Origin of the sequence: Streptomyces sp. NPDC059816 (genome assembly GCF_042732055.1) — a bacterium.
Taxonomy (GTDB): domain Bacteria; phylum Actinomycetota; class Actinomycetes; order Streptomycetales; family Streptomycetaceae; genus Streptomyces.
Genome location: NZ_JBHWIQ010000032.1, coordinates 1 through 87031, shown reverse-complemented (window position 1 = coordinate 87031; position 87031 = coordinate 1). Strand labels below are relative to the sequence as shown.

The 87031-nt window shown below is 71.3% G+C and carries 71 protein-coding genes, 3 pseudogenes and 3 riboswitches; of the genes and pseudogenes, 23 read left to right on the top strand and 51 right to left on the bottom strand.

The genetic code is table 11. From position 1 onward, the window contains the following. Window positions 1-162: 162 nt before the first annotated feature. From ACFV88_RS31480 to ACFV88_RS31450, 7 genes are all read right to left on the bottom strand, one after another. Window positions 163-1782 (bottom strand): ATP-binding protein, encoded by a 1620-nt coding sequence (locus ACFV88_RS31480; protein WP_385495489.1) that lies wholly within the window; start codon window positions 1780-1782, stop codon window positions 163-165. A 19-nt stretch (window positions 1783-1801) separates the two neighbouring features. After that, a complete protein-coding gene (locus ACFV88_RS31475; RefSeq protein WP_385495488.1) occupies window positions 1802-2209 on the bottom strand; it encodes a DUF6238 family protein in 408 nt (135 codons plus the stop codon). A gap of 19 nt (window positions 2210-2228) precedes the next feature. After that, on the bottom strand, window positions 2229-3698 hold the full coding sequence (locus ACFV88_RS31470; protein WP_385495487.1) for an SCO6880 family protein: 1470 nt from the start codon (window positions 3696-3698) through the stop codon (window positions 2229-2231). Window positions 3699-3779: 81 nt separating this feature from the next. Continuing rightward, complete coding sequence (locus ACFV88_RS31465) at window positions 3780-5306, bottom strand: ATP-binding protein (RefSeq protein WP_385495493.1); 1527 nt, start codon at window positions 5304-5306, stop codon at window positions 3780-3782. A gap of 45 nt (window positions 5307-5351) precedes the next feature. Continuing rightward, entirely contained in the window at window positions 5352-6077 is a 726-nt protein-coding gene (locus tag ACFV88_RS31460; protein WP_385495486.1) for a hypothetical protein, read from the bottom strand. Beyond that, on the bottom strand, window positions 6077-6385 hold the full coding sequence (locus tag ACFV88_RS31455) for a DUF6112 family protein (protein ID WP_385495485.1): 309 nt from the start codon (window positions 6383-6385) through the stop codon (window positions 6077-6079). The genes ACFV88_RS31460 and ACFV88_RS31455 overlap by 1 nt, the downstream gene beginning before the upstream one ends. Window positions 6386-6471: 86 nt before the next feature. Further along, window positions 6472-7587 carry a C40 family peptidase gene (locus tag ACFV88_RS31450; RefSeq protein WP_385495492.1) on the bottom strand — a complete coding sequence of 372 codons (1116 nt, stop codon included), beginning with the start codon at window positions 7585-7587 and terminating at the stop codon, window positions 6472-6474. Window positions 7588-8122: 535 nt separating this feature from the next. On the opposite strand from ACFV88_RS31450, the gene ACFV88_RS31445 reads away from it, so the two are divergent. Continuing rightward, window positions 8123-8872: a DNA-methyltransferase gene (locus ACFV88_RS31445; protein WP_385495484.1), complete on the top strand. Its 750-nt coding sequence runs from the start codon at window positions 8123-8125 to the stop codon at window positions 8870-8872. A 99-nt stretch (window positions 8873-8971) separates the two neighbouring features. Here the strand turns inward: ACFV88_RS31445 and ACFV88_RS31440 are convergent, their stop codons facing one another. Continuing rightward, window positions 8972-9910: a transporter gene (locus tag ACFV88_RS31440; RefSeq protein ID WP_385495483.1), complete on the bottom strand. Its 939-nt coding sequence runs from the start codon at window positions 9908-9910 to the stop codon at window positions 8972-8974. A gap of 343 nt (window positions 9911-10253) precedes the next feature. Here ACFV88_RS31440 and ACFV88_RS31435 point away from each other — a divergent pair, with 343 nt between their 5' ends. From ACFV88_RS31435 to ACFV88_RS31420, 4 genes are all read left to right on the top strand, one after another. Next, a complete protein-coding gene (locus tag ACFV88_RS31435) occupies window positions 10254-10787 on the top strand; it encodes an RICIN domain-containing protein (RefSeq protein ID WP_385495482.1) in 534 nt (177 codons plus the stop codon). Between the two features lie 461 nt (window positions 10788-11248). Next, entirely contained in the window at window positions 11249-13996 is a 2748-nt protein-coding gene (locus tag ACFV88_RS31430) for a hypothetical protein (protein WP_385495481.1), read from the top strand. 101 nt (window positions 13997-14097) lie between these two features. Next, entirely contained in the window at window positions 14098-14304 is a 207-nt protein-coding gene (locus ACFV88_RS31425; RefSeq protein ID WP_385495480.1) for a pRL2-19, read from the top strand. A gap of 599 nt (window positions 14305-14903) precedes the next feature. After that, window positions 14904-15089, top strand: coding sequence for a helix-turn-helix domain-containing protein (locus tag ACFV88_RS31420; protein ID WP_385495479.1), 186 nt, complete (start codon window positions 14904-14906; stop codon window positions 15087-15089). Between the two features lie 77 nt (window positions 15090-15166). Here the strand turns inward: ACFV88_RS31420 and ACFV88_RS31415 are convergent, their stop codons facing one another. Next, window positions 15167-16321, bottom strand: a complete 1155-nt coding sequence (locus ACFV88_RS31415; protein WP_385495478.1) for a tyrosine-type recombinase/integrase — start codon at window positions 16319-16321, stop codon at window positions 15167-15169. A gap of 93 nt (window positions 16322-16414) precedes the next feature. Here ACFV88_RS31415 and ACFV88_RS31410 point away from each other — a divergent pair. Next, window positions 16415-16579: pseudogene (locus ACFV88_RS31410) on the top strand (pirin family protein); the annotation flags it as partial. Between the two features lie 139 nt (window positions 16580-16718). Here ACFV88_RS31410 and ACFV88_RS31405 read toward each other — a convergent pair. The 5 genes from ACFV88_RS31405 to ACFV88_RS31385 form a co-directional block, all read right to left on the bottom strand. Continuing rightward, window positions 16719-17195, bottom strand: a complete 477-nt coding sequence (locus ACFV88_RS31405; RefSeq protein ID WP_385495477.1) for a hypothetical protein — start codon at window positions 17193-17195, stop codon at window positions 16719-16721. Window positions 17196-17342: 147 nt separating this feature from the next. Continuing rightward, complete coding sequence (locus ACFV88_RS31400; protein ID WP_385495476.1) at window positions 17343-18218, bottom strand: terpene synthase family protein; 876 nt, start codon at window positions 18216-18218, stop codon at window positions 17343-17345. Further along, window positions 18146-18415, bottom strand: a complete 270-nt coding sequence (locus ACFV88_RS31395) for a hypothetical protein (protein ID WP_385495475.1) — start codon at window positions 18413-18415, stop codon at window positions 18146-18148. The genes ACFV88_RS31400 and ACFV88_RS31395 overlap by 73 nt, the downstream gene beginning before the upstream one ends. A 341-nt stretch (window positions 18416-18756) precedes the next feature. Next, window positions 18757-19095, bottom strand: a complete 339-nt coding sequence (locus ACFV88_RS31390; protein WP_385495474.1) for a thioredoxin family protein — start codon at window positions 19093-19095, stop codon at window positions 18757-18759. An 82-nt stretch (window positions 19096-19177) separates the two neighbouring features. Further along, entirely contained in the window at window positions 19178-20596 is a 1419-nt protein-coding gene (locus tag ACFV88_RS31385; protein ID WP_385495472.1) for a DEAD/DEAH box helicase, read from the bottom strand. 981 nt (window positions 20597-21577) lie between these two features. Here ACFV88_RS31385 and ACFV88_RS31380 point away from each other — a divergent pair. Further along, window positions 21578-22966 (top strand): isopeptide-forming domain-containing fimbrial protein, encoded by a 1389-nt coding sequence (locus ACFV88_RS31380; protein ID WP_385495471.1) that lies wholly within the window; start codon window positions 21578-21580, stop codon window positions 22964-22966. Between the two features lie 90 nt (window positions 22967-23056). Here ACFV88_RS31380 and ACFV88_RS31375 read toward each other — a convergent pair whose 3' ends face one another. The 3 genes from ACFV88_RS31375 to ACFV88_RS31365 all read right to left on the bottom strand — a co-directional run bounded on the left by ACFV88_RS31375 (window position 23057) and on the right by ACFV88_RS31365 (window position 25712). Continuing rightward, window positions 23057-24391, bottom strand: a complete 1335-nt coding sequence (locus tag ACFV88_RS31375) for a hypothetical protein (protein WP_385495470.1) — start codon at window positions 24389-24391, stop codon at window positions 23057-23059. 301 nt (window positions 24392-24692) lie between these two features. After that, complete coding sequence (locus ACFV88_RS31370; RefSeq protein ID WP_385495469.1) at window positions 24693-25019, bottom strand: hypothetical protein; 327 nt, start codon at window positions 25017-25019, stop codon at window positions 24693-24695. Window positions 25020-25184: 165 nt separating this feature from the next. After that, window positions 25185-25712: an EF-hand domain-containing protein gene (locus ACFV88_RS31365; RefSeq protein WP_385495468.1), complete on the bottom strand. Its 528-nt coding sequence runs from the start codon at window positions 25710-25712 to the stop codon at window positions 25185-25187. A gap of 353 nt (window positions 25713-26065) precedes the next feature. Here ACFV88_RS31365 and ACFV88_RS31360 point away from each other — a divergent pair, with 353 nt between their 5' ends. Further along, a complete protein-coding gene (locus tag ACFV88_RS31360) occupies window positions 26066-27163 on the top strand; it encodes a TolB family protein (protein ID WP_385495467.1) in 1098 nt (365 codons plus the stop codon). A gap of 22 nt (window positions 27164-27185) precedes the next feature. Here ACFV88_RS31360 and ACFV88_RS31355 read toward each other — a convergent pair whose 3' ends face one another. Beyond that, window positions 27186-27842, bottom strand: coding sequence for an O-methyltransferase (locus tag ACFV88_RS31355; RefSeq protein WP_385495466.1), 657 nt, complete (start codon window positions 27840-27842; stop codon window positions 27186-27188). 221 nt (window positions 27843-28063) lie between these two features. Between ACFV88_RS31355 and ACFV88_RS31350 the strand changes: the two genes are divergently transcribed. Both ACFV88_RS31350 and ACFV88_RS31345 read left to right on the top strand, forming a co-directional pair. Further along, the gene (locus ACFV88_RS31350) at window positions 28064-28780 is read left to right on the top strand and encodes a methyltransferase domain-containing protein (RefSeq protein ID WP_385495465.1); all 717 of its coding nucleotides are present in this window, start codon (window positions 28064-28066) and stop codon (window positions 28778-28780) included. A gap of 29 nt (window positions 28781-28809) precedes the next feature. Then, entirely contained in the window at window positions 28810-29466 is a 657-nt protein-coding gene (locus ACFV88_RS31345) for a phosphatase PAP2 family protein (protein ID WP_385495464.1), read from the top strand. A gap of 7 nt (window positions 29467-29473) precedes the next feature. Here the strand turns inward: ACFV88_RS31345 and ACFV88_RS31340 are convergent, their stop codons facing one another. The 21 genes and pseudogenes from ACFV88_RS31340 to ACFV88_RS31240 form a co-directional block, all read right to left on the bottom strand. Then, a complete protein-coding gene (locus ACFV88_RS31340) occupies window positions 29474-30799 on the bottom strand; it encodes a glutamate-1-semialdehyde 2,1-aminomutase (RefSeq protein WP_385495463.1) in 1326 nt (441 codons plus the stop codon). 7 nt (window positions 30800-30806) lie between these two features. Next, window positions 30807-31358, bottom strand: a complete 552-nt coding sequence (gene rfbC / locus ACFV88_RS31335) for a dTDP-4-dehydrorhamnose 3,5-epimerase (protein ID WP_385495462.1) — start codon at window positions 31356-31358, stop codon at window positions 30807-30809. Then, on the bottom strand, window positions 31355-32599 hold the full coding sequence (locus ACFV88_RS31330) for a polysaccharide pyruvyl transferase family protein (RefSeq protein ID WP_385495461.1): 1245 nt from the start codon (window positions 32597-32599) through the stop codon (window positions 31355-31357). Before ACFV88_RS31330 ends, rfbC begins: the two co-directional genes overlap by 4 nt. After that, window positions 32596-33552, bottom strand: a complete 957-nt coding sequence (locus ACFV88_RS31325) for a glycosyltransferase family 2 protein (protein ID WP_385495460.1) — start codon at window positions 33550-33552, stop codon at window positions 32596-32598. The genes ACFV88_RS31330 and ACFV88_RS31325 overlap by 4 nt, the downstream gene beginning before the upstream one ends. Continuing rightward, window positions 33549-34867, bottom strand: a pseudogene (locus ACFV88_RS31320) (hypothetical protein). The gene ACFV88_RS31325 and the pseudogene ACFV88_RS31320 overlap by 4 nt, the downstream one beginning before the upstream one ends. Continuing rightward, complete coding sequence (locus ACFV88_RS31315; RefSeq protein ID WP_385495459.1) at window positions 34864-36144, bottom strand: DUF4910 domain-containing protein; 1281 nt, start codon at window positions 36142-36144, stop codon at window positions 34864-34866. The pseudogene ACFV88_RS31320 and the gene ACFV88_RS31315 overlap by 4 nt, the downstream one beginning before the upstream one ends. Next, a complete protein-coding gene (locus tag ACFV88_RS31310) occupies window positions 36141-37166 on the bottom strand; it encodes an NAD-dependent epimerase/dehydratase family protein (protein WP_385495458.1) in 1026 nt (341 codons plus the stop codon). The genes ACFV88_RS31315 and ACFV88_RS31310 overlap by 4 nt, the downstream gene beginning before the upstream one ends. A gap of 3 nt (window positions 37167-37169) precedes the next feature. Further along, window positions 37170-37817 carry a PIG-L deacetylase family protein gene (locus tag ACFV88_RS31305; RefSeq protein ID WP_385495457.1) on the bottom strand — a complete coding sequence of 216 codons (648 nt, stop codon included), beginning with the start codon at window positions 37815-37817 and terminating at the stop codon, window positions 37170-37172. Further along, window positions 37814-38638, bottom strand: a complete 825-nt coding sequence (locus ACFV88_RS31300) for a glucose-1-phosphate cytidylyltransferase (protein WP_385495456.1) — start codon at window positions 38636-38638, stop codon at window positions 37814-37816. Before ACFV88_RS31300 ends, ACFV88_RS31305 begins: the two co-directional genes overlap by 4 nt. A 13-nt stretch (window positions 38639-38651) precedes the next feature. Beyond that, window positions 38652-39887, bottom strand: a complete 1236-nt coding sequence (locus ACFV88_RS31295; RefSeq protein ID WP_385495454.1) for a class I SAM-dependent methyltransferase — start codon at window positions 39885-39887, stop codon at window positions 38652-38654. Then, window positions 39884-41158, bottom strand: coding sequence for a glycosyltransferase (locus ACFV88_RS31290; RefSeq protein ID WP_385495453.1), 1275 nt, complete (start codon window positions 41156-41158; stop codon window positions 39884-39886). The genes ACFV88_RS31295 and ACFV88_RS31290 overlap by 4 nt, the downstream gene beginning before the upstream one ends. 2 nt (window positions 41159-41160) lie before the next feature. Beyond that, on the bottom strand, window positions 41161-42453 hold the full coding sequence (locus ACFV88_RS31285; protein ID WP_385495452.1) for an O-antigen ligase domain-containing protein: 1293 nt from the start codon (window positions 42451-42453) through the stop codon (window positions 41161-41163). Between the two features lies 1 nt (window position 42454). Then, a complete protein-coding gene (locus ACFV88_RS31280; RefSeq protein WP_385495491.1) occupies window positions 42455-43933 on the bottom strand; it encodes a right-handed parallel beta-helix repeat-containing protein in 1479 nt (492 codons plus the stop codon). Between the two features lie 42 nt (window positions 43934-43975). After that, window positions 43976-45925: an alginate lyase family protein gene (locus tag ACFV88_RS31275; protein WP_385495451.1), complete on the bottom strand. Its 1950-nt coding sequence runs from the start codon at window positions 45923-45925 to the stop codon at window positions 43976-43978. Next, window positions 45922-48114: a bi-domain-containing oxidoreductase gene (locus tag ACFV88_RS31270; protein ID WP_385495450.1), complete on the bottom strand. Its 2193-nt coding sequence runs from the start codon at window positions 48112-48114 to the stop codon at window positions 45922-45924. The genes ACFV88_RS31275 and ACFV88_RS31270 overlap by 4 nt, the downstream gene beginning before the upstream one ends. A 73-nt stretch (window positions 48115-48187) precedes the next feature. Further along, window positions 48188-50107, bottom strand: a complete 1920-nt coding sequence (gene asnB, locus ACFV88_RS31265) for an asparagine synthase (glutamine-hydrolyzing) (protein ID WP_385495449.1) — start codon at window positions 50105-50107, stop codon at window positions 48188-48190. A 3-nt stretch (window positions 50108-50110) separates the two neighbouring features. Next, window positions 50111-51640 (bottom strand): Wzz/FepE/Etk N-terminal domain-containing protein, encoded by a 1530-nt coding sequence (locus tag ACFV88_RS31260; RefSeq protein WP_385495448.1) that lies wholly within the window; start codon window positions 51638-51640, stop codon window positions 50111-50113. After that, window positions 51637-53037, bottom strand: coding sequence for a Wzz/FepE/Etk N-terminal domain-containing protein (locus ACFV88_RS31255; RefSeq protein WP_385495447.1), 1401 nt, complete (start codon window positions 53035-53037; stop codon window positions 51637-51639). Before ACFV88_RS31255 ends, ACFV88_RS31260 begins: the two co-directional genes overlap by 4 nt. Beyond that, on the bottom strand, window positions 53034-54314 hold the full coding sequence (locus ACFV88_RS31250) for a glycosyltransferase family 4 protein (protein WP_385495446.1): 1281 nt from the start codon (window positions 54312-54314) through the stop codon (window positions 53034-53036). The genes ACFV88_RS31255 and ACFV88_RS31250 overlap by 4 nt, the downstream gene beginning before the upstream one ends. After that, window positions 54304-55623: a nucleotide sugar dehydrogenase gene (locus ACFV88_RS31245; protein WP_385495444.1), complete on the bottom strand. Its 1320-nt coding sequence runs from the start codon at window positions 55621-55623 to the stop codon at window positions 54304-54306. Before ACFV88_RS31245 ends, ACFV88_RS31250 begins: the two co-directional genes overlap by 11 nt. Before the next feature lie 82 nt (window positions 55624-55705). Then, entirely contained in the window at window positions 55706-57184 is a 1479-nt protein-coding gene (locus ACFV88_RS31240; RefSeq protein ID WP_385495443.1) for a sugar transferase, read from the bottom strand. Window positions 57185-58497: 1313 nt separating this feature from the next. Between ACFV88_RS31240 and ACFV88_RS31235 the strand changes: the two genes are divergently transcribed. Next, window positions 58498-59469: a D-2-hydroxyacid dehydrogenase family protein gene (locus ACFV88_RS31235; protein WP_385495442.1), complete on the top strand. Its 972-nt coding sequence runs from the start codon at window positions 58498-58500 to the stop codon at window positions 59467-59469. On the opposite strand, the gene ACFV88_RS31230 is transcribed toward ACFV88_RS31235, so the two are convergent. Beyond that, window positions 59466-60098, bottom strand: coding sequence for a flavin reductase family protein (locus ACFV88_RS31230; RefSeq protein ID WP_385495441.1), 633 nt, complete (start codon window positions 60096-60098; stop codon window positions 59466-59468). The two genes, ACFV88_RS31235 and ACFV88_RS31230, sit on opposite strands and share 4 nt — an antisense overlap. Continuing rightward, entirely contained in the window at window positions 60095-60721 is a 627-nt protein-coding gene (locus ACFV88_RS31225) for a DUF1989 domain-containing protein (RefSeq protein WP_385495440.1), read from the bottom strand. Before ACFV88_RS31225 ends, ACFV88_RS31230 begins: the two co-directional genes overlap by 4 nt. A 197-nt stretch (window positions 60722-60918) precedes the next feature. Here ACFV88_RS31225 and ACFV88_RS31220 point away from each other — a divergent pair, with 197 nt between their 5' ends. Next, a complete protein-coding gene (locus ACFV88_RS31220) occupies window positions 60919-61899 on the top strand; it encodes a LacI family DNA-binding transcriptional regulator (RefSeq protein ID WP_385495439.1) in 981 nt (326 codons plus the stop codon). Window positions 61900-61909: 10 nt separating this feature from the next. Here the strand turns inward: ACFV88_RS31220 and ACFV88_RS31215 are convergent, their stop codons facing one another. The 3 genes from ACFV88_RS31215 to ACFV88_RS31205 form a co-directional block, all read right to left on the bottom strand. Further along, the gene (locus tag ACFV88_RS31215; RefSeq protein WP_385495438.1) at window positions 61910-63265 is read right to left on the bottom strand and encodes an MFS transporter; all 1356 of its coding nucleotides are present in this window, start codon (window positions 63263-63265) and stop codon (window positions 61910-61912) included. Between the two features lie 109 nt (window positions 63266-63374). Beyond that, window positions 63375-63725 (bottom strand): ArsR/SmtB family transcription factor, encoded by a 351-nt coding sequence (locus tag ACFV88_RS31210; RefSeq protein WP_385495437.1) that lies wholly within the window; start codon window positions 63723-63725, stop codon window positions 63375-63377. Between the two features lie 131 nt (window positions 63726-63856). Next, complete coding sequence (locus ACFV88_RS31205; protein WP_385495436.1) at window positions 63857-65269, bottom strand: hypothetical protein; 1413 nt, start codon at window positions 65267-65269, stop codon at window positions 63857-63859. A gap of 108 nt (window positions 65270-65377) precedes the next feature. After that, window positions 65378-65517, bottom strand: a riboswitch (cobalamin riboswitch). 67 nt (window positions 65518-65584) lie between these two features. After that, window positions 65585-65713: riboswitch (cobalamin riboswitch) on the top strand. A 114-nt stretch (window positions 65714-65827) separates the two neighbouring features. Here ACFV88_RS31205 and ACFV88_RS31200 point away from each other — a divergent pair. The 5 genes from ACFV88_RS31200 to ACFV88_RS31180 are packed head-to-tail and all read left to right on the top strand — an operon-like array spanning window position 65828 to window position 73302. Next, on the top strand, window positions 65828-68629 hold the full coding sequence (locus ACFV88_RS31200; protein ID WP_385495435.1) for a prenyltransferase/squalene oxidase repeat-containing protein: 2802 nt from the start codon (window positions 65828-65830) through the stop codon (window positions 68627-68629). Further along, on the top strand, window positions 68626-69597 hold the full coding sequence (locus ACFV88_RS31195) for a hypothetical protein (protein ID WP_385495433.1): 972 nt from the start codon (window positions 68626-68628) through the stop codon (window positions 69595-69597). The genes ACFV88_RS31200 and ACFV88_RS31195 overlap by 4 nt, the downstream gene beginning before the upstream one ends. Window positions 69598-69605: 8 nt before the next feature. Beyond that, window positions 69606-70790, top strand: coding sequence for an energy-coupling factor transporter transmembrane component T (locus ACFV88_RS31190; protein WP_385495432.1), 1185 nt, complete (start codon window positions 69606-69608; stop codon window positions 70788-70790). Then, window positions 70787-72433, top strand: coding sequence for an ABC transporter ATP-binding protein (locus tag ACFV88_RS31185; protein WP_385495430.1), 1647 nt, complete (start codon window positions 70787-70789; stop codon window positions 72431-72433). The genes ACFV88_RS31190 and ACFV88_RS31185 overlap by 4 nt, the downstream gene beginning before the upstream one ends. Next, the gene (locus tag ACFV88_RS31180) at window positions 72430-73302 is read left to right on the top strand and encodes an ECF transporter S component (protein ID WP_385495429.1); all 873 of its coding nucleotides are present in this window, start codon (window positions 72430-72432) and stop codon (window positions 73300-73302) included. Before ACFV88_RS31185 ends, ACFV88_RS31180 begins: the two co-directional genes overlap by 4 nt. A gap of 64 nt (window positions 73303-73366) precedes the next feature. Here the strand turns inward: ACFV88_RS31180 and metE are convergent, their stop codons facing one another. Then, entirely contained in the window at window positions 73367-75691 is a 2325-nt protein-coding gene (gene metE / locus ACFV88_RS31175; RefSeq protein WP_385495428.1) for a 5-methyltetrahydropteroyltriglutamate--homocysteine S-methyltransferase, read from the bottom strand. Window positions 75692-75878: 187 nt separating this feature from the next. Beyond that, window positions 75879-76098, bottom strand: a riboswitch (cobalamin riboswitch). Between the two features lie 135 nt (window positions 76099-76233). Here metE and ACFV88_RS31170 point away from each other — a divergent pair. Further along, entirely contained in the window at window positions 76234-76611 is a 378-nt protein-coding gene (locus ACFV88_RS31170) for a tetratricopeptide repeat protein (RefSeq protein WP_385495427.1), read from the top strand. A 46-nt stretch (window positions 76612-76657) separates the two neighbouring features. Here ACFV88_RS31170 and ACFV88_RS31165 read toward each other — a convergent pair whose 3' ends face one another. Further along, on the bottom strand, window positions 76658-77986 hold the full coding sequence (locus tag ACFV88_RS31165) for an MFS transporter (protein ID WP_385495426.1): 1329 nt from the start codon (window positions 77984-77986) through the stop codon (window positions 76658-76660). Further along, a complete protein-coding gene (locus ACFV88_RS31160) occupies window positions 77983-78693 on the bottom strand; it encodes a winged helix-turn-helix domain-containing protein (RefSeq protein WP_385495425.1) in 711 nt (236 codons plus the stop codon). The genes ACFV88_RS31165 and ACFV88_RS31160 overlap by 4 nt, the downstream gene beginning before the upstream one ends. 108 nt (window positions 78694-78801) lie before the next feature. Between ACFV88_RS31160 and ACFV88_RS31155 the strand changes: the two genes are divergently transcribed. After that, entirely contained in the window at window positions 78802-79380 is a 579-nt protein-coding gene (locus ACFV88_RS31155) for a TetR/AcrR family transcriptional regulator (RefSeq protein ID WP_385495423.1), read from the top strand. Window positions 79381-79504: 124 nt separating this feature from the next. Further along, window positions 79505-80653, top strand: coding sequence for an SDR family oxidoreductase (locus ACFV88_RS31150; protein WP_385495422.1), 1149 nt, complete (start codon window positions 79505-79507; stop codon window positions 80651-80653). 27 nt (window positions 80654-80680) lie between these two features. Here the strand turns inward: ACFV88_RS31150 and ACFV88_RS31145 are convergent, their stop codons facing one another. Then, window positions 80681-81205, bottom strand: coding sequence for a MarR family winged helix-turn-helix transcriptional regulator (locus ACFV88_RS31145; protein WP_385495421.1), 525 nt, complete (start codon window positions 81203-81205; stop codon window positions 80681-80683). 151 nt (window positions 81206-81356) lie between these two features. Here ACFV88_RS31145 and ACFV88_RS31140 point away from each other — a divergent pair, with 151 nt between their 5' ends. Beyond that, entirely contained in the window at window positions 81357-83036 is a 1680-nt protein-coding gene (locus tag ACFV88_RS31140) for a DHA2 family efflux MFS transporter permease subunit (protein ID WP_385495420.1), read from the top strand. A gap of 89 nt (window positions 83037-83125) precedes the next feature. On the opposite strand, the gene ACFV88_RS31135 is transcribed toward ACFV88_RS31140, so the two are convergent. Further along, window positions 83126-83557 carry a DUF4440 domain-containing protein gene (locus tag ACFV88_RS31135; protein WP_385495419.1) on the bottom strand — a complete coding sequence of 144 codons (432 nt, stop codon included), beginning with the start codon at window positions 83555-83557 and terminating at the stop codon, window positions 83126-83128. Window positions 83558-83732: 175 nt separating this feature from the next. Here ACFV88_RS31135 and ACFV88_RS31130 point away from each other — a divergent pair, with 175 nt between their 5' ends. Then, the gene (locus tag ACFV88_RS31130) at window positions 83733-84464 is read left to right on the top strand and encodes a TetR/AcrR family transcriptional regulator (protein WP_385495418.1); all 732 of its coding nucleotides are present in this window, start codon (window positions 83733-83735) and stop codon (window positions 84462-84464) included. 42 nt (window positions 84465-84506) lie between these two features. Here ACFV88_RS31130 and ACFV88_RS31125 read toward each other — a convergent pair whose 3' ends face one another. Together ACFV88_RS31125 and ACFV88_RS31120 are read right to left on the bottom strand one after the other, a co-directional pair. Continuing rightward, window positions 84507-85400, bottom strand: a complete 894-nt coding sequence (locus ACFV88_RS31125) for a hypothetical protein (protein WP_385495417.1) — start codon at window positions 85398-85400, stop codon at window positions 84507-84509. A gap of 233 nt (window positions 85401-85633) precedes the next feature. Further along, window positions 85634-86176: a DapH/DapD/GlmU-related protein gene (locus tag ACFV88_RS31120; protein ID WP_385495490.1), complete on the bottom strand. Its 543-nt coding sequence runs from the start codon at window positions 86174-86176 to the stop codon at window positions 85634-85636. A gap of 60 nt (window positions 86177-86236) precedes the next feature. Between ACFV88_RS31120 and ACFV88_RS31115 the strand changes: the two are divergent. Next, a pseudogene (locus ACFV88_RS31115) lies at window positions 86237-86918 on the top strand (transposase). The last annotated feature ends 113 nt before the right edge of the window (window positions 86919-87031 follow it).

The window sequence follows — 87031 nt, the reverse complement described above, 5'->3', positions numbered from 1 at the left end:
AGATCGAACCACGCGGCCCCATCGAGACCGAAGCAGCCCGCCGCCTCGCCGACGATCTCAAGAACGAGTGATCACCCGGTTACCCAACACTTTCTCAGTCGGCTAGCACCTTCTCTCCGGCCTCGACCGACTCGGCGAGACGGATGAACAGCTCGTCCACGCTCACCGCTCACCGTCCTCGACCGGACGGTGCCGGGTGCGGCGGGCCCGGCTGAGGATTGAATGCGTCTGCACCGAGGCGAACGCGGCCGTGTTCGACCTGGGCCGTCCCGGCGTTGAGGTAGCGCCGGACGAGTTTGCCGAGTCGAACAACGTCCGCTCTGCCGGGTGGAGCAGATGCTGCGTAATGAAGCTCCGGCCTGCGACTTTCCACAGCCCGCGCCCCTTGGTGAGCGCGGCCACTGCCTGGGTTTCGACACCGGTGAGACCGAGGAGGGTGGCGGCGGAGGCGAGCTGGTCAGCCTCCTGCCGGTAGATGATCCGCGTCGAACAGTCCGTGAGCAGTCCCTCGGCCAGGGCGCGCCCCCGGGAGCCGGCCTCGCCCGCGGTCAGCAGATCGGACAGCCGGTGGATCACCATGACGTTGGCGATACCCAGGCCCCGGGACAGCTTCCACTGGGACTGCATCCGCTCCAGCAGCGCGACGTGCCGCATCACCCGCCACGCTTCGTCGTAGATCACCCATCGCCGCCCGGCTGTCGGGTCGGAGATCGCCGCCTCCATCCACGCCGACGCGCAGGTCATGGCCAGGACGAGGCCGGTGTCGTCGCCGGTGCCGCCGAGCCGGGACAGGTCGATGGAGAGCATCGGCGCCGCCGGGTCGAATCGCACGGTGGAGGGCGCGTCGAACATCCCGCCGAGATCACCGTGGATCATCCGGCGCAGGGCGTGGGCGAGGTCCTCGGCTGCCCGCCCGAGCCGCCCCGACGATTCACCGGTTGCGGCGTCGAGGTGCTGGGGCGAGCCGAGTACGAAGGCGACATCGCCGAGCAGCGGTGTCGTTCCCGTCGCTTCCGTGTAGACGACGACTTGGTCGAGCGCGATGTCCAGGGCGGTGTGCTCCATCGGGTGCAGCTCCCGGCGCAGTACCGTCTTCGCCAGCGAACCGAGGAGGAGCAGGCGGCGCTTGCGGACCTCGGTCGTCCAGTCCTCGTCGGTGATCCCGTACGGCTTCTCCGGCGCGTCCAAAGGGTTCAACCGGCCGGGGAGGCCGGGCCCCAGTGCGATAGTCTGCCCGCCCAGCTCCCGGGCGACGACCGTCCACTCGCCCTTCGGGTCGCACGGAACATAGACCTTGTACCCGAAGGCCGTGGCCCGCAACGCCAGGCTCTTGGCGAGAGCGGACTTGCCCATGCCGATGATCCCTGCGAGCAGGATGTTCGGGTTGGTGAACCCCTCCAACCTCCCGTACAGGGCGAACGGGTCGTAACAGAAGCTGGCTTCCGCATGGACGTCCTGCCCGACGTAGATCCCATGGGCGCCGAGCCCGCCCTCGGCCAGGAACGGGTACGCGCCGGAGGCGACGGCGCTCGTCATCCGGTGTGCGGGCAGCCGGAGCTGTCCGCACCGGGCCGAGGCCGGACCGGGTCGGCCGGAGGCCGGATACGTGGGAAGCAGCTCGGGGTCCGGTCCGCTGGTGGCTCGGACTGTGTCGGGGCGGGCGGCGTGGCGGGCCTTGGCCTGCGCCGCGGTGAACTCGGCCTTCGCCCGACGGTTGGTCCGTCGGTCGGTGCGGTGGGGGGTGAACAGAGGGCTCGCAGAAGCCCGGGGACGTACTGACACAGGTGGGTACTCCGGTTGGTCAGAGGTGATCAGGGCCGGTGAAGGGACTCCGCAGCTCAGCAGGAGTGTGGGTGTGGCGGACGTGGACGGACATTCGCAGGTGACGCCCGCAAACCGGCACCCGGGGACGGCAACCGCCAGCGGTCAGCAGCCGGTCGGCGTCGGTGGCGGGGGTGCGGTGCCAGGCGGCATGGAGGTGTTCGGCCGCCTGCCACAGCCGCACCCGGGCCGCCTTCAGGACCTCGCCCCCGGCGCGGTCGATTGGGTTGGTGCGGGTGGTGTGGGCGTCGAGGAGGGCGTAGAGGGCGAGGCAGTGCTGGTGGAGAGCGTCTAGCTCCGGGCGGGTGGCGGCGAGCGGGCCGTCGGGGACGGTGATCGCCCGGTGGAAGTCCAGGGCCTCGGTGGCGAACGCCAGGTCGGTCGGCATCGGCTTCTCGGTCCCCGGGTCACGGGCGGGCGAGGGGCAGGGCGGCGTTGGTGAACGCCTCGGCCTGCTGCCAGGTCAGTGGACGCAGATCGACCAGCGCCGCCACGGCCGCCGTCTCGATCGCCGTGCAGGCGGAGTTGAGCTGGTCGGGGGTGTCCGCGGACACCGTGACGAGCCCGGTGAGGGCGACGTCGGCGTGGCCGGCGATCAGCTCGCGTTCGCGGTTCTTGATGTCCGCGTACTCGACGTTGTCTTCCTCGGAGTCGACCTGGCCCTTGCGCTGCCGCTCGGCCGCGTCCGCGATGACCGTCGCCTTCTTCCGCTGCACGTCCTTCAGCGCCGCGTCGAGTCCCTTCGGCGCGTAGGTCAGCGAGAGGGTGCGGCGGACACCGGAGGTGAACAGGAGCTGGTGCAGGAACCCCGCACCCGTCTCGATCCGGGGCCAGTTCTCGATCCAGAACGTGGCGTGGTGGGCCGAGTCGGTTTCGATCCGGTCCGCGTTCTCCACCAGTACGACGGGACCGGCGGCAGCGGGGTCGGCCTCCGGCCGGTCGCCCGGGGACCACTGGTCGAGGGCGGCGCCCGCCTTCGGGTCGTAGGCAGTACGGATCACGGCGGCGATCTCGCCCGCGTTCAGCCAGCCGCCCGGGGTGAGACCGGCGTTGCGGACGGACTGGTCGAACGTCGCGGTCAACTGGGTCAGCACGGAGAACGCTCCGGTCAGTCCGCCGCCGGCCTGGTTGATCAGACGCCGCGCCGCCTTCAAGTCGAGGGCGATGGCGACGTAGCTCTCGTGCGGGGCTGCAGCCGGACCGGCGGCGGTCAGCAGGTCGGTGTAGACCGGTCCGGCCAGATGGGTGCCCGGGTCGCCGTACTCGGACCAGTACCGCTGGAGCGCGTCACCGGAGTCCGGCACCGTCCGCTCCAGCACCTGCACCCGCGCGATGTGCCCGGTGCGGGACAGCGCGGCCAGGGTACGGCCCCACCCGGCGACGTTGTGGTTCTGCGCCGCCGGGTCGAGCAGCGCGAACGCCCGCGATGCGACCCGGATCACCGCGGTCAAGGTGCCCAGGTGAGGGTCGTGGACCGCGCCGATACGGTGGTCGGGGGAGGTGATCACTCGCAGGGAGGCGGCCGTGCCCGGGAGATGGAGTAGTCCCTCACGCCGGGGCCGGGCGGACGGCCGGGTCAGCCACACGAGCTGGCCCTTCGCCCGCCGGGTCGCGTAGCGGAGGGCGATCGGGGCCCAGTCGGCGAGAGAGCGCCCGCGGTACCGGACGAACACGACCGCGAGGATCACCGTCCACAGAGGGATGAGCTTCAGCGCGCCGGGGACGCCGGTCGACATGAGCACGGCGAGGAGGAGCAGGCCGGTCAGTGTGACGGCGACGAGCTGCGGCGCGGTCAGCCCGAGGAGCACGCCCCGACGGGAGCGATGGGGGAACTTCATCGTGGCCGGAGCGACGGAAGTCGTGGAATCAGGGTGCATGGAGGTGTCGTCCTTGAAGAAGAAGGGGTGCCCTGGGGGCGGACTGGAAGGTCCGCCCCCAGGGGTATGCCGGTCAGCCGGTCAGGACCGGGGGCTCGAGCCGCCCAGACCAGTGGGCGGATTCGGGTAGACCCACCGGGCCGAGGTCGTCCCGCCCTGCGGACTCAGCCCTTGTGCAGCCGGCGATCGGGACTGCGCGGGCTTGGCCGGAACCGTCTGGATTCCCGGGGGTGGACCCGTCGGCGCCCCTGCGGGCGCCGGGCCCGGTGTGGTCACCGAACCACCCGAGCTGTTTGGACCGGTCGTTCCCGGGCTGCCCGGAGCCGGTCCCGAGGCGGTCGGCGCGGCAACGGTACCGGATGGGCCGGGGGCGCTGCTCGCTTCGGTCTCCGACCCGGTGACCCCGGTGGAGCCTTCCGCCGACTGGCCGTCGGGCCGCTGGATGAGCGATCGGCCCTTGTCGCCGTCGGTACGGGGGCGGCGAATGAGAGGCTGGCCCTTGTCGCCGGTGGCGTTGGGGTCCTCGCCGAACCGGAAAGTGGTCTGTGGCGGCTCGTCCCCGGAGATCCCCTCCGTCGAAGTGTTACTGCCTCCGGCCGGGTTGATCCCGACGGCGACGCCCCCGGCGCCCTGGCCGGGGACCTTGGCCGGACCCTGCGGCGCGGGCGTCCCGGTCCCGGCCTGCATGGCGAGCTGCCCGGCGGTCTTCGCTGCCCTGGCCGCGACCGTGACCCCGGCGACGCCGGTGCGGTGCAGATCGTCCTGCCCGCCGCCCTCGGCCGCCCAGTGCACGAACTTGTACGTCGTGTACGGGCACAGCAGGACGAGGACCATGATCACGATTCCGGCCATGGCATCGGACAGGGCTCCGAGACCGTCGGCCGGGTCGGTCTTGCCCATGGCGGACACGCCGAGGAGGAACACGATCGTCATCAGCAGTTTGGAGACGATCAGGGAGCTGGTGGCCTCGATCCAGCCGCGCCGCCAGCGCCGGGCGACCTCCCAGCCACCGCCGGCCCCGGCGAACACCGCCAGGGTAACCAGGATCAGGATGCCGACCTTGCGGGCGACCATGACGGCCCAGTAGAGGAAGGCACCCATGGTGGCGCCGAGGGCGACGATCGCGGGGATGCCCCAGCCGAGCCCGTACATCGCCCCGTAGGAATTGACCTTGATGACACGGCGGATCGCATCATCGACCGAGGAGTTCGCCGCCTTGAACAACCCCGCGGACAGAGCGTCCACGATGGTCAGGGCGATGGTGGTGCAGGCGATGGCGGCGAATGCGAAGAAGACGCCTGCGACGGTGCCGGTGACGGCCTGGAACAGGGCCCGCTCGTCCCGCCGCCACGCGGCCCGTATGAGCTGCAGGCAGAACGTGCCGACAATCAGCACCAGTCCGATCGGCAGGAGGAGTTCGTAGTTCTCGCGGAACCAGTTCGCGTTGAGGTCGACGGCGGTGGTCTTGTCCACGGCCTGCGCGGCGAGATCGGCGGCGGCTTGGGCCATCTCGCCCATGGACTTGGCGATCCAGGCGCCGATGCCGTCCGTGATGGCCTGGCCGGTCGAACTCGCCACGCCGCCGACGGCGTCGCAGACGGTGTTCATCAGGGGCAGATCACATGCTGAAGGCATGGTTCACCTCCTTTCGGTTCATGGGGCGGTGGTGGGCAGGACGGCCGCGAGGCGGCAGTCGCGGTCGGGGCGGCACTGGACGGCGAGCGTCGAGGACCGGGGCTCGGCGCCGGTGCCCTTGTCGGAGCCGGTCCAGGTGATCGACTGACGGCCGGTGACCGTGACGGCGTAGATGTACGCGTCGGTGATCGCCCCCGGATCGGCGGCGAGTGCGGTCTTGAACGCCTGCGGGAAGTGGCCCTCGCCGACCGTCGCGGTGGCGTACTGGGCCTGGTCGCCCATCCGCGACCACAGCACCGGATCCGGCACCAGGTCGGCGACCGAGGCCCGGTCGGCGTACTTCTTCTCCGTCGTCATCCACTTCTTGAGCCCGGCGATGTGGTCGGGTTGGGAGAGGCGGCGGGTGTCGTACGACCACAGGACCTTGGCGGGTGCCTTGGCGAACTCCACTGGATCGGTGGTCTTCACAGGCGCCGCCACCTGGCCCCCTTTCGGGGCCTTGGCCGGTGCGGGAGCCGGTGGAGCCGACTGCCGGGTCTCCGGCACCGAGCCCTGCTCGGCGGTGGTGTGGGTGTCCTCGCGGGTGAGGAAGGCGACCAGACCGGCGACCCCGGTCAGCAGCACCAGCACCAGCACCACGATCAGGGACCGGTGCAGAACCGACGACCCCGGGCCCGGCACCAGGAAACCCCTCGGCGGCCGGGGGCTGCGATGGGAGGAACGCATCTTCTCGTGTGTGGGCATCAGTTGACCTGGGTGCCCATCGCGGAGAAGAAGCTGACAATACCGTTCGCCGCGCCCAGGAGCAGGGCGCATCCGGCGGCGACGACGGTGCCCTTCTTGCCGCTCGCCTCCGCCTGGTGGCCGCCGGAGTGGTGGCCCCAGGCCCACACCAGCGCGGACACCGCGAGCGCTCCGACCACCGCGATGATTCCGAACAAGTTGATGGAGCTGATGACGTCCTTCAGGACGTCCAGGCCCGGCAGACCGCCGTCCGCGGGCTCGATACCAGGGTTGAAGGCCAGGAACTGACCCGACTGGCTGATGTTCACCACAATGCTCCGGTTTTCAGGGCATAGGAATGCCCGGGAGGAAAGGAAAGGAGAGGAAGAAGGAGGAGGAGATGGACGCGAGGGCGTCAGACGATGCGGCGGACGGCGAGGATGTCAGGCCGCCACTCCGCGAGGGTGGCGATCTTGACGACGTCGCCAGTGCGCGGGGAATGCAGGATCAGGCCCGAGCCGATAGCGAGGCCGACGTGTTCCGGCACCTGGGCCGTGCCTCGGGTGAACAGCAGATCACCCGGCTCGATCGACCCAACGCCGACCGGCTTGCCCTCCTTGACCTGGGTGTACGTGGTCCGGGTCAGGGAGACACCACCGGCCTCGTAGGCCACCTGCATCAGGGACGAGCAGTCGCAACGCCCCATCGGGTCCTGCCCCCGGGGGTCCGAGCACGTCCCGCCCCACTGGTACGGGGTGCCCAGGGCGCCGAGGCCCCAGCGGATCGCCGTCTGCACCGACTTCGGCGCATCGGGCGGGATCTCGTACCCCTCCGGCAGCACCCCGGCCGGGATCGGCCCGAACTCCGACCCGTCACCACCAGGACCACAGCCACCGGGAGAGTCCGCGCCCGGCTCGCCGGTTCCGGCCTCACCCTTCGCATCGCCGGTGAGGGTGGGGGCGATGGCCTTCTGCAGCGCGGTGGCCAGCGGTTCCCACTTCGCGTACGCGTCCGGGAAGCCGCTCAACTGGACCGCCTGCGCGGCCTGGGTGACGGTCATCGACTCCCAGCCCGAGACCTTGAGCAGGCTCTCGTAGAAGCGGGTCGACGCGTACACCGGGGCCCGGACCTGCTCCGGGGTGCCCCAGCCCATGCTCGGACGCTGCTGGAACAGCCCCAGCGAATCCCGGTCGCCGTAGTCGAGATTCCGGAGGCCGGACTCCTGGAGCGCGGTGGCGAGCGCGACGATCTGCCCGCGGACGGGGACCTTCATTGCCACCCCGGTGGCTTGGATCGTCCGCGCGTGCGGAATCTGTTCCTCCGGGTCCGGGAGACCGGCGACGGAAACGCTGCCGCCGTCCCCACCGTTCAGGATCGACTCCACCTGCGCGGTGACCGCCCCGCTGTCTACACCCTGTGTGTCACAGGTGGCCTGCGCGTTGGTGGCGCCAACCAAGGCGACCGCGACCGGGGTGATCAGCAGCAGTGGGGCCAGTGCGACCCCGCCCGCGACGACCGCGACCTTCTTCACGAACGGCCCGCCGAACCGGGCGACGGGCGTATCTGGGCATGCCGCATGGACGGCTCCTTGCATGTAGGCCGCCCGGCCCCGGCGTTCTCGTCGAAAGGCCACCGGGAACGGGCAGGTCAAGAAGAAAGAGAAGAAGAGGGTGGGAAAGGGGTCCGGGAACGGCTAACTCCCGGACACCGGGCGCGTCGTTGAGAAGCGGCAGCACGCCGCCCTCGTAATCTCACCCGCCACACGGAACAAGCCCCCTCGGAACAGAGCCGCACCCCGGCCTTCTGGACGGGGCAGCACACAACAACACAGCTCAACCGGCCCCAGGCCAGAGCCTGGAGCGGCGAACACGAGGGGGACTGTAGGAGGGAAATCCGGCCGCACCAAACGACCCCAGAGCCCCGGATCACGTCGGTGGGTGCGGCCGGAAAAGGTGGCTACCGTTCGCGGGACCGCTCACCCATTGCCGGGTTTCCGAGCGGTCCCACGCCTGTTGCCCGCCCTTCGCGGCCGGACGTGCAGCCGTCTTTCCGAAAGGGAGAAGCCCGTGCCGTACACCCTGTACCGAGGCGACGCACTCACCGTCCTCAAGACCCTGCCCGACGAGTCCGTCGACGCCGTCATCACCGACCCGCCCTACAACTCCGGCGGTCGGACATCCTCTGAACGCACCGCGCGTACGGCCCGTGCGAAGTACACCAGCGGGGACGCCGGCCACGACCTGGCGAACTTCCCCGGCGAGAACCGCGACCAGCGCTCGTACCGGGCGTGGCTGACCGACCTGCTGACCGAGTCCTACCGGGCGGCCCGCGAGCACGCCGTCGTGATGGTGTTCACTGACTGGCGCCAAGAGCCCACGACCTCGGACGCGCTCCAGATGGCGGGCTGGACCTGGTCCGGCACCATCCCCTGGATCAAGCCCGCCTCCCGCCCGCGCAAGGGCGGGTCTAAGCAGGACTCGGAGTTCATCCTCTGGGGCGTCAAGGGCACCCTCGACAGGGCCCGCGACCTCTACCTCCCCGGCCACTACGTCGCCTCCCAGCCCCGCAAGGGTCGGGTCCACATCACCCAGAAGCCGGTCGAGGTGATGCGCCAGCTGGTCCAGGTCGCCCGCCCCGGCGGCACCGTCCTCGACCCCTTCGCCGGCTCCGGCTCCACGGGGGTCGCCGCACTGAAGGAAGGCCGGAGCTTCATCGGGATCGAGCTGTCCGACCACTACGCCGAAGTCGCCGAGCAGCGTCTGCGCGAGGCCATCCTCACTCGGGACGACGTCGACCTCGCCGGGCCGGAGCAGTGAGAAGACCCGCGCCCCAAAGCATGGGTGGAAACGAGAACAGGGCGGTTTCGGCACCCAGGATCACCAGGTGCCGAACCCGCCTTCGAACGCTCTCCGGGCTCAGCCCGCCTCGACGCTCCGCCGGATCAGGTCACCGGCCCGCTCCAGATCGGCGTGCGATCTGATCCGCACCTCAAGGGCCCCCGTGCCGTGAAACCCCAAGCCGCGGACGTCCCGGGTGAAGCCCTCGACCAGCTCCACCGAGTCCGGGTCCACCTTCAGCACCACCACCAGCGTCCGCTTCCGGGGCTGCACCTTCACCGAGGCCACGTTCTTGATCCGCCGGTACGCGATGTACTGCTGCAGCGTCTCCCGCTGCACCGAGCCCGACTCCATCAGCACCGCGTCCAGATCGGCGAACAGGCCCTTCAGCTCCTGCGGCGAGGCGTCCAGGTACTGCTGCACCGTCTTGCTCCCACCGGAGGTCGGTGCCTCATCCGCAGGCCCGGCCGCACCGGGGGCGGTACGGGGGCGGGGAACCGCGGGAGCGATCGGCGTACCGGTGAACGAGGCCACCAGCCTCAGCGTGACCACGTCCTCGAACATCCGGTACGCCACCAGGTCGATCCTGTGCCGGATCATCTCCAGCGCCACCACCGTGTGGGGCGTGAAGTCCCCCGCCACGCACACGATCCGCGGACGGCTCCAGTCCACCGACCCCGCCGCCTCCGCACCCAGCCGCTCCCGCGCCAAGCCCTCGAACTCGGCATGACTGTCGTTCAGCCACGCCAGATACGACAGCGCCTGCGTCACCACCTCTTTGTCCCGGGTCCGCTTGTACTCCACGATCACCGGTGCCCCGGTCTCGTCCAGCCCCAGCGAATCGATCCGCCCCCGGTGCCGCCCCGTCTCGTACTCCGACGCCAGGAACCGAATCCCCAGCATCGCCTCCATGTTCCCCTCGACCAGCGACTGCAGCTCCCGCTCCAATGCCACCGACGACCCCGCCATCTCCACCGCACGCCCGCCACCCACACGGAACGCCTTCAGATCACCCACACGAACCCCCCAGCCCATCGGCAGATCGACTGGGCAGAGAATCACCCCGGACCAGCGAATATTCCGCCGATGCGCAATCGTGATCAGGGTGCGGGTGTGGCGTCCGGGCCCGGTGACGCTGGGTCGATGCCGACTTCGCCTGTCGTCCAAGGCTCCCAGGTGGACCGTCCACCGCCCAGTGCGAGGAGGACCCCTCCGTCCACGATGCGTCAACCCGGTCGAGCGTTCCTCACCCGCAGGAGGGATCGCCGACGAGGAGAATCCGACATACGGTCCCGCTCACCCGTCAACTCAGGTGGAGTACCTGCCGCGGTGCCCGCTGCCGGTTCTCAGGAGGTTCCCCGTGCACAAGCGTGCTCTCGCCGCCCTGGCCACCGCCGCCGGTCTGCTGCTGGCCATGGCCGCACCCGCCCAGGCCGCCCCTTCACCCGGCACGTACACCGTGACGGCGACGCATTCGGGCAAGTGCCTGGATCTGTGGAACTCGTCCGCGGAGAACGGGACGGCCCTGGTGCAGAACACCTGCGACGGCCGGCCCTCCCAGCGGTTCACCCTTCGCGAGTACAGCAACGCCCCTGGTACGTATGCCATCCGCACGTTCGCCGGGAAGTGCCTGGCACGTGGGATGTACGCCTCGACGACGGAGCCCGTCCAGCAGCGGGGCTGCGTCTACGACCTGAGCCAGGCGTTCAAGATCGGCGCGCACCATCCGTGGTCGGGTGAGGTGATCTTCTCGCTCAACTGGTCCGGGGAGCGCAACTTCTGCTTCCACGTCGACCAGGCCGCCACCGACAACGGCACCGCGGTGATCACCCACGCTTGCAACCCCCAGGGAACCGGCGTGCGGAACGACACCTTCACCTTCCAGCCCTCCTGAGAAGGCACCTCGCTACGGGCGAGACGAACCGGATACGACACCATGCCACGACGGGCACGGTAACGCCGACCGCCGCTTCCCCGCGCCTGTCGTGGCTAAGGAGCGTGAACTCCACGGATGGAGGTCCGCCCCCGGGCGGTGATGGTCTCAGTGTGACGCACAGGAGTGGCAGGTGTTCTCCATGACGTGTTCTCATCATCCACTTGTTCGACACACGGGACGGAGTGCGGGATTCCGGCAGGGAGGGGTCCTGGGCAGATACGGAAGAACTGGCCGGATGGTCACACCGGACACCGCCGACGGATGAACGCGACCGTATGCGCGTTCGGGGCCGTACCGGCACGGTGCCGGTGATCCGGACATTCTCGTCTTGCGGTCTGTGAGCTGGCGGTTTACCGCTGTCAGACTCGCCCATGGGCCGCGGGCACGAGGTTCCGCGGCGCTTGGGGAGGGGATGGCTCATGGCGTTCATGCGGTACAAGACGACGGGCTTCGCGTGGGCGATGGCGTACCCGGGAGAAGAGTGGAAGGCGCTGTTCCGCCGGGGGGAGGAGGCCGCTCTGGTCAACGGGCAGTCGCTGGTCTCCTCGGGGCCGCTGACCACGGTGGTGACCCACTTCCAGGGGGTGCCGGAGGCGTACCGGAAGTCGAGCGAGGCGGTGGTGATGACACCGCTGGATCGCGGGTCGTGGGCGACCCTGTTCGTCCGGGGCAGCAGCATCCTGTTCTACAACTGGGACCGGGGGCAGCTCAGTGAGGGCCGGTGGGACGCCTTCTACAACTGGGGCACCGCGCTGCCCGAGTTCTTCCGTTCCCAGGTCGACGCACTGCTGCAGGCGCCGAACGCGGCGGACGGGAACTGGCAGACGTACTTCTTCAAAGGTTCGCGGGTGCTGACCCTGCACTGGACCGGCGGAGTGGTGCGCAACGCGCTGATCACCGAGGGGCCGGACGCGTCGGGCTGCGCCGGCTGGGCCCGGCTGCCGGAGGGCTTCCGCGCCGATCTCGACCAGGTGATCGCCTACAAGCCGGCCACCGACGGGACCCGGCAGAGCCTGCTGGTCAAGGACGGCCAGGGGCTCTTACTGAACTGGCGGACCGGACCGGTCGGCTCCGCCGCGAAGTTGCACGAACTCGGGATACCTGGCCTGGCCGCGCTGCCCGAGCCGTACCGGACCCCCTACCGGACGGTGACGGGCACCTGGAAGAAGGACACGGGCACCGGCCAGCGCGCGGAGTTGCGCGTGGACCTGGAGGGCAGCAGGGCCCTGTGCATGGTCAGCGGCGACGTCTTCAACCCGGACGGCTCCTTGGCCAGCTCCTTCCGCAGCACCGACGCCCTGACCGTCGAACAGCACGGCGACCAGTACACCCTGACCCAGACCGGTCTGGCCTGGGCCGGCAGCGTCGCCCAGACCACCCTCACCCTCACCGTCCCCCGGGTCCCCGCCACCGCCACGCCCACCGCCGCCGCCCTCGCCCTCACCAAGCCCGACGGCACCGTCCCGATCCGGTTCGCCTGCGCGCAGACCAGCACGGCGCTGCGGACGGTGGAGCTGGAGACCGACGTGATCGAGGGGGTGGAGGTCTTCCAGAGCTACGACACCACCCTGGCGCCGGTGCCGCCCGGCTACCGCAACCGGGTGCTGAGCGTCGCCTCCGCCTACGCTGAGGCGGGCATCGAGATCCGGGCCGCCGGCACCGCCAACACCATCGCCGACAGCTCCGGCACGGACCTCCTGTGGTCACCGTCCGAGCTGTACGCGGCGATGGAGGCGAACTACAGCCTCCGCGGCACCGGCCCCCAGTGGAAACTCTGGGCCTTCATCGCCTCCTACACCTACATGAACGCCTTCGGGATCATGTTCGACACCCGCAGCTCTGGCCGTCAGGGCCTGGCCATCCTCTACAAGTCCCTGCGCGACTACCAGGCGCTGGGCACCGCCGACGAACTCTTCACCTACGTCCACGAGATCGGCCACGCCTTCAACCTCTCCCACTCCTGGCGCAAGCACATGAACAATCCCCCCTCCGCCTTGGGCCCCAACCAGGGCTACGGCGAACTGTCCTGGATGAACTACTCCTGGGGATACGACGACGGAGCGGGCCGACAGGGCGCCGGGCACTTCTGGCAGGACTTCCCCTTCCACTTCTCCACGGACGAACTGCGCCACTTGCGGCACGGCCACTACTGGCACGTCGTGCCGGGAGGTTCCGGCTTCCAGACCAACGGCGCGCTCCTGCCCGACGAGGCTCTCGCCACGGCACAGACACCTCTGCGGGACGACGGCTCCGGGCTGGTGCTGACCCTCGGCGGAAAGCAGGTGTTCGGCTACGGCGAGCCGGTCACCGCCGAGCTGAAGCTCGCCCTCACCGGCGCACGCGACGCGGTGACCGCCGCCCGGCACATCGGGCCGGGCGGTGAGCGGACCGTCGTCCTGGTCACGGACCCCCGAGGCCGCACCACCCCGTTCCGCCCCATGGTCCGAACCTGCCACGGCCACGGCGCCGCCGAGCAGACCCTCACCCTCACCCCCGCCCAGCCCGCGGTGTACGAGACGGTCTACCTCGGCTACGGCGCCGACGGCCTCACCTTCGGCGACCCCGGCCTCTCCCGGGTCACCGCCGTCCACACCGCCCTCGACGGCACCCGTCTCGTCTCCCCGACCCGCACCCTCCGGGTCCGCCTCCCCCTCGACCGCACCGACCAGGAAGCCGGCGAACTCCTCCTCGGCGACGAACAGGGCGCCCTCCTCACCCTCCTCGGCTCCGACACCCCCACCCTCACCGCCGGCAACGACGCCCTCCGGGAACTCATCGAACGCCACGGCGACCACCCGCTCGCCGCCCACGCCCGCCTCGCCCACGGCGCCAACGCCGGACGCCACTTCCAGACCATCACCGACGGCCGCCTCACCGTCCGCCAGCCCGACATCGCCACCGCCGTCGCCGAACTCACCGACGCCATCGACACCTCCCGCACCAACGAGGCGACCGGCCTGGACAACCTCACCCTCAACGCGGCCATGCGCCGCCTCGCGGGCGTCCACGCCAAAGCCGGCGACCTCGACCGAGCCGAAGCCGTCCTGACCGACCTCACCGCCCACTTCCACCACCGGGGCGTCCCCGCCCACGTCCAGCAGCACATCCAGCAACAGGCCGACGAAACGCGTGCCGCCATCACCGAACCGACCGACGACCAGCCCTGACACCGCCCACCCGTACGGGACCGGGGAACCGCACGGGACCCTGGCCCCGCACCCCTCACACCCACACCGAACCAGCACCAACGCCAGCGGGAGAACCCACGATGTACGTGCAGCCCGAAGACGTCTCCCACGCCCTACTCATCGCCGTTCTCAACCACCACGGCGGCTCCCTGACCATCCCCGCCGAAGCATTGGAGAACAACGACGGCACCGCCACCATCAACGGCATACCCCACGTCGTGCCCATGGAGCCCCTGCCCGACGGCACCATGAGCCTCGTCACCGTCCTCAAACCCACCCGCCCATAGGCACCAAGCAGCCGTCCGGGCCCCACGAATGCCGGGGACAAGGGCCAGTCATCCGCACAGCCCATGCGCCGCAGGTATGCTCCACCGCGCGTGGGCTGTGCTCTTCGGTCTCATACCAACGGCGGGCGGTCTGCCGCTCCACTCCAGTCGGCGGGAACGGTTCTACGCCACGTGCAGCCGCCGAAAGCCGCGGCTCGGGGCTTGCCAGGAAACGAGTCCGGAAACTCCGGGTGTCCGGTCCGCGAGCCTCCTGCCGGGGCAATCGGAACCGGTTGCGGGCGATCATTTCCGGTCTTCCCCGCCGAACCGCCGGGTCGGACTGGTGGAACGAAAGCAATACCCCGGCAGCATTGACATGTTCTGGTGGCGCCCCTTGAACGGCCCAGTCCGCTTCCTTCGGGGGGGGGATCTGCCGCAGAGCAGCGAGTGAAACCGTCTGAGCCGCAGCTAGGGCATGGGGCTACTGGTGCTGCGCTATCCCTCCTCTATCCGCAATGAACAGTCGAACCAAATCGCGGTGAGACCCCATCCTTGGAGCATCGGCCGAACGGGCGTTGCCGATTGGCTGGGGTGACAAAGAACGGGATCTTGGTAGGCAGATGGCTGCGCAGTTCATGGATGTGAAGCAGACGGCCGAGTACCTCAACATGTCGGTTACGTGGGTGTACAAGGAGGCTCCTAGGGTGGGCCTGACTCCTTACAAGTTCGGCCGGGGGCGAAATGCAAAGATCCAGTTCCGGAGTTCGGAGGTCCAGGCGTGGATCAAGCAGCAGAAGATCGGCTAAGGGGAACGTGACCAAGGTCGAGGGGCATCGGTGACTTGAGGCGCCTCCGTTCGCTGAACGGAGGCGCCCCGGCTCTCTCAGACCGCGAGGCCGAGGTTGAGAATCTCGGCGGCCTTGCTGATGGACCCGGGCAGGAGGTGGCGGTACACCTTGAAGGTGATGTCCACGCTCTTGTGGCCCATCCACTCGGCGACATCGGTGATCGGGATGCCGTGGGCGAGGCAGTTCGAGGCGAAGAAGTGGCGGAGGCCGTAGAGGGTCATGCCGTCGGGAACATCGTTCTCCGCGGAGTCCCTGATGCGCCGCCACTGGTTGTCGAGGCAGTAGTAGGGGAACGGCTGGTCGGGCTTGCTCGGGTGGCGCAGCAGATATCCGTTGACGCTTCCGTACTTGTCGGCGTACCACTCGATGGTTTCCCGTACCAGGGAGGGGAGCGGAACGTCGCGGTACTCGCCGGCCTTGCGGTGCTTGAGTCGGGCGTACTGTCGTGTCGTCTGGTTGACTTGCTCGGTGATGCGATAGACGTCGTTCGCCACCAGATTGTTGAGGTTGACGGCAGCGGCTTCGCCGTTGCGCAGACCGCAGCCGCTCATGAGATCCGCGATGAGTCGGAACGCGTCGTCCCCGGAAGTGCGTATCCCGTGCAGCTGAGCAGGGGAAGGGATGACAGCCCGCTTTGGATCGTATTGGGGTGGCTTGACGCCGTCGAGGGGATTCTCGTCGTAGAGGCCGAGCCTGTGGGCGTCGAGCAGGATGGACTTCAGCTTGTCGTAGGCGTTGGCCTGGGTAGCCAGGCCGGTTCCGTTGCGCTCCATGGTGCGGATGAACCCGTCCACCACCTTGTGGTCGAAGGTGCCCATGCGCCGACTACTCAGGGCGGGGAGGAGGTGGTGCTCCAAGAGCGAGTCGAGGTGCCGGAGGGAGGACTGCGCGAGGTCCCGTTGGCTCTCCCGCCACTCGGTCGCGTACTCGCCGAACGCCATGGAACCGTACTTGTGGATGCGCTCCGCCTTGGTCTGTCCCCGGGCGGCTTCCTTCTTCGCCTTGTAGACCTTCGTCAAACGGTCGATCGCCCCGTCCTGGGTGGTGAACCCGGACTCCTCGACCTGTCGGCCCGTCGCACTGCGATACCTGATGGTGTACGTGTGGGCGCATCGGGACCAGCCGCCCTTGGGGTGCTCGCACTCCTTGAAGAAACTGCCCATGCCGTGGGCCAGTGCCTTGGTGGCCATGGCCTGGTACCTCCCGCGTACGGTGCTGACCTCTTGCTGACCGCACATTGTCCGGGAAGGGTTTGACCTGCGCGAAGACGGATTCTTCGTGGTATGTGGTGGAACTTCGTCGGACGAAGCAACGAGGAGATCGTCCAGGCGCGTTCGGACTGGATGGACGGCGCCCGCTTCGGCGAGGTGCAGGGGTACGACGGTGCGCCACTGCCTGCCCCCCAACTACCGCCGGGGCAGCTGAAGAAGCGGGGACGGACGGGCTGACCTGGCGTTTCGGGGGGCGATGCATCCGGCTTCCTCGTGCGGCTGCACCGCCCTGACGGAGGGAGCCGCACGGGGCGGACGCCCCCTTCGACGGGGCTCGCTCAGGCTGTCATCAGTCCTAGCTCTGACCCAAGGCTGGCTACCCCATCGCTGCGCGGGCCGTGTCGAGAAACGCCGACCGGTTGCCCTCCAGGTAGTCCCGTACGCTCTCGCCGTCGGGCAAGCCTTCCCACACGGCTCGGTTGAGGTCGAGGAAGTGCGCATGTGCGGCGTCACACACGGGTGTGAGGAACTGGATACGGATGAGCCGGTCCGCGACCCAGAAGCGGTACATCACGTCGCGGGCCGTGAGGTACCAGGCGTCGGTGTCCTCCCACTCGGAAGGTCTGGTGTATGCGGTGCGTTCCGCTTCTGCCGACACCTCGACGAACCGCTCCAGCAGCGCCAGCCGTTCCGCGCGCCGAGCCTCCGACAGGGCGCTCTGCTGCCGTTGCAGTTCAGCGCGCTCCGCAGAGAGTTGAGTCCTGTGCTGGACGAGGTAGGACAGCATGCCTCCGAGGGCAACACCGCCCAACGATATGAGTGACACCCAGACTTGACCTGACATGGCGGTCATCGTGCCATGCTGTCGATCTTCGAGAACATCTTGATTCGTGGCTGGTGTGATCACGACCACCTCGGGGCAGATGCTCGCGCTCCGGCCCCGCAAGCGGTTCGCCGAGGCCGCCGTGGCAACACCATCACGATCGCCGACGGCGGCTACCTACTCTCGCACCCCCGCTGACGGCGGTCGGCGTCGCGGGGGCGTCTCGAACCCGGGGCCCGAAAACCGGGCGGAGGACAGCTGGGCATCCGCCATGCCGCGCATGTGGACCAGGAGCGAGTCGGCGAAGCGCATCGCGTCACGGCGGACACGCTCGTCGTCCGTCACGCACTCCAGCTCACGGGGAAGTTTGCCGTGAGCGGTCACGGCGTGCCGCATGGCGACGGTCACGGCCTCGTCGTTGAAGGCGTCAGCGGCCTCCTGCAACGAGCAGCCGCGTTCCTTCCACAGGATCAGGACCCCGTTGTAGGGGTCTGAGGTCGACAGTTCACGGGGGAAGCCGATCAGATCGTTGGAGAACCCCGTATGGTCGACGACGGCCAGCCGCAGCTGGTTCCAGGCCGGCAGTCTGCGTACCGTCTCGGGTACGTCGATGTCGAGTCCGTACTCACCGAGATCGACGCTGACGGCAGTAGCGGACGAATGGCGCCGGTGATCGGGGTACTGCGCGAGCGTGAGTTCCGACCCGGTGTGCTTCACCACGCATTCCCTGTAGTTGGCGACGAAGTTGTCCTCCCACGACTGCCAGTACCTCTTCACCCATCCCGGTGAGCGCCCCGCCTCCATTCGGGTCAGGACATCGGCCAATGCCTCGGCCTGTCGGCTCTTCGGCTGCCCTCCGTTGATCACCTCGACATGCGGGTCGACCACCTGTCCGCACCGTCGGAAGTCCCCCGACGCGGCGCCCTCGCTCAGCTCCAGGTCGATCCAGTACGCGTACGCGAACAGACAGGCGGCGGTGATCAGCCGCTCAGGACTGGCCCAGGGATGGGCGAGCGCTTTCGTGTACGCCAGCCGCCCTCCCCCACTTCCCACGCCTTGGCGTCGGTGAACAGCTCGTAGGAGTCGACCCACTCCCGCATCGCGTCATAAGCCTGTCGGTAGGACGGATTGGGCTCGTGCGGCGGCATCGGCAGATAGAGCTCGGGCATGACCAGCCCGCGCAACTCGTCGGAGTCGTTCACGGTCTTCCTTCCGGCGGCGTCTTCGGTGAGCGCGGCCGCGGCGTCCACGGCGGGACGGTGCCGGTGCTCCCGCTCCTGCTGATTCCGCTGCCGGCCATGCACATGCCCCCTGGATCAGGCACTGGGCAGGGGAAAGCCCTGCTTCCGCCGAGGTCGGAATCACCGCCAACCAGCTCACACCCGGATACGCCGATGGTCCGTTTCGGGTCGAACTGCGTCCGGATGCAGTTCAGTTCACCACTGTCAGCCCGGGTTCGAAAGAGACTGACCGCCGCCGATGTGGTGCGCACGCTGCCACCTTGTGCGCTTGTGAGCGCCCAGGGCTTCCCGGGCCCCGCCACGTGCCGGTGCCGAGGCCGCCGCCCTCGTTCAGCTCCAGCGCGCCCCGCTCACAGGTGGGCGTCCAGGAACTCACCGAGTGCGGCCCCCGTCATCGGACCGCTCCCGGCCGCAGTCGGCTCGCCCCGGTCGATCAGCACGAAGAAGGGCGCGCCGGTGACGCCGTACCGCCGTACCGGGCCGGGGCACCTCGCGATGTCGGCCCGGACGACGATCAGCCGCCCCTGGTAGGCGTCGGCCACCTCCCGCACCAGGGGCTCCATTTCCTTGCACGCCGCCACGGCCTTGGGCCACACACCGTGGAAGTAAGCGAGCACCGGGACGTCCGCCCTCGCCAGGATGAACGCGAACTCGGCGTCCTCCTGGGGTTGATGGACCCTGGCTGCCATCGGCCCTCCTTGACGTGCACTCGACGGGAGGCAGCGGGTCAGCCTCCCGGTGTCTGCTGACCGCGGCGACGCGCACCGCCCGTCAGCGGGCCTTGCGCACACGACCGGCCCTGCGGGCCTCTGCCAACATGCGCGCCTCCGCGGCCTTCCGGGATTCCTTCGGCGGGCGGCCGGCGTGGACGCCCAGGCCCCGGAACGCCGCGTTGCCGGCCTTTGCCTTGTCCTGCACCGGCGGGCGCTTCGCGCCGGTGATGGTGGTCAGCCTCTCCTCGCCGGAGCGGACCTGGGTGACCGTGGGCCGGATGCCGGCATCCGACATCATCCGGTTCACGTCCCGGCGCTGGCCGGGCGTGACCAGGGTGACCACCCTGCCGGACTCGCCGGCACGCGCGGTGCGCCCGCCGCGGTGGAGGTAGTCCTTGGGTTCGGAGGGCGGATCGACGTTGACGACGAGGTCCAGGTGCTCGATGTGGATGCCACGGGCGGCGACGTTGGTGGCCACCAGCACGGTGATCGCGCCCTCCTTGAACTGGGCCAGCGTGTGCGTTCGCTGCGGCTGCGACTTCCCGCTGTGCAGGGCACCCGCTTTGATGCCGCTGCTCCGCAGATGGCGGGTGAACTGGTCCACGGCGTGCTTGGTGTCCAGGAACATCAGCACCCGTCCGTCCCGGGCCGCGATCTCGGTGGCTGTCGCGTACTTGTCAGTGGGATGGACGTTCAGCACGTGGTGCTCCATCGTCGCGACCGAACCCTCCGCCCGGTCGACCGTGGCGAGCACCGGTTCGCTCAGATAGTGCCTGACCAGTTGGTCGACGTTGCGGTCGAGCGTCGCGGAGAACAGCATCCGCTGCCCGCCGGGGGGAACCTGGTCCAGGGTCTGCGAGACCTGCGGTAGGAAGCCCAGGTCGCACATCTGGTCCGCCTCGTCCAGCACCGCGATCCGTACCCGGTCCAGGTGGCAGTCCCGCCGGGCGACGAGATCGGCCAGCCGTCCCGGCGTTGCCACCACGACCTCGGCACCCGCCCGGAGCGCCGCCGCCTGTCGGTTGATCGCCAGCCCGCCGACCACGGTCACCGACCGTAGTCCGAGCGCTTCCGCATAGGGCGCCAGCGCCTCGCTCACCTGCTGCGCGAGTTCCCGCGTCGGCACCAGGACCAGGGCGAGAGGGCGCTTCGGTTCGGCTCGACGGCCCGCCGTACGGGCGAGGAGCGCCAGCCCGAAGGCGAGGGTCTTCCCCGATCCGGTCCGCGCGCGGCCCAGGACGTCCCGGCCGGCCAGCGCGCTGGGCAGGATGGCCGCCTGGATCGGGAACGGATCCCGTACCCCGAGCTCCGCCAGCACCCTCATCAGCTCGACCGGCAGTTCCAGCTCCGCGAAGGACACGGCCGGCGGAAGGCCGGGGGCCGACGTCCCCGGCACTGAGAGCTCGCCCCGCGGGGCCCTCTCCTGGTCAGACCGGCCTGGTCCGGAGCGGCCGGAGGACGGCTGCTTCGCCTTCATGGGGTCCTTCCTCATTTCGGTGCCCTGAACGGGCCGGGGCCCGTGCCTTGTCCGGCACGGGCCCCTGCTGTCTGCGAGCGTGGCTCCGACTTTACCAGCGCCGGACTCACGGCCCGTGTCCCGGAACGCGGGTGGGGTTCCGAGGCTCTGGACAGGGCCGGCCGCCCTTCCCGCCGGAAGGAGCCGCAGCACGGGCTTGGTGTCGTGCGGCGCCGACGGCTCCGGCAACGGACGACCGTGAAGCCCTGGTCTTGGGCCGGACGGGTGACCAGGGTGGTCTTGCCGACACCGTCGCCGCCCTCGACGACGAGGGTACGGCGACCGGACACCACGCAACGGCCCGCGCCGATCTCCTCGAGACCGGCGTTGACGGCGTGCAGATGCACGGACGGGACCTTGTCGCCCGCGATGACGACCACGACCTCAGCACCTCGCATGAGGCTCAGTGCCGCGTCCCGGTTCGTGGTCTCTGAGCAGGTGAAGGGGTCGGAGAACGGAGCCGGGACCCCGGTTTTCCCTCCGGGCCGGCGCCAGTGCACCTCGTCGATGGTCACGTACCGCACGTCCGCATCGGGCCGTGCGGTCCGCAGTGCCGACCAGGCCGTACGCACGTACGTCGAGGTCGCGGGCTCCTCGGCGGAGTGTGCTCCGGAACCGGCCGGGCGTTCGGCAAACCACTCTTTCGGGGGGCGCTCAGGGAGCAGCGCGGGAACGTTTTCGGGCGTTTGGGAGAGGGGCGGCAGTCAGAAGTGCGCTCCGTGTGACGGGGGTGCCGCACGAAGGGGGAAGGCTGTGCGACGGGCTTGGTGGAGCCGTCCGGCAAACCCGGTGCGGGCGGTTTGGCGAGGAGCCGTCAGCGTCGCTTTTCGTACGTCTCCCACTGTGCTCTGATCCTCCATCGGTGCCGGCTCCACCGGGGCCGTGCCCGTGGTCCGGACGTCCGGACGCACCCCCAGCAGCGCCGAAACAAGGGGAAGAACTATGACCACGCCTCCGTCCACTCCGCTCCGGGTCGCCCTGGTCAACGGCGGCTTCGAAGAGCCGGTCCTCAACGCCACCTTCGAGATCCTGCCGGACTCGACCCAGTCGCAGGCCAGGAAGGTCCCCGGCTGGATCACCACTTCGACCGACCATCTGATCGAGCTCTGGCGCTCCGGCCACGACGGCGTCCCGTCGGCCGTGGGCTCCCAGTTCGCCGAGCTGAACGCCCATCAGGTCTCCACGCTCTACCAGGACCTGCCGACCACCCCCGGCACCAGGCTCTACTGGAAGCTGTACCACCGGGGGCGGGCGGGCACGGATGTCATGGCGCTCGATATCGGCGCGCCGGGGGCCGTGGTCCAGCAGCGGACCTTCAGCGACGGGAACACCGCGTGGGGCTTCTACACGGGGACCTACACCGTTCCGGCGGGCCAGACGCTGACCCGGTTCGCCTTCCGCTCCGTCTCCTCCGTCGGGGGTGCGACGGCCGGGAACTTCCTGGACGGGGTCTTCTTCGGGACCGCCCCGGTCGTGGTCCTCGAAAAGACCGTCTCCCCGGCGGGGCCGGTGGAGGTCGGCAGCGTCCTCACCTATCGCGTCAAGGCGACGAACACCGGCGGCGACGCGGCCGAGGCCCTCGTCCTGACCGACGCCGTCCCCGCCGGCGCCACCTTCGTGCCCGGATCGTTGCGCATCGTCGAAGGCACCAACAGCGGGGCGAAGACCGACCAGAGCGGCGACGACCAGGCGAACTTCGACGCCACAAACAACAAGGTGGTCTTCCGTCTCGGCACCGGCGCCTCCGCGACGCAGGGCGGCGCGCTGGCCAACACCGCTGTCCTGCCCGCGGGGACCACGGTGGAGTACAAGGTCACCGTGAACACCGCGAGCGGCGGCGGGCGGATCACCAACACGGCCTCGGCCACCTATGAGAACCGTCTCGCGGCGACCCCCGAACAACTGACCGCCACCTCCAACCAGACGTCCGTCGGAGTCCGCCCGGCCGCCGACCTGACCGTGACCAAGGCCGCCGACGTGACCACCGTCACCGTCGGGCAGACCGTGACCTACCGGATCACCGTCCGCAACACCGGCCCCAACCCGGCGACCGGCGTCACCGTCACCGACCAGCTCCCCGCCTCCCTCGTCTTCCTCTCGGCCGAATCCTCGACCGGGGCCCACGACCCGGCGACCGGTCAATGGGCCGTCGGCGCCCTCGCCCACGGCGCCACCGCCACCCTGACCCTGCGGGCCAAGGCCACCACCCCCGGCCGGGTCACCAACACCGCCACCGTGACCGGCAGCGAGAGCGACCCCGACCAGGCGGACAACGCCGACAGCGTCATCGTGTGCGTCACCGCCGCGCCCGTCTGTGCCGCGCAGGCATAGGCAGCCAGGGCCTCACCTCCTGACGGGGCGGCCCCCGGTGCCGGGCCGCCCACCACGTCCCGAGGCCCGCCCGCTCACCCCCGCGGCCCGTCAGAGACGGTGCGACCGTACTCCGCCCGTCGCCCAGTGCCAGTTGACGACCGGACCCCACGCCTTGGCCCACTCCTTCTTCAGCGCGGTGCGCTGTTTCGTGTGGATCCGGAGGGCCTGTGCCACCACCGGACCGAGTTCGGTCAGGTCGTCGGGGATCGGTATGCGCAGCATCAGGTGCTGGGTCCGGTGGGCCAGGACGAGTGTGCCGTCCGGTGAGACCTCCATCGGCGTGAACCGGGTCAGCGCCTTGAACTGCTGCTCCTCGGTGGCGAGTCTGGCCCGCAGCGAGCCGTCCGCCGTCCACGCGTACAGGCCGTACCGGTTGAGGTGGAACGCGTGGCCCCGGTGCGGGTCCGCGACCAGGTTGAAGCAGTGCCCGGTGAAGGGGCTGTCCTTCCACGGCTCCATTCCGCCGAGGCCGCCGGTCACCCGGCCGTCGGTGTCGACGAGTAGGAACGCGTGCGGCTGGCCGCGGCTGCCGCCCCGGTAGGTGCGGGCGAAGACCGGCACGACGAACAGCTCGGCGCCGATCGGCGCGGGCCTGCCCAGCCGCGACTGGCCCCAGACGTACGGGTCCCCCGCGTCCCGCCGCAGATGGTCGACGAGCGAGTGCGGCCGGTTGCCGAGCCCGACCGGTGCGCCGGCGTAGGTCACATGGGGGCGCAGGTCGTTCTCCGCGGTCTGGTGCGCCGGACTGCCGTCGAGGGAGACCAGGGCGCGCACCTCGGGCTTGTGGCCCGCGACCGGGACGCTTTCGGCGAGACCGACGATGTTGGGGAGGCTGTTGCCGTACCGGTGGGTCCCGTACTCCGTGGCCACACAGAGCAGCCGGCCCGAGGGCATGACGCTCATGGAGGTGACGAACGGGTCGCCCGGCAGCGGTTCCTCGTCGTACGGCCGGTTCGGCATGGACCAGGCGGCCAGGACCGTGTCCAGCTCGGGTGTCAGCACATGGGTGCGGTCCGGTTCGCCGCACAGCGCCACCTTGCCGTCGGGCAGGACGCACAGGCTCATGTCCAGGGACCACTTCACGGCCGACGGTGTCCCGTCGGGGTGGTCGTGGCAACAGAGCGCCGTGTTCAGCGCGGTGCCGTCGGGCGCGAACCGGGTGAGGATCCCGTACCTGAGCTGCTCCTCGGCGGGGCTCGCGGCGACTTCCCGGAAGCCCGGCCCGGCCCGCCACAGTGTGTACAGGGCGTAGAACTCGCCCGTGGGAGCGGTCCGGACGTCCTGCGCCTCGACGCACCATCCGCTGGTGTACGGGGCGGCGAGGTCGATCCGGTGTTCGTCGACGAGCGCGGCGGGCAGGGGCAGCGGCAGTGTCTGGACCATGCCCCGCATTGTTCACCGCCGCACTGACACCGGCCGGTCGGTGTCACGAGCGCGGGCGCGCGGACCACGTAGGTGGCGATCAGCTCCCGCAGCGCGACCGCCCGGTGCCGGCCCTCCCGTTGGGCGCGCAGAGCTCGGTCGGCGGCGCGGAGACGGGCCAGGGCGGACGGGTCACCGTCCACCAGGGCGTCGACCACCGGCTCGGTGAGCAGGTCCAGGCATGCGGTGAGCAGTCGACGGGTGGCCGGCGACGGCGGGGCCGGGGCCGCGTAGGCGGTGGTCAGGTGGCGCGCGGGGTCGGTCAGGCTCCAGCCGACGACCGCCCCGCGCTGGACGAGGAGCGACACATCGCGGGCGATGCCGATACGGGCGTCCAACGGCCCGTCCAGGACATCCGGATCACGCAGGCAGATGAGCACGCCGTCCCTGGGCGCGCGGCACAGCACCGTGGTGTGTCCCACAGCCGGTGCCCGCTGCCGAACGTGTCGGCAGCGAACCGTTCCCGCTCCTGCACGTCCGCGTACTCCACGAGGCGCAGGGAGTCGCCCGCGAAGCGGGGAGCGACGGAGAGCGGCTCGCCCGTCACCGTGGCGCGCCAGCCGTCGTCGAACGACAGGTGCGTGTTCATCGACGCCTCATCTCGATGCGCGCTCCGGGGGTCAAGTGCTCGCCTGCCGGGGATCCTGTCACCCACGGGGTCCTCGTGGGTGACAGGATCCCCGGAATCCGACGGTCCGCCATCAGGGTCTCCGGGACGCGTTCGGGAGACCTTGACCGCCGACGCCGATGGGGTTCAGCCCGTGACGAGACGGTCCCCGGCGATGCCCGCCTTGTCGGGACGGTAGAAGTCCCGGATGCCGTCCGCCCACACGACGACCGGGACCCGGTCGCCCTCCACGGGGCCGAAGGCGTCGAACAACGCCTCGATGTGGTCCGGTTGGAACCCGATGGCGATCATCAGCACGAGGAAGTCGGGCCGTTCGACCAGCCCGTCGCCGTCCGGGTCGCCCAGCGCCGACAAGGCGACCGCGAACGCGTCGACGACCGCGTCGAACCGTTCCGGATCGAGGACGACCGCGGTGAACTCCTGAGGGCTGATCCGCCCGTCGCCGTCCGCGTCCAGCTCCGAGGTCAGCGTGGCACCGTACCCGCGGAAGGCCTCGGACAGCGCCTGCCCCGCCTCCGCGCTGCCGGCCGGCAGCGCCTCGACCGTCCGGCTGGCCATCAGATCGAAGTCGGTCGGCTCCAGGTAGCCGTTGCCATCGGCGTCGAAGAGCGAGAACACGAGCTGCACGCGAGCGACGGCCTCGGTGGTGGGCATGGTGGGAACACCTCTGCTTCCGGGTGCGGGGTGAGGGAGACCGGGGACGTGTCCCGGCGGTCGGCTCCACTATCCGGCGGTGCTCCGGCCCCGTCGGTGGAAAGTCCGTCCGGTGTACACGAACGGGGGCAATGCCCCGGTGCCACGCATGGCGCGGCCAACGACGGGAAACGCGAGACGGCTCAACGCGCCCCGGTCGAGGGCGACATCGACGTAGCGGAGCGTTCCCACCCGGCCGAAACCGCACCTCTCGATACGCCGGGTGATGCATTGACCCCGTAGCGCCAGCGTGGTTGCATGCTTGCGGTCCTCTGGTGGACCGAGCAACGACCGCGCCCTGCCCGGGGGATCGAATGAGGCGAAACGCGAAGTCGAGCACCACCAGACGGGTGCGGGTCGCCCTGAGTACGGCGGTCGCCGTCTGCGCGGCCACGGCGGTGCTGCCCACAGCCGCCTCGGCCCGGCCGGTGGGCCACCGCACGACCGGTGTCGAGCGCATCAGCGTCGCGCCCGACGGCACCCAGGGCGATGCCCATTCCGCCGGCGCCTCGATCATGCCGGACGGTCACCGCATCGTCTTCTCGTCATCGGCGACGAACCTGACGCCCGAGGGCACGACCGGAGACGACCGGGCGTACGTCCGCGACCAACGGACGGGGCAGACCCGGCGGATCGGGCCCTACAGCCCGCTCGATCCCCCGGTGATCAGCGGCAACGGGGAGTACGTCGCCTACCCCGTGCAGTGGGTGAACAACGTGCGGATCCGCCAGTACCAGGTGAGCACGGGGTACACGGCTTCCGCCAACTGCTCGTCCCACAGCTGCGACCAGCCGTCGTCGAGCGCCGACGGCAGTTCCCTCGCCTTCGTCGTCCTGTTCCGGCAACCGTCGTCCGGCCAACGCATCGAGGTCCACGACGGGGACGGCACCAAGAAGACCGTCGCCGACTTCGCCCACACGCACGAGTCCCGACCGTCCCTCAGCGGCGACGGCCGGTACGTCGCCTACCAGGACGGCGGGGCGGGGGACGTCTTCGTGTGGGACCGGGTCGGCGGCACCACCACCGGCCCGGTCGAGGGCCCGTCCACGGCGGCGGCACTCGTCCAGCTCAGCGACGACGGCAGCAAGGTCGTCTACGTCTCGGGCTCCGACACCTACGTCCACGACGTGCCCTCGGGCACCGTCCACCTGGTCCCGAACGCACGGGGCGTGGCCATCGATCCCACCGGCCACCATCTGCTGTACGCCCCGCTCGGCACGAGCGGGGCGGGGCTCAAGCTGCGCGACCTGCGGACGGGCACCGACCAGATCGTCTCGAACCAGCCCGCCACGGCCGGTACCGACGCGGTCAGCGCCGGTGGACGCGACGTGGTCTTCCAGTCCACGGCCGACGACCTCGTGCCCGGCGACACCAACGGGAAGTCGGACGTCTTCGTCCGTCGCTTCCCCTGACCGCCGGGAACAGGGGAAACGGCTACTTCTTGCGGGCGAGGGTGAGCCCGTCGGCGATGTGGATCATGGTGGCTTCGACGCGGTCGTCGGTGCGGACGCGTTCGTTGAGCTGCCGGACGGCCCGGGTGGTCCCGGCGGTGTCATCGAGGTCGATGACGCGCCCGTGGTAGAGGACGTTGTCGACCAGGATCACGCCGCCGGGCCGGACGCGGGGCACCGCCTCTTCCCAGTAGGCGGTGTAGTTCTCGTAGTCGGCGTCGATGAAGACCAGGTCGTAGGTCGGCTGTTCGGGCAGGGACTTGAGGGTGTCCAGGGCCGGGCCGAGACGGAGTTCGATGCGGTCCTGGACACCGGCGGCCCGCCAGTGGCGGCGGGCGATGCCAGTCCATTCCTCGCTGATGTCCAGACAGGTCAGACGGCCGTCCGCACCGAGTCCGCGGGCGATGGCCAGGGCGGAGTAGCCGGTGAACGTGCCGATCTCCAGTGCGGTGCGGGCTCCGATCAGCTGGGTCAGGAGGGTCAGGAAGGTGCCTTCGTCGGGGGAGATCTGTAGGCGGGCCTCGTGTCCGAGGGTGGCGGTCTCGGCGATCAGCCGGGATTGCACGGGGTCGGGCGGGGTCCCATGGGCGCACAGGTAGTCGAACAGCTCGTCGGACAGCGGGGTGGGCGTTCGAGTCATGGTCAACGATTCTACGGGCGGCCCGAGTTGGGGCGGCTGCGGGTTCCGATGCTGTCGATCGGACGGCTCAGGAGAGCCGTAGCGAATTCGCCGTCCCGCTGCGGTGTCCGCGTCCGCGCTCCTATCCTGGCTCGCAGGGGTGGAGACGAGCTGGGGGGGCATGCCTCATGAGGGCAGCAGGCAGGAGTGCGTCGGTGCTGAAGTCAGGAGTCAGGCGGCTCTTGGGACGCACGGGATTCGACATCGTGCGCAGCACCAACAAGTTGGGGGGCGTCGACGACTTCCTTCCGTTCGAGGCCACGATGCGGGCGGCGCGGGCGGCCGGTCTGTCGGTCGGTGACCACATCGACGAGGTCATGAACGGGACGCCGGGCGCCACCCAGTCCACCATCGACGAGTTACGCGACCTCGGTGTCTTCGCTGCCGCCCCGAACACGGTGCTGGAGATCGGCCCCGGGTCCGGACGGTACCTGGAGAAGACCCTGAAGGAGTGTTCACCGGACCGCTACGAGATCTACGAGACGGCAGCGCCCTGGGCCGACTACCTGGTGGAGACGTTCAAGGTGGTGGCCCGGCCGACCGCGGGAAGCAGTCTCGCCCCGACCCCCGACGGCAGCATCGACCTCGTCCAGGCCCACAAGGTCTTCAACACCGTGACCTTCCTCTGCGCCTCCCGCTACTTCTTCGAGATGGCACGGGTCACGCGCCCCGGTGGTCGGATCGTCTTCGACGTCATGACGGAGACCTGCTTGGACCCGGCCGCGGTACGCACCTGGGCGACGGAGGGCGGCGCGGGTCACGGGTCGTACCCGGCCGCAATACCGCGTCGGGTGTGCGTGGACCTCTTCGCGACCCTGGGGTGCACGTTGGAGGCCAGCTTCCTAGCGCCGCTGGGCGTCGCATCCACGGAGGTGCTCGTCTTCGGAAAGGGCACCTGATCCTCATCCTCAGGTCCTCCGGTGGGCGGGTGAGGGGCCGGCCGACGCCCGGGGTGCTGCCCCCGGCGCTGCGCGGGTGGCTCGGGCTGATCGCGACACTCGCCACGCTGGTGGTCGTCGTGCTCGGGGTCCGGTACTCCGGCCGCAGCCGACCCGGCGCCGTGGACGCATGGATCCAGTCGGCGGTGGACGGTGTGCGCCCGCCGTGGCGGCGGGTCGCCCTCGCCGTCGACTTCCTTGCGGAGCCCGCCGGAGCGGCGGTGCTGGTCGTGGCCGCCGTGACGGGCTGTCTGCTGTGGCGACGCCTTCGGGCAGCGGTGCTCGTGGTGGTCGGCACCGGCCTCACCGTGGGGACGACGACGCTGCTCAAGCCCCTGGTGGGACGCACCATCCACGACGGGCACCTGTCCTACCCGAGCGGGCACACGGCCTTCCTCACCGCGTTCGCCCTCGTGGTGGCGCTGCTCACGGCCGGCCGCCTCGGCCTCGGCAGGGCGGCCGGCACGTTGCTGGTGGTCACTTCGGCGCTGCTCGCCGGTGCCGCCATGGGTTGGGCGCAGGTCGCCCTGGGCGCGCACTACCCGACCGACACCCTCGGCGGCTGGTGCACGGCGCTGGCGGTGGTCCCGATGACCGCATGGCTGGTTGACCGGTCGACCGACGCCGTTCGGCGGGAGCAGCGTTGACGGTGTGTCACGCCAGGGGGCGGAACACGGGTTTCACCGGGCGCCCGGCCAGCCAGGGGGTGGGGTCAGCGGCGTCCAGTGCCTTCCGGTACACCGCACACGCCTGGGCCACCGCGTCGACGGTGTGGTCGATGTCGGCCTCGTCGAGCGCGCTGCTCACCACGAACGACGGGGCGAGCACCCCGCCCACGAGGAGTTGACGCAGGAACAGGGTGCGGTACTCCTGCGAGGGCTGCCGGTTCTCGTCGAGGGTGGCGAAGACCAGGTTGCTGGCCCGGCCGCGGACGAGGACGTGGTCGCCGACGCCCATGCTGGCCGCGGCGTCGCGAACCCCGGCGGCCAACCGCTCGCCGAGGGCGTGCAGCCGGTCGGTGACGCCCTCCTCGACGTAGGTGGTGAGCACGGCCGTCGCGGCGGCCAGTGAGTGCGTTTCCGCGCCGTGCGTGGTGGACAGCAGGAACACCCGTTCGCGGGTGTCGCGCAACCCTCCGCGTTCCATGAGGTCGCGGCGCCCGGCCAGCGCGGAGACGGCGAACCCGTTGCCGAGCGCCTTGCCGAAGGTGGAGAGGTCGGGGACGACCCCGTACAGGCCCTGCGCGCCCGCTTCGGACCAGCGCAGGCCGGTGATCATCTCGTCGAAGACCAGGACGCAGCCGTGCCGGTCGGCGAGTTCGCGCAGTCCGGCGAGGTACCCGGGCGGCGGCTCGGTGTGGGTGGCGGGTTCGAGGATCAGGCAGGCGACCTCGCCCGGATACCGGGTGAGCAGTTCCTCCGTGGCGGCCAGGTCCCCGTAGGGGAACGTCACGGTGAGCTCGGTGGTCGCCGCCGGAATGCCGGCGGACATCGGTGTGGTGCCGATGAACCAGTCGTCGACGGAGAGGAACGGGTGGTCGCCGCAGATGGCGACCCGGGAGCGCCCGGTGACGGCGCGGGCGAGGCGCACCGCGGCGGTGGTGACGTCGGAGCCGTTCTTGGCGAACTTCACCATCTCGGCGGTCGGCACCGTGGCCAGGAAGCGTTCCGCGGCGTCGACCTCCACGATGGAGGGCCGGACGAAGTTGCTGCCGCGGTCGAGTTGCCGTCGCACCGCCTCGATGACGCGCGGGTGGGCGTGGCCGAGGCTGACCGACCGCAGTCCGGAGCCGTACTCGACGTAACGGTTGCCGTCGACGTCCCACACATGGGCACCGCGGCCGTGGCTGATGACCGGGGCCAGGTCCTCGGGGTACTGGTCGTCGCCCTTGGCGTAGGTGTGCGCACCCCCGGGGATCAGAGCGTGCAGTCGCTCGTTCGCCCGTCGCGACCGGGGCAGGAGGAACTTCTCGCTGTCCACGCCCGCTTCACCTCCCCTCATGCTTCAGGACCTCGGCGAGGCTCGGTGCCTTCCGGTCCCGCTCGGACATCGACGTGGCCGGCAGCGGCCAGGGAATGGCGAGCTCGGGGTCGTCGAAGGCGATCGTCACGTCCTCGGCCGGATCGTGCGGGCGGTCGATGCGGTAGGAGACGTCGGCGGTTTCGGTCAGTGCCTGGAAGCCGTGTGCGCACCCCGCCGGGACGTACAGGGTCTGCTGGGTCTCGCCGGACAGGGCGAAGAAGGCGCGGTTGCGGTAGGTCGGGGAGTCGGCCCGCAGGTCCACGACGACGTCGAAGACCTCCCCGTACGAGCAGCGCACCAGTTTGGCCTCACCGGCTCCGGAGCGCAGGTGCAGTCCGCGCAGCACCCCCCGGACCGAGCGGGACACGCTGTCCTGGACGAAGGAGTCCGGGTCGAGGCCGACCGAGCGGGCCACGTCGGCGTCGAAGGTGCGGCAGAAGAAGCCGCGTTCGTCGGCGTACGACGTGGACTCGAACAGGTATGCGCCGGCGATCGCCGGGATTCCGGTCGCCTTCATGGAGTCTCCCGCAGGGCGTGGGTGTGGGTGTGGTCGGGCGCCGGGAACAGGGTCGCGGTCAGGGCGGTGAACTGGCGTTCGAGGAGTCGGGCGGCGACGAGGTTCCGCTCGGTGAGGGTCCGGCGTAGCTCCGCCGCGTGCTGTTCCAGCGCCCGGAACTGGGCGAGCAGCCGGTCGGCGTCGACCTCACGGGCCGGGTGGCAGTACGCGTCCAGGCCCATCCGGGCCATCAGTGCCTCGCTCTTGGCCGCGTAGCTGAGGGCGAGCGTCGGCGTGCCGACCTTCAGGGCGCAGACCAGGTTGTGGTAGCGGGTGGCCACCACGGCGTCGGCGGCTGCCGTCTCCTTCATCAGGTCGGCGAGCGAGGACGCCCCCGCGGCGGTGACCAGGGGTGAGTCCACCGCGTCGCGGATCGCGGCCACCACGGGTTCATCGATCCCGTCGCCGGTGAGCAGGCGGACCGGCCGGCCGTCCTCGACCAGTGCGCGGACGAAGCGGATCGTCCCGTCGAGGTAACGCCGGTGGATCTCCTCGGCGCGGGCGCGGTCGTCGTTGCCGCCGTGGAAGGCCATGACGCCGACGCAGACGGGCCGGGGCAGGTCCGTGTCTGCGGGGTGGTCGTCCGGTGGCGTCGGCAGGGCGAACGCGAGGTCCGGGTAGACCTCGTCGCGCGCGGTGTCCACGCCCATCGCCCGCATCGCGTCGCGGGACAGGGTGTCCCGGTACGAGCGGTAGGCGGCCAGTCGCGCCGACCAGCGCACCAGGGCCCGGGTGGGGCGCCCGCTGATCGGGCCGGCGCCGACGCTGACCAGGGCGACCCGGGTGCCGAACAGCCGGCCGGTCGCGCAGAGCAGGAACAGCGCGTACGGGAAGCCCCACGGCCGTAGCGGCAGCGTGGCCTCCAGGACGCCCATGCCCGGCACGATCACCACGTCGTGGCGGCGCACCCAGGCGGCGGTGCGGAAGACGTCGACGAGTTTGCCGAGGCCCTTGCCGGCGATCGCGCCGCCGCGCGACGCGGTCCGGTACTCCCCGCGGTACCAGTGCAGTCGGGTCGCGGGGATGCCGTACCGGGTCGTGACGGCCTCGGGGCCGCCGCACAGTGCGTCCACGGCGGCCTCCGGGTGCTCGGCCCGGAGGTACCCGAGCACCGCCTCCAACGACCCGTCGTTGCCGAGGTTGCCGGAGCCGAGCAGGCCGAACACCCCGACGCGCACCGGGGTTCCGTTCGAGGACTTCATGCCCGCCCGCCGTCACGGCCGGCGACGAGGGCGTCCACGGAGACGGTGAGCCGGCCCGGGTCGACCGGGGCGCGGTCCTCGACCCGCTCGCCGGCGCCCGGCCGGACCCGGCTGGTCATCCAGGCGACCAGGTGGCGGTAGCAGGCGCGCCGGTCGGCCGGGGACAACGGGGCCCGTCGGACGGCCGCGACGAAGCCCCAGACGTACTCGGCGAGCAGTCGGGGCGTCGGGTGCAGCGGGCCCGCCCGGCGCGGGTCCAGGTTGACGCACCGGGAGCGCTTGCTCGGGTTGGCCCGTTCGGCGCGGGTGGGGTGGTCGCGGCGGAAGTACAGCAGCTCCGGCACCTGGTGGAAGGGCCCGTGCAGGGTGATCTCGGCGACGAAGGTGCGGTCGGCGTGGTGGTAGCTGTCGTGCGGCTTCACCCGGCGCAGCACGTCGGCCCGCATCACCCCGTAGAAGTCGTCGCCCCCGGGCTCGAACAGCAGGCTGCGGAAGCGCTCCGGCGGGTGCGGCGAGTCGGTGGCGAGCCCGTACGCGTAGGGGACCTTCAGTTGGCCGTCGCCGTCGATGACCGCTTGGCCGCTGTGCGCGAGGATCACGTCCGGCCGTTCGTCCAGCGCCTGGACGCAGCGCCGCAGCAGGTCCCGGGCGTACAGGTCGTCGTGCGAGGCCCATTTGAAGAGTTCGCCGCGGCACTCGGTGAACACGCGGTTGTGGTTGGGTGCGGCGCCGATGTTCCGGGGCAGTCGGAGGTAGCGGATGCGGGAGTCCCGCGCGGCGTACCGGCGGCAGATGTCCTGGGTCCCGTCGGTCGAGGCGTTGTCGGAGATGACCAGTTCGAAGTCCTCGTAGGTCTGGCCGAGGAGGGCGTCGAGCGATTCGGCGAGGTACTCCTCGCCGTTGTACACGGGCAGGCCGATGCTCAGGCGCGGCACTCGGCGTGGTGCAGTCATGTGGTCCTCACTTCGCGGATGGGTTCTGGTGGCGCTCGCGCAGGGCGGACCGCAGGTGCAGCCACCACACGGCCGAGCCGCTGACGGTCGCGGCGGCCACGCCCCAGGCGGAGCCGACCGTGCCGGCCACGGCCGCCCCGCCGAGCCCGCCGCTGACGTAGCAGGCGGAGGCGATGAGTTGGCTGCGCAGGCTGCGCCGGGCCGCGGCGAGCGCGCGCAGTCCGGCCGCCGCGCCGACGCCGAGGCCGGCGCCGGCGACGCCGAGCGTGGCCGGGACGATGAGCTCCGAGGCGGGGTGCCAGACGCCGCCGAGCACGAGCTCGCCGAACCGGTCCGGCACCAGCAGCAGCGCGGCGCCCCAGAGCAGGGCGGCGGCGGCCTGCCCGCCGCCGAGGAGGAAGCAGAACCGGCCCAGCCGGTGCGGGGCGCGCCGCAGCACCCGGGCCGCCTCCGCGACGGTGACCAGGGACAGTCCCATCAGCACGGCGAGGAACGGGCCGAGGAGCAGCTCGGCGCCCCGGACCACGCCGACCGCGCTGACCCCGACGAGCGCGCCGAGCCCGTACGCCCGCAGTTGGGCCGCACCGCTGACGCTGACGTTCTCGACGAGGTAGCGGTAGCCGAGGTCGCGGTGTTCACGCACCCAGGCGCGCGCCCCGGTCAACCGGGGCCGGATGCCGGACTGGAGGCAGCCGTACGAGGCGGCCACGGAGGCGGACGCGCCCCAGGCGAGCACGAAGGCGGCGACGCTGCCCACCTGGGCCGCCACCACCATGGCGGGCACGAGTGCGACGCCCCCGAGGAGGTCGTTCACGAACGCCTTGTGCCCGGTGCCGGCGGCGAAGAAGGAGTACCGCCAGGCGTCCTGGAGCAACAGCCCCGGCAGGACGAGGCCGAGGGCGGCGAACGCGGGGCCCACCCGGCCGCCGAGGGCCAGCCCGACCACCAGGGACACCGCGCCGACTCCGGCGCCGACGGCGAGCGCGGCGCCTGAGGACCGGGCGGCCGCCGCGCGCCAGGACGTGTCCGGCACGCCGCTGAAGCGCACCACGAGCGGGTCGGTGGCCAGCCCGCGGGAGACGCTGAGCAGTACGCCGTAGGTCACCCAGGCCAGGCTGAACACGCCGAACGCGGCCAGCCCCAGCGAGCGTGCGACGTAGATCCCCACCGCGAAGTTGGTGAGGCTACAGACCGCCTGGTCGGCGAGTCCCCAGGACAGTCGGCCGGCCAGGGCCCGGCCGGTCCTCGGCCGGGCGGGTGCGGCCCGGGCCGCCGGGTTCGTCGCCTCCTCCTTTCCCTTGCTCATCGGCGTCATGCCTTGATCAGCCCGGCGCCGTGCAGGGCGTCGGCCGCGCCGGCGACGGTGTCGAAGGGCAGCCCTGAGCGTTCGGCGACGTCCAGCAGGGTGTGCGCGCCGTCGGAGAGGTTGAGCACCCAGAGCATGGCCATCTGGGCCTGCTTCGCGTCGCTGCGCCCGCCGAGCGAGTCGTAGAGTCCGCGCCGGCCCAGCTGGGGTTCGCCGTAGGGGCTGAGGTTGAGGTAGCGCCGGTTGCGGTCCAGCACGGCGAACGCCTCGCGGCAGACGGCGAGCGTGTCCGCCATCGCCTCCGGGGAGACGAAGTCGGGGTTGTCCGCCGAGGTGTGGTACTCGGGGTAGCCGGCGTACGGGGTGCGGGTGAGCGAGCCCACACCGAGGTCGAACCCGGGCGAGCAGAACTGCCGCTCGTCGTAGCCGTACGGAGTGAACTCGGTGACGCGGTGCGGGCGTTCGGAGGTGCGGAGCACATGCCGCAGCACCCGGTCGATCTCCGCGTCGCCGCGTCTGCTCTGTTTGTACGTCAGCTGGCCCCGGTCGCCGGCGCAGGCCAGCACCAGTCCGTGTTCGACCCTTCCCCCGGGTTTCGGCTCCGCGTTGCGGGCCAGCCAGGTGATCGCCCCGATGGTGCCGGGTGCGAACAGGAACCGGTACGTGTACCAGGGCGTCCGCTCCGCCAGGGCCCGTGCCAGGAACGTCGCCACCGCGATGCCGGCCAGATTGTCGTTGGCGAGCGACGGGTGGCAGACGTGGCAGGAGACGATCACCTCGTCGGGCACCTGTCCCGGGACCACGTGTTCGGCGTAGGTGAGGTGGCCGTCGGCGAGGGTGGAGTCGATGTGCACCTCGTAGTCGCCGTCCGGCAGCGCGTCCAGGGTCTCCTGGGCGAGGCAGAACCCCCAGTCCGGCCGGTAGTAGCTGGTGCGGTACGGCACCCACGTCGGACGGTCGGGCAGGGTGTGCAGGTGGGCACGGAGTTCGGTGAGCGGCAGGGTCGTCGACACCGGCAGGCTGTAGCCGAGCACGTGCAGGCTGGACGCGGCGAAGTCGACGACCCGGTTGCCGGCCGGGTCGGCGATGTACGCGTCCCGGATGTTCCACTCCTGCGGCACCGTCCAGTCGAGCACCTGCGTCCCGGTCGGCACCTCGTGCACCGTGAGCGGAACGTACTCGCCGACGATGTCCAGGGTGGCGCGCACCCCGTCGCCGGTGATGCTCCGGCACAGCGGGTACAGCCGCTCCACCAGTGCGTGCATCTGCTCGCCGGTCGTGGTCATCGGCGCCGCCGCAGGGTGTCGTCGACGGTGCCGGCGTCGGAGGCCGCGCGCAGCACGGCCAGCCGGGTGAAGCGTCGTTCGAAGCCCTCCCGGGTCAGCCCGTGCTTGCGGTAGGCGTCGGCGAGTTCGAGGGCGCCCTGCTTCACCGTCCACTCGCAGTCGAAGCCGGGGATCGCGGCGCGGAACCGGGCGAAGTCGACGCGGTAGGACCGCGGGTCGGCACCGGTCTCCCCGGTGATCACCACCCGGGCGTCGGACACCGCCTCGGCGACCTGCTCGGCGATCTCGGCGACCGTGACGTTGTTGGTCTCGCTGCCGATGTTGAACGCCCGGTCGTGCACCGCCTCGCGCGGCGCGACCAGTGCCGCGGCGAAGGCCCGTGCGATGTCGACGGCGTGCACCAGGGGACGCCAGGGGGTGCCGTCGGAGAGCACCAGCACCTCGCCGGACAGGAGCGCGTGGCCGACCAGGTTGTTCAGCACGATGTCGGCGCGCAGCCGCGGTGAGTACCCGAAGGCGGTGGCGTTGCGCAGGTACACGGGGCTGAAGTCGTCGTCGGACAGGGCGTGCAGGTCGTCCTCGACGCGCACCTTGGACTCGGCGTACGGGGTCACCGGGCGCAGCGGGGCGTCCTCGGTCACCAGCTCGCCCCCGCCGGCGGCACCGTAGACGGAGCAGGTCGACGCGTACAGGAAGCGCCGCACTCCGGCGTCGCGGGCCAGTCGGGCCAGCCGTACGGACGCGTGGTGGTTGATGTCGTAGGTGAGGTCCGGGGCCAGGGCTCCCAGCGGGTCGTTGGACAGTGCGGCCAGGTGGATCACTGCGTCCACCCCGGCCACGTGGTCGGCCGTGACGTCGCGCAGGTCCACCCGGTGCCCCGGCGGGTCCGCGGGCGGCGGGCCCAGCACGCAGTCGGCGAACAGGCCGGCGTCCAGCCCGACGACCTCGTGTCCGGCGGCGGTGAGGATCGGGGCCATCACGGTCCCCAGGTAGCCCTGGTGTCCGGTCAACAGCACGCGCAAGGTTCATTCCCCCAGGTCGAGAGTGAGTTTGGTGACGGCGAACGCCTCGGCGTAGCGCGCGTGGCATTCGATGCCGCGGATCCGTGCCAGCCCGAGGAACGCCTCCCGGTCGTACCAGGGCCGGTGTCGTTGCGAGGGGTAGTGCTCTTGGAGCAGCCGCACCTTCCGTTCGGCGATCTCCGGTGACAGTGGTTGGTACCCCACCGGGCGGCCGAGGTCGCCGTCCCACTTGACGATCTCGTAGCCGAGGACGAGGTGGTCGCGGAACGCGGTGGACGCCAGCTTCGCCAGGCCGCGGTGGTCCTGGTGCGCGTCCTCCGTGCGCGGGGCCAGCACCAGGTCCGGGTCGGTCTGGGTGCGCAGGTGCTCGACCGCGGCCTTGGCCTCGTCCCACTGTGCCGGCAGCCGGCCGTCGGGCAACTTGAGCACGGTCAGGTGGAGTTCGGCGCCCGGGCAGAAAGCGGTGAGCGCGGCCTGCTCCTCCTGCTCGCGTTCGCTGCCCCCGCCGGAGAGCACCAGCGCGTCGACGCGGATGCCCGGCCGGGCGAGGCACGTCGTCAGCAGGGTGCCGCCGGCGCCGATGGCGATGTCGTCGCAATGCGCGCCCAGGGCGACGATCCGGTCCAGCGGCCCGGCCCCGAGCCGGATCACGCGGTCCTCACCCGGGCGCCGCCGCCACCGGGTGGGTGCACCCCGCCCTCCCGTTCCCACACGGCCCACGGGCGCTCGCCCCGGGCGTAGGAGGCGTCGAGCGCGGCGCGTTCCTTGACGGTGTCGGTCGGCTTCCAGAAGCCGCGGTGCTGGTAGGCCAGCAGCCGCCCGCGTTTGGCGAGTTGGGCGCATCCGTCGGCGACCAGGTCCCCGTTCTCCGGGATGTGGTCGAAGACCTCCTGACGGAGCACGAAGTAGCCGCCGTTCTCCCACAGCGGCAGTTCGCTGACCGCGGTGATGCCTCCCACCAGGCCGTCCTCGCCCAGTTCCACGCAGTGGAACGAGGACTGCGGCGGCACCACCGTCATCGACGCGCCGGCGTCGCGCCGGGCGAACTGCTCGATCATCTCGGGCAAGGGGGCGTCGGTGAGCACGTCGGCGTAGTTGGCGAGGAACATCTCGTCGCCGTCCAGGTGGGGCCGTACCCGGCGCAGCCGCTCCCCGATCGGTGACTCGATGCCGGTCTGCACGAACGTGATCGTCCAGCTGGCGATGTCGGTGGACAGCAGTTCGGTCTGCCCGCCGCGCAGCACGAAGTCGTTGGACGTCGTCTCCTCGTAGTGGAGGAAGAAGTCCTTGATGTGGTGGGCCCCGTAGCCGAGGCACAGGATGAACTCCGTGTGGCCGAAGTGCGCGTAGTAGCGCATGACATGCCAGATCAGCGGTCGGGGACCGACCATCGCCATCGGCTTGGGTATGTCGTCGGACGCTCCGCTGCGCATGCGCAGCCCGTAGCCGCCGCAGAACAGTACGACCTTCATGCTGCGATCTCCTTCACGACGCGACCTCGACGATGCTCAGTTCCGGGATGGGGAAGACCAGCCGGCCGCCCCAGGCGTGCACGAAGGACAGTTGCTCGACCAGTTCGGCCCGCAGGTTCCAGGGGAGGACGAGCACGTAGTCCGGGCGGTCGACGGCGATCTGCTCGGGCGGCAGGATCGGGATGCGGGTGCCCGGGGTGAACCTGCCGTGTTTGTAGGGGTTGCGGTCGACGGTGTACGGGAGCAGGTCGGGCCGGATGCCGCAGTGGTTGAGCAGGGTGTTGCCCTTGCCGGGGGCGCCGTAGCCGACGACCGTCTCGCCGCGTTCGGCCGCGTCGACGAGGAAGCGCAGGAGGTCGCGGCGCACCTTGGCCACCCGGGCGGAGAACTCGGTGTACCCGGACAGTTCCTGGAGCCCGGCGGCCTTCTCCCGGTCCAGTGCGTCGGCCACCCGGCGGCTCGGTTCGCCGGCCGCCTCGGCCGGTCGGGCCCACAGTCGGATGGAGCCGCCGTGCGTGGGCAGCAACTCGACGTCCACGAGGGCGAGTCCGCCGCTCGCCAGCGCCCGGATCGCGGAGGCGACCGTGTAGTACTGGAAGTGCTCGTGGTAGATCGTGTCGTACTGGTTCTCCTCGATCAGGGTCAGCAGGTGCTGCACTTCGATGGAGACCCAGCCGTCGTCGGCGACCAGGGCGCGCAGCCCCCGGGTGAAGCCGACCACGTCGGGGATGTGCGCGTACACGTTGTTGGCCACCACCAGGTCCGCCGGGCCGTGCTCGGCGCGGACGGTGGCGCCGGTGGTCGGGCTGAGGAACTCCGTGAGCGTGGGCACCCCCGCTTCCCGCGCCGCGGCGCCGACGTTCACCGACGGTTCGATGCCCAGGCAGCGGATGTCGCGGTCCACCAGGTGCTTCAGCAGGTACCCGTCGTTGCTGGCGACCTCGACCACGAAGGCGTCGGGGCCGAGGTCGAGCCGCTGGACGGCGTCGGTGACGAAGGTGCGGGCGTGCTCCACCCAGGAGGTCGAGTAGGAGGAGAAGTACGCGTACTGGGTGAACGTGTCCTCCGGGGTGATCAGCGGAGGGATCTGTGCGAGCCAGCAGTCGGTGCAGACCCGCAGGTGCAGCGGGTACGTCGGTTCCGGTTGGTCCAGTTGGTCCGCGGCGAGGAAGCTCTCGCACGGCGGGGTCGCGCCGAGATCGACGACGCTGACCGTCGCCGCCGAACCGCAGAGTCGGCATCCTGTCATCTACTGCCCCCATCCCTGCTCGCGCGGGTGTCCCGCCGCGAGCCGGTGCTGTCGTCCCCAACCGGCGGCGGGCCGTCCCCGCCGCCGGACCGTCCCGCGATCGCGGTGCGGTACCCGTCCACCAGGCGCTCCAGCCCGACGGTCGGGCTGAAACCCTGTTCGTAGCGGCGCCGGGCCGCCCGGCCCAGCTCCCGGTTACGGGCCGGCTCGGTCGCGATCCGGCGCAGGCAGGACGCGAGCGAAGCGGGCTCGCCCGGCTGGTGCAGCAGCCCGGTCACCCCGTCCTCTACGAGTTCGACGAAGGCGCCGTGGCCGGCGGCGACCGCCGGGACGCCCGCCGCCATCGCCTCCACGACCACCAGGCCGAACGCCTCCAGCCAGGTCGACGGAGCCACCACGGCGACCGACCGGGCGATGGCCCGCCGGCACTGGGCCGGGTCGTACAGGCCGACGTAGCGCACGTCGTCGCGGCCCGCCGCCCAGGCGGTCACCTCCTGCTCCAGGGGCCCGGCGCCGGCGATCACGAGCGGGACGCCCACCCCGCCGTCCGCGGCGATCCGGTCCCATGCGGCCATGAGGGGCCGCACGCCCTTGGTCTCGGCGAGTCGGCCGAGGTAGAGCAGGTGTTCGCCGTCGCCCGACCTGCGGGCGTCCGGTTCGGGCACGAAGTTGTGCTTCACCGCCAACCGCTCGGGCGGCATGCCGGCCCGCACCAGGACGTCGCGCTGCGCCGCGGAGATGCAGAAGAACCGCTCCACGCCGGACCACCACCGCCGCCGGTTGACCGACAGGCTGATCGCGAGCGGCACCGTCGCCAGCCGGGAGTTGCGGTAGCAGCCGTGGCGCACGGCGGGCAGCGGTGCCTGGCCGATGCACTCGGTGCACGGTCGGCCGTTCCGTCGCAGCGTGCCGGGCGGGCAGACCTGGGTGTAGTTGTGCAGGGTGGCGACGGCGGGTACGTCGGCGTCGGCGCAGGCGGCCAGCACGGCGGGCGACAGGAGCGGGAAGACGTTGTGGACGTGCACCACGTCCGGCCGCTCGGTGCGCAGTCGGGCGGCCAGCTCCGAGCGGACCGACGGGTTCCACGGCACCAGCAGCGGCAGCGCGGCCTTGCCCGGCAGGGACCGGGCGGCGATGTCGTCGCTGCGCCGCTCGAACAGCTCGACCCGGTGGCCGGCGGCGCGCAGCAACGCCACCTCCTGGTCGACGACGTTGTTCTCCCCGCTCGGCTGCGCCGAGGAGTAGCGGTTGTGCACCACGAGGACGTGCATGCTCAGTTCACCTCCGGTTCCCGGGCCCCTCGCAGGCGCGGCCGCCTCGGGGGTTCGGGGGTCGTGAGCGGGGTGGTCGCGGCGGGTGCCGCCAGCAGGGAGGCGGCCACGGCCAGGTGCAGCAGGTAGGGCGAGGCGTCGCCCAGCCCGGCTTCGGTGTACGAGGCGATCGCGCAGTAGCTGATCAGGAAGATCGCGCACGCCCTCGGCAACGACGGTGGCCGCAGCAGCGCCACGCCGCCCAGCCCGAGGATGATCGCCGCCACGACGGCGGTGCCGGTCAGTCCCTGCTCGTGGTAGACGGCCAGCCAGCTGTTGTCGATCGGCAGCCCGCCGAAGGACTTGTCGCCCAGGCCCACGCCGAACAGCTGCTCGGAGGCCGTCCGGGGGGCTGCCAGCAGGGCGTCCCAGACCTTGGCGCGACCGGTCAGGTTGGAGAAGTTCTCCTGGCTCTGGCCGCGCAGGAACCATGCCTGGAGCGCGGAGCTGAGCGCCACCGCGGCCACCGCGGCGCAGAGCACCGCCCAGGCGAAGAACCGGCGGGCGGCAGCGCTGGTCAGGACGAGCGAGCCCACCGCCAAGGCCAGCCCGACGAGCAGGCCGAGGGTGGCCGTCCGGGTGTGGGTCAGGGCGAGCAGGACGAGGGAGGGCACGATGACCACCACCGCGCTGCTCCGGTCGGTCCGGCGGCCCAGGAGGAGCAGCGCGGTGAGTCCGATGATCACCGCGGCGTACTGTCCGATCTGCGGCGGGGTGAGCGGCCACAGCGCGCCGACCAGTCGCCCGCCGTAGAGTTCGGGCACGGCCGCGCCCGGGGAGATGGCCGCGCCGGCGGCCACCGATCCGAGCACGGCGAAGTACATCCGGATGTGGTGCCGAACGAAGGTGGTGCCGCCGTCCCACCAGCGGCTCAGGAGCCACAGGGTGCCGACGAAGAGCGCCAGCCGGGCGCAGCGGAACAGCGCACCGAACCCGGATTCCAGGTGCACGCTGGAGATCACGCTCGGCACCAGCAGCAGGGTGAGCAGGAACACGTAGGCGCTGGGCCGGACGCGTAGCCGGAGGTTGAGTGCGAGGGCCAGGGCGAAGGCGGCGACCAGTGCGCCCATGGTGACGAGTTGGATGAGGGAGCGGGGCAGCGGGACGATGGTCTTCGCCCCGGCGGAACCGAGCGTGTTGAGGACCAGCAGCCCCCAGACCAGCCCGACGGCCTTGGGTGTGCCGGCGGGGCGCGGTTCGGCGTCGGGCCGGGTGCCCGTGGTGTCCCGCCCGCCGTCGTGCGACTTTCGGCCCATCTCAACCACCGGCCCGTGGGTCGAGGGTGCTGCCGGCGTCCTGGTGGTAGGGGGTGCCCTGCCACTGCCCGAAGTCCAGCACCCGGCTCGGGTCGTGGGCGACGAACTTCCACGGTCCGACGTAGACGTTGTCGTGCCAGCGGTTGCGCTGCTTGTGGGTGATCGCTTCGGCCACGCGTTCGCCCTGGTACGGCGACCAGTCGGGATAGGTGCCGTAGTTGGCGAGCACCGCCATGCGGTCGCACTTGACCGTGCACCCGACGACGGAGGTGTCCAGCACGAAGCGGTTGTGGTGGATGTCCACCCGCTGGGTCTTCCACCGGCAGTCGGTGTAGAGGGGTGCGGTGGCGATCCCGGGCCGGGCGCAGCGGTCGGGCTGCCTCACCAGCAGCGTGCAGGTGCCGGACGAGGTGTTGGCCGGGCTGTTGCAGAACCGGTCGGCGTTCTCCCACAGGGTGATTCCGGACCAGTTGTCCTCCAGCACGTTCCGGTAGATCTCGATCTTGTCGGTGCGGGCCCGGACCCGTGGTTCGCCGCCGGACTCGGACAGGTAGACGGTGGCGAACGGGAAGCTGTCGCCGCGGTCGGCGTACCTGCGGCCGTCGACCCAGTTGTTGCGTCGGATCGTGTTCTCCCGGATGACCGCGTTGTAGCTGATCTCGTAGATCAGCGCGGCGCCGTCGTTGGCTTCGAGCACGTTGCCCTCGATGCGGAAGTCGTTGTTGTTGGTGTCCGCCCACAGCCCGGCTCCGCGGTTGTCGTGCACCCAGTTGCCGCGTACGTCGGCGCCGTCGACGGCCCAGAACTTGATGCCCGCGGTGCAGCCGCAGCCGGGCCGTCGCCGCTCCCAGTCGTCGGTGTTGTTGGCCACGATCTCGTTGCCCTCGACCAGCAGGTCGCTGAGCCGTCCGGTGGCCTGGTAGGCGTTCATGCCGTACTGGCCGTTGCCGCGCAGACAGCTGGCGCGCACCCGCTGGCGGTCACCGGCCATCAGTCCGGCGCCGGAGTTGTACTGGATCTTCGCGTGCTCGATCACCCATCCGTCGGCCGAGTCGTGGTTGACCACGCCCTCGTTGTGCGGTGCGACGAAACCCTGCACGGTCAGATGGCGGAGGGTGACGTCGCTCGCGGAGCCGCCGAACGCATACTGGTTGGTCTTGCGGCCGTCGAGCACCGCGCCGGGCGCGCCGAGGTAGCGGTTGCCCTTCTTGGGGATGACCTGGGAGTAGCGCTCCGGGGGGAGTCGATGCGTGCCCGGTCGCAGCCAGAAGGTGGTGCCTCGGGGGTGGCTGCGGGTCTTCGCGGCCAGGTCACCGACGACCGCGGGGTCGACGGTCACCGCGCCCGGCGGCGCCGTCGCCGGGCCGGCCGTGGGCTTGGCGCACACCCGGGCCGTGGACGCGGCGGGTGCAACGGTCGGCTCCGCCCGGGCTTCCTGCGTGCCCGCGCAGCCGGTCGCCAATAGCGCCAGCGTCGCCATCGGCGACGCCCACGTCCGCCACGTGATCCCCACGCGTCCTCCCTAGCCGCGGAATCTGAGTACGGTGGTGAACCCCTGCACGCCGTCGGCGAATCCGTCGCCGAGCAGCACGGTGGTGGGTTCCTTGCGTCCGAAGCCGGCGGAGTACCAGCCCAGCGGCGGGTCGCTCGCGCCGCGGTGCGCCCGCCAGTTCAGCTGTTGCGGTAGGTCGAGCACCGCGGAGCGGTCCTCGCCGTCCCGGGTCCAGCTGAGGTGGGCCCGGTTCCCCACCAGGTCCGCGGTGATCGCCGGCCCGAGGTGGAACGCCAGCTGCGCGGCCCGGCGCGGGCCGCGCACCTCGTCGATGACGCGCAGTTCCCGGGTCTGCGCGGTCAGCTCCACCCGGCGGCGGTGCACGGAGCGCGGGTAGCCGTCGTGTTCGGCGCACCAGCGGCTCACCCGCTCGTCGCTCGTGTCCGCGGCCAGGACGCTGCTGCGGGCGTGCCGGGTCCACAGGAAGGGGCCGCCGGAGAGGGACTGGTCACCGCCGTCCAGTCGCAGGGTGTTGTGGCCCAGGGTCGAGCGGAAGTACTGCCGCCACTCGGGTTGCCCGTGGTAGCAGAACGTCCCGGGGTCGGCGAGCACGTCGACCCCGTCGTGGCGGACCTCCACGGCGAGGGCGTCCGCGTGGGCGTGCGCGGCGATGGACAGGAAGCCGTGCGGACCGCCGTCGCAGCGGCACCAGATCTCCCCCGGGCCGCGCAGGATGGTCATGCCCGCGTCGGCGAAGTGGGCAGGTCGGCTCGCCGGGCGGGTGACGGCCGGCGCCGCGGGCCGGACGAGGGCGGCCAGCAGCGGGGTGCGCACACTGGTGGCGGTCACGTCCGGCCACCAGTCGAGGCGCCCGAACACGGCGTCCCCGGTGGCCAGCAGCGAGGCCCAGCGGTCGGTGCCCTCGCCGTCCACGACGAGGCCGTGCCCGTCGTCGGCGTCCCCCTGGCGGGGTGGCCGTAGCCGGTTGTCGACGACGGCGGCGAGCGCGTCGGTCATGCGCAGCAGCACCAGCCGGACGGACGCGGGGAGCGGCACTCCGGCGGCGTCCGCCTCGGCCACGGCGGCCAGGCCGAGTTCCAGGACGAGTCCGTGGTACTCGGTGGCCAGCTCGCGGTTGAGGCCGGAGCCGAAGGTGTTGCTGCGCAGGTGCCGTTCCAGGGACCGCAGTGCGTCGGCCCGCCACCGTGCGGAGGAGGGGAACCAGCCGAACGCGCAGGCCGCGGCGAACTGTCCGGCGGCCTCGGCGATGACGTGGTTGTTCGCCGAGGAGCCCCGGCTGGGGAAGGCGGCCAGCCAGCGCTGGTGGTGCCAGATCTGGTGCAGCGCCGCCGGGTTGCCCTCGAACAGCCCGGGCGCGCCCGGCCAGCCGTCGAGCAGCCGGCGGATCCACACCCAGGACAGCAGCCTGATGCCCAGCTCGATGCCGCTGATCCAGTGCACTCCGTGCAGTGGCGGGTTCGCCGCCCACCAGGACCGCAGGTGCTCGGCCACGCGCTCGGCGTACCGCTCGTCCCCGGTGAGCGCGTAGGCGGCGGCGAGCACGGTGAGGTACTGGTGCCGGGACGGCTCCCAGATCTGCTTGACGTCCCCGATCGCGTCCTCGTCGCGGTACGGCACGTCGAAGGCGTGGACCCCGGGGGCCCGGCGTCCGGTCTTCGGGTCGTACCACCAGTCCGGGTCGACCAGGTCGTCGCGTTCCACTCCGAAGTACTCGACGTGCCCGGCCATCAGCCGGTCCGCCTCGGCGATCAGACGTTTCGCGGCGTCCGGGGGCACCGCGGTGGTCGCCCGGTCGGGCAGCAGCGCGGTGAACCGGGCGCCGGTCACGCTCGGGGCGTCCGGCAGCGGTGACCGCCACCGCCGTCTGCGCACCGCGTCGCTGACCCGACCGGCCACCTCCTGCGGTCCCATCCGGGACAACCGTCGCAGGTACCAGCCCACGGACGTGCTCCCGGTCATCGCGTCCTCGTCAAGGTCACCGGGGCGCCGCTGACCAGGCCGGTCTGCACGGCGAGGGTGGCTGCCGTGGTGGCGACCAGCGACTCCAGCGGCACCGGCATCGGCCCGCCGGTGCGCACGGCCTCGAGGAACGCGTCCAGTTCGGCGCGTTGGCCCTTGTCCCGGGCGTTGGACAGCCGCGGGCTGCTCCATCGCTTGCGGCCGTGCACCGAGGCACGGACGAAGTCGTCGAGCCGCAGCACCTTGCCGTCCGCGATCAGGTCCAGCGTCTCCTTGGGGAAGCCGGGTGAGCCGGTGGTGACATAGCTGAGGGTGGCGGTGGACCCGCCCGGGTAGCGCAGCACGATCTGGAGGTCCTCGTTGCCGGGCGTGGCGACCGCGTACACCGAGGTCGGGTCGGCCCCGAGCAGCCAGCTGACGGTGTCGATGAAGTGACCGCCCTCGCCGGCGAACCGGGAGCCCTGGCTGCCCTGTTGGAGGTACCAGCTGCCGTGCTGCAACCGGCCTGCGTTGACCAGGTAGCGGACGTTCGCCGGGCCGCTGCGGGTACCGAACCGCTTGCGGGCCTGCCGCAGCAGTGGCGCGAACCGCCGGTTGAAGCCCACTTGCAGCCGGTCGTTGCCGGACTCCTCCACCGCCGCGAGCACGCCGGCCAGTTCGTCCTCGGTGAGCGCCAGCGGCTTCTCCACGAAGACCGCCTTGCCGGCCAGCAGCGCCCTGCGGGTGAGCTCGGCGTGCGAGTTGTGCCGGGTGACCACGAACACCGCGTCGACGGACGGATCCTCGAGTACGGCGTCGAGTTCGGTGGTCGCTTCGGCGAAGCCGAACTTCCGCTTGGCGTTGACCGCGGACAGCGCCGTCGTGGTGACGACCGTGGACAGCTCGACGCCGTCGCGCTGGGCCAGGTGCGGCAGCAGCATCGACGTCGCGTAGTTGCCCGCGCCGACGAACGCCAGCCGCACCGGCGAGGTGACGGACCGGGTCGTCGGGGTGGACGCGCCGCCGCTGCGTCGCACCGTGGGCACGGCCACGGCCGGTGCTTCCGCTTCGATCGGGTGTTCCGCGGCGTCGGGGTAGCGGAACAGCACGGCCACGGCCTTCAGTTCGCCGTCCTTCAGGCGCTGGTAGGTCTTGACGGCGTCGTCGAAGTCGGCGATGTGGGAGATCAGGGGGTCGGTGTCGACGCGTCCGCGGGCCAGGAGGTCCAGGAAGCACGCCAGGTTGCGGCGCTCGGTCCAGCGCACGTAGCCGATCGGGTAGTCCCGCCCTTCGAGTTCGTACTCCGGGTCGTAGCGCCCGGGGCCGTACGAGCGGGAGAACCGGACGTCGAGTTCCTTCTCGTAGTACGCGTTCCACGGCAGGTCCAGGCGGCACTTGCCGATGTCGACGACCCGGCCGCGGTCCCGGCTCAGTCGGGCGGCCAGCTCGACGGGCTGGTTGCTGCCGCCGCCCGCGGCCAGGTACACCTGGTCCACGCCGTGACCGTCGGTGAGTTCGGCGACGGAGCTCTCCACGGCCGCGGACCCGGGGTCGCCGCAGGCCGCAGCGCCGAGGCGGGCGGCGAGTTCGCAGCGCACCGGGTCGGGGTCGACGCCGATGACGCGGACCCCCGAGGCGGCCAGCAGTTGCACCACCAACTGCCCGATCAGTCCGAGGCCGATGACCAGGGCCACGTCGCCGAGCTGCGGCTCGCCGCGGCGGACGCCCTGCAAGGCGATCGACCCGACGGTGCCGAAGGCCGCGTGCCGCGGTGCGAGGCCGTCCGGCACCGGGGTGTACAGGTTCTTCGGCACCCAGTTCAGTTCGGCGTGCAGCGCGTGTTCGTTGCCGGCGCAGGCCACGAGGTCGCCGACCGCCACGTCGTCGATCCCGGCACCGACCTGCTCGACCACCCCGCACAGCGAGTAGCCGAGCGGCGTGTAGGAGTCCAGTTGGTTGATCACCTTGCGGTAAGTGGCGGACATCCCGTTGGTGGCCACGCTCTGCATGACCTTCGCCACCTGGTCCGGCCGGGAGCGGGCCTTGCCCAGCATCGACATGCCGGCCTCGGACACCTTCATGAGCTCGGTCCCGGTGGAGATCAGCGAGTAGGCGCTGCGGACCAGCACGCCGTTCGGCTTGCACCCCGGCACCGGCACGTCGAGCAGCGCCAGCTCGCCGCTCTTGTAGTTCTGCACAACCTGCTTCACCCGAACTCCTCTTGTTTCTACGCCGTCATGCCGTCTTGCCTCTTGCCGATTTGTCGTCGTGCCGTCTTGCCGTTCAGCTTTGGCCGGAGCCGGAGGTAGCGCCGCGGTACCAGTACTCAAGGGTCAGCACGTGCCACAGGTGTTTGGAGAAGTCCCGGTGCCCGGCGGCGTCCTCGGCGACGAGCCGGGCCAGCGCCTCGCGGCGCAGGAATCCGGAGCGGACGAGCACCCCGTCGTTCACCACCTCGCGCACCAGCGGTGCCAGGTCGCGGCTCATCCAGGCCCGCAGCGGGGCGCTGAACAGGCCCTTGGGCCGGTACACGATCTCCCGGGGCAGGATCGAGGAGGCCGCCTCCTTGAGGACGGCCTTGCCCTGTCGTCCGACGATCTTGCGGTCACCGGGCACGGCGAACGCCGCCTTGACCACCTCGACGTCCACGTACGGGACCCGCACCTCGGTCGACGCGGCCATGCTCGACCGGTCCGTGTAGGCGAGGTTCAGGCCCGGCAGGAACATCCGGGCGTCGCCCAGGCACATGCGGTTGACGAAGTCGTCGAGGTCGTTGTCCCGGTAGACGTCCGCGTGTTCGGTCAGCACGTCGTCGACCGTCCCGGCGAGGTCCGGATCGATCAGGTCGAGCAACTCGGCCCGGTCGTACATGGTGTAGCTGCGCCGGAACGCGGTCTCCTCCGGCAGATCGGCGAAGGAGAGGAACCGCTTCGCGAAGCGCACCGAACGGTACCCCCGGCGGGACGTGGCGACCGGCAGCCGGTCCACGGCCGCGGACAGACCGCGCCGCAGGGGCCGCGGGACGCGCTGGTAGCGCACCGCGAGCAGGTTGGCCAGGTGCTTGCGGTACCCGGCGAACAGCTCGTCGGCGCCCATGCCCGAGAGCATCACCTTGACCCCGGCCTCACGGGCGGCCGAACAGATCAGGAAGGTGTTGATCGCGGCCGGGTCCCCGATCGGCTCGTCCAGGTGGTACGTCATCTGGGGCAGCAGGTCGAGCACCTTCGGAGCGATCTCGATCTCGTGCAGGTCGACGCCGAACCGCTCGGCCACCTGCCGGGCGTAGCGCAGGTCGTCGGGCATCGCCTCGAACTTGGCGTCCGCGGCGCGGAACCCGATCGTGTAGGCGGAGATCCCGGGTCGGTGCCGGGCCGCCAGCGCGGTCAGATAGCTGGAGTCCAGTCCGCCGGAGAGGAAGGTCGCCACCGGTACGTCGGAGAGCAGGTGCCGCCGGTTGGACTCCTCGACGACGGCGGCCAGATCCGGCTGATCGCCGCCGCGGGCCTGCTCCCGGGCCTCGGCGGCGACGTCCCGCAGGTTCCAGTACCGGCCGCGCTCCACCCGGCCGTCGGGCCGGATCCGCAGCCAGCTCCCCGGCGGCAGCTTCTCGGCTTCGCGGTACGCGCAGCGCGAGTCCGGCACCCAGTAGTAGAGCAGTGAGGCCACCAGTGCCGCGTGGTCCACTTCCAGTGAGCCGCCGGTCACGGCGGCGAGCGCCTTGAGTTCGGAGGCGAACACCAGGCCCGGGCCGCGCCGGAGCAGGAACAGCGGTTTGATGCCGAGCTGGTCGCGGGCGAGCACCAGCTCACCGGTGCGCTCGTCGAAGACCGCGAAGGCGAACATGCCGCGCAGCCGCGGCAGGCAGTCCGTGCCCCAGCGCCGCCAGGCCTCCAGCAGCACCTCGGTGTCGGAGGTGCCGCGGAAGCGCGCCCCGGCTGCGGTCAACTCGGCCCGGAGTTCCGGCGCGTTGTACAGCTCGCCGTTGTAGGTGAGGGCGAGGCCGTCGGAGACCATCGGCTGGGCGCCGGTCTCGGACAGGTCGATGACGGCCAGCCGGCGGTGTCCGAGGTGGACGTCGCCGTCGCCGGCGGGGTGGCTGTACCGGCCCGCCCCGTCCGGTCCGCGGTGGGCGAGGACATCGGTGAGCCGGTCGGTCACGGCCTTGCCGTCCGGCCACCTGTAGGTGCCTGCGATGCCACACACGTTCTACCGCGCCTCCTGGTCGTTGTCCGGGACCAGTGCGGCCGGTTTCGACGGCCGCTCCGTCCGTGGCTGGCCGGTCCCGTTCTGCCGGGCCAGCCGCTCGTCGTGGCCGCGCAGTGCGGTGTGCAGCCCGTCCCACAGCGTGCCGTCGGTGCGGTCGCGCGGATCGGGGTCGATCAGCACCACACCGATCACCGGGACGTGTTGGTCGGCGAGTTGCCGCGCCACGGTGTGCAGCCAGGCGGCGCTGCCGTGCCCGGCACGCACGACGAGCACGGTCCGGCCGCCGAGGTACCGCAGGTCGGTCCACGCCGTGCCGGGCGCGACCGAACCGACGCCGAGCCGGCGCGCCAAGGGCGGCACGGCCTCGGCGCCGTCGCCGCTGACGACGGTCGGGCCTCCTGGTGTCCGGCCGCCGTGGGCGAGCTGCGCGCCGGGCAGCCCGTCGACGACGACCACCTGTCCCTCCGCCGCGAGTGCCGTGGCGACGTCCAGGGCGATCGCGCCGGTGCTGCGCGCACAGCCCAGTTCCAGCAGCGACACGGGTTCCGCGGAGCCCCGCACGGTGCGGGCCAGGGTCGTGGTGAGCCGTTCGCGGGCCCCCCGGGTCCGACGGCGCTGCCACCGCCCGGCCGGCCGACGAGGCACGCGGCGCAGCTCCGCGATGACCGAGGCGCCCAGGTGCGCCGCGATGTCCCGGCGGAGCACGGGGCGGTCCGCCACCACCGTGCCGACCGCGGCCAGGGCGAGTCCGACGAAGAGCCCGAGGACGAGTCCGATCACGGCGTTGGTGGCCGCGGTCCTGGGCAGGGAGTGGGGCACTGCGCGCGGTGCGTCCACGATCTGCGTGCCGGCGACGAGCCGGGGCGTGCCGGTGCGCGCATCGGCGGCCCGCTGGTCGAAGTCGGCGATACGCGAGTTGAGTTCGGCCCGGCGGGCGTAGAGCGATTCGATGCTCGCCGACGCCTTCGGGTCGCTGCCCTGCGTGCGCTCTCCGATGGCCTTGTTGACCTGGGCGAGTTCGTCGCGCATGCGGTCACGCTGGTCGAGCAGGCCCTTGGCCTCGGCCTTCGCGGTGTCCCACATCCGTCTCACGTGGTCCGCGACGAACGCTTCGGCCAGTGCCTCGGCCCGGGCCACGGCTTGCGCGTCGCTGTCACCCGTCACCTCGATCTGGAGCAGGTTGTTGGTCAAGCCGGTCCCCCGGTAGGCCTGCATGAAGTCGGCCGGTTTTTCCGGGGACTTGAGGGTGCGCAACGCCTGGCCGGCGATCCGGGTGGTCTGGAGGAGCGCGACGTCGGTACGGATCAGCGTGCCGGTGTCGTTCGGCTGGTCGTCCTGATGGGCGACCAGCACCTTGGTCGTGGCGGTCGGCGGCGGCTGCATGAGGACCGCCAGTGCCGCGCCGGCCAGCAGTCCCAGGAGGGCCACGGAGCACCAGAGGCGGCGGCGTCTGCGCACGGCCACCACCAGCGACTGGAGGTCCAGCAACGGCGCCGTCACCGACGGCTCCGAGGTCGTGTGCGGTTTCACGCCGAACCCCCCGCCGCCCGGCCGTGGGCCGCGAGGGCCCCGGCGGCGTCATCCGGGGTGCGGTCGGCGGGCTGCGTCGGACGGGCCCGTACCGCGTCGGCGAGGACGATGCCGATGAGCTCGTGGCCGCCGTCCGCACACGCCTCGGCGATGCCGGTGAGCTCCCCCGCGGTCCAGTGGCCCGTGCTGAGCACGACCAGGGCTCCGGACTCGGTGTCGCGGTCCGGCACCACCGGCCGGGCCACCGACACGTCCACCACCCGCAGTGCGGGGTGTCCGGTCCTCGACGAGTTCGGGGAAGGGTCGTTCTCGGCCTCGGTGACGAGTTGCCCGGCGGCCCGGCGGGCGATCTCGTCGCCCTCCGGTATGACCACCAGCACGCTCCGGGTGCCCGGTAGCAGTCGGTCCCTGAGGCGAGCACGCACCCGCCCGTAGCGAATCAGGCGGCCGGCCTCGTCGCCGGAGGTCTGCGGAGTCGGCGCGTCCCACGGCGTGTCGAGGCGCAGGAGCCGACGGATCCGGGCCCGCGGGCCTCGGCCCTCCGGTCGCCGCGCAGGCCGTTCGGCGGGTACGTCGACGGTGCCCAGCAGCGGGGAACCGAGCGCTGCGCTGATCTCGCGTTCGGTGCGCAGTCGGCGGTCCACCCGTGCGGCGGCGAGGTGGCCGATGACCCCGAGCAGGAGGAACAGCAGTGCGCCGGCAGCGATGAGCTGGGGCCGCGTCGGCGGCACCTCGCCGGTCGGCCGGGCCGCCGGCCCCATCACGACCATGCCGGCCTGGTTGCTCGCCGGGTCGGCCTGGTCCAGCTTCTTCATGGCCTCCTCCAGCGCGAGACGCAGCTTTTCGAGCGCGGTGCGGGCCTGCACGCTCTCCACGGTCCGCCCCGGATCGGTCGCATCGGCCAGGTCGCTGATGCGGCGGTTGGTCTCCACCACCTTCTGTCGCAGGGCCTCGGGCCCCGTGGCCGCTTCGGACTCGGGACCGTCGCCCGCGATCCGGGCGACGAACGTGACGAACTGCTGGGCCATCCGGTCGGAGAGCTGCTGCGCCCGCTCGGGGGCGTCGGCCGTGCCCGAGATGGTGATGATGTTCCCGTCGGCCGCCTCGGCACTCACCCGGTCCCGTAGCTCGCTGCCGCTGACGTCCGTCCAGCCGAGGGTGGCGGCCGCCCGGTCGACCACCGCGGAACTGGTTGCGATCTCCACCTGGGTCAGCAGTTCGCGCTCCTCCCACTGCCCGGGCAGCAGCACCGAGGCCGATGCCGTGTAGCGCGGCGGGAACAGCACCGAGGTGCCGTAGCCGACGAGTGCGCCCAGCACGGCGAGGAGGGTGAGGAGCCGCCAGCGCCGACGGAGAATCCGCCCGATGGTGACCAGGCGTATCGCTTCATCGCTCAACGACGCGGCCTCTTCCCTGTGCGTATCGTGGTGCCCGACGGCACCGAGGTGCGGTCACGGCCGGTGGCGGCGTAGGCGGCGAGCAGCGACGCCTGGGAGTTCCGCCAGGCGAGTTCCCCGCTGATGCGTTCCTGGCCGGTCTTGCCCATCCGGGCCCGTTTCTCCGGATCGTCCAACAGCTGCGCGATGAGCTCGGCGAAGGCGGCCTCGTCGTTGGCGGGCGCGTAGACGGCGGCCTCACCGGCGGAGACCCGCGCCTCCCGGAGGTCGAACGAGACGATGGGGCGGCCCATCGCCATGTACTCCAGGACCTTGTTCATGGTCGAGACGTCGTTGAGCGGATTGCGCGGGTCGGGTGAGAGGCACACGTCCGCGGTGGACAGGTAGCGCACCAGGTCTGCGTCGGGAATGCGCCCGGTGAACTGCACCTGTTCATGGAGCCCGAGCCGCCGGGACAGCTCCACCATCGCGTCGAAGGCGTCGCCGGAGCCGACGAACACCGCGTGCCAGTCGGTCCGCCCGAGTTCGTCACGCAGCTTCGCCAGGGCCCGCAGGGCGTAGTCGACGCCGTCCTGGGGACCCATGACGCCGAGGTAGCACAGCAGATGGGGCTTGCCGTGCTTCAGCTCCGGCTCGGGCGGCACCGGCCGGAACCGGTCGGTCTCGGGTGCGCTGCGCACCACGAACACGTCCTGTGGCCGCTGACCGCCGCGACGGATCGCGACCTCCCGGTAGCTCTCGTTGGTGGCGAGCACGACGTCCGCGGCCCGGTAGGTGAACCGTTCGAGCGCGCACACCGCGCGGTAGAGCAGGTCCTCACCACGGTCGAACCGGGAGAGGTACAGCTCGGGCACCAGGTCGTGCTGGTCGAAGACGAACCGCGCGCCGCGCCGCTTGAGCCACAGGGCCGGCAGGAACAACAGGTCGGGCGGGTTGCAGGCGTGGACCACGTCGACCGGGCCGACCTTGCGGGCCAGCCGGGCCGTGTGCCACAGCGCCGATCCGTACTCCCGCAGGTAGCCGGCCGGTCCGCCGGTGGCCGCGCGCAACGGGTAGCGGTGGATGCGCACCCCGTCGATCTCCACCTCCGGCTCGGTGTCCCGCTTGCTCCCCCGCGGGCAGATGACGTGCACCGTCCAGCCGGCGTCGCGCAGCGTCTTGCACTCCTGCCACACCCGCCGGTCGAACGGCACCGACAGGTTCTCCACCAGGATCAGCGCACGCCGGTCGGACCGGTCGCCACTGGTAGTGCCGTCGAACGATGTGTCACCAAGCAAGGCCCACGTACCCCGGTTCGGCCCGGCGCGCATCGGCGTCGGGAAGATGGATGAGATCGATCAGCACCGGACCCTCGCCGCCGTGCGGCAGCGCCGACAGCACCGCCGGCTCCCTGGTCCCGACCAGGCACACCTCGGCGTGTTCGAGCACCTCCTCGACGGAGTCCGCGAGCAACTGCGCGAGGTGCGGCAGCCGGGTCTCGATGTACTCGCGGTTCGCGCCCAGCAGCCGGGAGAGGCTGACGTTGGCGTCGTGGATGCGCAGGTCGTAGCCCTTGCCGAAGAGCCGTTCCGCCAGCTCGACGAGCGGGCTCTCACGCAGGTCGTCGGTGCCGGGTTTGAAGGACAGCCCGAACAGGCCGACCCGGCGTTTCCCGGTGCGCTCGACCAGCTCCACCGCCCGTTGCAGGTGGGCCGAGTTGGAGGGCAGTACGTTGGCGAGGATGGGCACCGCGACATCGGCCCGCTGCGCCGCGTGGACCAGGCTGCGGAGGTCCTTCGGCAGGCAGGAACCTCCGAAGGCGAAGCCGGGCCGCAGGTAGGCGGGGCTGATGTTCAGTTTGTGGTCGGCCAGGAACACGTCCATCACCTGGTGCGAGTCCACCCCGAGTGCCTGGCACACCGCGCCCAGTTCGTTCGCGAAGCCGATCTTGAGGCCGTGGAACGCGTTGTCCGCGTACTTGATCGCCTCGGCCGTCGGGACCGGGACCCGGAACACCTCGCCGGGCAGGCCCTCGTACAGTGCCGCCACCGTCTCGCCGCTCGCTGGGTCGAGCTCGCCGATGACGGTCTTGGGTGGGTCGAAGAAGTCCCGCACGCTCGTGCCCTCGCGCAGGAACTCCGGGTTGACCGCGACCCCGAAGTCCACCCCGGCCGTGCCGCCGACGTACTTCTCCAGGATCGGTACCAGCAGGTCGAGGCAGGTGCCCGGGAGCATGGTGCTGCGGAACACGACGGTGTGCCGCCCGCCGCGCTCGGCCAGCACGGCGCCGATCTGCTCGGTGACCCGCTCCAAGTACGTGGTGCACAGGCTGCCGTTGGGCTCCGACGGCGTCCCCACGCAGACCAGCGACACCTCGGTGTCGTTGATCGCCTCGCGGACGTCGTCGGTGGCGCGTAACGCTCCGCTGCGCACGACCTCGGCGATGAGTTCGCCGATCCGCTCCTCGACCACCGGGGCCTTGCCGTCGTTGACCAGGTCGACCTTGACCTGGTTCACGTCCACCCCGATGACCTCGTGGCCCATGCTGGCCAGGCACGCGGCCGACACGCAGCCCACGTAGCCGAGCCCGAAAACACTGACCCTCATGACTCGTCCCTCCCCTCGGGCAGGCCCTTCGGGCCTGCGGTCCGCACGTCTTTGGGCCCCTTGAGCCGCAGTCCCCCGCGCATCAGTAGGCCCCCCGCCCGTAGACCACCGCACGGAGCGTCTTCCACAAGATCACCGTGTCCAGGGCGAGCGACCAGTCCTCGACGTACCGCAGGTCCAGCCGGACGGCCTCCTCCCACGGCAGGTCGCTGCGCCCGCTGATCTGCCACAGGCCGGTGAGGCCGGGCTTGACCAGGAGCCGCCGCCGGATGTCCGGGCCGTATGCAGCGGACTCCTCCGGCAGCGGAGGCCGCGGGCCGACGAGCGACATGGATCCGGTGAGCACGTTGAAGAGTTGCGGGAGCTCGTCGACCGAGTACCGGCGCAGCACTGCTCCCAACCGGGTCACCCGCGGGTCCCGGCGGAGCTTGAACAGCACGCCGGCACCCTCGTTGCGGTCGGCCAGTTCGGCACGCGCGCCGTCGGCTCCGGCGACCATGGTGCGGAACTTGAGGATCGTGAACTCGCGGCCGTCCTTGCCCACCCTGCGCTGCCGGTAGAACGCCCCGCCGCGACTGTCCATCAGTACGAGCAGCCCGACCAGCACCATCAGCGGCGCGAACAGGATCAGCAGGACCGCCGCGCCCAGCCGGTCGACGACCGCCTTGACCGCTCGGCTGCCCCCGGTGAAGGTCGGCATGCTGACCCGCAGCAGCGGAATCCCGAGCACCGCGTCGACATGCAGCCGCGGGCCGGCCACCTCCATCAGTACGGGGGCCACGACCATCTCGGCATCGCTGCCTTCGAGGTTCCACGCCAGCCGCTGCAACCGGTCCGGTGACCAGTGCGCGTCCGGTGTGACCGCGACGACTCGGTAGCCGTCGCGGCGGACGTGGGTGGCGACGTCCGCCAGTCGGCCGACGACGGGCACTCCGTCCAGTTGGTCGCCTTCGAGCCCGCGGCCGTCCGTCGTGCACACCCCGTCCACCCGCCAGCCGAGGTGCGGAAACCTGCGGGCCCGGGAGATCAGGTCGCGCACGGTGGCCGGGCTCCCGGCGGCGAGCACCGGTCGCAGACACCGTCCTTCCTTGCGCTGTTTGTGCAACCAGAGGCGCAGCAGGTACCGCGCGGTCATGGTGACGAGCGCGATCGCGGGGATCGCGACGAAGATCCAGAGTTTGATGTTGCGCGAGGTGAGGGCGATGCCGCCGAGCGCCAGCACGACGGCCGCCGTGAACAGGGAGCGTCCCAGGCGGCGGAACTCCTCGGCGCCCTGGCCGAGTACCACCGGCGTCCATGCACGGCTCACCGCGAGCGCGCCCAGCACCAGCAACTCGGTGCCGAATGCGAGGATTCCCCACTTCTCGTGCCAGTTGGCCGCGTCCCGGGCACCGAAGAAATTACCGATCGCCGCCACCACGAAGGCGGTGGCCACGGTGTCGCTGGTGATCACGGTACGGCGGTACCGCTCCTCCCAGTCGATCGCGGGTTGACTGATTGCCCCGTTCGCCAGGCGCCCGCGCGCCGACGGAAACGGGTCGACTAACTCCCCCTGCTGCACAGAACCCCCCAGGTCGCCAGCGGTTCGCCGTCTTCGCCTAAGACTGTTCCTCGCCACGGAGGGGCCCGCCCCCCGCGCCGCGCTGTTCCTCCCCCCGGGAGGCTCCGCCCCCCGCGCATGACATCTCGGCTCTTTCAGCGTTACTTGAACGACTCACCCTGGCCACAGCGGACTCACGTGTCCCGCCAGGCCCTTTCAAGGTGCGCGGATTCCCGTCGGGAAACCTCGACCGCTCCCCGCAGTCGAGGACCCCTCTCGGGTTCCAAGAATTGATCACCCCCGTGACCAGCACGGGAGACGCAACTGCTAGCTGTCCGTGGCGCCCGACCTATAGATCATTTAACGGAGTCCTTGCGTCCGATCAGCTGAAGCACGGTCAATCTAGACCATCGAGGCGACTATGGAGAGGGGATGTGTGGAATTCGTGCTCAAGCTTTGAGCCCCGAGACACCGGCCGGCCATCTTCCACGGGTGCGCCGACGGCGAAGAAATGCCGTGTGACCTGTACTGATGGGCGTTCTCAGGGGTGCCGCAACGGGCATTTCCAGGCTTCACAACACTGACATCCTGGCCGTCCACAGGCCCCCTCACGCCGTCCGACGGCGGCTTTCCGGCGGGCCGCGCGGCACCGGCCGGGCGGGGGCCGGGAGCCTCCACAGGATTGGGAGGTGAGCCGCAACAGGCTCTCCAGGGGGCCCAGTTCACTGGACATCGAGATGGTGATCTTGCGAGTTCCTCCGGCGAACAGGGGGCCAGGACGGTCCGGCGTCACCATCTGCTTGATCCATCTCCGGTGTCCGACCGAGCCGAACCGGACGGAGCGTCCACGCTTGAACGGTCAAACGACCGACACGCCATCGTTCAGATAGGGCAAGGGAGCAGCGGATTTCCACATAACTGGGTCGCCGCACAATTCCCGGGCGTGAAACCGGCGGCTGAAAGGCCACGGCGGCACGAGACGAATGCGGACACCGATGATGCCCGGGCGATCAAGGCTTCGCCCGTACCGACACAACAGGTCACTTCCAGACAACAGGAGTCCGACCAAAAGGGCTGGAGCACGCCTTTGAGACAGATTCGCCCGCCGGGGTTTCACCGAACCACGTCAACGGCGGGGCGTACGGAAATCCGATACCGAGGGGGATTCGACCGGCGGGCCGTCCGCGGCGGGTGGGAGCCGACCACGGGTCCGTCGACGGGAACGCCTCGGCGCACGGCCCTTCGGGCACGGCTTCAGCAGGGCGGACGCGCCAGGTACTGTCGGCGCACACCGGCCCCGGTCGAGGGGTCGGGCTTCCTGGAGAGGGCTGGCCGTGACGAAGCTGCGCTGCGTGGTGCTGGACGACTATCAGGGCGTCGCGCGCTCCCTCGCGGACTGGACGAGGATCGCCCCCCAGGTGGAGACGGAGTTCCTGGACACGCACATCACCTCGACCGACGCCCTGGTCGAAGCGCTCGCGCACAGCGAGATCGTCGTGGCCATGCGCGAGCGGACCCCGTTCCCCACCGCCCTCTTCGCCCGGTTGCCCCGGCTCCGGCTGCTGGTGACCTCGGGGATGCGCAATGCGGCCATCGACATGGAAGCGGCTGCCCGGCACGGGGTGACCGTATGTGGCACGGCCAGCAATTCGGAGCCGCCGACCGAGCTGACCTGGGCGTTGATCCTCGGCCTGGCGCGGCAGATGGTGCCCGAGAACGCTGCGCTCCGTTCGGGTGGGCCGTGGCAGCACACGGTGGGGGCCGACCTGCACGGCAGTCGCCTCGGACTGTTGGGGTTGGGCAAGATCGGCCGCAAGGTGGCACGCATCGGCGCCGCGTTCGGGATGGAGGTGGTGGCGTGGAGCCAGAACCTCACCCCGGAGCGCGCGGCCGAGGGCGGGGCCGTCGCCGCGGCCTCCAAGGAGGAGTTGCTGGAGACCAGCAACTTCGTCTCGGTACACCTGGTGCTCAGCGACCGCACCCGGGGGCTGATCGGCGAAGCGGAGCTGCGCCGGATGCGTGACAGCGCCTACCTGGTCAACACCTCACGGGCGGCGATCGTCGACCAGCCGGCACTGCTGCGGGCGCTCGGGGAGGGGTGGATCGCCGGAGCGGGCACCGATGTCTTCGAGACGGAGCCCCTGCCGCTGGACGATCCGTTGCGCACGGCACCCCGTCTCCTCGCACTGCCGCATCTGGGTTATGTGACCCGACGCAATTACGAGGGGTACTTCACCCAGGCCGTCGAGGACATCGAGGCGTTCCTCGCGGAGAAGCCGGTGCGGGTACTGGCAGGGGGGCGTTAGCACTCCGACCGGCGGTGGTCCGCGACGATCCCCGAGGGGTGGGCCGGGTCGACGAAGCGGGAGGCGACCCGGCCGAGGGGCCGTAGCCGCGCGACGTCGATGCGGCCGGTGGCCGTCAGCAGCTCATCGGCGATGTGGAAGGCGACGACCTCGCCGATGACCAGGGTGTCGCTGCCGGGGGTGAGGAGCGAATGGAGCACGCATTCCACGCTGATCCCGGCTTCAGCGACCCGCGGGGGCCTGACCCGGGTCGAGGCGAGGGGGGTGACACCGGCGAGTGCGAACTCGTCGACCTCCTGCGCGTGGTCCACGCCGGTGAGGTCCAGCTGCCGGGCCTGGTCGACGGAGACGGTGTTGACGACGAACTCCCCGGTCGTCCTGAGGTTGCGCAGGGTGTCCTTCACTCCCCCGCCCGGGGCGGCTTCGATGGTGAGCGCCAGCATCGGCGGTTCGGTCGAGACGACCGTGAAGAAGCTGAAGGGTGCGAGGTTCCGCGTTCCGCCGTCGCTCACCGTCGACGTCCAGGCGATGGGACGCGGCACCACGATGGCCGTGAGCAACCGGAAGACGCCCTGCCGGTCCAGTTCGGCGGGGTCGACCGTGCGGGTGGACGTTCCCCCGGGCGTCACCTCGGGTCCGCGGCCACTGCGCGGGGATGCTCCACGCGGACCTCGACGTCCCGGGGTTCCAGCAGCTCGCCGTTGACCGGCACCAGGTCCTGGGGGCAGGCCGAGAGCACGACAATGACGTCGGTGAGCGCCTCTAGGGCGACCGAGTCGCCCGGCTCGCTGACCGGGGCGCAAAAGGCGATGCCGCCGTCGTCGTCGACGGGGACGTTCATGAACAGATTGAGCGGGCCCGGCACCTGCTCGGGTCCGGCGACATCGATCGCCGCGAGTGCCTGACGGAAGTTGTCGGTGCAGTTGGCGTGGTAGCCACCGTGGCCCAACTGCTCGTAACGCGCGCGGTCGCAGGCGGGGATGAGGGTGTCGTGGACTCCCGGGGTCGTGTCCTCGACGACGGCCAGGACCGGGCGGCGTGAGCTGTCGACCATGCGGTCACCCACCCGTACCGTGAGGCGTCCCGCGAGGGCACGGGTGTGTGCCGTCGAGAGGGCGCGCCGGGGGTCCTGCTTGACCAGGGCCCAGGTGTCCACCACCTGACTTCCGTGAGTGTTCACCACACGCAGCGTTCCGCCGCGCGGGAGCTCGAACGCCACTCCCGTACGGGCCGCCAGCGTCATCGTCGTCATGGCATCTCCTGGGACGGGCCTCGCGCGTCGCGCGGCACGGGTACGCGACGGTCCGATCGGGAAACCCTCACGCAATCGATTGCGGACTCCCAGGTTATGCAATCGTTTGCGTACGTCAAGGGCAGAGATGAGGACCAACGATGGCGGCATCCCGCACTCCCGGACCCGACCGCGGGCGGAGGGTCACCATGAAGGTGGTGGCTCACCGTGCCGGCGTGCACGTCTCCACCGTCAGTAGAGCGCTGAGCAGTCCCGAGGGCCCGGTGCCCGGCGTCGGTGCCGAGGTGGTGCACCGGGTACGGGCCATCGCCGTCGAGTTGGGGTACCGGCCCGATCCCAACGCGGCCAGCCTGCGCACCCGGCGGACCAAGGTGATCGCCGTGCTGGTCCCGCGCCTCTCGGACGTCGTGCTGGCTACGATCTTCGAGGGCGTCGAGGACCACCTCACCGCGCGCGGGTACCAGGCCGTCGTGGCCAGCACCGGAGACGATCCGGCGGAACGAAGGCGCCGGCTCGACCTCCTGCTGAGCCGACGGATCGACGGCGTCATCATCGGCGACGCACACCTGTCGGACCCCTCGCTCTCCGAGACGGCCGTCCCGTTCGTGCTGGTGAACCGCAGCGTGCCGGGCCAGGTGTCGGCGACCTGCGCTGACGAGGAAGGCGGTCGACTCGTCGGCGCGCACTTCGCAGCGCGGGGACATCGCCGGGTGGGCATCGCCGGCGGCTTCCCCTGGGCGAGCACGGCGACGCGTCGTGCGCACGGGTGCCGAACCGTGCTGGCGGAGCACGGCACGCCCGTCCCTGACGACTACGTGGTCCGGTCCGGGTTCGATGTGGACAGCGGTAGGCGAGCGGCCGATGTGCTCCTGGACCTCAGCCCCCGCCCCACAGCCGTCTTCGCGGTCAACGACCACACCGCGCTCGGGGTGATGGGGGCCATGCGCGACCGCGGGCTGGTCCCGGGACGGGACATCGCCGTCGTCGGCTTCAACGACATCGACGCGGCGCGCGAGTTGACGATCCCGCTCAGTAGCGTGGACAGCAGTCCCCGCCGCATGGGCGGGACGGCGGCGGAGTTGTTGCTGGCCCGGCTGAACGGCCGGGAGGTGCGATCCGTCGAACTGGAACCCGCCTTGCGGATCCGCGCCTCGTCCCTCACCTCACCGGGGGGCTGACCCCGACGCGTCAGATCCCGACCCGGGTCCCGCGGGGCCAGCTGTGGTGGTGCCCGTCGATGACGTAGTGGTGGTCGTGCTGCCAACCGTCGGCACAGGGGGCGGCGTCGACGAGGTGCGGATGGCCGGCGGGGAGGTCCGGGTGGACGTGCCTCAGTCGTGAGGGGTCCCGGGCGGGCCAGATCACGAGGGCGCAACCGGCGGCGCCCAAAGCGAGGACGGCGAGCACCGTGGTGGTGACCGGGAGGCCCGCGGCGGCTCCGAGCCAGCCGGCGAGGGGGTACGTCAGCAGCCAGCACGCGTGGGAGAGGGAGAACTGGGCGGCGAAGGCCGCGGGCAGGTCCGCGTCGGAGGTGGACCGGCGCATCAACCGGCCGGCGGGGGTCAGGACGAGGGAGCAGGCCGCGCCGATCGCGGTCCAGGCCGCCAGGAGCAGGGGCCAGGACCAGACGTCCGGCCGCGCGGCGCCGACGGCCACGACGGCGGCCAGAGCGACCGGGAGGGCGAAGGCGGCCGGCAGCATCACCGTGCGGTCGGTGCGGTGACGCAGCAGCCGGGGCAGGAGCAGCGCGGCGAGGACGGAGCCCGTGCCGTAGGCGCCCAGGGCGAGGGGGACGGCGGTGGCGGGGCGCTGGAGGTGGTCCCGGACCAGGACGACGGTGTGGACGAGGACGACGGATCCGGCGGCGGCGACCGCGAGGTCGAGCGCGATCAGGGCCCGCAGTCGGGGCGTGGCCCAAAAGAGTCGGGTGCCGGAGGTCGCCTTGGCGGCGGAGCCCCCGCGTTCGACGGGTTTCGGTGTGGGGAGGGCGGCCGAGACGACGAGGACCGCGGAGGCCACGAAGCCCGCAGCGGTCGTGGCGAACAGCCAGTCGTAGGGGATGAGGGTGAGCAGCGCCGCCGCGAGCACCGGACTGAACAGGCTCTCCCCGTCGTAGGCGAGGCGGGACATCGACAGGGCCCGGGTGTAGTCGCGCTCGTCGGGCAGTACCTCGGGGATGGTGGCCTGGAAGGTCGGGGTGAAGGCGGCCGACGCCGCTTGGAGGAGGAAGACCAGGACGTACACCTGCCAGAGGGCCGAGACGAACGGCAGGCTCAGGGCGACCCCGGCCCGGGTGAGGTCCGTGGAGACCAGCAGGGCGCGGCGGGGTACCCGGTGGGCGAGTGCGCCGACGACGGGGGCGATCGTGACGTAGGCGATCATCTTGATCGCGAGCGCCGTCCCGAGCACGGTCGACGCCCGGTCCCCGGCGAAGTCGTACGCGAGCAGGGCCAGTGCGACGGTGGCGAGCCCCGTGCCGACCAGGGCGACGACCTGTGCGGTGAACAGACGGCGGTAGGTGCGGTTGCGCAGCACGGACAGCATGAGGTCCCGTCCCGTTCGGCGGGTGGGTGCGACCAGCTCATCGTAGCCAATGGGTGCGCACCTATGCACCTATTGGTGAAAGGCGCTCCGTAGGCGACGCGGGTGGTGGTCAGTCGTGGGGCGGCAGCGCACCGATCTGGTGGTCGGCGACGTTCAGGGCCTCGTCCACCAGCCGGCGCAGATGCCCGTGGCGCAGGGCGTACACGACGCGACGGCCGTCCTTGCGGGCGGTGACCAGACCGGCCAGTCGGAGTTTGGCCAGGTGCTGGCTGACGGAAGGCCGGGCGGCCCCGCACGCCTGGGTCAGCGTGGTGACATCGGCTTCGCCGCGGCCGAGCCGCTCCAACAGTGCCAGCCGGGTCCGGTCCGCGAGCAGGGCGAGGACGGACGCGGCGACGTCGAGTCGCTCGGCCGACTGCTGCGCATGGTGTGCACCTGCTGGGTGCGTGCCCTTGCTCATGCGCCCATCGTAGGGCGGGGCGCGCCCGATCAGTGCATCCGTGCGTACGGATCGCTGTTCCCAGGGGTGGCGCCGTGAGGCGGTCCGGTGGTGCGGGCCCGTGGAGGTGACGGGCCCGCACCGGTTCGGGGTCAGGCTCCCCAGCGCAGGGCGATGGTGTCCCCGACACCGATCGTCCTGCCGCGGGAGGCGGCGGCGAAGGCGGAGCCGTCCACACTGACCTTCCAGGTCTGGGAACCGCTGTTGGCCTTGCCGTTGAGGGTGGTGATCGTGCCGGTGCCCGACGACGGGGTCACCCCGGTCACACAGCCCGACGGGGTCGCCGAGGTGGCGGCGGCGTCCAGTACGTCCCCGAGGGTGGTCGTGGCGGCCGTGGCGGTGAAGGCGACGGCGCACACCTTCAGGTTGCCCGTTCCGTCATCGACGGTGAGGGCGAGTTCGGTGGCCGTACCGGGGGTGAAGGCGCTCGCGGCCACCCACTTCGGGGCCCCCGCGGTGACCGGGGTGGGCGGGGCGGCGGTGAAGCCGCCGCCCGCGACGGCACGGAGGGCGTCGATGGAGGCGTAGGCGGAAGGGGCGGTGTCGGTGGACTTGTACTTGAAACCGCCACCGGGGTTGTACTGCTGGGCTATCAGGAAGTCCACCGGGGTCTTGCCCAGGGTGGTGAGGAAGTCGCCGGTCTGTGGGTTGATGCCGCAGGCGTTGAGCCCGGCGACGGCCCATCCGTTGGAGTTGGTGTTGACTCCGTACAGGGCGTTGAACGCGCCGTTGGCCGCGACCAGTTTGCTCTTCAGGAACGCCTTCGCCTGGACGACGTCCGCGTCCGTGTTCGGAACTCCCGCGGCGCAGAGCGCGGCCATCGAAGCGCCGGTCATGTCGACGTCGCCGGGGGCGCTGAGGCGGGTCGGGTTGCCCTCGGCCTTCTGGAAGTCCCACCCTCCGTCGTGGTGCTGGTTGGCGCGGATACGGGTGACGACCTTGTCGAGGAGCGCCTGGGGGACGCGCCGCACCCCGGTCTGCGTCTTGGCCCCGGCCAGGGCCAGCCCGGCGAAGACGGTGCCGTTGTAGGTGGCCGAGGGGCCGAAGTAGCCGGCCTCGGCGTTCTGCCAGTAGCCGTAGACGTCGGCGATCAGGTTCCGGGAGGCGGACACCCGGGCCGGGTCGATGCCCGCCGCGTAGGCGTTGAGGGTGGCGCGCTCGTAGTCGGTGACGACCGGGGTGGCGGACGGCCAGCCGGCCGTGGAGAGCAGATTGCGGTAGACGGTGCGGGCGTTCTTCGTCGTGTCACCGCCGGGTGCCACGTCGACGACCGCGGTCCCGGCCGCGGCGAAGGCGCTGAAGGCCCATTCGTTGGACAGCCCGGTGCCCGCGTAGGAACCGTCCGCGGCCTGGAGCGACTTGAGGTAGGCGACGCCGTTGGTCTTGGAGGTGGCGATCTGGGCGGGCGTCGAGGTCGCCGCCGCGGGGAGGACGGTCAGGGCGAAGGCCCCGAGGGCGGCGGGAACGGCCAGCGCGAGGCGCCGGGTGGTCGGGGGACGGGACATGGCCTGCTCCTGTGGTGGACAGGGGACACCGGCCGGGCGCACCGCGCCGCGGGGACACCGTGGCGGCGCTGGCGGGTTAGGGCCGTCGTCCCCTCGCGTGGTACGGCTTCGAATGTGACGTCACCGCATGGGCATTCGGGCTCGGGTACGGCACCGTGCCGCCCCACACCGCTGCGCGTCAGCCCCGGTTTCGCACCGGATTCCCCCATGTGGCAGCCCTGGACGCTACCCGAGGGATCACCAGCGCACCAGATGGGGCGCTTGAGCAACCGTGCGCTGTCAGCGGGTAGTTCATGCCTCCTTGACGGTGTCTCGGGCCGCATGTTCCAATCCGGCTGATACGCACTGCACTTCAGGGGAAGCCGGTCGAAATCCGGCGCTGACCCGCAACCGTGGGCCCGGTGACACCGGGCGAGCCGGACTGCCTGGAGCGCCAGATCTCAGCGAGAAGCGCCGTCGCGGACTACGGCGTGGTCGACCGGCACGTCGGTGACGCCCTGGTGTCACTGCGGGCCCTTCAGCCACGTCTGGCCGCCCGGATGACACGGGGGAGCTCGGGTGGACAGGGACAAGGGGAGACGGTTCGCAGGGCTGGCCGCCCTGCTGTCGGCCGTGCTCCTGTTCGGCGGAACCAGTGCCGTGCTCGTCACCGCCGCCCCGGTGCTCGCCGACCCGATCGACCGGTGCACCGCCAGCAGGGGAGCCGTCGTCGCGGTGGACTTCGGCCCCTTCGGCGGCACGGTCGAGCGGGGCTGCGACACCACGCCCACCACCGGTTACGAGCTGCTGCACGAGGCGGGCTTCAGCACGGCCGGCACCGGCCACGACGGCGATGCGTTCATCTGCCGCATCGGCCACGGCTCGTTCCACTCCGGCACCCCGTACCCGACTCCCGCCACCGAGGACTGCGTCCTCACCCCGCAGGCCACCGCGTACTGGTCGTACTGGGTCGCCTCCCCCGACGAAGAGGACTGGAAGTACAGCCAGTACGGGGCGATGGACCGCAAGCCGAAGGCCGGTGACGTGGACGCCTGGGTCTTCGGCGGCACCGACGTCGGCGGCACCACCGGCCGCCCGACGTTCACCCCCGACGAGGTGCGGGCGGGCGGCGGCACACCGGGTCCAGGGCCCGAGGAGCCGAACGTACCGCCCGCCGAAGTGGACCTCGCGAAGGCCACCGCCTGGGTCCGGGCCGAACTGACCGACGGTGAAAGGGTGGTGGACGAGGGCGCCGACACCCCCAACTACTTCCTGACCACGGAGGCCGCGTACGCACTGGCCACCCGGGGCAAGAGCCGGGCGCTGAACAAGGTGACCGCCTTCCTCCGCGCCCACACCGACGCCTACGCGTACGCCGCGGGAAGGGACGGGGCACCGGACGCCACGGCCGCCGCCCGGCTCGCCCTGCTCGCCGCCGTCACCGAGAACAACCCGCGCGACTTCGGCGGACACGACCTCGTCGGCGATCTGGTGCACCACGTCTGTCCTGCCGGCGGGCAAGCCGGCTGCACCGCCGAGGGCGACTTCCGCAACGCCTCCTACACCGACGGGCAGGCCCTGGGGGTGCTCGCCCTCCTGAGGGGCGGCGTGCGGCCCCCGGCCGCGACGGTGACCCGGCTCACCCGACTCCAGTGCCGGGACGGCAGTTTCACCAGTGTCCTGATCGGCCCCGGTGAGAACTGCGAGGCCGACCCCCTCGCCACCGGCCTCGCCGTGCTGGCCCTGCACCAGGCGGGCGGTCACCGGGCGGTGGTGGCGAAGGCCCGCGACCACCTGCGGAAGGCCCAGCTGAGCAACGGCGCGTTCCCCGGCTACACCGGTGGCACCACGGGCAGCGTGATCGGCACCGGCTACGCCGCCCAGGCCCTACGGGTCCTCGGCGAGAAGGTGCGCGCCGACGCCGCCGTGTCCTGGCTGTCCGGGCAGCAACTCACCGACGGGGGCTTCGGTTTCGAGGAGGGCGCGGCGGACTCGGTGTTCTACGCGACCGGGGTGGCCGTCCTGGCGGGGGCGGACACCAGCCTGGCCTCGCTGACCACGAAGAAGCCCGATCGTCCGCAGCCCCCCGGCACCACTCCCCCGGCTTCACCGCCCGCCTCACCGCCCGCCTCGGGGAACGGCCGGGGCCCGGACCTGAAGAAGGGCGTCGCGTACCTCACCGACGCGGCCCGACTGCGGCGGGGCCGCTACTACGACATCGGCGCCGGGTCGACGCGGGCGGACTTCGGACTCACCATCGACGGCGCCTACGCACTCGCCGCGACCGGCCACGACGACGACGCGTTGCGCGGCATCGTCGACTTCCTCGACCAGGGGGGCGAGGACGGCGAGGGGCGCACCGTCCACGACTGGACCAAGGTGGGTACCCGGTACGCCGGAGGCGGTTCCCTCGGCAAGACCGCCGTCCTCGCCCAGGCCGTCGGCCGCGACCCGCGCGACTTCGGTGGACAGGACCTGATCGCGGCGCTGGCGACGGCCGTCTGCCGGGGCCCCAGTACCGCGCCGGACCGCAGCTGCGCGGCGAAGGGCGCGTACCGCTACGCCCCGTCCGTCTTCGCCCACGCGCTCGCGGTGATGGCGCAGATCCGGGCCGGGGAGGAGGGCGCGGCGTCCGACCCCGTCGCCTATCTGAAGAACCTTCAGCACGCCTCCGGCGCCTTCCCCAGCCTGGTGCCGGCGACCGGGGACTCCGATGTGGACTCCACCGCCATCGCCGCGATGGCCCTGGACCTCGTCGGGGACGACGAGGCCGATGCGGCCGTCGAGCGGGCGCTCCGCTGGATCTCGACGAAACAACTCGACGACGGCGGCTTCCCCGGCGCCGCCGGGAATTCGGTCAACTCCGCCGCCCTCGCGGTGCAGGGCCTGTCCCTGGACACCCCGGAGTACGAGCGGCAGATCGCCGGGGCCCGGAAGTTCCTGGCCGCGCAGCAGAACCCCGACGGCGGGTTCAACGTTGCCGAGGACGGCCAGCGGGGCTCTGACCTGCGGGCCTCGACCCAGGCCGTCGGCGGCTCCACCGGCATCTCCTTCGGCGTGCTGACCCGCGATCTGACCGGTACCCGACCGCAGCCCGACCCCGACCCCACGCCCACGCCCTCCGCGTCGGCGTCCACACCGGCGATCGTCACTCCGGGCGACGCGGGCCCAAGCCCTGCGGGTACCGGGGGCGAGGGCGCCGCGGGCGCCGGCGACCGTGGTGCCGGCGCTTCGGGGGGCGGCGCCCAAGGCGGGTTGGCCTCCACCGGAGGCGGGGTCGCGGTGCTCGCCGCCGGCGCCGCAACGCTCGTCCTGGCGGGCTGCGCGGTGACCGCCGCGGTCCGCCACCGCAGCAGGGCCCTACGAGGGGGACAGTCGTGACCAGGATCGCCGCACGCGTGGCGCGGACCGCCGCAGCCCTGGGCACGGCATGCGCCCTCCTGTGGGGCACCACGGGTCCCGCGTCCGCGGCTTCCCAGCCGATGGGACGGTGCACCACCTCCTCCGGCGTGGTGCTGGCCGTCGACTTCAGCAGGTGGGGCGGCCCGTTGTACCGCTCCTGCGGCACCACCCCGACGACCGGGTACGAACTGCTCAACCAGGGCGGCTGGCGCACCACCGGAACGGGCCACGACGGTCCGGCGTTCATCTGCCGGATCGGATACAGCGGCCATCGCGGCGGGAAGCAGTTCCCGCCGCCGGACCAGGACGACTGCGTACTGACCCCGCCCGCCTCCGCCTACTGGTCGTACTGGCACGCGGACCCCGGGGAGAACACCTGGGAGTACAGCCAGCTCGGGGCCATGCTCTACCGGCCGAAGCCGGGCAGCGTCGACCTCTGGATCTTCGGCGGCACCAACATCGAGGGCACCAGGGGCCGTCCGACCGTCACCCCCGATCAGTTGCGGGCCCGCAACACCGAGCCGACCGGGGGCGGCAAGCCCGCCAGGACGCCGCCCACGCGCACGGCGGACCCACTGCCGCCCGGCACCGACACCGGCCCCACTCCGACCCGGACCCGTCCCGCCGCGCCGCCGTCCCGCACCACTCCCCCGCCGACCAGGGCGGCCCCCTCCCCGACCCGCTCGGCCAAGCCCTCAGCGTCCGCGCCCCCGCGCACCTCCCCGAACGCTCCCCCGACGTCGCCGTCACCCTCGCCGTCCGCTTCCTCGGCGCCGGCCCGGGCGGGCGCCGGGCCGAGCCCCGCGCAGGTGGTCGAGGCGGCCCCGGCTGCGGACGCCGCCCATGACTCCGGCTCGTTCGCCCCCGCCGCAGCCGCCGGCGGACTGGTCCTCCTCCTCGTCGGTGCGGCCGTGTTCGCGGCCAAACGCCGCAACCGCACGGAGTAGGCGCCCCGGTGGCTCCCTCCCCTTCCCCCCTGGCGCGTCCGTCCGCGCCCGCGCCCCGGGCGGACCCGGGTGGACGTCGGCTGCCGCGTGCCCTGCACCCGGTGGGCTGGTGGATCTGGGCGCTCGCCCTCGCCACCGCCGTCAGCCGCACCAACAACCCCCTGTTGTTGTTCCTCGTCCTGGCGGTGCTCGGATACGTGGTCACCGCGCGCCGTACCGAGGCGCCCTGGGCCCGCGGTTTCGTCTACTACCTGTACCTCGCGCTGGTCGTCGTGGCGATCAGGGTGGTCTTCCGCGCGGTGTTCGCCACCGGGATCACCCCGCACGACCACTTCCTGTTCGCCCTGCCCCGCGTCCCGACCCCCGACTGGTACGCCGGAATCGAGATCGGCGGTCCCGTCTCCTTGGAAGCCCTGCTCTCCGCGGCCACCGACGGACTACGACTCGCCTGCATGCTGTGCTGCATCGGGGCGGCCAACACCCTCGCCAACCCCAAGCGCGCCCTGCGCGTGCTGCCCGGCGCACTGTACGAACTCGGGGTCGCCGTCACCGTCTCGCTCAGCGTCGCCCCGCAACTCGTGCAGAGCGTGCAGCGGGTCCACCGGGCCCGGCGGCTCCGCGCCGGGCGCACCAAGGGCCTCGGCTCCCTGCGCGGCATCGTGGTCCCCGTGCTCGAAGACGCGCTGGAACGCTCCCTGCGGCTCGCCGCCGCCATGGACTCGCGCGGCTACGGCAGGGCCGGTACGGCCACCCGTGCCACCCGGCGGATCACCGGGGCGCTGATGCTCACCGGCATGTGCGGTCTGTGCGCCGGGGCGTACGGTCTCCTCGACGCCACCGCACCCCGACTCCTCGGCACGCCCACGATGGTGGCGAGCGCGCTCCTGTGCGTCGCGGGACTGCGCCTGGGCGGGCGCAGGGTCACCCGGACCACCTACCGCCCGGACCCGTGGCGGTTCGCGGAGTGGGCGGTCGCCGGCTGCGGGGTGGTGTCGGCGGTCGTCCTCTTCAGCAACACCGGCTTCCACGCCGCCGACCTCAACCCGTCCATCTACCCGCTGAGTTGGCCCACCCTGCCGCTGGTGCCGACCGCGGCGATCCTGCTCGCCGGCGCCGCCGGCTTCCTCTCGCCACCGCCCCGGGCTCCCGCCCGGGCGTCCGTCCCTCCCCAGCGCACCGAGGCGGTCACGTGATCACCTTCGACCAGGTCAGCGTCCAGTACGAGGACCGGGCCGACCCCGTACTGCGCGAGGTCAACCTGACGGTGGAGGAGGGCGAACTGTGTCTGGTCGTCGGGCACACCGGGGTGGGCAAGTCGACGCTGCTGGGTGCCGTCAACGGTCTGGTGCCGCACTTCACCGGGGGCACCCTGTACGGCCGGGTCACCGTCGACGGTCGGGACACCGCCGACCACCCGCCCCGTGAACTCGCCGATGTGGTGGGCGTAGTGGGTCAGGACCCGCTCGACGGGTTCGTCACCGACACCGTGGAGGAGGAACTCGCCTACACCATGGAGCAACTGGCCGTCCCGCCGGCCACGATGCGCAAACGGGTGGAGGAGACCCTCGATCTGCTCGGCCTCGCCGATCTCCGGCACCGGGCGCTGTACGAACTCTCCGGCGGCCAACAGCAGCGCGTCGCCATCGGTTCCGTCCTCACCGCCCATCCCCGGGTCCTCGTCCTCGACGAGCCCACCTCCGCCCTCGATCCGTCGGCGGCCGAGGAGGTCCTGGCCTCCGTGACCCGCCTCGTCCACGACCTCGGGGTGACCGTCCTCATCGCGGAACACCGGCTCGAACGCGTCGTCCAGTACGCCGACCGGGTCATCCACCTCCCGGGCGACGGCACGGTGCTCAGCGGCCGTCCCGCCGAGGTCTTCCGCACCTCGTCCATCGCCCCGCCGATCGTGGAACTGGGTCGGGCCGCCGGCTGGTCACCGCTGCCGTTGTCCGTCCGGGACGCCCGCCGCGAGGCCGCTCCGCTGCGCGCACGGCTCGACCGGACGCCGCCGTCGCCGGCGAGGGGGCGCACGACCGACGCGGGCGAACCGCTGCTGACGGCACGTCGGATCACGGTGAGCTACCAGCGCGTTCCGGCGGTCCGTGAGGTCGACCTCGATCTGCACCGCGGGGTCGTCACCGCCCTGATGGGCCGCAACGGCTCGGGCAAGTCCTCCTTGTTGTGGGCGCTCCAGGGTTCGGGGCCCCGGGCGGGCGGGACCGTCCGGGTCGGGAACGGCGGAGCCGGGAAGGCCGGTGACCCCCGTGACCTGTCTGCGGCCGATGCCCGCCGACTGGTCGGGCTGGTCCCCCAGACGCCCACCGACCTGCTGTACCTGGAGAGCGTCAAACAGGAACTCGACCAGGCCGACACGGAATCCCTCGGCGTGGACACGAGCCCCTCGGCCCGCGCCGTCCTCGACCGGCTCGCCCCCGGGATCGACGACGCCACGCACCCGCGCGACCTCTCCGAAGGACAGAAACTCGCCCTGGTCCTGGCGATCCAACTCACCGCGGCACCGCGGGTCGTGCTGCTCGACGAGCCGACGCGGGGACTCGACTACCGGGCCAAGGGCCAACTCATCCGCATCGTCGACGAGCTCGCGGCCGAGGGGCGCGCCGTGGTGATCTCCACCCACGACGTGGAGTTCGTGGCCCGGGCCGCCGACCGGGTCGTGGTGATGGCCGAGGGCGAGGTCGTCGCCGACGGACCCACCCCGGAGGTCATCGTCGCCTCCCCCGTCTTCGCCCCCCAGGTCGCGAAGATCCTCGCGCCGCTCCCCTACCTCACCGTCGCGCAGGTCGCGGGGGCGCTCACCGGCAGGGCGGGTTCATGACCCTCCCCGACGCCACGACCGCGATCCGCATCCGTCCCCGCGCCGCGGTGGTCATCACCCTGGCGGCCCTCCTCGGCGTGGTCGCGTTCTTCTGGCCCTTCCTCGTCGCCCCCGGTGCCTTCGCCTCGCACTACGCGCCGCCCCTGATCTTCGGGATGCTGCTCGTCCTGGTGCTGAGCGTGGTGATCTCGGAGATAGCCGAGGGCGGCATCAGCTCCAAGGCCCTCGCCATGCTCGGGGTGCTCTCCGCCGTGAACGCCGCTCTGCGTCCCCTCGGTGCGGGCACCGCCGGCATCGAGACGGTGTTCTTCGTCCTCGTCCTGGCGGGCCGCGTCTACGGACCCGGGTTCGGCTTCGCGCTGGGCTGCACCTCGCTGTTCGCGTCCGCGCTGATCACCGGTGGCGTCGGCCCGTGGATGCCGTACCAGATGTTCGGCTGCGCCTTCGTGGGCATGCTCGCGGGGCTCCTGCCGAAGGCCACCGGACGTCGGGAGGTGCTGTTGCTCGCCGTCTACGGCTCCTTCTCCGGCTACCTCTTCGGCTTCCTGCTCAACCTGTCCTTCTGGCCGTTCTCCCTGGACCCGGGCAGTTCGATCGCCTACCTGCCCGGCCTCCCCTTCACCGAGCAGTGGCAGCGTTACGTCGCCTTCGACCTCGCGACGTCGCTGGGCTGGGACACCGGGCGGGCCGTCACCAACTTCGTGTGCATCGTCCTCGCGGGTCCGGTGGTGCTGACGGTGTTCCGTCGAGCGGCCCGCAAGGCCCGCTTCCAGGCCCCGGTGCGCTTCGCCGCGCCCCGCGACGGTGCGCCGCCGGACTCCCCGCCGTCCGGGTTCGGGGCCGGGGCGGGGCCAGGCGGGCCGGGCTGAGCGTCTCGGCCGGATGCATGGGGGCCCTCGGTCGGGGGCGGGTGTCCGCCCCCGACCGGTGGCGTCAGGCGTTGCGGGACGTGAGACCGGAGCGGACCTCGCGGGCTGCGGCGACCAGGTTTTCCAGGGAGGCCCGGGTCTCGGGCCAACCGCGGGTCTTCAGTCCGCAGTCGGGGTTGACCCAGAGACGTTCGGCCGGGATGGCCTCAAGTCCCTTGCGCAGCAGGGCGACCGCTTCCTGCGCGCTGGGCACCCGCGGGGAGTGGATGTCGTACACGCCGGGTCCCGCCTCGCGCGGATAGCCGTGGGCGGCGAGTTCACGTGCGACCTGCATGTGGGAACGCGCGGCCTCCAGGCTGATGACGTCGGCGTCGAGGTCGTCGATCGCCTGGACGATGTCACCGAACTCGGCGTAGCACATGTGGGTGTGGATCTGGGTGGCCGGACGCACCCCGCTGGTGGTGAGGCGGAACGACTCCGTGGCCCAGTCCAGGTAGTCCGCGTGGTCGGCGGAGCGCAGCGGCAGGGTCTCCCGGAGTGCGGGTTCGTCGACCTGGATGACGGAGGTCCCGGCGGCTTCGAGGTCGTTGACCTCGTCGCGCAGGGCGAGGGCGACCTGGCGGGCGGTGTCGCCGAGGGGCTGGTCGTCGCGGACGAAGGACCAGGCGAGCATGGTGACCGGACCGGTCAGCATGCCCTTGACGGGCCGTTCGGTGAGCGACTGGGCGTAGGCGGTCCAGCGGACGGTCATCGGCTCGGGTCGGGAGATGTCCCCGGCCAGCACCGGCGGCCGGACGTAACGGGTGCCGTAGGACTGGACCCAGCCGTGTTGGGTGGCGAGGTAGCCGGTGAGCTGTTCGGCGAAGTACTGCACCATGTCGTTGCGTTCGGGCTCGCCGTGCACCAGTACGTCGATGCCCGCCTTCTCCTGGAAGGCGATGACCTCCCGGATCTCGTCCTTGATGCGCTCCTCGTACCCGGCGGTGTCCAGGCGTCGCGCCCGTAGGTCGGCGCGCGCGGTGCGCAGTTCGTTGGTCTGCGGGAAGGAGCCGATGGTGGTGGTGGGCAGCAGCGGCAGGCCCAGGTGGGACCGCTGGGCGGCGGTGCGCTCGGCGTAGGGCAGGGAGCGGCGGCCGTCGGCGTCGGTGACGGCGGCGGTGCGGGCCCGGACCGCCGGGTCGTGGGTGAGGGGGGACCCCGCGCGGGAGGCCAGGTCGGCCCGGTTGGCCGCGAGTTCCGCGGTGATGGCGCCGGTGCCCTGGGCGAGTCCCTTGGCCAGGGTGACGATCTCGGCGGTCTTCTGCTGGGCGAAGGCGAGCCAGCGGGCGATCTGCGGGTCGACGTCCCGTTCGGCGGTGGCGTCCAGCGGGACGTGGAGCAGGGAGCAGGAAGCGGCCACGTCCACCCGGTCGGCGAGGCCGAGCAGGGTGCCGAGGGTGGCGAGGGACTTCTCGTAGTCGTTGATCCAGATGTTGCGGCCGTTGACCACCCCCGCGACCAGGCGCTTGCCCCGCAGGCCACCGACGGCGGCGAGGTCGTCGAGGTTTTTGGCGGCGCGCTCCGTGAAGTCGAGTGCGAGGCCCTCGACGGGAGCCTTGGCGAGGACGGGCAGGGCGTCGCCGAGGCGGTCGAAGTACGAGGCGACCAGCAGCTTGGGCCGTGCGGTGACTGCGCCGAGGTCGCGGTAGGCGCGGGCGGCGGCGTTCAGGTCGGCCGGGGTGCGGTCCTGGACCAGGGCCGGTTCGTCGAGTTGGACCCATTCGGCGCCGGCGGCACGCAGGTCGGCGAGGACCTCGGCGTACACGGGCAGCAGCCGGTCCAGCAGGGTCAGCGGCTCGAAGTCGGGGGCGACGCCGGGTGCGGGCTTGGCCAGCAGCAGATAGGTCACGGGGCCGACGAGGACCGGGCGGGCGGTCAGCCCGAGGGCGAGGGCTTCCTTCAGTTCACGGACCTGCTTGGTCGAGTCGGCCCGGAAGACGGTGTCGGGGCCGAGTTCGGGGACCAGGTAGTGGTAGTTGGTGTCGAACCACTTGGTCATCTCCAGCGGCGCCACGTCCTGGGTGCCGCGCGCCATGGCGAAGTAGCCGTCCAGCAGATCCGCCGTGTGGGCACCGCGGTGCCGTTCGGGGACGGCGCCGACCATGACGCTGGTGTCCAGCACGTGGTCGTAGTACGAGAAGTCGCCGGTCGGCACTTCGTGGACGCCGGCGTCGGCCAGTCGTCGCCAGTTCGTCCGACGGAGGTCGGCGGCGGTCTGACGGAGGGTGTCGGCGGTGACGCGGCCCTTCCAGTAACCCTCGACGGCCTTCTTCAGTTCCCGGTGCTGGCCCTGGCGGGGGTAGCCGTACACGGTGGCTCGTGCTGCCGCGGCTGCGGGCTGGGCTGTCACGGAACTCTCCTTCGCGAGATGTGTCCTGAGCATCCCGGGGACGGGACGAGGACGCGAAGGGACGACAGACCTGACGGGTCCGGTGGTGCGCGCGGGGCGCAGCGGTCCGTCTGGTGTGTACTCCCCGGACGGTTGTCCGAGGTTCCTCCGACCCGCCCACGAGGTCACCGGGATGCCGTGCGCGATCGGTCGCGCACGGGCAGCGGGCAGGTCTTCGGACTCGCGGGCACATCCGTCGAAACGGACACCTACTGGCCGTCGCTTCCCAGATCCGTTGCCCGGATCCAGTGCGTATGACGGCGGTCGTTCCCACTCACCGCTGCGGGGCAGTCCCGGATTCCCACCGGGTTCCCTCTTGCGACGCGTCTGTCTGGCGGACAGGGCGAACCAGCTGCACCGATCAGCTTAGAGGGACCGTCCGGGTTCGGACAGTGCCGCCCACATTTCGGATGGTGAGGTGAGACGCCCGCGGGCCCGGGGGCTCGGGGAATATCCACCCGTCCGACCCGGTTGGGCCGGGTGTCACATCGTCGAAGGAGGTCATGGTGAGCACGGCGTACTACGAGTTCGGCACGGCGGCGGAGCGCTGGGACCGGGCCCGCATGTTCTTCGACTCCAAGGAGTACCTGACGGCCGCACGCATCCTGGGCGGTCTGGTCGAGGAGGAGCCGGAGCAGGTCGCCCCGCGTCTGTTGCTCGCCCGTGCCTACTACCACTCCGCCCAGCTGGGTCGGGCGGAGGAGCAGCTTCGCGCGGTCCTGGAGCGGGACCCCGTCGAGGGTTACGCGCGGCTGATGCTGGGCCGGACGCTGGAGCGTCAGGGGCGGGACGCCGAGGCGGCCCCTCAGCTGCGGATGGCGGCTGCGTTCGCCGGGGAGTTCTCCCCGACCGACGGCGCCGCGGCGAACGACGGCGTCTGACTCCGGGCGCACCCGTCGTCCGGGCGGGTCCCGGTGCGGCGCGCGGTCATAGCTCCGCGCGCCGCACCGGCGCGGTGAGCGACAGCGCCACCGCGGCGATGCAGACGGCCCCGCAGCCGAGGAAGAACGCACCGGTGCCCCACCGTGCGGTGACGACACCCGCCAGGGGGTAGAGGGCGGGCGCGAGTCCGAGGGTGCACAGGGTCGTGACGGAGGTGATCCGTCCGAGGTACCGCGGTTCGGTGGCCCGTTGCACCAACGTGTGCGCGAGTGTTCCCGCGGTACCGGACGCCGCACCCACCAGGCCGCAGCACAGCAGTGCGGTCGACGTGGTCTGCGTCCGGCCCAAGGCCGCCACGGCCAGCCCGCAGAGCAGGAGCGCCGTGGCCATGACGGCGGGTGCGCGGGGAACCCGGGAGACGGTGGCCAACACCAGTCCCGTCGCCGCCCCGCCGATGCTGAACGCCGCCAGGAGGCCGCCCAGTTCGGCGGGCCCCCAGCCCCGGTCCTGGGTGAACAGGACGAGGCCGGCGGCGAGCGGGCCGCTGAAGCACATCTCGCCGAGGGCGAGAACGGTGACCAGGCGCGCCAACCGCCGGTCACCGCGCAGCAGTTGCCACCCCTCGCGGAGGTCGTCCCGGAAGGTGGTGGCCGGACGGTCCCGTCCGGACGGCCCACCGGCCGGGGAGGGCGCCAGGGGCGCGATCCGCACCAGGACGATCAGCACCAGCGACACCACGAACAGCACTCCCGCCACCGCGAACCCGGCCGCCGCGCCGCCGACGGCCACCACGGCCGCCGCGATCAGCGGGCCCACCGCGTTCCCGAGTCGCACGGCGAGCCCCCGCAGGGCCTGCACCCGGGCCAGCTGGGCGACCGGGGCGATGCGCGGGGGCAGCGCGCCGACCGCGGGCATGAACACGGCGTCGACGATCCCGAAGGCCAGGGCGAGCAGGCACAGGGACCACAGACCGGGCCCGGCGATCCAGGTCACCAGGGCAACGGCGGCGACCATCGCACTGCGGACGGCGTCGCTGGCGATGAGTACGCGGCGGGGTCCGAACCGGTCGGCCAGGACGCCGCCGCCCAGCATCAGGACGGCCCGGGGCGCGGCGCCCACCGCCAGGACCAGGCCCACCTGGGCGGCGCCCGCGACCCGTGAGGCCGCCCAGGTGAGGACGAAGTAGTAGGCGACGTCGCCGGTCACCGAGGCGGTGTACGCACCGAGCCAGCGCAGCACGTTGGCGTCGCGGTAGACGGGTCGCCCGTCCCGTTCCGCTTCGGTCGGGTGGGTGACGCACGGACGGGCGATCCCCGCGGTCGGGGTTCCTGGTTCCAGCCCTGCACGGCCGTGACCGGATCCGTCGTCGCTCACCCGGCCCCCTCCGTTCCCGTCGCCCCGTCTCCCGCCTCGTCTCCCGCCCCGTCCGTCGAGCCGTCCGTCGGGCCGACACCGCGTGCGTTCGTCGTCCGGGGTGCTTCGGAGGTGGCGTAGATCTGCACGTGGGCGGCGACCGGCCCCGCGGCTTCCGTCCGGTGGGCTTCGGTGCGGCGGGCGTCGCCCCGGGCCTCGTACCGTGCGATCACCTCCGCCAGTTCGTGCTGCATCCGGCGGGCCTCGTCCGGCGTCAGCCACAGCTGGTGGTCGGTGAAGGCCAGTGCCCCGAACCACGGGTCGGGCAGCGCGGGCACCGTCTCGGTGGCCACCCTGCGCAGGGTCTCGCTCTGGGCGAGGGCGACGGCCTGGACGTAGGCGCGTTGGTCCGTTCCGTCAGCACCGGTGTGGGCGGGGTCGTGCTCGGTCGTGGTGTGCCTCGGTCGCCACCACCGCTCCCGTTTGCTGCCCCGCTCCCGGTCCTCCTCGATGAGTCCGCCGGCCGCGAGCCTGCGCAGGTGGTAGCTGGCCGCACCCGAGTCCAGGTCGAAGCGGCGGGCGAGTTGTCGTCCGGTGGCGGGCCCGTGCCACCGCAGATGGGTGAGCAGGGCGACGCGAACGGGATGGGCGAGGACGCGCAGGGCTCGGGGGTCGAGGGACAGGTCCAGTACGGATCGATCGGGGTCGGAGGCCGCCGTGTCGTTCATGAGAGGACACGATAGGTGCGAAGAACTCTTCGCGAACAGTCTTTCGCGAAGAGTTCTTCGCACTGTGGAGCCTGGACAGAATATGCAGATCGGTCTACCGTTCCGGCCATGGGAGCCAAGGGCGAGGAAACGCGGGCCAGGATGATCGCCGCCACGAGGGACCTCATCGAGGCCCGCGGCTACCACGGCACCGGACTCAACCAGGTGATCGCCGACAGCGGCGCGCCACGCGGCTCCCTGTACTTCCACTTCCCGGCCGGCAAGGACCAGTTGGTGGCCGCCGCGCTGTCGGGGGCGGGAGCCGGGATCGGCGGGCTGCTGCGCACCCTGAGCGAGGACGGACCCGCCCCGGGCGACCTGGTGCGACGCCTACTGGACGCACTCGGAGACCGCATGGAACGGTCCGGTTACACCAAGGGCTGCCCGCTCGCGGCCGTCGCCCTGGAGGTCTCGGGCGACAACGAGGAACTACGGCGCGCATGCGCCGACGAGTACGGGGGCTGGCAGGCGATCCTCACCGAACTCCTGATCGCCGAAGGGCGCTCACCGGAGGCGGCGGACGCGATGGCCGGCACGGTCCTGGCCCAGATCGAGGGCGCCCTCCTCCTGGCCCGGGTGCGACACAGCCGCACCCCCCTCGAACAGGCCGGCCGCGCCGTGGACCTCCTGCTCGCCGCACCGGCCTGACGGCCCCCGCACCGACCCGACCCCCGGCGCCCACACCTTCACTCCGTTCGTGAAATATGCAGACCGATCTATTTATTCATCGCGACCTCAGACTGCCACGACCGCATCCCCAAGGGAGCCGAGCATGACCCCGCAGCACGACCCGCCTCACCCGACCGGCGCCGAAGCGACGGACGTCCGACCCGCTCCACCGCCACGGACACTGGTGCTCGGTGCAACCGGCTTCATCGGGCGCCATCTCGTCTTCGAACTCCTCACGCAGGGCGTCCCCGTGGCGGCGGCCGTCCGCGGTGACGTACGGCGCGCGGACGGGCTGCGCCGGTGGCTGGGCGAGCACGGAGCCGTTCCGGAGGGACTGACCGTGGTGCAGGTCGACCTCACCCGCCCCGGGCTCGGCCTCACCCCGGAGGACGACGACCGCCTCACCGGCGTGCGCGACGTGTACAACCCGGCCGCGCTCTACCGGTTCGGTCTCGCCCGCGAGGAGGCGTACGCGGTGAACGCCGCCGGGGCCCTCCACACGGCGCAGTGGGCGGCGACCCGACCGGACTTGCGTCGACTGGTGCACCTGTCGGGCTACCGCATCACCGGCCGGGACGTGCCACGCTTCCCGCTCCCGGCGGCGGAGGCGGACGCGCTGTACCGGCGCCAGGGCGCGTACGAGGCGTCCAAGCGGGAGGGCGACGCGGCCGTCCGGATCACGGCGGCGCGCTTGGGCGTGCCGTTGACGGTGGTCGGCCCGAGCAGCGTCATCGGCCACTCGGTCACCGGTGCGTCGGGGCAGTACATCGGCCTGGCGGACCTGGTGCGCAAGCTGTGGACCGGTCGCCTGCCGCTCCTCCCGGGCACGCGACGCACCTTCATGCCCGTCGTCGCGGTCGACCACCTCGCACGGTTCCTCGCCGCGGTGCCCGAGCACGACCGGGGCGCCGCCCACCTGCACACCGTGCTCGATCCCCAGACACCGGAACTACCACGCCTGGTCGCGCTGATCGCCGATCACCTCGGGGTCCGCGCGCCGCGCCGCACCGTTCCGGTGGGACTGGTGCGCCGGCTGCCCCGCGTCCTCACCGGAGCGGACCCGGAGACGCTGCCGTTCTTCTCCGAGGACCGGTACGACACCCGGTCCGCCGATCTGCTGAGCCGCGCCGCCGGACTGCACCACCCACCCGTCGAGGATCTGTTGCGCCGTTGGGCGGAGCGGTTGGTGGCCGACGGGTTCGGGGCGTCGACCGGTCCTGACCGGGGCGATTCCGGGCCGGGGAGGAGTTGACCCGACCGGGGCGGGCGCGCCCCGGCGTCAGGCGTCGCCGGGGCGGGGGGCGGGTCCCCGACCCGGCTGGTACTCGTCGGCGAGCAGCTCCCCCATGGTGGCGCAGAGGTGCCCCACGAAGTCCTCGAACTGACGCAGCTGCTCGGGCGGGTACTGCGCCATGGCCTCCGTCATCCGCTCCGTGTAGGCCGTGAAGAACTGCTCGGCGCGCGGGCGGATGCGGGGGCTCGACCGCAGGGTGACGACCCTGCCGTCGGAGTGCTCCCGGGTGCGGACGACGCACCCGGCCGCTTCGAGCCGGTTGAGCAGGATGGTCGTCGCCCCGGACGACAGCGACACCCGTTCGCCCAGCCGGGCGGGTGACAGCGGGGTGCCCTTGTCCTCGGCGTAGAGGATCTCCGCGAGTGCGGCGGCGTCGGTGGAGTGGAGTCCCAGCCAGGACGCGAACCGCCGGGTGAACTCCGTGTAGTTGGCCCCGAAGGCCCGCAACCCCTCCATGAGGCGGTCGCGCTGCTCCTCGAGGTCGACGGACTCCGGCCTCTCGATGGACATGCGTCGTTTCCGATCCGTTCCGATGACCCCAACAGCACGGTCCGCCCAGTCAACGCGGTCAACCGCTCGATTGACAACCTACCTCGACGAAACTACCTTTGCCGCAAAGTTAGTTAGCTTTACTGCAAAGGTAACTCTGAGTGGGGGAAGAATGACCGAACGTACGGAGGCTCCGGGCGGCGGGGTGCCTTCCGGGGGCGCGGAGCCGCCCTCCCGGCGGCAATGGCTCGGGCTGATCGCCGTGTCCCTGGGCGTGGCCCTGATCGTCGTGGACATCACGATCGTCAACGTGATCCTGGCCCCGATCATCGACGACCTCCAGGTCACCTCGATCGAGGCGCAGTGGGTGCAGGAGTCGTACGCGATCGTCTTCGCCGCGCTACTGCTGGTCACCGGTCGACTGACCGATCTACACGGCGCGCGACGGGTGTTCCTCGTGGGTCTCGCCGTCTTCGGCCTGACCAGCGTGGCCGCCGCGCTCGCTCCCAACGGCGGACTGCTGATCCTCGCCCGCTTCCTCCAGGGCATCGGCGGGGCCATGATGCTCCCCTCGTCACTGACGCTGGTGAACGCGACCTTCACCGGTCGGGCGCGCGGCCAGGCGTTCGCCGTCTGGGGCTCGACCATCGGCGCGGCGGCGGCCGTGGGGCCGGTCCTGGGCGGCTGGCTCGCGGATCTGTCCTGGCGCTGGGCCTTCGGCATCAACGTGCCGCTGGTGGCCCTGGTCGCCCTCGGCGTCCTGCGCTACTTCTCCGCCTCACCGCGCACCCTGGGGCGGGTCGACGTACCGAGCGGCGTGCTGTCCGCGGTCGCACTGGGGCTCCTGGCGTTCGCCCTCATCGAGGGCCGCACCCACGGCTGGCTGCTCACCACGGAGCCCCTCGTCGTCGGTGGGGCCTCCTGGAGCGGGGGGCCGTCCCCCGTCTTCGTCGCGTTCGTCGTGTCCGTACTGACCGGCCTGGCGTTCTGGCGGCGCCAACGGGCCCTGTGGCAGCGCGACAGCGAACCGCTGATGGACGTGCGGCTGTTCGCCATTCCGTCGTTCCGCAACGGGAACGCCGTCACCCTGATCGTGGGTCTCGGCGAGTTCGGCATCATCGCGGTGCTGCCCCTGTGGTTGCAGTTCACCCTCGACTACACCGCGTTCCAGGCGGGCCTGTCCCTGGTGGCGATCGCGGTGGGCAGCTTCTTCGCGAGCGGGGCCAGCTTCTCGATGTCCGCGTCCGCCCTCACCCTGGTGCGGATCGGGCTGGCATTGGAGGCGGTGGGGATGGCGGTGCTCGGACTGGTCGCATCCGTCGACGCGCCCTGGTGGCCCGTCGCCTTCGCCCTCTTCGTGTACGGGATCGGGGTCGGTTTCGCCACCGCCCAGGTGACCAACATCGTGCTGGTGGACGTCCCCGCACACAGCGCCGGGCAGGGGTCGGGCATCCAGAGCGCGGCGCGCGAACTGGGCGCCGCGCTGGGCATCGCGGTGCTCACCACTCTGTTCTTCAGCACCCTCACGTCCGGGCTGCGCGATCGGCTCACCGACGCGGGGGCGCCGACGGCGGAAGCCGACCGGCTCAGCGGTGCCGTCACGGACAGCGCGGGGTCAGCGATCCCCGCACTCGCCGACGATCCACGGACCGTCGGCGCTGCGCGGGCCGCGCGCGAGGCGATGACTTCCGGGGTGGAGATCGCCAGCTACCTCTGCGCCGGGCTGCTCGTCCTGGCCCTCGCGGCCACGGCGTTCGTCGCCCCGAAGCGGGAGCGGGCGGGGGCGGCTCCCCCGGCCGCAACGGAACCGACCGACGCGGAACCGGCCCGGGCCGAACGGGGCGGGCACTGACCGGGGGCAACCGCCCCGGAGACTCCGGCGTACGGAGGCGGTAGGGGCAACGGGTCCCGCGCGTTCGCGTGCGGGACCCGTCCGCGGCGTCAGCGGAGGTTGTCGCCCCACCCTCCCTGGATCATGGTCTGGAAGGCCCACTGCCCGTCCCGCTTGACCAGGACGTCGGCGTACCGCAGCTGCTGAGTGGCGCCGCCCGCCGTCATCGTCGAGTCGGTGAAGACGACGGCCATCGCGGGGCTCAGGAAGACCGGGGTGCGAACGGACTCGAAGGTGATGTCATCGGATCCCTCTCCCATCACGTGCGTCATGGTGTCGATGAACTGCTTGCGGTCCCACCGGGCGGAGGCACCCTCGCCCGCGGAGTCGTCGCTGACGAGGTTCAGGGGGAAGACGGCGAGGTCCGCCATCCGCTCGACGTCCCGTCGCGCCGCGGCCGCGTCGTACTCCGCGAACCAGGCCTGGACACCGGCGTGGTCGGCAGCGGTCGGGGTGTATCCGGCGTCGGGAAGCTGGGTCACGCGGGTTCCTCCAGGGAGTTGATCAGAAGTGACGACTCGTTCAAGGTAGGCCCGCCGACCCTCATTAGTCAAACTTGATTACTTGAATGTGGTGCAGCTCACCGCCACTGCGGCGGGAGCGAGTGGGAGACGCCGCCGCCGGTGGTGGGGGGCCGGCTCGTGAAACGATGGCCGCATGGCACAACAGTCCAGCCCGGAGGAACGCGGCCGCTACGGGCGGCGTCACCCGCGGCCCGGCCTCACCACGGCCTCCGTGGTGGCGGCGGGACGGCAACTGATCGAGCGGGACGGACTGGACGCGCTGACCATGCGCGCCGTGGCAAGAGAGTTGGGCACCGCGGCGACCTCGCTGTACCGGCACGTCGCGGACCGGGACGCCCTGCTGCTGCTGATCCTGGAGCAGATCGCCGAAGGGTTGCCGGTGGAGGTCCCGGGGGGCACTGCGCACGAACGCCTGCTCGGCCGGCTCGTGACGGCCCACGACTACCTGGCCGGCCATGTCTGGGTGCTGCACATCCTCATCCGCGGTGACCTCGTCGCCGAGACCGCCTTCTCGTTCGTCGACGCGTGCTTCGCCGACTTCCTGGAGGCCGGGCTTTCCCCCGAGGAAGCCAGCGCATGCGCGCCGTGGACGAGGCGGACGACGGCCGACTGCCGGCGTTCACCCGGGTACGACGAGCGACGCAGCAGGCCGCCGCGCAGGGCCGTCCCGCCGAGGACCTGTTCGGCGGGTCGGTCGGCCGGCTGCTGGACGCGCTCCTGCGCGCCGACCACTGAGGAGCCGTCGACCCGCCTGACCCCTGCGGCGCGGCGTTCACCCCGCCGCGGTGGTCCTGGGGGAACTCGCGAATCTGCGCCCGATGCGCACTACTCGTGTCGGTGTTCCGTGAACAATCGGGGGCGCTGAAGCGGCGACGTGGTCACCCTACGTAGGCGTGGGCAACCGGGTCTATGCGGCTGGGGTGCCCTCGACCGCCACGAATCCGCAGGTCCCCGGGCCGCAGTCCGACTCGTGGTCCCGGCCCCAGAGATAGCTGTCCCTCTCGGTGGCGCGGGCGACGTAGGCGAGGTGGCGTTGGCGAAGGCGCGGCACGGTGGAAGGAAGAGCGGCGAAGGTCTCGGGAGCCAGGTCCAGCAGTCCGTTCACCTGTTCCCCGTCGACCATCCGCAGGAGTACCCGGCATTCCCACCGATCGCGTCCTGCATCCGGGTCCGGCCAGGAGTAGTCAGCAGGATCCGGAAAGAGGAAGTGGGGGGCGTCGGAGTCGAGGTGAGTCCGAAGCCAGGCGCCGTGCCGTTCCATACCCCGCGCCTCGTACAGAGAGATCAGCGCTTCGCTGTCCAAGGCTTTGAGGACGCGGGCGTGACGCGGGAGCGGCTGACGGTCGGGCGGGGCCTTCACCGGCCAGCCCGCCAGCAGGCCGAGCCGGTGGCGCAGGCTCAAGGCCGGCGCCCCCTTGTGGGGGGCCGGCAGCGGAGCGGGCGGCGTCCAGCGGAGCCCCTCACGGTCGACGTGTCGGAGGATCCAGGCGCGTCGCTCCGGGCCGCTGGTGTTCCAGCGGTAGCTCATCGGACGGTCCAACAACGCCTGTTCTCGCCTGCTGGGCGTACCCCGCCGGGAGGGCCGCCAACGGTGCGGCCTGGACACCGCCAGCATTTCGCGGCTGAAGCCGACCAGGTCATGGATACGGTCGATGGCCTCGCCAGATGACAACTCCCCGGGCCGCGTCTTGGCGCGTGTGATCAGGAGTCGAATCTCCAAGAGGGCCTCGTTGGCGAGAGAGGCGGCCAGCGCCCGGTCGTCGATCTCCTCCGCACGAGTACGCCCGCGAGGTATCAGCATCCCTGGAGTCTGCCACGAAGGTCCCGATGGGGCTTCAGGACCTCGGCCACCGGCCGTACAGGGAAAAGTAGTTGCTGTCCGCAGTCAGTGCGCGTCACATCATGGAATCGCGCATTGATTGCGCGTCTGGCGTGACCATTGCGCACTCGGATGCGGAACCTAGATGATCAATTCCAAGGGGTCGGGGTATGACTGCCGGTGGTGCGGGGCTCAGTGTGGCCGCGATGAGGTGATCACCACCGCCGGTGCACGGTTGCCTTGCCGCCGACTACCAGGCTTGCCGCCGGTACGTCATCGGCCACGACCGCGCCGGCGGCGACCACGGCATCACGGCCGATGCTGACGCCGGGCAGGATCGTGGCACCGGCACCGATCCACACGTTCTCCGCCACGTCGATGGGTGCGCCGGTGAGGTGCAGCCGCCGCTCCTCGGGATCAACCGGGTGACCGCTCGTGATGAACGTGACCTTCGGGCCGATCATCACGCGCTCGCCGATCCGGATGCCGGCGTAGTCCAGGAACGTGCAGTTCTGGTTGATGAAGACGCGCTCGGCGAGGTCGAGGTTCAGGCCGTGGTCCGTGTAGAAGGGCGGATAGATCGTGACTTTCGGCGGTAGCGGCTTGCCGAGGATCCGTCCGAACAGTTCCGCCTTGCCCGCCTCGTCTTCGAACGGCAGAGCGTTCAGGCGGGAGGTGAGTTCGGTGACCCGCAGGACCCTCTCGGCCATGGCCTGGAACTCGGCGCTGTGGATGCGCATGAGACGGTCGCTGGAGATGCCACGGTCCTTTCAAGGGGTGCCTGCGGAGACGAGAACGAGGGCATCCAAGATCGTTTTATGACGAACAACCTGGACACCCTCGCAACCGCACTCTATGCGACGACCGACAACCTGCTGAAAGAACGTCCCGAGCTGGCGCCGTGGCGACCGTCCGTGGGGATCGCGCCGCGGCTCACGGACGCCGAGCTGCTTCGCCGGGTCACCCGGATCCTGGCCAGCAGCACCTCGACATGGAGCGACGACGTGTGGATCGTGGACTCCACCCAGTGGAGTGCGGCCGCTCCCGGAAGACCGTGAAACGCTCCGACCTGGCCGGATAGGCCGAGTACGGATACTGCGCCAGCCACAGCCGCTTCTTCTGGGGCCTGCGGCTGCACTGGTGGTGTGCACACTCCACGGCCTGCCCATCGCCTTCGCCCTGACCGGAGCCAAGGCCGACAAGCGCGAGTCCGTCCTGGACCTGTTCGCCGCCGCATCGAACCTCCTCGGCACCCGCCAGCCCGGCCAGACTCTGATCGGTGACAAGAACTACTTCGGCCGCGCCTTCGAGCGAGAACTGGCTGAGTACGGGATCCAGTTGCCACGGCCGACCCGCAAGGGCGAACGGCACCGAGGACGCACACCCGGCGGCGTCGTAGCCCGCGTCATGCAGCGCATACCCGCACTGACCGTCACTATCTGGCACAACGACCAGACCGGACATGCCACCCTCCGCTCGCTCACGGCGTACGACCACTGACCCCTTGGAATCGATCATCTAGTAGTACTTCGTTAGGTTGGTTTGATGGGATGGCGCGTGGTGGTGCATGCTGCCCGTCGTGGATCTTGGGGAGATCGAGGAACTGCGGGGGA

Bases quoted from the DNA above. Each gene is read 5' to 3' on its own strand.
- ACFV88_RS31475 (WP_385495488.1), bottom strand. From the start codon at position 2,209: ATGCCGACCGACCTGGCGTTCGCCACCGAGGCCCTGGACTTCCACCGG.
- ACFV88_RS31470 (WP_385495487.1), bottom strand. From the start codon at position 3,698: ATGCACCCTGATTCCACGACTTCCGTCGCTCCGGCCACGATGAAGTTC.
- ACFV88_RS31465 (WP_385495493.1), bottom strand. From the start codon at position 5,306: ATGAACACCGTCTGCGACGCCGTCGGCGGCGTGGCGAGTTCGACCGGC.
- ACFV88_RS31460 (WP_385495486.1), bottom strand. From the start codon at position 6,077: ATGCCCACACACGAGAAGATGCGTTCCTCCCATCGCAGCCCCCGGCCG.
- ACFV88_RS31430 (WP_385495481.1), top strand. From the start codon at position 11,249: ATGGCGTTCATGCGGTACAAGACGACGGGCTTCGCGTGGGCGATGGCG.
- ACFV88_RS31425 (WP_385495480.1), top strand. From the start codon at position 14,098: ATGTACGTGCAGCCCGAAGACGTCTCCCACGCCCTACTCATCGCCGTT.
- ACFV88_RS31420 (WP_385495479.1), top strand. From the start codon at position 14,904: ATGGCTGCGCAGTTCATGGATGTGAAGCAGACGGCCGAGTACCTCAAC.
- ACFV88_RS31415 (WP_385495478.1), bottom strand. From the start codon at position 16,321: ATGGCCACCAAGGCACTGGCCCACGGCATGGGCAGTTTCTTCAAGGAG.
- ACFV88_RS31405 (WP_385495477.1), bottom strand. From the start codon at position 17,195: ATGACCGCCATGTCAGGTCAAGTCTGGGTGTCACTCATATCGTTGGGC.
- ACFV88_RS31390 (WP_385495474.1), bottom strand. From the start codon at position 19,095: ATGGCAGCCAGGGTCCATCAACCCCAGGAGGACGCCGAGTTCGCGTTC.
- ACFV88_RS31385 (WP_385495472.1), bottom strand. From the start codon at position 20,596: ATGAAGGCGAAGCAGCCGTCCTCCGGCCGCTCCGGACCAGGCCGGTCT.
- ACFV88_RS31380 (WP_385495471.1), top strand. From the start codon at position 21,578: ATGACCACGCCTCCGTCCACTCCGCTCCGGGTCGCCCTGGTCAACGGC.
- ACFV88_RS31375 (WP_385495470.1), bottom strand. From the start codon at position 24,391: ATGGTCCAGACACTGCCGCTGCCCCTGCCCGCCGCGCTCGTCGACGAA.
- ACFV88_RS31370 (WP_385495469.1), bottom strand. From the start codon at position 25,019: ATGAACACGCACCTGTCGTTCGACGACGGCTGGCGCGCCACGGTGACG.
- ACFV88_RS31365 (WP_385495468.1), bottom strand. From the start codon at position 25,712: ATGCCCACCACCGAGGCCGTCGCTCGCGTGCAGCTCGTGTTCTCGCTC.
- ACFV88_RS31360 (WP_385495467.1), top strand. From the start codon at position 26,066: ATGAGGCGAAACGCGAAGTCGAGCACCACCAGACGGGTGCGGGTCGCC.
- ACFV88_RS31355 (WP_385495466.1), bottom strand. From the start codon at position 27,842: ATGACTCGAACGCCCACCCCGCTGTCCGACGAGCTGTTCGACTACCTG.
- rfbC (WP_385495462.1), bottom strand. From the start codon at position 31,358: ATGAAGGCGACCGGAATCCCGGCGATCGCCGGCGCATACCTGTTCGAG.
- ACFV88_RS31330 (WP_385495461.1), bottom strand. From the start codon at position 32,599: ATGAAGTCCTCGAACGGAACCCCGGTGCGCGTCGGGGTGTTCGGCCTG.
- ACFV88_RS31325 (WP_385495460.1), bottom strand. From the start codon at position 33,552: ATGACTGCACCACGCCGAGTGCCGCGCCTGAGCATCGGCCTGCCCGTG.
- ACFV88_RS31315 (WP_385495459.1), bottom strand. From the start codon at position 36,144: ATGACCACGACCGGCGAGCAGATGCACGCACTGGTGGAGCGGCTGTAC.
- ACFV88_RS31300 (WP_385495456.1), bottom strand. From the start codon at position 38,638: ATGAAGGTCGTACTGTTCTGCGGCGGCTACGGGCTGCGCATGCGCAGC.
- ACFV88_RS31295 (WP_385495454.1), bottom strand. From the start codon at position 39,887: ATGACAGGATGCCGACTCTGCGGTTCGGCGGCGACGGTCAGCGTCGTC.
- ACFV88_RS31290 (WP_385495453.1), bottom strand. From the start codon at position 41,158: ATGCACGTCCTCGTGGTGCACAACCGCTACTCCTCGGCGCAGCCGAGC.
- ACFV88_RS31285 (WP_385495452.1), bottom strand. From the start codon at position 42,453: ATGGGCCGAAAGTCGCACGACGGCGGGCGGGACACCACGGGCACCCGG.
- ACFV88_RS31280 (WP_385495491.1), bottom strand. From the start codon at position 43,933: ATGGCGACGCTGGCGCTATTGGCGACCGGCTGCGCGGGCACGCAGGAA.
- ACFV88_RS31275 (WP_385495451.1), bottom strand. From the start codon at position 45,925: ATGACCGGGAGCACGTCCGTGGGCTGGTACCTGCGACGGTTGTCCCGG.
- ACFV88_RS31245 (WP_385495444.1), bottom strand. From the start codon at position 55,623: ATGAGGGTCAGTGTTTTCGGGCTCGGCTACGTGGGCTGCGTGTCGGCC.
- ACFV88_RS31225 (WP_385495440.1), bottom strand. From the start codon at position 60,721: ATGACGACGATGACGCTGGCGGCCCGTACGGGAGTGGCGTTCGAGCTC.
- ACFV88_RS31215 (WP_385495438.1), bottom strand. From the start codon at position 63,265: ATGCTGTCCGTGCTGCGCAACCGCACCTACCGCCGTCTGTTCACCGCA.
- ACFV88_RS31210 (WP_385495437.1), bottom strand. From the start codon at position 63,725: ATGAGCAAGGGCACGCACCCAGCAGGTGCACACCATGCGCAGCAGTCG.
- ACFV88_RS31205 (WP_385495436.1), bottom strand. From the start codon at position 65,269: ATGTCCCGTCCCCCGACCACCCGGCGCCTCGCGCTGGCCGTTCCCGCC.
- ACFV88_RS31180 (WP_385495429.1), top strand. From the start codon at position 72,430: ATGACCCTCCCCGACGCCACGACCGCGATCCGCATCCGTCCCCGCGCC.
- ACFV88_RS31170 (WP_385495427.1), top strand. From the start codon at position 76,234: ATGGTGAGCACGGCGTACTACGAGTTCGGCACGGCGGCGGAGCGCTGG.
- ACFV88_RS31160 (WP_385495425.1), bottom strand. From the start codon at position 78,693: ATGAACGACACGGCGGCCTCCGACCCCGATCGATCCGTACTGGACCTG.
- ACFV88_RS31155 (WP_385495423.1), top strand. From the start codon at position 78,802: ATGGGAGCCAAGGGCGAGGAAACGCGGGCCAGGATGATCGCCGCCACG.
- ACFV88_RS31150 (WP_385495422.1), top strand. From the start codon at position 79,505: ATGACCCCGCAGCACGACCCGCCTCACCCGACCGGCGCCGAAGCGACG.
- ACFV88_RS31145 (WP_385495421.1), bottom strand. From the start codon at position 81,205: ATGTCCATCGAGAGGCCGGAGTCCGTCGACCTCGAGGAGCAGCGCGAC.
- ACFV88_RS31140 (WP_385495420.1), top strand. From the start codon at position 81,357: ATGACCGAACGTACGGAGGCTCCGGGCGGCGGGGTGCCTTCCGGGGGC.
- ACFV88_RS31130 (WP_385495418.1), top strand. From the start codon at position 83,733: ATGGCACAACAGTCCAGCCCGGAGGAACGCGGCCGCTACGGGCGGCGT.
- ACFV88_RS31125 (WP_385495417.1), bottom strand. From the start codon at position 85,400: ATGCTGATACCTCGCGGGCGTACTCGTGCGGAGGAGATCGACGACCGG.